Genomic DNA, 115343 nt, shown 5'->3' on the forward strand with positions numbered 1-115343 from the left:
TCCACGCGCCGATAACGGCCGAGCACCAGATGGGTTCCCCCACACCTACCTGATCCACGAACACCTCACACCGCCCGACGGGGACGCGGGCACCCAGAAATTGCCGCATGGCCGCAGGACCCTGCCCCTTTCCTGAAAACGATTATCATCATGTTACGGTCGTCGCACGCTCAACCATTGACCCGCCCTTTACCCGGAGTGACCCGTGCGCGTGCCGTCCCGCCCCCTGCTCCTCCCCGCGGTCCTCGCCGCCTCCGCCCTGCTCACCGGCTGTTTCGCGTCCACGGAGGCCACCGGCACCGGCGCAGGTGAGCGCCTCCGCGTCGCGATGATGCAGCCACCACGCTCGGGCCTGTCCCCGCTCTCCGACGACGCGTTCAAGCTGTCCCGTTGGTCCACGGCGGAGACGCTCGTGAGACTGAACGCGGACGGCGACGCCGAGCCCGCGCTGGCCACCGGGTGGAAGCAGTCCGGCCGGAGCTGGACCTTCACCCTCCGCAAGGACGTCACTTTCCACGACGGCACCGAGCTGACCGCCGAGGCCGTCGTCCGCTCCCTCGTCAAGGCAACGGATGCCTCCCCCAAGCCCCGCATTCTCGACGGCGTCGAGCTGACCGTGAAGGAAGGGGACCCCGGCACCGTGATCGTCACGACCGCCGAGGAGGATCCCTTGGTCCCGCAGCGGCTCAGCTCCCCTCAGCTATCGATCCTCGCGGCGAAGGCGTACAGGGGGAAGACGGTGAATCCGGTCGGCGCCGGCACCGGCCCCTTCGAGCTGACCAAGGTCAGCGGCACCTCTTCCGCCACCCTTGACCGCTACGACGACTACTGGGGCGGCACGGCCCAGGCTCCCGGCATCGACGTGACGTTCGTGCCCGACGGCACCGCCCGCGCCGCCGCCCTGCGCAGCGGCGAGGCCGACATCGTCGAGGCGGTCCCCGTCTCACAGGCCGCACTGCTGGACAAGGATCTGATCACCGAGGTCCCGATGCCGCGCACCAACACGCTTTACCTCAACACGGAGAAGGGCGCCTTCCAGGACCCGGCGCTGCGGGCGGCGGCCCGAGAGGCGATCGACGCCGAATCGATCGTGAAGGGCGTGTACGAAGGGCGGGCCGACGTGGCCGAGGGGCTGCTCGGGCCCGCGCTGCCCTGGGCGGCCGACCTGCGCGAGCCGGCGCACGGTGCCAAGTCGGGTGATCCGGCGGGCAAGAGCATCACCATCGGTACGTTCACCGACCGGGCGGAACTGCCCGAGGTGGCCGCCGCCCTGCAGCAGCAGCTGCAGAAGGCGGGCTTCCGGGTGAAGCTGGAGGTCCGCGAATACGCCAATATCGAGTCCGACGCCCTGGCGGGCGCGTTCGACGCGTTCATCCTCTCCCGGGCCACCGTCCTCGATTCCGGCGACCCGGCCGCGTACCTGTACAGCGACTTCGCCTCCGACGGTTCGTTCAACATCTCCCAGCTCGCCGATCCGGCCGTGGACAAGGCCCTGAGCAAGGCGGGCGCGACGCCTACCGGTGACACCCGCCGCCGAGCCGTCGTCGATGCCGAGGCCGCCGTACTCGCCACCGACGCGGCCGTGCCGATGCTCCACGAGCGCGTGATCCAGGGCGACGCCGCCGACGTGGTCGGCGCCGCCCACGATCCGCGCGAGCGGGAACTGGTCACGCTTGACACCCACGTCAAGTGAGGCCGACCGCAGCGGGGGTGACCCGCGCCGTCGCCCTCGCCGCCGCACTGGCCGCCGTCGGCCTGCTTCCCTGGCTCTCCGGCCGGGACCCGGCCCTGACCGTGCTGCGCGCGCGGTCCGTCGAACAGGAGCCGACCGAGGAGGCCCTGTCCGCGATCCGCCGTGACCTCGGCCTGGAGGCAGGCCCGCTCTCCCTGCTCGGCGACTGGGCCACCGGGCTCCTGCGCGGCGACCTCGGCACCTCCTGGGTGTCGGGGACGGACATCCTGCCGTCCGTCGCCTCCGGGCTCCAGGTGTCGCTGGGCCTGATGGCCGCAGCGCTGTTGGTGGCGGTGCTGCTGGCCGTGGCCCTGGTGACACCCGTACTGGTGCGGGGGAAAGGGTCGGCGGGGGCGTTCGCCGCCATGGCCGCCGCCGTGCCGGAGTTCCTCCTGGCCACCGTGGCGCTGCTGGTGTGCGGAGTGTGGCTGGGATGGCTGCCGACGTCCGGCTGGCAGGGCCCCGAGTACATGGTCCTGCCCGCACTCGCGCTCGGTGTCCCCGCGGGCGGACTGCTCGGGCGGCTCGTGGCGGACGCGCTGCCCGCCGTACTGGACGAACGGTGGGTGGAGCTGTGGCACGGAGCGGGAGTGAGCCGCACCCGCGTCGCCTTCGCCGCGCTCCGTCGCGTACTGCCTCCGCTGGTACCCCAGTTCGGGATGGTCGCCGTCGGCCTGACAGGCGGCGCGGTCGCGGTGGAAACCGTCTTCGCGGTACCCGGCATCGGACGTACCGCGCTGGGCGCGGCCAAGTCCCAGGACCTGCCGCTGCTCCAGGGCGCCGTCCTCGCTCTGCTCGCCCTTGGCTTGATCACCGGCGCGCTGGCCGCCCTCGTTCGACGCCGGCTGCTGGGTCCCGCCCTGCGTGACGCCGGTCTCTCGCTGCCGCCGGCCCGCCCTGCCCGGGCGCACCCGGCGATCCCGGCCGCCTTCGGCGCCCTCCTGCTGGCCGCGATCGGCTGGGGCCTGCTCCGCGACCCGTACGCGGTCGACACCACGGCTCGGCTGGCCCCGCCCTCCTGGGCGAACCCGATGGGTACCGACGGGCTGGGCCGCGACGTGCTGGCCCGGCTCGGTCACGGGGCCGCCTCCACGGTCGGCACGGCGGCGGCCGTGTGCCTGCTGAGCCTGGTAGTCGCCCTGGCCCTCGGCTTCGTGCCCGGCATTGCGGCGGGCGCTGCGGACATCGCCAACGCGCTGCCGCCGGTGATCGTCGGCATCCTGGTCGCGGCGGCCGCCGGTCCCGGCACCCGCGGTGCGGCCCTCGCGGTCGCGCTGATCTCCTGGCCGCCCCTGGCGGCGCATGCGGCGGCGCTGGTGCAGGAGGTCCGGGCGTCGGCGTTCCTGACCGCCCAACGCGCCATAGGCGCACCGCCGCTGTGGATTCTCACCCGGCACGTCCTGCCGTCCGTCGCCGCCCCGGTCGCCCGCCATGCCCTGCTGCGGCTGCCCGGCATCGCCCTCGCCCTGGCCTCCCTGGGGTTCCTCGGCCTCGGCGCCCAGCCACCCGCCCCCGAGTGGGGTCTTCTCCTCGACGAGTCCCGCGCCTACGTGGAACGCGCCCCTTGGGCGGCCCTCGCGCCGGCCGCCGCACTGGCCCTGCTGGCGGGACTGGCCGTGTCGGGCGCGGCATACGCGCAAGGCCGGGGAGACCGGCGCACAAGCGGCCGCACTGTACGGAAGGAGACCGCCCGTGCCGTCTGAAGCACTGCTGTCGGTCCGTGACCTGCGGATCTCGTTCGGCGAGGTCGAGGCGGTGCGCGGACTGACCTTCGACGTCCGCCCGCACGAGGTGTTCGCCCTCGTCGGTGAGTCGGGGGCGGGCAAGTCCCTCACCGCCCGGGCCTTGCTCGGCATGGCGCCGCGCGACGCGACCGTCGGCGGCAGCGTGCGCCTGCGGGACAACGTCGATCTCGCCGCCGAACGCGGGCGCCGGATCACCCTCGTCCCCCAGGACGCCCTGTCCGCCCTCTCCCCCGTCCACCCTGTCGGCGACCAGCTCGCCGCCGCCGTACGGTCGGTACGGCGCCTGTCCCGCAGGGAGGCGCAGGCCCGGGCCGTGGCGGCACTGGACCGGGTCGGCATCCCGGACGCCGCGCGCCGGGCACGGGCCTACCCCCATGAGTACTCGGGCGGAATGCGACAGCGCGCGGTGATCGCCATGGCAACGGTCAACGAGCCCGACGTCGTCGTCGCGGACGAGCCGACCACAGCACTGGACGAGGAGCGCCGCGAGCAGGTCCTGCGGGTGCTCGCCGAGCAGCGCGAAGCGGTCGGCGCCGCACTGGTCCTCGTCACCCACGACCTGGACGTCGTACGGGACCACGCGGACCGCGTGCTGGTGATGTACGCGGGGCGGGCAGCCGAACTCGGCCCGGTCCGGCAGGTCCTGGGCCGACCACGTGCCCCGTACACGGCTGGCCTGCTGGCCTCGCTCCCGCAGGACGGCCCCCGCCGCCGGCTGCCGGTGCTCGGCGGCACCCCGCCCGCGCCGGACGCCCTCGGTCCGGGCTGCGCCTTCGCGCCGCGCTGCCCGCTGGCGACGGACCCGTGCCACGACCGCGAACCCGCCCTCCAGGCCGTGGACGGCCGCTTGGTCGCCTGCCATCACGCCGCCGACGTGCCCGACCCTCTCCGGAAGTTCGTATGAGCCATCCCCTGCTGGACGTCCGCGACCTCGTCGTCCGCTACGGCCCGGTCACCGCCGTGGACCACCTCTCGTTCTCTGTGGACGCCGGTGAGACCCTCGCTCTCAACGGCCCCTCCGGGTGCGGCAAGTCCTCCACGGCCCTCGCGGTGCTCCAGCTACGCCGGCCCGACGCCGGGGAGGTCCGCTTCGAGGGGCGGGAGCTGACGTACCTGACGGAACGCGAGCTGCGCCCGCTGCGCCCACGCATGCAGCCGGTCTTCCAGGACCCCTACGGCTCCCTCAGCCCCCGCCAACGCATCCGCGACGCGGTGGCCGAGCCCCTGAAGGTGCACGGCAGGTGGAACCCGGCGAACGGACCCGCCCGTGTGACCGAGCTGCTCGACCGGGTCGGCCTCGACCCGTCGTGCGGGGACCGGCGGCCGCACGAACTCTCCGGCGGCCAGTGCCAGCGGGCCGGAATCGCCCGTGCCCTCGCCTCCGATCCGCGGCTGCTCGTCCTCGACGAACCGGTGTCGGCGCTCGACGCCTCCGTGCGGGCCGGCGTGCTGAACCTGCTCGCCGACCTCCAGGACGAGCTGGGCCTCGGTTACCTGTTCATCTGCCACGACCGGGCGGTCGTACGGCACTTCGCGGACCGGGTGATCGAGATGCGGGAGGGGCGCCCCGTCCCCACATGAGGATCGCGTTGAGGCTCATCGGGTGGGCAGCGGTGGCGACGAGCAGGTCGTTGCCCTCTGCGCACACTCCGCCGGGCTTCGAGAAACGCAGCCGGGTCCGCTCGTGCGCAAACAGGGCACGGCGCTCGCACGGCAGCTCTCCGTATCGGCAGGCCTGCTGCAACGCAACCGTCGCAAGGGTCCGCAGCTCTTCGTGACTGCATTCTCGCGTCGGCCTGCCCTGTGTCCCCTCACCATGCGGCAGTCCTTGAGCTATGGCGAGGTCATCGTGCTGCACTCTTCGCCGGGCTTCTCATCACCACGGCGGTGGCCCGAAATGTGATACATGACCCTTTGCCACCCCCGGTTACGCCGACTATGCCTCACCACCATCGTGACCTCGACCGGCCACGCCTGCCGCACAAGCGTGTCTCGAGTCGGTTTACGGCCTGCGCTTCTCAGAAGACCCGCAGGATGTGTGCTGCCTCACCTGGGCCGTCGCACTACCCGACAGTCAGGCCGGGATGTGAACGAGGCTGCGGTTGAGCGCACTTTCGGGGCGTCCGGACAGTTCCTCCCAAGTGCCTTCTTCAGTGACGCGTCCGGCGTCAAGGACCGCGATGCGGTCACACCGGCGGATGGTGGCGCGGCGATGGGCGATGACAACGGTCGTGCGCCCCTCCTGATGCAGCGCCGTGGCGAGTTCGGCGTCACTGGCGTTGTCCAGGTGGGCGGTGGACTCGTCCAGTATCAGGACTCTCGGCTGTGTCAGGAGCGCGCGGGCGAGGGCGATTCGGGCCCGCTGGCCTCCGGAGAGGGTGGCGCCGCGTTCTCCGACCAGGGTGTCCATCGGGGCGATTCGGTCGACGCCGCACAGACGGGCCGTTTCGGCGAGGAGGTCGTCGTCGGCCTCGGGAGCGGTGAGGCGAAGGTTGTCGGCGAGGGTGCCGTGAAAGAGAGGTGTCTCCTGTCCCACGAGCGCGACGGACCGGCGAAGTTCGGCGTCGTCCACCTCTCGTACGTCGATGGGGGCCCCGTCCGCGGGTATCAGCTGTACCGCTCCGGCGGCCGGGTCCCAGAAGCGCGCCAGTATGTGGGCACACGTCGACTTCCCGGCGCCCGAGGCGCCGACCAGGGCAAGTGTCTGCCCGGCTGGAACGGTCAGGTCGACGCCGTCCAGCACGGGACCGCCTCCGTAGTCGAACCTCACCCCGTGCAGCCGGACGCCCAGGGGGCCCGGGGGAAGAGAACGGGGCGAGACCGGCGGCGGAGCGAGGGCTGGAGCCTTGACCGCAGCACCCACGCGGGAGGCGGCAGCACGCAGGGACACGGCCTGGCTCAGGGACCGGGCCGACTCCGCGACGGGGCCAAGGACGGCGAGGGCGAGGGCCATCGCCGCCGGCGCCCACGCCCCGTGCAGCCGCCCCGAGGTCACGGACTGCGCCACTGCGGCCACGACACCGAGCACGGCCACCACAATGAAAAGGTCACGGACCGCGGCGGCCAGGGCCTCCCAGGTGGCTTCGACGCGTTGGGCGTCGCCCACCCGCCGTCCGCGTTCCGCCAGCCGGCTTCGTCGGGCGTCGAGGGCGCCGAAGGCGAGCAGTTCACGCAGTCCGTCGACAGTCTCGACGGCGTCGGCCGACAGCTCGGCGCCGGCCTGCCGCGTGCGGGCACCACGCCTCGCGCGCCCGCGCGCCTCGGCGAACGGTGCTGCGGTGAGCAGCGCTGCGATCGGCAGCACGGCAGCCAGCAGCCACGGCTCCACCGTGGCGAGGACCGCCGTGCCGGCGGTGAAGACCGTTCCCGAAGCGAGGAGCTGGGCGGTGGTGTGGGCGTAGAAGAACTCCAGTGCCTCCACGTCGGCCATGGCGGTGCCGGCGAGATCCCCGCTGCGCCGGCCTGCGACACGGGCGGGCGCACTGCGGGCCAACCCGTCGAAGACGCGAACGCGCAGTGCGGCGAGGACCCTGTAGGCCAGGTCGTGCGAGAGGTCCATCTCACGCCAGGTCATCAGGGTGCGTACGAGGACCAGGGCCACGATCACGCCGACGATGCCGGAGGACGGGGCTCTGCCTTCGATCACGGCCGTCCCCACGGTGTGCGCCGCCAGCGTCAGCAGCGCGACGAGGGAGCCCTGTTCGAGGAGAGCGGCGGCACACGTGCGGACCGTCATGGCCCGGTGCCCGGCAAGGGCGGGAAGCAGTGCGCGAAGCGAACCGCGCTCGGGCACGAATGTGCCGGTGGTCGGGGTGTCCATGGCGTTGCTCATGCGGCGAGTTCCTCAGGGTGGGTGCGCCCGGCCTCGACGAGTCGAGCGTAGACGCCGCCGGCGTCGGCGAGCCCGGCGTGTTCGCCGACGGCTTCGACACGTCCCGCGTCGAGGACGACAATGTGGTCGGCGTGTTGGACGGCAGCCAGCCGGTGGGCGATCACGAGAACGGTCCGGTCGTTTGCGGCATTCACCAGTTCGCGGACGATGTCCGCTTCGCGGCGCTCGTCGACCGAGCTCGTCGCCTCGTCGAGGATGAGCACCCTGGCGTCCGTGAGCAGGGCACGGGCGAGTGCGAGCCGCTGTCGCTGTCCGCCGGAGAGGGTGGCGCCGCGTTCGCCGAGGACGGTGGCGTAGCCGTCGGGAAGGGCTGTGATCTCGTCGTGGATGCCTGCGGTACGCGCCGCCGACGTCACCTCGTCGTCCGTGGCGCCCGGCCGGGCCATGCGCAGGTTGTCGACGATGGTGGCGTGGAAGAGGTACGTCTCCTGCGACACCACGGCGATGCCCTGCCGGAGCGCTTCGAGGGAGTACTGGGTGGCGCTGCGCCCGTCCAGGGTGATCCGGCCTTCGCCAGGGTCGTGGTGACGCAGGAGCAGGGCGAGGAGCGTGGACTTGCCTGCGCCGGACGGGCCGACGATCGCGGTGGTGCGTCCCGCCGATGCGGTGAAGGAGACACCGTGGAGGGCGGGCTCCGGTGCCCCGTCGTAGGTGAACCGCACGTCCTCGAAGCATACTTCCGGGGGTGTCGGCCAGCGCGCGGATGCCGTTCCGGTGTCCCGGACCTCCGGTTCGGCGGTGCGTAGCGCCGCGATCCCGTCCGCGGCCGAGGCGCCCAGGTATCCGGCGTGCCATTCTCGAGCGAGGTCGCGGACCGGCCGAAAGCACTCGGAGGCCAGCAGCAGCACCAGATAGGTGCCGGTTGCCGTGGTGGACCCGCCGACGGCCGACCAGCACGCGAGGAGTGCTGCTGCGGCGGTACCGCCCTGAATGGCGAGGTCGGTGATGCCGGTGTCGACCAGGGAGACGCGCAGTTTCGCGACGGTCGCCCTGTGCAGCGCCGCCGAGCGCTTCTCCAGGCGTGCGCGGGTGCGGCCGACCGCACCCGCGGCCCGCAGTGCGGGCATGCCCTGCAAGGCTTCCAGATAGTCGGCGCCCAGTCCTTCGTATGTGTCCCAGTGCTCCTTGCCGCGGGTGGCCAGGAGCCGGTCCCAGGCGCGCGGCCCGAACAGGGCCAGCAGCAGAGCCGGTACGAGACCGATCAACGCCATCGGTTCCACCACGGCCAGTACGGCGAGCACCAGGGGCGGCACGGTCAGAGTGATCAGAAGCTGGGGCAGGTAGCGCGAGACATAGGCATCGACGCCCTCCACGCCGTCGACGAGGGTGGTGCGGACGGCTCCGGCGCGCGCGGTGGTCAGATGCGCGGGCCCCAGCCGCCCCAGGTGGGCGAGGAGTTCGTCCCGCAGCGCCACTCTCGCCTCCGCTCCGGCGCGGGTGGCGGTGCGCCGCTGCCAGGTGCCGAGTCCGGCCCGGGCGGCCACGACGAACACCACGGTGGTGAGCAGCCACGGTAGCTGTCCCGTGTGACTGCGGGCCAGTCCGGCCAACGCGACGGCCAGCAGCACGGCCTGTGCCAGGTGGGTGAGGGTAACGGCCCCCTGCAGGAGACTGGCGGCGAGCAGGGGCCGCCGCACGCGGCGGGCGGCACGGCGCAGTTCGGGGTGGACGATCATGTGGTGTTCTCCTCGTCTGCGTGGAGGGTGCCGAGGGCCAGTCCGTGGACGATCCAGTCCCGGCCGGGTGTGTCACCGAGCGCGGCGCCGAGGTCCGCCTGTTGCCAGGAGCCGACGGGCCGGGCAGCCACACCGTGGTGTCGGGCGGTGACGTGGGCCAGCTGGACAGCGAAGCCGGCCCGCAGGTGGGTGCGGCGGATGGTCCGCTCGTCGGCGTCCTGAGGACAACCGCGGGCGAGTAGGACGGCACCCGCGTCGGCGATCCATGCCTGGCCGGCGGCCCAGGCCGCGAGCGTGGGGCGGGCTTCCCCTGCGGCGAACCGTCGTAGTGTCGTGCCGTCGGCGCCCAGCTCCATCAGCCCGGGCCGAGGGGTGCCGACGGCCACGCACCAGCGCAGGTCGCTGCCGCCGGCCTTGGTAGCGGTGGCGAGGACCGCCCTCAGCGCATCTGGGGTCGGCGTGCCGGGTAGCGGCGGCGGTGCGCTGCGTCGGGCCAGCAGTTCCTCGGGGGTGGGTACCCTCACCGACGGCGGAGGACACATAGGGTCCCCGGGCCCGGGGGCGGGGAGGGAAGGCGCGATCCGTACGAAGGCGAGCGGTGTCTCCGCGTCTCCGTCCAGGCTGAGTTCGGGTACGGCCATGCCCAGGGCGTGGGCCGCGAGGAACAGCGCGGCGGTGGCGTGCCCGGTGTCGAGGAGCAGCAGCGGCCAGGCGCGATGGCCGTAGTGGGAAATCGTCCGGCGTGCGGTGACGGAGAGTTCGACCCTGATGCCCGGCGGCTCGGTATCGGGTTGCCCGCCGAGACGGTGCGCGTGGTCGCGCAGTGGGTCGTAGCCGTAGCGCCCGGGCGGAAGAGGGCATCCCGTGCCCAGAACGAGTTCGGTGTCGACCGGGTGCAGTGCGCCGGCGGAGGGGACCGGCCGCAGCCGACCGGAGTCGTCCGAGGCACGCAGGGATAGGCGCAGCATGGCCCGCAGGTCGAGATCCGCAGGGCTCGCTTCCGGGATCGTGTGCGGCTGTCCCGGCCAAGCCGGGACAGGTGGTCCCGCAGGTGTGTCGGGGCAGGGGCGTCTCGGGGAGCGGGCGTGGGCGAGAGCAGCGGCGAGGCCCTCCGGGTGGTTCTGATCGAGGTGTTGCACGGGTTCCTCACATGTGGGGCGGGGGCGCCAGTGTGAAGTCGTCCGGTGCGCCCGGCGCTTTCGTCTGCCAGCCCCGTCGCACAGCTGCTTCGGCGAGCCGTGGGCAGCCGAAGTAACCGAAGGCCGCCGGGGCGTTGGGGAGGAGCCCGGACACGAGGACCCGGGCCACCCTCAGAGAGGTCTCGGCCACGTCCTCGGTGGTCAGGTCGAAGGTCATGACGCGATGACCGCCTGCGTGCAGCGCCTTCTCCAGCCGCTCGCGGCTGCCGGGCTCGATCGCGTCGACGGACACGGTCCGGTGGGCGGGTTCGGTGAACCGCCGGGCCTCGGTCGTCATCCGTTCGTCCAGCCATACCTGCACGTGTGCCCCCAGGTCCCGCACGTGTTCGAAGTGCTCGCCGCACGCGTCGAGGTAGCGGCCGTCGGCGCGGTGTTCCAGGTAGAGCCCTCGGGCGAGCAGGCCGGCCTCGACGGCCTGGAAGACCCAGCCGTCGGGGTCGGTCAGCCCCTGTGTGAACACCCATGTATGAACCGCTTCCAGTACCGCTTTGCGAGCGGCCTCGGCGGGGTCGTACTTGCAGGCGAACCCGGCTGCGTACAGACCGAGAGCCGGGTCGTGGACGAGCGCGGCGACGCACGGCGCGAACTCCGACGGCATCTCGACGAGATGGACGTCCAGCGCGGATCCGGCCAGATCGTCCATGAGGCCGGGCACGCTGGCCGGGTCGATGCCGCGAGCCGGCCCGTCGAGGTGCCACCACAGTTCCAGGGCGTCGCGTTCGACCACCTCCAACAGCCCGCGCTCGACGGCGTCGTCGAATCCTTGCCCGGTGGCTATGCCCGCGTAGTTGAGGTGGTGGGTACGCGGCAGCTCCCGCAGGTCACCCTGGCGCCAGTTGAGGTGGGTGAGGGCGACCGGCGCCCAGACCTCCGTCGTCCGTCCGTCCGGCAGTCGCTCGGTGCCGCGGGTCCACAGGGACGGGGTGTCCTCGGCGAGGCGGCGGTAGGGGAACTTCGCCCTCGTGTACTGCCACGGCGCGTACGCGGGCAGGTCATCAGGGCCGTAGAGCCGCAGACCCTGCTGGGCCAGCTCGGCGGCGGTGGCACGCAGGGGGGCGTCGGGGTGGCCGGGCGGCGGCACACGATTGCCGCAGTACCGCTCGATCCCCTCCGCTATCGCAGCAATTCTCGCTTGCTCCGGGTCTCCGAAGGTGGTCCCCAGGGAGACCCGGTCAGCGGGCCACAGGCCCAGCTTTCGGGCGTCGGCTATCTCGGCCGTGAGTGCCGTGTAGCGGGGAGGGGCACCCGCGGGGTGCTCGACGGGCTTGACCTTGCGGACGATGCCGCAGACGGGGTCGACGAGAGCTTCCAGCGGCAGCGCCGTCATCGCAGGATCTCCTCGGTGGGATCGACGGACGGGGGGTGGGACGAAAGAACGTGCAGACTCAGCGTCACACTCGCCGGGTCGACTTCTCGCCGGGAGGCGAGCAGCCTGTCAGCGGTGATCGGGTCGCCCCCGGTGTGGGGGTTGCGAGCATGAGCCGGGAAATGGTGTCCGGCGATTTCGAGCCGCAGCCGCGTGCCGGCCGTCAGCCGACGCGCGAGACGTCCGAGTTCGATGGTGAACTCGTCGCTGTGGCGCGCCATCTCCGCCCGCCGCAGGATGCCTACGGCGAGTGGCTCGGCGGCCCCTTCCTGCGTGAGGGCGACGAGACGGGCGGCCCAGTCGGCGGACGGAGTGTCGGCGGTGGCCCGCAGGTGGATGCGCACGGGTCCAACGGCGTCGAGCGGGCGCGGTAGCGGCGGGGTGACCAGCACACACCGGTCGGGAAAGTCCCCGGTGGGCACGGTGAGGTCGTCGGAGCGGACGGGATGGTCGGGGTCGGCGGTGAAGAGGGAGCCGTGGAGCAGCCGCAGCCGCTGTGTGGTCGGCTCGCCGTGGGTGCCGACGGGCAGCCACAGGTCTCCGCCGCCCAGTGCCACCGCGCCGTGGTGCCCGGGAGCGAGACCGCCGGCCAGGGCGCGGCGGGCCCAACGCACGTACAGCTCACCGAGGCTGACCCGGTGCGCGGGACCTGCGTCGGGTCCGGGCGCGGTGACGAGACCGTGCCCCCACGGGCCCAGGAGCAGGCGGGCCGAAGGCCCACCCCAGGTACTCCACAGCGCGACGGTGTCCTCGGTGAAGTGGTCGTGGTGGCCTCCGACCGTGAGCAGAGGCATGTCGGCATGGGTAGCTCGCGAGGTGAGACGACCGCGATCATCACGCCGCCACAACCCCGCCCAGGAAGGCAGGTTTCGGCCCAGCCGCCCGGGGAGATCGGTGAGCGGCAGGTGGCCGAGCAGGCCGGGGTCCGCTGCCAGGGCCCTTTCCAGCGCGCGTTCGTCGGAGTCCCGCCGGTCCCCGTGGGCGGCCCACCACCCGGCTCGGGTCAGCAGCCGTTCGGCACCGGAGGGTTCGCGGGCCGTCTCTGTGGCACCCAGTGCGGGCACGGCGGCGATAACGGCATTCGGCCGGTCCTCCCTGTGTGCTTCGAGGGCGAGGGAGAGGGCGCAGTAGGCGGCGTAGGAGGCTCCGACGGCGACGTAGCGTCCGTCGCTCCAGGACTGTCGGCGGATCCAACGGGCTGCCGCCACTCCGTCGGCGGCCTCGTTCTCGTACGGGCGCCACTCCCCCGGCGACGCGAATCTGCCCCGCACGTCCTGGACGACGGCGCCGAACCCTCTGCGGGCCCAGCCTCGCGCCTCGGCCAGGTGCCGGGCACGGTCGTACGGAGTACGGATGAGGACGGTGGGAAAGGGACCGGCCCCGTCGGGCAGACGCACGTCAGTGGCGAGGCCATCGACAGTCGCACGGAAGGCCGTCATCTGTCCTTCTTCGGCATGCGTGCGACGTCGGGCACCGGCATGACGGGGTGCTCGGTGACGGTCAGCGTGCGCAGATCCACCTGCCGCAGTCGACGCCGTGCCGGGAAGCCGGCCGTTTCAGGGGTGCCCGTGGCCCACCGGCCGAGGTCGTCGGCGAGCAGGGCCGCGAGCAGTGCGGCGGCGGGCACGGTCAGCCGGACCGGCACACCGGAGGCTCGGGGTCCGCTCCAGTAGGCGGACAGCTCGCGGTGGGCAGGGGTGGCGGCAAGCCGCCGGGCTCGGACATGGGCCGCCGTGACGTCTCCTGGGCTGATGGCGAGGGGTTCGACATACGCCTGCCAGCCCTCATGGTGGCACCGCAACCAGGCCACCCCGTGCTCGGGCAGCCGGTCGGCGGCGTCCCACAGCCCGTCGGGTACGGGCCCGTCGAGACACCACACGACGGCGGCGGGGCCTCCGTCGAGCAGATCCTCGATATCCATGGGCGACAGGTCGGCAGCGGTCGCGGCCGTCGTCCGCGGCTCGGCACCCAGGGAGGCGAGGTGCGCGGCCAGCGGTTCGGTCAGAGCCGCGGCGCCGAGTAGCCGTACGTGCCGCCGGGCAACGGGCCACTTCGGGCGCTCGGGCTCCTCCACGAGATACCCGGCCTCCGCGAAAGCGCGCACGACGCGTCCCAGTTCGGCACCTTTCGGGACTGCGTTGTTGCCGGAGAGCAGGGAGAACAGGGCGTCTTGGTGCACGTCTCGCGTCCGGACACTGAGGAACTCCCCGTCAGCGGTGCGCACGGCGAGATTCCGCCCTGGCACGGCGACAACCTCGACACCGGGTGCGAGCTGGTTGCGGGACACGATGTTCCTCCTGACAACTGAGCACGGGAAGGGGCGTGGGCCCGCCCGGAAGGCAACGGGCGGGCCCACGGTCGAGGGTGGTCGACCTCGGTTACTCCTCGGTGTCCTCGAAGGGGTTCTCGACGAGCGCGTTGGAGTGGGAAGCCGAGTCGTGGGCCAGCTGGCCCGGGTCGGCGATCGGCGCGAAGATCTGCTCGTTGTCCATGAACTCTCCTTGTTTATCGGGGAGATACGCCGTTCGGGTGAACGTCGTAACGGCGACACTAATGGAACTGATTTTCATATTCTAGAGCCGGGAGAGGGTGATCTGGGTAACACACCGGCCAGCCGCCCTCGGGGTCCCGGCCGACCCGGCCGGCCACGTTCAGCACGTCCGCCAGCAGTCCCGGCGTGACGACTTCCTTCGGCGTTCCGTCGGCCACCACGCGCCCGTCGCGCAGGGCGACTATGCGCTCGGCGAACCGAGCGGCGTGGGCCAGGTCGTGCAGCACCATCACCACAGTGAGCTCGCGTTCCTCCCGCAGCCGGACCACCGTCTGCATCACATCCAGCTGGTGGTGCAGGTCCAGATAGGTGGTCGGCTCGTCGAGCAGCAGGACGCGGGTGTCCTGGGCGAGTGCCATGGCCAGCCGCACCCGCTGCCGCTCACCCCCGGACAGCGCGTCCACGTCACGGTCAGCCCACTGCTCCACACCGACGTCACGCAACGCCCGACGCACGACAGGATCGTCCCCCTCGCGCAGCATGCCCAGCGGGCCACGCGCCGCGTACCGCCCCTGTCGCACGAGGTGGCGGACCGTCATACCCGGTACGGCCGGCGCGGACTGGTGCAGCAGCGCCACCCTGGCCGCCGTGGCCCGCCGGGAGAGCCCGGCGAGGTCGTCCCCGCCGAGCAGAACGCGCCCCTGGTTCGGTTGCAGCAACCCGGCGGCCAGCCGCAGGAGGGTCGATTTGCCGCAGCCGTTCAGGCCGATGAGGGCTGTGAGCTCGCCTGGCCGTACGGTTACATCGACGCCCTGCAGCACGGATCGTGCGGGGTAGCCGAAGTGGACGTCCTCAAGGTGGATGCCCATGGACTTGGTCATGCTCGGTCCTCCGTCGATGTCAGAAGGTGCGACTCGGCGTACGGCGTACGACGACCAGCAGCAGCGCGGCGCCGAGGCACGCGGTGAGCGCCCCGACCGGAAGCGTGAGCCGCCCGGAGTCCAGCGTCGCGGCGAGTAGCCGCGAGGACAGCTGCGCCGCGGCATCCGCTCCGCACACCACGATCGCGCCCAGCAGGGCGGCGCCGGGGAGACCCACCCGCATGTCCGCGCCGAAGACAGCCATGGCCAGATGCGGGACGAGCAGTCCCACGAAGCCCAGCGCTCCGACCGCGGCCACGGCGCCTGCTGTCAGCGCTACAGCGCACATCAGGGCGAGGGTCCGCGCCCGCCGGACCGAGAGGCCGGCGGACATGGCGATGTCGTCACCGCAGCGCAGCAGGGTCAGCGGCCCGGTCAGCAGCCACGACGCAACCCCCCAGACCAGGGCCCAGGGCCACAGAAGGTGCCAGTGCTCCCACACCCGGCCCTCCGTGGTCCCCACCAACCACTGCACGACGCTCCCGAGCTCCCCCGGCTCCACAAGCAGCACCATGGCGGTGAGCCCGCCGAGCACCGCGGAAACCAGCACTCCGTGCACGGCGGTCTGGGCGGGATCCCCGCCTCCCCGGCCGACGAGCAGCCAGAGCAGCAGCGCACCGGCGCATCCGCCCGCACACGCGGCGAGGACAACGGCCAGGGGTGACTCCCACCCTGCGAGCCCCAAGGCCGTGGCGGTGACCGCACCGAGGACTGCCCCCGGCGTCACGCCTGTCACTTCCGGCCCGGCCAAAGGGTTGCGCAGTGCGGACTGCAGGATCAGCCCTGCCATGGCGAGGCACGCCCCCGCTCCGAGGGCCACCAGCATTCGCGGAAGCCGCAGCTGGAGGAAGATATGACGTTCCGTCGCGTCGCCACCACCGCCCAGCACGTCCCAGACGGCGCCGGGGGACATACCGCGTCCGGCCACCAGTTCCAGCCCGGCGCACCCGACCGCCAAGGCCGACAGTGCTACGAAACGCCACCTCACCGTGGGTCCTCCGTCCCAGTCGTCTCGCCGGGCAGTGGCACAGTGCCGCGGGCGCCGGGCTCCTCCTGGCTGCCGTTCCCCCGCCTTCCGGCAGGAGGTGCCTCGACGTCCGGACGCGGGGTGTCGGTACGCGGTCCAGGCACCAGCGTGCGCACCGCCGCCGTACCCGTTCGACTGCCCTCGGTCATCCGGTCGCGGCGACGGGAACGCATCAGGGCGATCCCCGCGGGCACTCCCAGCAGGGCCGTCCAGGCACCGGCCGGCGTCTCCACCGGCGCCAGTGCCAGCCGCGCCGGGACATCGGCCACCGTCACGACCACGGCGCCCCACGCGGCGGACCAGGGAAGCCAACGCACCGCGCCCGCAGAAGAGTTGAACCATCGCGCCAGGTGCGGAGCGAGGAACCCCACCCATGCGACGGGTCCGCATACGGCCGTCACGGGTGCGATCAGCACGACGGCGATGGCCAGCGCGACCAGCCGCGCCCGCTGGGCACGCACACCCAGCGCCTCGGCATCCTCGTCACCCAGTCGCATGACCGAGAGCACGGGCGCACAGAGCACAAGGGCGGGAGCCGCGACGAGCAGCCACGGCCACAACCCCGTGACGTCCTCCCAGGTCCGGGCGGAGAGGGACCCCAGCAGGTACCGGTAGATGAGCTGAAGGTCCAACTGATCCGCCATGACCATCAGGACCAGCAGCGCGGCCTGCAACGCGGCTGCCACCGCTGCGCCGGTCAGCAGCACTGCAGACGGGCTGCGCCCCAGCCCGGCAGCGAGCAGGGTCAGCCCACCACCGAGCGCGGCCCCGCCGAGGGCGAGCAGGGGCTGTACCGCGGCGGGCAGTGACAGAGTCAGCACCAGCGGGGCGGCCACCCCCAGCGCCGCCCCGGACGAGACGCCCAGCATTTCGGGTACAGCCAGAGGATTGCGGAGCGCCTCCTGGAGGACGAGCCCCGCCGCCCCCAGACAGGCTCCTGCGATCAGCGCCAGCACCAGGCGTGGGACGCGGAGTTCATTGACGACGACCCCGGCCAGCGTGGTGTCTCCGTCCAGCACCGCACCGACCAGCCGGTGCGGTGGGACGTACGGGGTGCCGAGACAGAGTGCACAGACCGAGGCGACGGTCAGCACCGCGATCACCAGGAGGGGTTGCCACGCCCCTGCTGCCCGTGCGCTTCGGCCGGCCCTGCCTGTCCCATGACCCGTCGCAGTGGGTGTCGGGAGGGTTGCACTCACCGCAGCGCGGCCGTGGCCTCGTCGAGCACGATGCCCAGCGAGCGGGTACCGCGCCCCTTGGCCCACGCTTCTGAGTTCACCTCATGGACGGCGCCGTTCTTCACTGCCGGGATCTTGCTCCAGAGGGGGTTCTTCGCCAGCTTCTCCGACAACTTGCCGTCCGCCCCGCCGAAGCTCATCGTCTCGACGAAGAGCACGTCGACGTCCCGGGCGAGGATCTCCTCGAGGCTGTAACTGCCTTCCACACCACGAGACTTCCACGGGTAATCGGCGATCTTGGGGAACAGACTGGCGGCCACGTCACCTTCCGGGGTCGCGACGCCGAAGTTCTCATCGCTGCCGTAGATGATGAGGGCGGTCTTGTCGCTGGGGGCTTCCTCGGCCTTGGCGAGCTTGGCCCGGAAGACTTGCTCCGCCTTCTCTCCTTCGGCGGTGCGGCCGGTGAGGGCGGCGGTGTCGCGCAGGTATCCCACGCTGTCCTCCCACGTCTCGGGCTGCATGGCCCAGAACGTGGTCGCGCCCTTCAGCGCGGGGGTGAGCTTGCCGTGGGTGTCCCCGAGGCCGATCACGAGGTCCGGCTTGTGGGAGAGAATCGCCTCCACCTCCGGGGCGATGAATCCACCGGGGATGACGTCGACCTCCTTGGCCTCGGCCTCCCCGAGGAAGCGGGGGTGAGCGAGCAGCGCACTGTTGGTGGCCGTCGGGACGATGCCGAGTTCGGTCAGGATGTCGTCGCAGAGCGCGAACAGGCAGACGATCCGCTCCGGCTTCTTCTCCAGGGAGATCTTGACGCCGTTCACGTCGGTCAGCTCCGTCGCTGCCTTGATGGGTTCGACAGTGACCTCGGTCTTGGGGGCGGGCTTTGCCTTGTCACTCACGGACCCGTCGGAGGACGTGCCGCAGCCGACCAGGACGGAACCCGCAACCAGTGCTGTGAGCCAACTACGAACGGATCTGGACGGTGCGCGCAGCATCGAAGCCCTCGCTTCTCCTCAGGAACCTGGAACGCACTGAAGATACATGATAATCATTTTCAATCGACCGGAAACGTTGGAGGACATATGACCGCCGCCGCCGCGCTACTAGTCTCCGACCACGTGGACGGCTCAGTCAGCGTGCTGACCGTGCCGGACGGCACCGTCACGGGGCGCCTCACCGGGCGTCACCTCTCCGAACACGCCGGGTTCTTGGCCCTACCCGAAGGACGGGTGGCCTGCGTCGACGAACGCCGGGGAGAGCTGCTGGTCCTCAACCCTTTCGACGATGAGCTCGTAGAACTCACCGTCCCGGTCGCCGTGCCGGCGGAGCATCTGGCCTGCGATCCGTCCGGACGCCGACTGGCCATCACGACCGGCCTGGGCAAGAACATCGAGCCTTGGTCGGACCTGTTGACAGTCGTCGACCTCGCGACCGGAGAGGCCGCACGGGTACGCACACGCGCCGGGGAACCGGGGGTGACGGTCCTTGGCGGTGGTGACCCGCTCGTCGTCGTGCGGCACCGGCAACCCGGCGCGCTCGCCGTACACCGGTTTGCGGATCTCCTCGCGGCTCGGCCGGGCTGCCCCACGGTCACGCCTGACATGGTCCTGCCGCTGCCTGACGACGGCCACGGTGACGCCCAGGACCCCCACTCAGGCCGGGTGTTCGCCGCCACGAGCGAGGGAGTACATCCGGCACGCAGGAGGGCTGACGAATTGGCGGCCGAGGCGGTGATTCCGTGGAAGTCACCCGCCCGAGGCTGGTACCTGCGCCTCGACACTCACCGACGGGCGTTGTGGAGCACACTACGCGGCGGCCACCCGGACCCGTTGCGGTGGCCGGACTGGACGAACCAGGCGTGGCGCCACGACTTGGTGACGGGGCGCACGCACCTCACGGACCTCGGCCCGGGCCTGGTCTTCCGGCTGGCCCTCGCCCGTGATCACACGGCCTTCACCCGCATCCATCCCGACGGTGACGAACTGGTTCTCCTGTGCGCCGACGACACCCTGCGCCGCGTCCCCCTCCCCGCCATGGACGGTGCGCCGTCTCGCGGCGGCACTCCCTGGGAAGGCGTCCAACGCCGAGCGGTGGCCGCCTCGCCCGGCTCCGACTGGGTCGCCGTCACACGGGGCGGCCACGGAGAGGTGCACATCTTCGACGCGCGGACGGGTCACGAAGCGACCCGCCTCAAGACGAGTACACCCCTGCATCATGGAGGCCATGCGGTGTTGCGTAGCTGGAACGACAGCACCGACGGCGACCCCGTAGGGCGTTGAAGGACACTCAAGGTGGCGCACCCCTGTCAGCGCACGGACCACGCTTCACCGGCCGCCGGAGACAGGGGGAGCAGTATCACCAGCACTACCGGTGCCACGTGCCGCCGCACCTGCGCCGGACACCAGCGCAGGATGCAAGGCAGGGGAGCAACCGCTCCCGCCCGCACTGCTGCAAGACCCCCGGTTCCGGTCGTCCACCCTTTCGCCCGTGGCGCAACGGGAACGGTGTACGCAATGAGCAACCTCAAACCGCGAGAGGACGCCGGAGGGGGGCGAGGAGTACGCCGCCCCAGGAAGAATCACGGGCGGAGAAACGGCTTCACGCCTACCGAGCCATTTGATATTGACTATCATTTTCATATAGCGTTCGTTGCCTACGCCGGCCCAGGAGGTCTCCATGGCAGTCCCGAAGCGGAAGATGTCCCGCAGCAACACCCGTCACCGCCGTGCGCAGTGGAAGGCCACGACGCCTCAGCTCGTGCCGGTCACCGTCGACGGCTCCGTTTACCAGGTGCCGCAGCGGCTGGTGAAGGCGTACGAGCGCGGCCTCCTGCACCCCGAGGACTGATCCTTCATGGCGCAGGACCTGCTGCCCGTCACCGTGCTCTCAGGATTTCTGGGAGCCGGCAAGACCACACTGCTCAACCATGTCCTCGGCAACCGCGAGGGCCTGCGAGTCGCAGTGATCGTCAACGACATGAGCGAAATCAACATCGATGCGGCGCTGGTGCGCGGGGGCGAGGCGGCACTCTCACGCACCGAGGAACGCCTGGTCGAGATGACCAACGGATGCATCTGCTGCACCCTGCGCGACGATCTCCTCGAGGAAGTGGACCGACTCGCCCGTGAAGGTCGCTACGACTACCTGCTGATCGAGTCCAGCGGCATCTCGGAACCGATGCCGGTGGCCGCCACCTTCTCCTTCCCACGCGACGACGGGGCGACGCTGGGCGACCTCGCACGGCTCGACACCATGGTCACTGTGGTCGACGCTGCCAACTTCCTGCCGGAATTGGCCGGAGGTGACGGCCTCGCCGAGCGTGGACTCGACCAGTACGAGGATGACGAGCGCACGGTCAGCGACCTGCTCATGGACCAGATCGAGTTCGCCGACGTCATCGTGCTCAACAAGCTCGACCTCGTGGACGGACGAGAGCGTGAGCAGCTCACCGCCGCGCTCACCCGCCTCAACCCTGCGGCCCGGATCGTGCCCGTCAGCCGTGGGCGCGTCGAACTGTCCGAGGTTCTCGGTACCGGCCTCTTCGACCTGGAACGGGCCCAGCAGGCTCCCGGATGGGTGCGGGAGCTGAACGGGGACCATATGCCGGAGACCGAGGAGTACGGAATCTCCAGCACGGTCTTCCGTTCGGACCGCCCCTTCCATCCCGACCGCCTGTGGACGTTCGTCACCGACGGGCTCGACAGCGGCCGGTACGGACAGGTGCTGCGCTCCAAGGGCTTCTTCTGGCTGTCCAGCCGGCCGAATGTGACCGGTCTCTGGTCGCAGGCGGGATCCGTGGCCCGCTTCGAGCCGTCCGGCGCACGTGAATCCGGGACCACGCAGGGTCAGGAACTGGTCTTCATCGGTACGGATCTGCGCGCGGAGACACTCCACGAAGCGTTGTCCGCATGCCTGATGTCCGAGGGTGAGGCGCGGCCCGCGGCCGATCCCTTCCCCGAATGGGACACGTACGGCATCGACGACTCGTGTGAGCACGAGCACCCGGACGCCTTGGCAGCGCACCCCTGAGAACTCCGGGCCGGGCGGTGGTCGCAGCCACGGCATCGTTCGGTCCGGCCCGTACCGCATACGAGTGGGCCCCGCCGACCATGACATCGGTCGACGGGGTCCGTTTGCGCCTGTCGCAGGACTCCCCTCCACCGGGGGGCCGTCACCCGAGCAACGGGCCGGGCACCGCCGCCCACGCATCCCTGCCCTGCGCCAGCTCACGGTCGGTCAGCAGAACCTCGTCGAGCGCCAGTCGGGTGGCCTGCTTATCGAGATCCACTCCGGTGAGGACAATCTCGTTGCGCCGCTCCCCGTAACAGTCGTGCCAGAACCACGACGCGAGGGTGCGTCTCTGAGGTGTGGCGGCCTGCCAAGCGCGCGTTTCCTCCTGCTCCAGCCACCTGCCCGCCTCTCGCAGGTCCAGGTGTGCGCCCGCGGAGCGCCAGGTGACCACGGAATCGGGACGGCTGGAAAGCCACGGATGGCCTCGGCTGCGTACGACTCCCCTCATGACCTTGGCGAGGGCGTCGGCCAGGCGTTGCGGGTGGACGGGACGGCGGGCGCGCCACCGCACAGACTCGACGGAGGGCTCGAGGTGGGCGGATCCGCGCCGGATACCGGGGATCATCATGGGACCCAGGCGCGCCAGCCACTGTTCACCGAAGTCGACCGGCCATGGACGCACACGGTGCTTCTCGTCGGCGGACGGGTCGAAAAACGGAGCGTTACCGTTGATCTGCTCGACCAGGGAGGTGGGGTCGGTGGAGGTGAGCAGGCTCCCCGATGTGTCGTAGGCATTGGTGGTCTTCTCCGCGCTCGCAGAGGTGGCCGTTTCGGGGAAGTAGCCGCTGCCCTTCTCCACTCACGTCGCCGTCGCCGAGGTTCCCGTGGGGATGGCGACGGATTCGGATTGAAGGCCTCGTCTTGGGTGTAACTGGCTACGTTGCCGTCCTCGGGGAGGCGCCCATCGCGTCGGTGGCGGTGGCGATGTCGTTGTCCGGGCCCCAGGACTTCGAGCGCTTGTGCCCGAGGGGGTCCTCGGTCGTCTTGGTGCGCCAGTAGCCGTCGACCGTCTCGAGGGTGTTCTTCCCTCGCGGGTCGGTGATCTGGACGAAGCCCTCACTGCTGGTGTTGTCCGGGCCCAGCGCCCAGTTGAACACGGAGGTGTTGCCTGCTCCGGTGGAGTTGTTCACCACGCGGTTCAGGGAGGCGACCTTGGCGTCGCTCCAGGTGAACCTGGTCTGCCGCCCCTCCCCCGTGGCGACCTCTCCTGGCCGATCAGCCGGCCGCGGCCGCCCGGGGTCTTGGGCCGCAGGTATTCGCGGTAGTGCGGGTAGACGTTGCGGCGTGCGTCCTGGGAGGTCTTGCGGGCGTAGAAGTGGCTGGTGACACCGAGGCGCAGAGCTGTGGCCGGGTGACTGCCGCTGCTCCCACGGCGCGGCAGTGCTCGGTCAGGACGCGGGCGCTTGGCTCGCGGCCGGAAGACTGTTGCCTCTCCAGGAGGGCCGACGCTTGTCGTCGTCGGAACGTCACCCACCCCGGTGCGCGGGTTCTGAGCCACCGCCTTCAGCCTCCATGGCCTCCCGCACCCGCTGCTCCTCGCGCACGGAGCCGACGTCGCGCTCCAGGGGGGTGCGGCTTACGGCTGTCGCGAGGTCCTCCAGGGCGCGCTTCTGCAGGTCCGCCTCGCGTCGTAGCGCTGGTCTCCGGGCACCGGCGCCCTCCCACACCTGGAGAGCTTTCTCCACGCGTCCCCAGTCCGGTTCCCTGTGCTCGCGCATGTCGGCTGCCGCCTGCGCCGTGTCCGTTTCCAGGGCCTTGGCGAGCCCTTCTGCCTCGAGAGCGAAAGGGTTGTCGTCCTGCGGGACGCGGTTCTCCATGAGCGTTGCTGCCCTGTCGAACCCTTTGAGTGCCTCCTGTGCCTCCTCCGCCTCACGCGAAGTCAGGCCCCTGGGGCGGACCGGTTCCTGCTTTGCCCGGTCGTATGCCTCCTGCCAGGCGGCACGCGCTTTTCTGCTCGCCAATTGGGCACTGCGCATGTCGGCACGGCGTTCCCTGGTCGGTCCGGCGTAGTTGCGGAGCACTGCGGCCGCGTAGCGGCCGTTGGCGGCGAGCCAGTCCGCAAGCCGTTCCGGCAGCCGGGGCGTCTCCCATGCAGGGAACACCGCGTAGGCCAGCATTGCCAGGGCTCCGCCCAGCAGAGTGAGTACCATCCGTTCCGGGACTGTCTGTTCCCATGCCTGGCCGCCCATGCCGAGCAGGAAGACGACGTACGCGGCAGTGAAGCACTGGGAGTAGGCGTAGCCGGTGCGGATCAGGGTGTACGACAGGCCCGCCGAGACCACCGCCAGCGCACCGAACACATGGGCGTCCGGGCCCAGGGTCCGCACCACTCCGGTGGCGAGCACGACCCCCACCAGAGTCCCGGCGAGACGGGCGACCGCACGCGCGTACGTCCGGTGGAAGTCCGGACGCATCACCATCACCGAGGCGATGGGTGCCCAGTAACCGTGGCCTAGGGGCAGCCGGTCGGCGATGAGATAGCCGAGCGTGGCTACCGCCGCCAGCCGAACGGCATGCCGGAAGACGGGCGAGTCGTGGTGGAGCTCACGACGGACCGCCCGCACGATGACCGGAAGCAGCCGGAACATGGTCGGGCGCACCAGGAACTGAACGTATGCGGGGCCATGTTGCGCGGGCGTCCTTCTGTGCGCGTTGCCGCACTCAGCGATCTCCAGCGCCTCACCGAGCAGTGCCGCGAGCCTCTCGGCGGCCTGCCGCGCGGGCCCCTCGAGCACCTCGTGCTCCTCGTCTCCACGCAGGAGGTCCACAGTCTTGGGCGGTACCTCGACGGGGGTGCCGCGGCGGATCGACCGGGCGGCAGCATCCAACACGTCGGCGGCCGCATCGAGCAACTCCCGCGCGCGGTCCCTCCCAGGTCCCTCCGCCGGGGCGCCGACGTCCGGGTCGGCGAGCGCAGCGATGGCCGGCACAATGCGCTCGGCAAGTCCTCGCGGCCCGTGGAGGACGGTGGGGCGGGTGCGAGCCTGTGATGGCGTGACGGCGGCTGCGTCGCGGGCTGTCATCAAGGGCTCCGGGTCGAACCGGGCGGTCGGGTCGTGGCGGAGCCGGCGGGCGTAGTCCGCCACGGCGGCCAGGGCGTCGGCGAGCGCGTCACGATGTGCCCCCCATCGGCGGATCGGGAACAGCAAGATCAGCACGGCCTGCACCACTCCCCCGAGCGCGATGATTCCGGCGTGCTCCAGGGCTCGTCCGACGCTCGTGGGCAGGGTGATGGTCACCAGCATGCTGCCGACCGTCGTCGCTGCGATGATCCCAGCGGTCGATCCGACTGCCCACGCCAACCCCGCGCCAAAGGTCCACAGGGCCAGCAGCGGAAGGAACGTGACGAGTTGCCCCGCCGCCAGGTAACCCACCAGGGTACTGAGCGCCAGCCCAGCGCCGGCGCCGAGCGCAATCGCCTTGCGCGGGCGCCAGGTGCGCTGGAAGGTGGCCCCACCCGCCGAGAAAGCGCCGAGGGCGGCGGATGCGGCGTAGGCAGGGGAGCCGAGCCATAGGGCCGGCCCGATGACGAGTGCCACACCGACGGCCGTGCGCAGCGCGAGCAGAGGCTCCAGCCGCGTCTCCTCGATTTTGAGCCCGGATCGAAGGACTTCCCTGAAGGCCCGCGTCCACGTCACGGACGTGAGCCCAGCCGGGAGGCCAAGCCGGGGCGCGTCGGCCTCTCGTCGATTCGGCCGTCGTGCGGTAGGGCCTCCAGGGCGGTGCAGAAGCAGGGTGAAGGCCGCAGTTCCTGGGACTGAACGCTGCTACTGCGGACGCCTCTGGCCGAAGCTCCGGCAAACACCGACCAGCCTACGTACCGATGAACAACCGATGTGCCCTCCGCCAGCCCGGTCACCAGACGCACCATCACGTTCGGGTCATCGGCGCCGCCCAGGAGACGGGCGCGAGCCGTACTCCATCGCCATCGGCCCCTGTGCGTGTTCATGCAGCTAGCCATCGTTGTCGTCCTGGAGCATGTGGCGACGTTCCTGTTCGCGCTTGGAGTAGGCGGCTGCTCGGATTGCTTCGTCGCTCTCCAAGCCTGATCCCAGCGCGCCGCCCACTGTTGCGGTCGAAGCCACGAACCATGACAGCGTCCAGTAGTCCGTGGCGTTCAACGGGGTTCGTGTCATGGAAGCGAACACTTGGTCGTTGAGGATGAACAGCGCCCACACGAAGTTGATGACCATCAGGCCCGCGTAGCAGACGAGTACCCCGATACCCACGGTCAGTACGGTCGAGGTGTTGTAGAGAGCCGCCCTCTGCCTCGCCTCCGGCGAAGCCTCCGCTGTTCGATGCCACAGGTTCGCGTCCACGATCAGCCAGCCGATCATGAGCCCGACGGAACCGACCGTGGCGATGACGAGGCGTGGCGTGCTCAGGGACGCGGCCAGGCTCCAGACGGTGGAGTTCACGGTGGCGACGGCTCCCGTGGCGAGTGCGGCCGCCAGGGCTTTCGAAAGGCCCGGCACCAGCCGCCACGGCCGGTTGGCGCGGACCATACCGGCGAGCACCCTGAGGTAACCACGCGGCCCGCTGGCGACGTAGCGCAGATCGGCGAACTCCTCCTCATCGACCGGTCCGGGATGGATAGGTGCGAGACGACCGGCGAAGGGCCCCATCGGTTGCTGGCTCCGTGGAGCTCCCGCAGCCCCGGTGGCGCGCCGGCCTGCCAAGCTGATCACGACTTCTTCCACGGCCCGCCGGGCCTTTCTCTGCAGCCGCCAGCCCCCCAGCGATGGAAGGGACAACAACGCCACTCCGTGTTCGTGACTCAGATCCACGACGAGCTTGCGCCTGTGTGAGTGCAGCGGAAGGTCGGTAAGAGCCACGACGATGTCCCAGTTCTCCGCACTACCGCGGTCCACGATCCGGCGCATCAGGGTGGGCGGGTCCTCAGCCCCTGCGGTGAAGGGCTCGCTGACCACTTCGACGTCGAACCGTAGCCCGTGGCCTGACTTGGCGGCGAGCCGAGCAGGAAGGGCCCGTGCCAGGCGCTTCGCAACCTCGGTCGGTGCGTCCGGGTCCGCGAGGAGGGCCACGACCGTAACGCCCTGCGACGACGCCTGCATGACTGGATCCTTCTCGTTGTCTGTCCCCGCGACCGCAAGTGTCCACAGAATGCCCCCGGGGTGGCCTCGGCGCTGCGATGACACGCTGGCCCCCGCCGGTCGGTGCAGGCGGCACGTCCAGATCTCCTCGTTCTCCCAGTACGGGGCCTGCGCCCTGTGACCGGTTCTCCCACCTCGCGCCGTCGTCAGGATGCCGCGAGCCGGGCCGCGAGATAGGGCGCGGTGGCGCTGCGGCGGGCCCTCGCCACCTTGGCCGGCGGCCCCGCCGCTACCACCCTCCCGCCGGCGTCGCCGCCGCCCGGCCCGAGGTCGATGACCCAGTCGGCGGTGACGATCGTGTCCAGGTCGTGCTCGACGAGGACGACCGTGTTGCCCGCGTCGACGAGCCGGTGCAGCTGTCGCAGCAGCAGTGCGACGTCCGAGGGGTGCAGCCCAGCCGTCGGCTCGTCAAGCAGGTAGAGCGCGTGGCCTCGGCGGGCTCGCTGCAGTTCGGTGGCCAGTTTGATGCGTTGCGCCTCACCACCGCTGAGTTCCGTCGCGGGCTGTCCCAGTCGCAGGTACCCCAGTCCCACCTCGCGCAACGTCTCCAGACTGCGGGAGGCGGCCGGGACGGCGGACAGGAACTGGGCGGCGGCATCGACGGACAGCCCCAGCACTTCCGCGATGTTCTTGCCGCGGTAGGTGACTTCCAGCGTTTCGGCGTTGTACCGGGCGCCCTGGCAGGTTGGGCACGGCGCGTAGGTGCCAGGCAGGAAGAGCAGTTCCACCGCGACGAAACCTTCGCCCTGGCAGGTCTCGCACCGCCCTTCGGCCACGTTGAAGGAGAACCGCCCGGCCGAGTAGCCGCGTGCCCTGGCCTCGTCCGTGGCCGCGTACAGCTTGCGCACCGCACCGAACATCCCCGTGTACGTGGCCAGGTTGGACCGGGGAGTCCGGCCGATGGGCCGTTGGTCGACCCGGACCAGCCGGTCGAACGACTCGACCCCCGAAGCGTCCTGGACGTCAACCTCCAGCTGCGCCTCGTCGGGCTCCTCGAGGACCAGTCCGAGGTGACCTCGGACGACCTCGGCGAGCACCTGCGTCACCAGCGTCGACTTTCCGGAACCGGACACGCCCGTCACCGCCGTCAGGACGCGGAGCGGTACGTCGGCGGACACATCGTGCAGATTGTGGCGGGATACGCCCCTCAGGTGCAGCCAGCCATGCGGTGTGCGCGGGCGGTGATCGAGGGGTTCGACGCGCCCGAAAAGGTACGTGCTCGTGGCCGACTCCTCCACCCGCTCAAGACCGGCGACGGGGCCGCTGTACAGCACGCGCCCGCCGCCCTCGCCGGCGCCGGGGCCGATGTCCACCACCCAGTCCGCCCGCCGCACGACGTCCATGTCGTGCTCCACGACGAAGAGCGAGTTGCCCGCCGCCTTCAGGCGGTCCAGCACGTCCAGCAACGGTTCCGCGTCAGCCGGGTGCAGGCCCGCGGAGGGTTCGTCGAGGACGTAGACGACGCCGAACAACCCCGAGCGCAGCTGCGTGGCGATCCGCAGGCGCTGCGCCTCGCCCGGCGACAGTGTCGTCGAGCGGCGCCCGAGGCTGAGATATCCGAGGCCCAGGTCGAGCAGTACGTCGACCCGCGCGACCAGATCGCCGCAGATCCGGACCGCGACCTCGGTCGTCTCCCCGGATCGGGCGGTCGACGTGGTGGCGTCTGCCCCGGACCGCCCCGCGACCGGCCGCAGCAGCGCTGCGACCTCGGTGAGCGGCATCGCGTTGATCTCGGCTATGGAGCGTCCGGCGAAGGTCACGGCAAGCGCCTCGGGCCGCAGTCCGCTGCCGTGACACTCCGGGCAGGGCACACTCCTGACGAACCGGAGCGCCCGTTCGCGCATCTTCTCGCTCTTGGAGTCGGCGAGGACGTGCATGACGTGCTTGCGGGCACTCCAGAACTTGCCCTGGTAGCCGTAGTCGACGCGGCCCTCCTCCGGCTCGATGTACACGGAGGGCTGCTCGTCCGTGTACAGCAGCCAGTCCCGGTCCTTCTTCCTGAGCCTGCGCCATGGCCGGTCGATGTCGATCCCCAGACCGCTCACGACACTGCGCAGGTTGGCGCCCTGCCAGGCGCCCGGCCAGGCGGCGATCGCCCCCTCGCGGATGCTCAACGAGGGGTCCGGGACGAGCAGGTCCTCGGCGACGTCGTGGACGACGCCGAGTCCGTGGCACTCCGGGCAGGCGCCGGCCGCGGTGTTGGGTGAGAACGCCTCGGCTTCCAGCCGTGCGGCCCGGGGCGGATAGGTGCCGGCGCGGGAGTACAGCATGCGCAGCAGATTGGACAGCGTGGTGATGGTGCCGGCCGTCGAGCGCGAGCTGGGTGACCCGCGTCGCTGCTGCAGGGCCACGGCCGGTGGCAGTCCGGTGATTTCCTGCACGTGCGGTGCGCCGACCTGTTGCAACAGCCTTCGGGCGTACGGTGCTACGGACTCGAAGTAGCGCCGCTGCGCCTCAGCGTAGAGCGTCCCGAACGCGAGCGAGGACTTGCCCGAACCGGAGACGCCTGTGAAGGCGACCATCGCGTCCCGCGGAACGTCGACATCGATGTTCCGCAGGTTGTTCTCACCGGCGCCCCGGACATGCACGAAGGGGTCGCTCGCGTCCTTGTCCACCCTTCCTGAGTACCTGATTGCGCCAGGAACCGCACGACAGGCGCCCTCACCGGGCCTCGCTCACACGAGCCTCCGGAGTGTCCCGGGTCCATTTTCGATACACGACCTGGCTAGGTGGTCGTGCCGTGACGGTGACTCACATGAGTCCTGCCCGGGTGACGAACACGGCGGCGACGACGAGCGTCCTGCGGGTAGGGGTGGCGCGGCAAAGATCCGGGGCACAGCCACTGGGCCGTACGACGGCAGGGACGGGCGGCCCTGGATTCACTCCGCCTCCCTAAGGCACCCGGCCCGGTGGCTCGTCGCGCGTTCGCCACGCCGTCCGGCCGGTGCCACACTGGTCGGATGAGCCCGGCGCGGACCGGCGCCGACGAACGGCCGCGACGAGTGCCCTGGAGAAGTGAGCGGATCACCCGCGCCCTGCCGCCGGGGACGGCGACTCGGGGCCGTGGCCGAGTGATCGGGAAGCGTGGCTCGACATGAAGGCAGTGGTGTACAACGGCCCGCACGACGTCAGCGTCAGCGAGGTCCCCGACGCCAGGATCGAACATCCCAACGACATCATCGTCCGGATCACCTCCACGAACATATGCGGCTCGGATCTGCACATGTACGAAGGGCGTACGTCCTTCGAGCAGGGGCGCAGCCTCGGGCACGAGAACATGGGCGAGGTGGTGGAGGTCGGCTCCGGGGTCAGCAAGGTGAAGGTGGGCGAGTACGTCGTCCTCCCCTTCAACATCGCCTGCGGATTCTGCAAGCAGTGCGAGCAGGGACTGACGAACTACTGCCTCACCATGCAGCCCGAGCCGGCCCTGGCGGGAGCGGCGTACGGGTTCGCGGAGATGGGGCCGTACGCCGGTGGCCAGGCGGAGTACCTGCGCGTCCCCTTCGGTGACTTCAACGCGCTGCGGCTGGGCGAGGACGCCGCCGAGCGGCAGAAGGACTACGTGATGCTTGCGGACATCTTCCCGACGGGCTACCACGCCACGGAGATGGCCGGGGTGAAGCCGGGCGACCAGACGGTGGTCTTCGGGGCCGGACCGGTCGGGCTGATGGCCGCGTACTCCGCCGTGCTCAAGGGGGCGGGGCGGGTGTGGGTCGCCGACCATCATCCGGACCGGCTGGCGCTGGCTGAGCACGTGGGCGCGATCGCCATCGACACGAGCAAGGAGGACCCCGCCGAGGTGGTCAAGGAAGCCACCCTCGGGCTCGGCGCGGACAACGGCTGCGAGTGTGTCGGCTACCAGGCCCACGATCCGCAGGGCCAGGAGGACGCGTCCCTCACGCTCAACCAGCTCATCGACTCGGTGCGCTTCACCGGCCGGCTCGGCGTCGTCGGCGTGTTCCTGCCCGAGGACCCCGGCGGGAAGGAAGCCCAGAACGATCTGGAGGCCCAGGGCAAGATTCCTCTGGATTACGGGCTCATGTGGTTCAAGGGCCAGAGCATGGGCACCGGGCAGGCACCGGTCAAGCGCTACAACCGCGCCCTGCGTGACCTGATCGCCGGCGGCGAGGCCGAACCCTCGTTCCTGGTATCGCACGAGCTGCCGCTCGACGAGGCGCCCAGCGCGTACGAGAACTTCGACACGCGGCAGTCCGGGTGGACGAAGGTGGTCCTGCACCCCGGGTCCGTGCCCGCGTAGACCGGGACTCCGCTCCCGACGGCGGCGGCAGCGCCCGGCGAGGACAGCCCGCTGCCGAATTGTGCTCCAGCCCTCGAAGGCGGTACCGCCTTCGAGGGCTGACCTTCGTCGACCGGCCGGCGGGGTCGGGCAGGAATTCCTGCCTGACCCCCAAGTCTCTCCGGGGTCAGGCGGCGCTCAACTCGTGCGTGTGGGCACCACCACTCCCCCAAGGCGGTCGTCCAGGCTGGACGGCCTCCGGACAAGCGATGCCGGCACCTGCAAGGAATACGACCAGGTCGTGGTCGCTGTAGGCCCGCGGTTGCCAGAGGATCCGTGCCAGGGCCCGGACTGGCCCGTCACGTCCGACGCCCTTCAGGGCCTGCGGTGCGGACCAGGTTGCCGGCGTTTTCCCGGTGCTCGTGCACGAGACGGATCGCCATGGCACCTTCACCGGTGGCCGAGGCAACTCGTTTGACCGAGCCGCTCCTGACGTCGCCGGCTGCGAAGACCCCGGGAAGGCTGGTCTCCAGCAGCAACGGACCACGGCCTAGCGAGTCCCACCGGGTCGCTTCGGCGGCAGCCTGGGCGTCCGCCCCGGTCAGGACGAATCCCTTCTCGTCCAGGGCGAGCACGCCCTTCAGCCACTCCGTGCGCGGGCGGGCCCCGATGAACACGAACAACGCGGCGGCCCGCAGCGTGCGGCGCTCACCATGTGCGTTGTCCTCGACGCTCAGCGACTCCAGTTTCTCCCTCCCGGAGGCGCCCCGGACTTCGGTGTGGAGCAACACCTCGATCTTCGGGTGCCGTTCCACCTGGTCCACCAGGTAACGCGACATGTCCGCGTTGAGGTCGCTGCCCCGGACGAGGAGGTGGACGCGGGACGCGTGGTGGGCCAGGAACAGCGCCGCCTGTCCGGCGGAGTTGCCCCCGCCGACAACGGCGACCGGGTCCGCCTCGCAGAGACTGGCCTCGTGCACGGTCGCCGCGTAGTAGACGCTGATGCCCTCCAGACGGTCGATGCCGGGCACCTCGAGTCTGCGGTACCGGACACCTGAGGCGAGCACCACGGCGTCCGCCCGGACTTGGGACCCGTCTGTGAAGGTCACCACGTACTCGTCGTCCTGCGGGGTGAGCCTGTTGACCTGGGCCGGAACCATGAGACGGGCACCGAATTTGTGGGCCTGGAGCACCGCGCGTTCGATGAGTTCGCCTCCGGAGATGCCCGACGGGAAGCCGAGGTAGTTCTCGATGCGGGACGAGGTGCCTGCCTGGCCTCCGGTGGCCACGGCGTCGACGGAAATCGTGGTGAGGCCGTCGGAGGCCCCGTACACGGCTGCAGCGAGTCCCGCCGGTCCGGCGCCGACCACCATCACGTCGCACTGGGCGGCCTTCGGCGTGGGAGCGGGCAGCCCGATGAGCCTGGCGAGTTCGGCGTTACTCGGATTGCGCAGCACCCGCTCGCCCTTCCAGAGGACCACCGGGGTTTCCTCGGGGCGGATGGAGAACCGGCGCAGCAGCGCCTCAGCCTCCTTGTCCCTTTCCAGATCCAGCCAGCGGTGGGGCAGCCGGTTGCGGGCGGCGAACTCACGCAGGCGCAGCGTGTCCCGCGAATAGCACGATCCCAGGATGCGGAAGCCTGCGCCGAGGCCGATGAGCAGATACCGCCGGCCCAGATAAGCGCGGAGGATCAAGTCGCCGAGTACGGGGTCGCGACCGACCAAGGTGCGTTGGCGCTCCACCGGTATCGCCAGGATTTCGCCTGCCTCACGCACCATGGCGGTGTCGAACGCCGCCTGCCCCTCCAGCATCCCCAGTTCACCCAGGAACCTGCCCGGTCCGTGTGCCGCCACCGTGCGCTCCTCCGGCCCGCCGTGGTCCTGAAGGATCTCGACCGTTCCGCTGAGGATGGCGAGGAACTCCCGGAACGGCTCGCCCTCCCGGTACAGCACCTCACCTTCCGTGGTCCTGCGGCGCTCACCGTGCGCGGTCAGGTCCTGAAGCTGTTCCGGTGTCAGGCGCGGGAACGCCCCGTATCGGTCCGGCGTCTCGCGGGCGGCACCATTCTTGTGCTGGGCAGTACTCATCAGACCAAAGCCTCGTGGACGTAGCACCAGCGCCAGTCCTCGCCCGGTTGGAAGGACTGCACGATGGGGTGCTCGGCACTGCCCGCGTGTCGGCGGGCGTGTTTGAGGGGTGAGGAGTCGCAGCAGCCGACGTGCCCGCAGGTGAGGCAGAGCCGCAGGTGCACCCACGGGGAGTGCTCCCTGAGGCACTCCTCGCAGCCCTGCGGGGTACGCGGCGTCACTGGCCGCACCATTGCCAGGTGCGGATCCGGAATCGTGGTCATGACGTTCTCCTCTCGTGGATGGTCACTCGGCTGCGGCTCCCGCGATGGTTTCCAGTCCGGTCGCGGGCGCTCACGCAGGAGTCCCAGGCCATGACGACCAGCCCGACGGCTACGGCAGTACGACGGCCAGCGAGTTGGGCAGGCCGGACTTGAGGTGATTCCACTCCCCTTCGCTGACGTAGCGCTTCAGGGCCTCCAGCACGGTCTGCACTACCGCTTCGATACCGCCGTCCACCGCGTAGGGGAAGTCGTCCCTCACGCACTGGAAGAACTCCTCGCCGGTGAGTTTCACCGGTGACTCCGACGGCTTCCATCCGTCGTAGTAAACGCCCCTGATCAGGGTAGGGAGCTGTGCCCCGAGGTGCGCCGCCCCGTCGACGGAGAGACGGTCCCGTAGCCGGTGCAGGACGGCGCGCAAAGCGGCGTACGACTGTTTCCGGCGGTCCTTGGGCCAGCCGTTGGCTTCCTCGATGTCCCTGAGGAGCCGATTGGCTTTGTCCACCATGGTATCGAAGGAGGTGAATGTCGTTTCACTCATTTCCAGGCTCCTATCGGTACCGGAGGGGAGATCGGACGTGCGAGGGGTACGGTGCGGTCCCGGGGTGCCCTTGTGGTGGTCTGGCCATGGTGACTCACCGCCCCGCAGTGGTCTGCCGGCCTTCCAGGGCCTGCTCGACCCACTGACGCAGGACGTGCGCCGGTGCCGCACCGGCCTGTCGGGCGACCGTCTCGCCCCGGTCTTGGACGAGCAGCGTGGGCACTGCTTGGACCTCGAACCGCCTACTGACTCCTGGGTTCCTGTCGATGTCGACTTTGACGAGCTTGATCCGTCCGGCGAGGTCGCTGGCGACCTGTTCGAGGGCGGGGCTGACCATGCGACAGGGCCCGCACCAGGTGGCCCAGAGGTCGACGACGACAGGCTGGACGGCGTTGTCGGCGACTTCGGTGAAGTCGTCGTCCCCCGCGTCGACGACCCAGGGCAGCGGCTGCTTGCAGTGGCCGCATTTTGGGCGCCCGTCGGCGGCAACAGGAATGCGGTTGTCGCGCCCGCAGTGCGGGCAGGTCACCATCGTTGTGCGTGTGGTGTTCACGCTGCCCTCGCCTCCCGGGCCTCTTCCTGCTGGTCGTAGGTGACCACCAGCTCTCCGTGTTCGGCGTCGACGCGGACCGTCGCGCCGTCCTGGACGTCCCCGCGCAGAAGGGCGCGCCCGACCAGCGTCTCGACCTCGTGGGAGATGTACCGCCGCAGCGGCCGTGCCCCGTACACCGGGTCGTAGCCCTGGTGGGCAATCAGCTCTCGGGCCGCATCGGTGAGTTCCACGTCGATGCGGCGTTCCGCCAGCCGCTGACGCAGTTCGTCGAACTGCAGCTCCACGATTCGTTCGATCTGCCGCTCACCCAGCGGCTTGAACAGCACGATGTCATCGACGCGGTTGAGGAACTCGGGACGGAAGTGTCCGCGCAGCTCGCCCATCACCAGGGCTCGGGCGTCAGGCTTGATCTCACCCTCGGCGGTGGCGCCGTCGAGGAGGTGCTCGGAGCCGATGTTGGACGTCATGATGATCACGGTGTTGCGGAAGTTGACGGTGCGGCCCTGAGCATCGGTGATGCGGCCGTCATCGAGGATCTGCAGCAGGGTGTTGAAGACGTCGCTGTGTGCCTTCTCGATCTCGTCGAACAGCACAACCGAGTAGGGCTTGCGGCGTACGGCCTCGGTGAGCTGGCCGCCTTCCTCGTAGCCGACGTATCCGGGTGGTGCGCCCATGAGCCTGCTGACGGTGTGCCGCTCCTGGTACTCACTCATGTCGAGGCGGACCATGTTCTCCTCGGAGTCGAACAGCGCCCGGGCGAGAGTCTTGGTCAGCTCGGTCTTGCCGACGCCGGTGGGGCCGAGGAAGATGAAGGAACCGATGGGGCGGCGCGGGTCGCGGATGCCGGAGCGGGCGCGGATGATGGCGTCGGCGACGAGGTTGACGGCCTCGTCCTGGCCGACGACGCGCTCGCGGAGGATCTCGTCCAGGCGCAGCAGCTTGTCGCGTTCACCCTCCTGCAGGCGGGTGACCGGGATGCCGGTCCAGGCGGCGACGATCTCGGCTATCTCCTCTTCGGTGACCACCTCGCGCAGCAACCGGTGCTGTCCCTGCCTGGTGGCCAGCTGCTCCTCCTCCGCTGCGAGTCGGCGCTCCAGCCCCTGGAGCCGGCCGTATCGGAGTTCGGCGGCACGGTTGAGGTCGTAGGCGCGTTCGGCCTCCTCCGCCTCGTGGCGGACCTGCTCCAGTTCCTGGCGCAGCTCCTGCACACGCCGGATCGCCTGCCGTTCGGCCTCCCACTGGGCGTGTTTGGCGTCGGCTTCACCGCGGAGGTCGGCCAGTTCCTTGCGCAGTTCCTCCAGGCGGGTTTTGCTGGCGGGGTCGGTCTCTTTGGAGAGGGCGGCTTCCTCGATCTCCAGGCGGGTGACGCGGCGGGTGATCTCGTCGAGTTCGGCCGGCATGGAGTCGATCTCGGTACGAAGCCGGGCGCATGCCTCGTCGACGAGGTCGAGGGCCTTGTCGGGCAGGAATCGATCGGTGATGTAGCGGTGGCTGAGGGTGGCGGCGGAGACCAGTGCCGTGTCCTGGATCTTGACGCCGTGGAAGACCTCCAGGCGCTCACGCAGTCCGCGCAGGATGGAGATGGTGTCCTCGATGCTGGGTTCGTCGACCAGGACCTGTTGGAATCGTCGTTCGAGGGCTGCGTCCTTTTCGATGTGTTTGCGGTACTCGTCGAGGGTGGTGGCGCCGATCATGTGCAGTTCGCCGCGGGCGAGCATCGGCTTGAGCATGTTCCCCGCGTCCATAGCTCCTTCGGCGGCGCCCGCACCGACGACGGTGTGCAGTTCGTCGACGAAGAGCAAGATGCCGCCTTGTGCAGCCTTGACCTCACTGAGCACAGCCTTGAGGCGTTCCTCGAACTCACCTCGGTATTTGGCGCCGGCGACCAGGGAACCCATGTCGAGGGCGAACACGATCTTGTCGCGGAGCCCTTCGGGGACATCTCCGCGTACGATGCGCTGGGCGAGGCCCTCGACGATGGCGGTCTTGCCCACGCCGGGGTCTCCGATGAGCACCGGATTGTTCTTTGACTTGCGGCTCAGGATCTGGGTGACGCGGCGGATCTCGGCGTCCCGGCCGATGACCGGGTCGAGCCTGCCTTCCTTGGCCTCGGCGACGAGATCGCGACCGTACTTCTCCAGGGCCTCGTAGGCCACTTCGGGGTTGGCGGAGGTGACCCGCTGGTTGCCGCGGACCTGGGTGAGCGCGCCGAGGAACGAATCCCTTGTGATCACTGCCTGGCTGAGCAGACGCCCGCCGGCTGTTGATGCGCCCTCTTCAGCCAGGGCGAGCAGGAGGTGCTCCACGGACACGTATTCGTCCTTGAGGCGTTTGGCCTCCCGTTCAGCGGCGTCGAGCAGGCCTGCGAGGCGCTGAGTGACGAAGACCTGGCCGGGTGCCGCACCGGGGCCGGTGACCTTCGGGCGCCGGGAGAGTTCCTCGCGCACGGCCGCGCGCAGTTCGTTCGGCTCGGTTCCGGCCTGTTGCAGCAGCCGTGGGATCAGACCGTCCTCCTGATCGAGGAGTGCGAGCAGCAGGTGTTCTCCGTCCACTTCGGTCTGCCCCATGCGGCCGGCTGCGGTCTGGGCCTCCTGGATGGCTTCCTGGGATTTCTGTGTGAGACGGTTCATGTCCATGGGGGTGTATCACTCCTCGTGCCGCGGCCGCGCAGGGCGGTTTCGAGCAGACTGATGCGGTCGAGCAGGTCGAGCACCAGGCCGATGGATGCGTAATTGAGGCAGAGTCCGGAGCGCAGCCGCTGGATACGGGCAAGTGCCGCTGGGGCGTCGCGGTGGAAGACCAGGTGGCCGGCGGCATCGCGTTCGGCGTCGACCAGCCCGAGGGCGACGAACCGGCGGACCAGATCAGGATGGAGACCCGATCGCCGGGCCACGGCCTCCAGGGAAAGTCTTGGGGCGGGAACAAGCGCATACCGGGCAGCCGTCGAAGTGGTGGCGGCATAGGTGACCGGCTGTGCCGGACGGTCGCCTGTACCTGACCGGCCGATGCCTGCCGCTCCCGTGGGTCGGTCGTTCATCGCGTCCTCCTGGGGTCGAACGAGGAGGTTGCGGCGAGCTCCTCGAACAGTTCACGCTCCCGTTCGCCAAGCGTGGGTGGCACCATGACGCGGAGTTCGGCGTACAGGTCGCCGTTCGCACCGCGCGGGTTCGGCATGCCCTCGCCGCGCAGCCGCAGCCGACGGCCGCTGGACGAGCCGGCAGGCACTGTGACCTTGGCTGTGCCACCGCCGGGGGTGGGTACCGGCACGGTCGCCCCCAGGGCCGCCTCCCAGGGGGTGACCGGGACCTGCACGTGGACATCGCGGCCGTCCAGCCGGAACTGAGGATGGGACCGGATCCGCACTCGCAGGTGCAGGTCGCCTGCGGGGGCAGCGCCGCTGCCCCGTCCGCCCTCTCCCGCCAGCCGGATGCGCTGCCCGTCGGTGACGCCCGGCGGGACGTCGACCTCGTAGCGCCGCGGCTGCCCGGTGGACCCGGCGAGTGTGACGGTACGGCGGCCGCCCTTGTACGCCTCCTCGACGCTGAGCGGCAGTTCGGCCTCCTGGTCGGCTCCCGGAACGCCTGCGGAGCCGGCGCCTGCGCCGAAGAGCGAGCCGAGCAGATCCTCGATGTCGACATCCTCAGCTGAGAATCCATCGCCGAAGCCGGTGGTGTACCGGACGCCGGGGCCGCCCCCGCCTGCGGTCCGACGGGTACGGAATCCGCCGTCCGCTCCGGCCGCGACCCGGTCGTCGAAGTCTTCGGGGATCTTGCGGAAGTCGTCGCCGAAGCGGTCGTAGCGTGCCCGGGTCTTCGGGTCGGACAGGACGCTGTATGCCTCGTTGAGGTCCTTGAAGCGTTCCTCCGCCGCCGGGTCCTTGTTGACGTCGGGATGGTGTTTGCGGGCGAGCTTGCGATATGCCTGCTGGATCTCGTCCTGGCTCGCGGTCCGCGACACTCCCAGCACTTCGTAGAGGTCCCGTGCCATGACAGATCACTCCCGCTTCGCGACAGTAACGGTGGCGGGCCTGAGCTGCCGATCGCCGTCTCCGTAGCCCGGGCGCAGCACCTGCACGACGGTGCCCGGCTCGACGTCGGGGTCATCGACCACGCTGACGACCTCGTGCCGGGCCGGGTCGAAGGCGACGCCGGTCTCCGCGTGCCGCGGGTAGCCGAGCAGTTCGAAGACATTTACCGCCTGGTCGCGGACTGCCCGGATGCCTTCCACGATCGCATCCGAATCGGCGTCGGCGTGGGACAGGGCGAGTTCGAGGTTGTCGAGAACGGGCAGGAAAGCAGCAGCGGTACGGGAACGCTCGACCGTCCGCTCCCGCTCCAGCTCCCTGACATGACGCTTGCGCAGGTTGTCGAGGTCGGCGAGCGCGCGCCGCCAGCGGTCCTCCAGTTCCTGCATCGCGGTTCTGTGCTCGTCCTCCGCTGGTGCAGGGCCGGCGGCGTCGGGTCCCGGCTCGTCGTTGATCGCTTGCGGCCGGGGCGGCGGGCCGGGTTGACGCGAGTCCTCGCCCGGAGGGTGTACGGCGCCTCCCGGGGCCGGTTCGGCCGGCGTGGCCCGGTCGGGTTCTTGGGGGTGGCGGGGCATGGCGGCATCAACCCTTGTCGAACTCGGCGTCGATGACATCGTCGTCACCGTTGCCACCGCTCGGGGGAGCGCCGGTGGCGGCGTCCTGGCCCGGGCTTCCTGTGGCGGTGGCACCCTGCTGGGCAGCCAGTCCGGCGAGGACCTGCTGGAGTTCGGAGGCCAGTGGCCGCACACGCTCCACGCCCGCCTCTTCCTTGACAGCCGCCCGGGCATCGGAGACGAGCATCTCGGCGCGTGCCTTCTCGTGCGCGGGGGCGGCGTCGCCCAGTTCGGCGAGGCGCTTCTCGACCTGGTACGCGACGGCGTCGAGCTCGTTGCGTGCGTCGACGGCCTCGCGGAGCTCTCGGTCCTGGCCCTGGTTGCGTTCGGCCTCCTGGACCATGCGCTCGACCTCACTGCGGTCCAGGTTGGAGCTTTCGCTGATGGTGATGCCCTGTTCCTTGCCGGTGTCGCCGTCGCGCGCCTTGACATTGAGGATGCCGTTGGCGTCGATGTCGAAGGTGACCTCGATCTGGGGTTCGCCTCGCGGCGCCGGCCGGATGTCGGTGAGCTGGAACCGGCCGAGCACCCGGTTGTCGGCAGCACGCTCGCGCTCACCCTGGAGGACGACCACATCGACGGCCGGCTGGTTGTCCTCGGCCGTGGAGAACGTCTCGGTACGCCGCACCGGGATGGTGGTGTTCCGCTCGATGATCTTCGTCATGACTCCGCCGCGCGTCTCGACGCCCAGCGACAGGGGCGTGACATCGAGCAGCAGGACGTCCTTGACCTCGCCCTTGAGCACCCCGGCCTGGATCGCGGCGCCCAGGGCCACGACTTCGTCGGGGTTGACGCTCATGTTGGGGTCCTTGCCGCCGGTCAGCCGGCGCACCAGGGCCTGGACCGCGGGTATGCGTGTGGAGCCGCCTACGAGGATGACCTCGTCGATGTCGCTCTCACCGACCTTGGCGTCGGCCATTGCCTGCTGGACGGGCTCCAGGCACCGTTCCACGAGGTCACTGGTGATCTGCTCGAATGTGGACCGCATGACGGAGTCGGTGAGGTGTTTGGGACCCGAGGCGTCGGCGGTGATGAACGGCAGGCTGACCTGCGTCTGGGTCACCGAACTGAGCTCGGTCTTGGCTTTCTCCGCCGCTTCGAACAGTCGTTGCAACGCCTGCGGGTCATTACGCAGGTCGATGCCGTTCTCCTTCTGGAAACCGTCTGCGAGATGGTCCACCAGACGCCGGTCGAAGTCGTCGCCGCCCAGGTGGCTGTCCCCAGCGGTGGAGCGCACCTCCACCACGCCGTCGCCGACGTCGAGGATGCTCACGTCGAAGGTGCCGCCGCCCAGGTCGAAGACGAGGACGGTCTCGTGCTCCTTCTTGTCCATGCCGTACGCGAGGGCGGCCGCCGTCGGCTCGTTGATGATCCGCAGCACCTCCAGACCCGCGATCCGACCGGCATCCTTGGTGGCGGTGCGCTGGGCGTCGTTGAAGTAGGCGGGCACCGTGATCACCGCCTCCGTGACGCGCTCCCCCATCTGCTTGGAGGCGTCGTCGGCCAGTTTGCGCAGCACCTGCGCACTGATCTCCTCAGGCGCGTGCAGCTTGTCGCGCACCTTGAAGCGGGCCGCCCCGCCGTCGCCCTCGACGACGTCGTACGCCACCGCTTTCGCCTCGTCGGAGATCTCGTCGAAGTGCCGGCCTATGAATCGCTTGGCTGAGTAGATGGTGCCCTTGGGGTTGAGGATCGCCTGGCGCCGGGCCATCTGGCCCACCAGGCGCTCGCCGGTGTCGGTGAAGGCCACCACGGACGGTGTCGTGCGGTTACCCTCGGTGTTGGGCACAACGGACGGCTCGCCGCCCTCCCACACGGCGATCACCGAGTTGGTGGTGCCCAGGTCTATGCCCACTGCCCTGGCCATGAGGAACTCCTCCCGGTGCTGCGGCTTGCGCCGATTCTCGGTTCACTTTCGTTCAGGTAGGGATAGGACCTCCGCGAGTGGCCCGCATCTCGACAGGTACTGCGTCGCCGCGACCACCTCGTACCGGCTCTGCTTCGTCGAGCGGAGCGAGGCACAACCCCGGCAACCGCACCCAACACGCCTGGCAAAGGCAAGAGCTGAACAGCTCTATGACCGGCACCCTCAAGACCAGTCCTGAGAGGGGAAACGAAACTGAGACCACGGGGCCGAGCCGGTTCACAGCCCGAACAGCCAGACGGTACGTCTCGTATGAGGCAGCCAGCCTGTAATGCTGCTCCGTCGTCGCCCTGGGCCTCCTGCCGGTTTGAACACGGAGGACTTCGAACGCATCCCAGCATGGCGAGCCGCGTGATTTCACGCCTGCGCCTGGCCGGCCAGAAAAGCACGGGCCCGGTCACCCCACGAGCACTACAGTGGAAATAAGGATATTTCGCACAGGGTGGCTCACCAGCGGGGGGCCGCACACCGCTTCGCTCGCCCTCTGAGGGCTCGGGAGTGATCCCATGGCCAGGAGTCGGCTGCAACACCTGTACCGCCGCTCCGACCGAGGGGGCCGTACGTCGCGGGACAGCCCCCGACGGACCTCCGCAGCCGCGGGCGGAGAGCCACGCCCACCTGCTCAGTTTCCCGGCGGCCAGGCCCTCCGCGAGCTCACGGTGCTGTCCTGCACCCTGTTCGACACCCCGGACGAAAGCGAGATCCTGCGCCTGGCCATGGACCACATAGCCGACATCGGGCCGTACAGCGCCGAGGCGAGCTACCTCGAAGCAGACGGAGACCTCGTCCCCAGCCCGAGGAACCGGAAGAGCCATGCCTTGGCCGTGGACCGGAGGGTGCGGGAGCTGGCCGGACAGGACGGTCCTGTGACCGTGCCCGGCAGGCCCTGGGGCCAGGCCCTGGGACTGCGCGGACTTGAGGAACTCCACGGTTACCTCGTAGTGACGGCCCGCTCCCGGCCCACCGAAGCCCAGCGGTCCCTGCTCGCCACACTCGTCCGGCACACCGCTGCTGCACTGTCAGTCGCGGTCGCACACCGCCGCCGACGCGAGGAGGCCCTGGAGCTGCACCGCCTCAAGGAGGAACGCGCAGCCCTCCAAAGGCAGCTGATCGCCGTCGTAGCTGAGCTGGCGTACCAGCGGGCCGTTCACGCACTCATGGCCGACGTCGCCGCCGCGGGCAGCGGCGAGGAAGCCGTGACCTGCGCACTGCACAAGCTGACTGGACTCCCCGCACTGGTCGAGGACCGCTTCGGTCGGCTGAGGTCCTGGACCGGCCCCGACCGGCCCGACCCTTATCCAGAACCGGACCCCGTGCGCCAGGACGAACTTCTGCCCGCCGTCGCCCGGGAGGCCGGGCCGGTGCAGATCAAGGACCGGCTGATCACTCTGGTCCGCCCGCACGGCGAGATCCTGGGCATGCTGGCTCTGGTCGATCCCCAGGGTGAGGCAGACGAGCACACCGTGCTCGCGCTGGAACAGGCCGCCACATCGCTCGCCCTGGAGCTGGCGCACCTGCGCAATCTGGCCGAAGTGGAGCTGAGGCTGCATCGCGAGCTGGCCGACGACCTGCTGGCAGGCACGGACGCAACAAGCGCCTACGCCCGGTCCGAGGCAGTCGGACACGACCTGCACCGCAGCCACTACATCGTCGTGGTGCAGTGGGCGGACCGGACTGCGGACGATTCCTTCGCGCAGATCGTGGGCCGGGTGGCCTCTGCCGTGGGCATGCGCTCGCTGCTGACCCGACGTTCCGACCACGTGGTCCTGGTCGCCGACGACAGGCCGCACGCCCGAGCGCTGTACGAGGCACTCGCCCTGGAGACGGGGACGCCGTCCGGGACAATCGGAGTGAGTGCCCCGTGCGACTCCCCGGACGACATCCCCCAGCGCTACCAGGAGGCGCAGCGCGCCCTGGAAGTGCGCCGCCACTCCCGCAAGCGGTACGGCATGACGTTCTTCGAGGAACTCGGCCTCTACCGCATCCTGGGCCCTGGCAACGATTACCGGGAACTGGAGGCTTTCGTCCACGAGTGGCTCGGACAGCTCATCGACTACGACGCCCGACACCAGGCGGTCATGGTGGAGACCCTCACCCGGTACTTCGACTGCGGCGGCAACTACGACGAGACCGCCGCGTCCCTCGCGATCCACCGCAGCACGCTGCGCTATCGGCTGCAGCGCATCCGCGACATCAGCGGCAACGACCTCGCGAACGTGGAAGACCGGCTCAACCTCCAGGTGGCGACCCGAGTGTGGAAGATCGTGCTGGGCGGATCCGGCTGATGCCTGGTACAAGAGCTGGGCAAGTGCATTACAGGGCCCTGGAGTCGGGAGATCCGTTCCTTCGACCGTGATGTGTGCGTCCCGGCGTCGGATGCAGGCCGGGCCGTGCTCCCGCCCCCGCCGGTCTCGTGACTGCGCAGCAGTGTGTTCGCCCGCTGCCCACCACTTGGCGCTGTCCGCTGGTTGCGAGAGCGGCAGCAGGGCACGACCCCAAGCTGAGCAACGTTCGCTGAGCAACGTTCATGGAACACGCCCTGTGTGTGAACTCCGGATGCAGACATGGCGGTGGCGTCGGTCCGCCTCAGCGGTGAGCCAAGAGAGCCCGGGTCTCAACGTTGATCTGTTGAGCCTCTCCGGTGGGAACGACCACGACGGGAACTCGCGCGCCGGGCTCGCTGATGATTTCGGGACGTTCGGCAACCAGTGGTAGCAGGCCGCCCGTGAGGCCGAACACAGACAGCCCGGCGCACACCTCCTCACGCACCTCAGGCTGGTCCTCGCCGATCTCACCGGTGAAAACGAGAGCGTCCAGACGGCCCAAGGATGCGGCCATCCCGGCGATGCCGCGACGGCACTGGTGCGTGAAGACGTCAAGAGCGAGTGCGGCGCGCTCATCGCCTGCCGCCCGGCTGCGGACAAGGTCGCGCGTGTCGTCCGAAGTGCCGGACAGGCCGAGCAGACCGGACCTGTGGTTCAGAGCGTGCTCGATCTCGTTCGCAGACACATGCTTCCGAGTCAGCAGCCAGGTCAGGGCGCCAGGGTCGACGCTGCCGCTGCGATGACTCATCACCAGACCCTCCAAGGGCGTAAAGCCCATCGTCGTATCGACACTGCGCCCGTCACGCACCGCACAGGCGGAGCAGCCACCGCCAAGGTGCACCATCACCAGGTGCAGCTGCTCGGGACGGCGGCCGAGGAGTTCAGCGGTGCGGGCCAGTGCCCAGGCGTAGGACAGGCCGTGGAAGCCGTAGCGGCGCAGTCCGTACTTGTCGCGCCAGCTGGAAGGTACCGCGTACTCCCGTGCCGCAACGGGTAAGCCGACGTGGAAGACGGTGTCGAAACAGGCGACGTGCGGAACTCCCGGCAGCAGATCCCGAGCCGCGTCCAGAACGGTCAGGGCTTGGGGGACGTGCAATGGCGCGAGGTCTGCCACCCGGTTCAAGCGGGCACGCACAGCGTCGTCCAGCAGAGTGTGGCTGCGCAGCTCCGATCCGCCGTGGACGATGCGGTGACCCACAGCTGTAGGAGCCGGCCCTTCCCTCAGCAACTGCCGCAGCGATCCGGTTGCCCCCTCGCCAGGCGGAGAGTCACTGTGGTGTTCGTTAAGGACTTGACCACCATCCCCGAAAACCGTCAGACGCAGGCTCGATGACCCCGCGTCAGTCACCAGTACCGGGCTGGTTCGTGTGCGCACACACCGATCCTTTCCCTCGTTCCACAAACATTCCTCGAAAGAGTTTCAGGACTTTCGTGGCAGGCTTCCACGCCCCGGCACTGAGTACCCGATCCGATCGCACTGGAAACAGAACGGTGCGTTAAGCGAGCCCGGCAGACCGGCAATCGGCGTATCGAACAGCAGGGCGCTCAGACCCACTGGCGACTTCCAATCGCCGCCACGGCCGATGTAGGGCAACGGAACAGACCGGACAGCCAGTCGGCCCAGACGTCCCGGGGGTAGAACTCGGGGTCGTCCTACCCGGACGGCCTCGTCTACGCGGCCCGCGCGTTCCAGACCTGGGCCTGAAGGTCCTGCGCATTACTGGCATCAAGGTTCCATCGCTCCACACCGCAGGCGCTGCGGGCCCGCTCGGCCTTCGGTGCGAGCAGTTCGAGGACTCGCTCGTCCCGGTTCTGTCCCTCGGTCAGCTCGACAGAACGGACAACAGCCATCCCCGGCCCAGATGCGGGTGAGAACGGCGATCGCCTCATCCACCTGCCCCGCCCTGACCAGCAACTCCGCGACGTAGCGGCACGCGTGCTCCGACGCCAGACCCGTATCGTCCGGGCGGCCCCGGTCCAGCGCCTGCTGTACCCGTCCGCCTGCAGCATGACATCTGCGGCTGCCCAGCATGCCGGCTCCCAGCCAAGCTCGACGAACGGCTCCAGCACGCCCAGAGCCCGCTCGAACTCCGCTGTCTTGCACAGCTCGCGCGCGGCCGCCCTCGCGCAGGACCACGCTCCCCTTGAAGCCGCCCGGACCAGCAGCTCCACGTGCCCCTGCTTCAACCGCAGGTCGACCAACCACCGAGACTCCGTGACTCCCACGATCATCGATATTCCGGGCTGAGCGTACGGCCGCCCACTGACAAGCGTGGGACGAGGTGTGCGCGGCCTGGCGGTGGTGGGAGGAGCGTGGGCGGCCCGGCCGCAACCGCTTCGGCGTCACGACCCACCGCGCCGGCGGCTGCCGTATCTGCCTCAACAACCCCGCTCTCCCTTTTCCCGCCACAACCTGTCCGTGGACCCGGTGGACGAGCCGCTGTCGTAGTCCCCCGGGGGGCCTGAGTGCCGACATGCCCCCGTGGCCACGCGGAGTCGGGCTGTCAGGCTTCAGCTTCCGTCAGCCAGGCGCTACACGCTCCGTCCTGTGCTCGGCCCAGGTGGAGATCTGGCGTGTGAGCGGCCGTGCGGGCGCAGATCCGGCCGCAGGCGCCGTGGCGGGCGCGGGCCACAGCCGGGCCAGTTCCTCGGGGAGGGCGAGCCAGGCTGGGTGTTATGCCTGGTGGCCGGATGCCCGCCGGTCGCCGTCGCTCCGACCATCTGGCGGGGCGATCGTCGAAGCCAGTCGGCATGCACCGAGCCACAACTTGTACGGTCCGGGAGAGGGAGAGGTTCCTCCGGCGAAGGCCAAGCCTCGAGCGTCGGCGGTCCGGTCGGCAGGCTTGAACGGCTCCTCGCGCAACCACGTGAGCCAGGTGGGAGTTTTGGGATTCGGCGCCGTGCTCCTGGTCAGCGGCGAGGGGTGTGCAATGTCTCGACGCTGATCGTCAGCAGAACGCGTTCCTGCTGTTGGCCGCCGAACTGTGGGTAGGGGCGCCCCAGATACTTGTGTGCCAGCTTGTCGATGTGCTCCTCGGCGCCCTGCGTCGTGGACGATGCGACGATGCCACGGGCTGCCCAGTAGCGGGCTGGCGCGGTCGGGTCGGCGATGGCCACGGCGACGCGTGGGTCGCGGGCGACGTTCTTCATCTTCTGGTGCGTGGTGACCGTGTTGATGAGGATGTTGTCACCGTCGGTGTCGACGTCCCGACTGGGCCAAGCGAAAGCACTTCCTTCGCTACGCCCGTCGTCCCCGCTGCAGCGGCTCCGGCCACTCCTGCCGGTCGGCCTCGTGAGCGGCGGCGACGGCCGCGTGCTTGCAGCTCTCGCACAGGTGCGGGTGGGAGTCCTTCGGGGTGCCCCAGTCCGTCGCCTGTGCCGCCTCCCGAGGGGCGTCGGTGAACTTCGTCCCGCAGCCGGTGCAGACGGGGCGGCGGACTTCGCGCTCGGCTGCCTCACGGTCCCAGTGCCGCCGGTCGATGCCCTGCCGGCCGGCCGTCTGGCAGCCGTTCAGGGTCATGAACTTCTCTCGGTGGACATCGAGGCTCTCGGCTGCCTGCACGGTGGTTACCCGCTGGGGAGCCCGCACCCTCGAACCGCATGTCAGCCTGGGAACGACTCCACGTTCGTCGCAACGGCCTTCGGCGCGTTTGCCAGCGCGAGGACGAGCATCTCCTCGATCATGTCCAGCCCGTACGCCCTTGGCGGTCGCACCGACGCGGCGGGCGGACAGCAGGACGTCGATGCCCCCGCCGGAGCCCAGGTCTGGGACGCGCTCGCCCTCGTCGAGGTCGGCGTCCGCGGTGGGTTACCGCAGCCGAGCGACGCCGCGACAGCGCCATCCAGCCGGAAGCTCATCGGCTCGACTCCTCCTTCATGTCCTGCGAGTCCGGGAACACGACGGTCCCGCCCAGTTCTGCACGGTCCACCGATACATTCCCGGTTCTGCCTGGTAGGCGGCGGGACACACGGTGTGGGCGGGGTCCCTACAACAGGGCCCCGCCGGACACTTCGAGGCGCTGGGCGGTGACCCATCGCAGGTCCTCCGAGGCGAGCGCGGCGATGGCGTCGCCGATCTCCTCAGGTTCACCGACGCGGCCGAGCGCGGTCTGCGCGCCCAAGCCCTCGCGCATCTGCGCGTCGTCCCGCATGGCGCCGCCGTTGAAGTCGGTGGCGGTCGGCCCCGGCGCGATGGTGTTGACGCGGATCTTCCGCTCCCCCAGCTCCACGGCCAAGGTCCGGCTGAGGACCTCGACCGCCGCTTTGGAGGCCGAGTACACCGAGGTACCGGCGCTGGTGTGGCGGCTGAGGGAGGAGGAGACGTTGATGATCCGCCCCCCGTCGGCCAGCACGGGCGCAAGCGCCTGGATGAGGAAGAACGTGCCGCGCACGTTGGTGTCCATCACCGCGTCGTAGTCGTCGAACGTGACCGCTTCCAGCGGTCCGAACAGCCCGATCCCGGCATTGTTGACCAGGACGTCCAGCCGGGTCGCGTCCCAGCGCTCCAGCTGCGCGGCCAGGTGGGAGACGAAGGCGGGAAAGGAGGCCACATCGCTGATGTCCAGCCGCAGTGCGGCGGCCGTGGCGCCGGTGTCCTGAATGCTCTTGACCGTCTCCTCGGCCTCCTGCGCGTCGCCGCGGTAGGTGGCGATGACGCGCAGCCCGTGCCGGGCCAGCGACTGGGCCGTGGCCCGGCCCAGCCCGCGATTACCGCCGGTGACCAATGCGATCTTGCCTGACTCCATGAGTGCTTCTCCATGCGTGAACGCAACGACGCCGGCGGAGAGTGCTCCCGCCGACCGAATGCGAGTCGTGCGACTCGCCTCCCTGTCCACGTAAACACCCACACAGTGGCGAGTCAAGTGACTCGCCTCGTGATGGGTCATACTGGGCCCATGACCGCAGGACTCTCCGCGCACCATCAACGACTCGCTCAGCGCAAGCGCGAGGCGATCACCGCAGCGGCCACGAAGCTGTTCCTGGAACGGGGCTATGACGGGACCTCGCTGGCGAAGATCGCGCAGGAAGCGGTCGTCTCGAAGTCGACGCTGTTCAAGCAGTTCCCCACCAAGGCGGCGCTCTTCGAAGCCATCGTCACCGAGTACTGGAAGAGCGGGCCGGACCCGGCGACGCCCGCGCCGCACCCCGGTGACCTGCGCGCCGGCCTGAGCACGATCGGCCGCCAGTACGCCGGCCTGATCGGCCGGCCCGCGATGGCGGCCCTCTTCCGCATCGTCATCGCCGAACTGCCGCGCTTCCCGGAACTGGGACGGGCTCAGTTCGAACTGGGCAAGCTGCCCTACTTCATCTCCGTCCAGCACTACCTGGAGGCCGAGCACGCCGCGGGCACAGCGGTGGTACCCGAAGCGGAGAGCGCCACCAACCAGTTCCTCGGAATGATCGCCAACTACGTCCTGTGGCCGCGGATGCTGCTCGCCGACTGGAGCCCCGCACCTGCCGACGTGGACCACGCCGTCCAGGAGGCCGTCACGACGATGTTCGCCCGCTACGGCCACAGCGCCGGCGACCCGCAGCACTCCTGAGGGCTCAGGCGCCGCCGCGGGTGCGGACAGCGCCCGCCCCGGACCCCCGGAACGCTGCTGGAGACTGCCGGTCGGTGCCGGGGCGGCCTGTAGGCGTCATTCACGGCGACAAGGGACCCGTCGGCGGCCGTGCCGCCGGAAGTTCCTTTTCGGCCCCGGCGCTGGGCTCGGCAGATCGGGATCCAGGGACGAGCAGCTGGCGGTGCTCTGGAAACGGGTGGTCGCGGAGTCCTGAGAGGCACAGCGAGTCGCGGACGAGCACGACATCGACTGGTAGCTGGCTCCTCACGAGTCGAATGCCGTCCTCGCCCTGTCCGGCGCCGGACGACGTCGCCGCGGACGCTCTGGCGACCCAGCGGGAGCAGTGGGAGCTCGAGCGGTTCGCCCGGATCCATCGCCGCCTGCTGGCAGACCTGTCCGGCCTGGTGCCCGCGGACGTCGGCGCGCTGCGCTCCGCTCTGCTGTAGAGCAGGATTTGAGCACCAGCACCAGCACCAACGCCGCGCAGGAAGGCCGAGCCGTGCGGTGGCTGCGCGCCTTGACCGACGCCGCAGCCTACCTCGCCGCCGTACTCGTGGTCCCGCCTTGCTCGCCCTGGACGTGGTCACCACCGCCCCGCTGGACGAACCGACCCGGGACGCTGTGCGGCTGCCAGCCCCCTGGTCGCTCATCACGCACGACGCCGTCCCCCTGCGCGGGGGCCCAAGCTGATGACGACGAGCTCGCCACGCTCGGCGAGGCCGGCCTGTGGGCTCGGAGCCGGTCATCCTCGGCGGCCTGCTCGCCGCTCAGCCGGACGGACGGCTCGACACCACGTTCGGGTTCCTGCTCATCTCCTCCCTCGACCCGGCGGGCGAGCGGCGGTGGGGTGCTGCAGCCGGCCGCGTAAGCTGCGTACGGCGACCACGTCGGCGGCCGAGTGCTGTACGGATACGCCGCTCGGCCGGCATTCACTCGGTGGACGCCTCCGCCCGCTCTACCGGGCCCCGGACCGTGCCCCACGGCGCAGCACCCTGGGCAGGATCGCCACGAGCAAGGCCGGCGGCGGGCGGCTTCCACGAAGTCCGTGTCCTGGACTTCACCCCGCCGCCGAGGAACCGCCCGAGGAGCGCCCGGCGCCGCTTGTCTGCGGCACGTGGCGGCGGGCGCCCTGGAAGCCCGGCGTGCGGATGGAGAATCGCGACAGCAATGGGCGGAGCGTCGGGCCGGTCTACAAGGACGGCGCGGTCGAGGACCTCCCGTTCACCCGTGAGCGCCGGTTCTTCCCTCGCGTCCGGGTCCGCCCCGGCCTCCCTCTCGCTCCCATCACCCCGACGCCCTGGCCGGAGAAGATGGCCAACACAGCGCCGTCCGCTTTCCCCCCGCCGCCCACCCAACCTCCACGCCCACCCCCACAGCAGGACAGCCCAGGTAGAAGAGGGGAAGTCTGACCCTCACCACCAGACCTCACCGTGCGCGCTTCACTGAAGTTGAGCCAGAACCTCTTTTACGTAAACGGAGCCACACATGGAGATGCCCAGCCAGGGCAGAGCACATGGAGATGCCCAGCAATTGATCTCGCCCTTCGGGGGCACGCGGGTACATTTCGAGTAAGTCTGCACCCGCCGAGGAGAGCCATGGACATAACCGGTGCCGCCACTGGAGATTCCCCCGTGCCCGGTCCCCAGACGTGGTCTGGGGCCCTGCTTGGCGCAACACTGGCGGACGTCCAGACGGCTGTCGTCGTCGTCGACGACAGTGGACTCATCGTCTCGGCCAACGGTACGGCCCAGGGCATGCTGGGCCGCAGCTTCGAGGAACTCGTCGGGCAGGATTCCCACGACCTGCTGCACCGCGACAGTCACGGGCACGCCACACCCCGCACCCGCTGTCAGCTGAGAAACGCGATTCTCGCCGGGAGAACCGAGCACGGCGACTCGGAGTGGTTCGCTCGCGGGGACGGGACGCTTGTCCGGCTGTGCTGGCTCGTCGCGCCCTGCTCCGGACCGGAGAGGACGGGTGCGCTGGTGCTGCTGTACGAATCGAATCCTGGCGTGTCAGACGAAGGGGTCGATGAGGTCCCAGCACCGCTGTCGGAGCTGGACCGCTTGACCCTGTTGGCGGAGACGACCACTCAGCTGACGTCCACCTTGAACGTGGACGAGGCACTGCGTCGGCTGACAGCCCTGACGGTGCCCCGGCTTGGGGACTGGGCGGTAATCGATCTGCTCACCGAACAAGACGAGGTTCGACGCGCTCTGGTGACGGAGCACAAGGACGGAATCCTGGTCGAACGGGAGGACCTGCAAGGGCCCATGCCCCCGGTGCCACAGGAGTCCCCGATGCCTCTGTCCCGGGCTCTGCGCGGCGCCGCGTCCTCTCTCGCCGGCCCTGCCACGTACCAGGGCCCGCCTGATTCCGGAATCGCGGTCGAGCAGCGTCGGTTGTTCACCGAGACGGGCATGCACTCCGCCGTCATCGCGCCCATCCGGGGTCTGCGCGACGTGCTCGGAGCCCTGACCCTAGGACGCTCGGAACGTCCCAGCGCCTTCACCGCCGCCGACCTGCCGCTGCTTGAGGACATCACCCGCAGGGCCGGTCTAGCGCTGGACAACGCGCGTCTGTACCAGCGCCAGCGCAAGGTCGCCGAAACCATGCAGCGCCACCTGCTGCCCCAGCTCCCCACCGTCCCTGGGGTAAATATGGCGGTACGGTACGTACCCGCTCCGCACGCCTCCTCCGTTGGCGGTGACTGGTACGACGCTTTTGCGCTCACCGACAGCACCCACGCCCTGGCCATCGGCGACGTCGTCGGACACGACCTCGACGCAGCAGCTGGCATGGCGCAGGTCCGCAACATGCTGCGCGCCTTCACCTGGTCCCGACCCGAGGCCATGCCCAGCGCGGTCGTCACTCAGCTCGACAACGCCTTGAAACACGTGGCCGAGGTTCCCATGGCGACCATGATCCTGGCCACGCTCGCCCTCGGCGACGACAAGCTGTGGCAACTGCGTTGGACGAACGCAGGCCACCCTCCCCCGCTGCTGGTCAGCCACGACGGTCGTACCCGCTACCTCACAGAAGCTCACGGCATTCTGCTCGGGACCGGCATGATCCGGCCTCGCCCCGATGCCGTCACCGTCCTGCCGCCCCGCACCACCGTCCTGCTCTACACCGACGGCCTGGTCGAGTCCCCTCACCACTCCATCGACCACGGACTGGACCGGTTGCGTCGACACGCGGCCTCTCTTGCCCACCGCCCTCTGGATTCCTTCTGCGACCTGCTGCTGGAGCAAGTCCGCCCCGACGACAACGACGACGATGTCGCCATGCTGGCGCTGCGCACACCCACATAGAGGGGCCAAAAACACCCGCGTCAGACGTAGGGATGTGGGGTGAGGGCGCTGCTTCTGCCCGGTGCCTCGCGTGTCGGCAGCGTCGGGCAGCAGCCAGGTGAGCACCTCTTGCTGGCGGAGGTCTTCAAGCGCTGCTTTCGGCAGGCCGCGGCCAGCTCTGTGGGGGTGGTGGAGCAGTACGCGGTCGAGGGAGGCTGGGTGGTCGTTGGGGGCGGCGACTTTGCTGGGAACACAGTGCTCCGGCTACGGCAGGCTCTGGAGGCGGCCACGCCACCCAGCCTCTGGTGATTCCGGATGCCGGCGCGGTGACCTTGGCCGACGCCACCACCCTGAGCCTCCTGCTGCGTACCTACCAATCGACCGACTTCAGGATCGTGGCCCCGGCCCTTCTGCCGGATGCTGAGAATCACCGGCACCGACCAGGTCCTGGCGATTCGGCCGACCGTGGAAGCAGCACGCATCTCCTAACCTCGAACAGGGGCGCGGTGGCATAGGCACCGTCCTCTGTCAGAGCTTCGAGATACACCGCGAACCCGTGGGAAAACGGCTCCGCGTCCGGCTCTCGCCGCAGGACGAGCCCCACGGCGACCCGGCCGGCCACCCCACCTGGTAGCAGCCCTCCGCCCGGCAACCACAGCGGCCCCATCCGTGGGGCCGCCGTGGTTGCCTCACGGAAGTAGTCCAGCACTTGCGACGGTACGGCCCGTCACGGTTTGCAGTAGCGGCAAGACTGTCCGGCAACTGGACACCGCATGGGCCCCGGCCTCGCAACCGCAGCCGGTTTCGTGCTCACGGAAGTGTCCAAGGCATGCGACGGCTCGGCTGGTCTGGGTGGTGGTGTCAGGCCGCGGTCAGCGGGTTCGCCGATTCGATGGCGTGGCGGTGTTGGGCGTTCAGGCGCTGGGCCTCTTCGAGCTGGTCCTCGAGAACGACGATGCGGCAGGCGGCCTCGACGGGGGTGCCGTGGTCGACGAGTTCGCGGGCCCGGGCAGCGATGCGCAACTGGTAGCGGGAGTAGCGGCGGTGGCCCCCTGCGGAGCGCAGCGGAATGATCAGGCGGGCTTCTTCGATGGCGCGCAGGAAGCCGGGGGTGGTGCCCAGCATGTCGGCGGCGCGGCCCACGGTGTAGGCGGGATAGTCGTCGTCCTCGAGACGGTTGAAGGAATCGTCTGCTGTCATTTCACCTTCCTGTGGAACACGCGTGGAGGGGCCCTGGTGCCGGTCCGGCACCAGGGCCCCGAAGGAACTGCTACACCATCTGCCGGCCCTCGTACTGCGCCGGCCCTCTTGGTCCGCACTCGCTCCCGGGGAATGGGAGGGTGTGCGGGGATCGCGGATGCGTGACCGGAGACCACCTCACTATCGATGTCCTGCGGTACCCGAGCTCCGTGTTATCCCGCCCGGGCGATCCTGATGGCGCTTCAACTCCTCCGTTCTTCCCTCTGGACCAACTACTTACCAAACCGGTACTGCGGTTGCTGCTGATACTGAGACTGCGAACAACTGGCGGCCTGGAACAGCGCCACCCCTTTTCTTCGGCAGCCAGCCCCGTCGCCCGTCCTGCGTCTGCTCTGGCTTGGAACCCCACTGCCGAACTTCCCGGTGCGCGCGCCCGCAGCCGACGCCTTCACCCGGGGGAACACTGGTACTGCACTGCGGATCCTGCGGTACTGCTGGCCCCTGATCACTGCGGGCCACCCGGTCCGGCGTCAGCCCCGTCGCCATCCTGCAACAACCTCGGCTTCGGCACTCCACCACCGCACCGTCCTGCGAACTGCAACTGCGTACTACTGCCCTGCAGTTCGTCCCTGCCGGGCCCTACTGTCTTCTTAGCTACGAGAGAAACCATACCCACGCGGCCACCCAATGTCTACTCTGGTGAACACAGATTTTGGAGTGTCGGCAGAGAAGGAAGCCTCCCGGCGCGTTCGAAGGCCGGGCCTTACCGCCAGGCGGTGTCGTCCGGCTGGTCCGCTTCAGCCCGGCCTGCCGGACCGGTGCACCTACGGGGCCGTCGGCGATGTTCGCCATGCAGAGCTCCACGCGACGGGCCCTGTCGCCCCCCCCCCCCCCCCCCCCCCCCCCCCCCCCCCCGGGGCGGGTCGGGACGGAATGGCTGTGCGGCGAACACCCGCCGCGCACCGCAAGGTTGTCCTTGACCGGTTCGGACGGCATCGACGCGAACGGATGGGTGACCGGCCTCGGCGTCCTGTCCAGCCGCCCGGTGCTCGACGGTGAGGAGCACCCCGTAAAACTGGACGTCGTTCTGGAACATTCGAAGACCCGCCGCAGAGCGACGATGAGCGCACTAGGTACGGCGGTGGCGAGCAGAGCGAGGTAGTCCACGAGCGTCTCCTGGGTTGAGGGCGTGCGGGGGTAGGGCGGTGGCGGTGCGGGAGGAAAAGGCCCCCTGCCCGGTCGGCGGGTCGGAGGAGAAAAAAAGCCCTCCCGCCCCGGACAGGCCGGAGTGAGAGGAGGGGGAACGTGCAGACCAGCAGACCGGTCAGTCGTTCGTGTTCACGGGCGTCGGATTTCTGCGCAAGCCCCCCGAAACCGCGGTGCAGCGGGTCGGCTGCCGCGAGAACGGGCGCATGTCGGCCTCAAACAGCACTTCAGCCAGTAGAGCGCGAGACCCGGCCGACCTGCACCACACGCCTCCTGTTTGGAGTAGGCGGCACTCATCGGCGGCCCGCGGGACGGGCAACGCCTCGACGTCACCGGGAGCGCCCAGCAGCTGGTGGACGGCGCAGCACTCATCACCGAGCTCGGCGCGTACGCGCCTGGCCGGCGCACCCACTACGAGGGGCAGCCCGGCGCCCCGGACCGGCTGCACTGGGTCGGCGACATCCCCTGACGCACTGTGGCCCACCGAGGGGCAAGGCCGCTTTTTTGAGATCATCGGATCGTTCCGCGCGCCGCTCTCCAGGTGCAGGCCGGGAGCGGACCGATGCCCACCCCGCCCGATCCGAAGCCTTCCCGCGCGTTCTGACCGCGCGGCAGGAGTCCGACGGCGCCGACATTGTCGGTGCCCCTTGCTAGCGTCGCCACCATGGCAAACCGTTCATATCTCTACTCCGCAGACTCCATGCCGAACGAGGCAGAGATCCCCAAACGAATCCGATGCATATCGGAGCACAGCTGGGACATCCCGCTCGCGCACAAGCTCATGGTGGGACGCGGAACGACGATCGTCCCGTCCATGATCTGGAATCCTCCGATCGGCATCGCTGCGGACTACGCCGACGGGGCGGCCCTGCTCCACAGCCTCTTGCGTGCGGTCGGCAAGGGCCTGGAGAATGACGCCGAGTTCGCCGAATGTGTGGCCAGGACCACCGCCCACCTCGAGAAGCAGCAGGCGACGTACTTCCTCCTCGAGACCGGGGAGATCGTCTCGATGACGGGCGACGATCCAGCAGCGAGCGTGCGGCGTCTGGCGTCCGAGGACATACCCGACGCCGTTGCGAAGGCTGAGGCTGCGATCGTCGGCCGGAACGGCGACTGGCTCGCCTCGGTCCGAGCCGACTGGCAGAAGCACTTCGCGTCCTTCTACAGCGAGGCGCTCTACTTCTCCTTCCCCGAGTGACGAGGCCCGCGGCGCGGTGCCGGGCGATCCCGGCTTGATCCGAAAGACAGGATCTATGCCCGTAAGTCACCACGGCGCCCCCGCTTGTCCCGGACCGTGCAGTGGAAGAACTGGCTGGTGCGCCTCGCATCGGGGAACAGGGAGGCACGCCACCTGGCTGGCGAGATCAGCCGCTCCGGAGAGGGCTTTCGGGTCCGGAGAGGGCTTTCGGGTCCGGCCTTCGGGCCCTCCTCGACGGCCTGGAGCAGGAACTGGCCACAGCACCACTCCTGCCGCCCGTGGCTCTTGACGAAGTAGCGCACACACCGGGGCGCGGTGCAGGACCGCAACTGCGCGCACTGCGGGCGGGTGGGAAAGTCGATGGGCGCTCGGGCCAGGGCCGCGACAAGGCGAACATTCGGATCGTTCTCCGCAGACGGCGGTCGGGCGGCAGGAAATCCTTCGACGGTCCAGTCGATCTGTGGAGCGACCGGTTCCCGCGGGGCCGCCGTCTTGAGGTGGGCCGTTGCCTGATCGGCAGTCATCGGACGATGAGCGTCCGCCTGACTGGGGAGAGCAGGACTGACCACTCGGGCGAACAGGATCCGGACCGCCTGCCGAAGCTCGATGTTGCGCAGCACTGCCCACCCCTACACGATCCGATTTTCGGAGGGCGCTGATCCAGGCCATGCCTGAAGGGCTCGCGATGGCTCGAGTCGTCGGACACACTGGTCAGTGAGCAGCCGACGCCTGGGGCAGGGGTGGACTCCGGCGGTCGGCGTGACCGGACGGATGCGGAACCCCTGCCGGGGCCGGGAAGTGTCAGTTCCCCGCGAGTGTCCGGCCGGCCTGGCGGGCGGCGGTGAGGGCCTGCGAGTGCTGCTGCTCGCCGAGGTCGCGCAGGCTCTCCATACCGGGAGTGGTGGCGGCGAGGGTGAGTTCCCGCCTGATGACGGTGAGGTCGGCCTGCCAGACGTCGGCGAGGACGCGCTCGAGGTAGGGGGTGGAGTGGTCCCAGCCTTCACGCGGGGTGCCGGGTCCGTAGCCACCACCGAGCGTGGTGACCAGCACGGTGGGAGTGCCCTTCAGTATGGGGGTGGTGGGACCGGCTCCGGCGATAACAAGGTCCACCCAGGTCTTGAAGTGCTGGGAGACGCCGTAGTTGTACAACGGAACGGCCAGCACCGCGGCGTCGGCGTTCTGCACCTCGTCGGCCAAGGCCGCGGCCAGGGCGAGGGCCTCACGCTGAGCCGGGGCGCGGTCAGCCTCTGGACTGAAGGCGCCGGTCGTGGCGAGAGCCCAGGCGTCGGCAGGGAGGGAGTTGGCGCCAAGGTGGCGGCGGGTCACGGTGGCTCCAGGTTGCGCGGCGGCCCACTCGGCCTCGGCCACGTCGGCGATCTCAGCGCTGATGGACGTGCCGGGCAAAATGCTGGCATCCAGACGGAACAGGTTCATGGCGTGATTCCTCGCAGGTGAATGGTCCGCGGATGCGGAGACAGAGCGTGGGGTGCGACGGGACGGGGCGTCTCGCCTCACCCATTCAACATAAACGGACTTTACCCCGCTTGCAACCGTCGGATAGATTGAGCATGTGGAACGGCCCGTTATCCCCCTCGGAAAGCCGCGCGGTGAGCGCGCTGACGCCGCGCGCAACCGCGAGCGCCTGCTGGACACGGCGCGCGGGATGATCGCCGAACACGGCGCGGAGAAGGTGACGATGGACGGTCTGGCCGAACGCGCCGGACTGGGCAAAGGCACCGTGTTCCGCCGCTTCGGAACCCGCGCCGGCATCTTCCGGGCGCTACTCGACGCCGATGAGCGGCGGTTCCAGGAGCAGGTACTCTCCGGTCCCCCGCCACTGGGCCCCGGCGCCGACCCGGTGGCACGCCTCATCGCCTACGGACGTGCTCGCATCGCCTTCCTTCTGGACCACCACGTCATCTCCCGGGCCGCCCTCGACCGCGCCCAGCCAGTCCCGGCCGGCGACGCGTCGGTCTCACAGATCCACATCCGCATGCTGCTCGACCTGGCCAAGGTGCCCGTGCCCGATCTGAACGGCCTCTCCATCCAGCTCACCGCCGCACTGGAGGGCCCACTGTTGCTGTACCTATCCATGCCGGAGACGAGCACCCCCCCGAGCATGGACGCCGGCCGCTACCTCGGTGACAGCTGGCAGGCCCTGATCGAGCGCATCACCCACTGAGCCGTTTCCAACCTGACGGGCTGTTGGATCGCGAGCAATGTGCGCATAGTGAAGTGCTGGTCAGAGTCAGGGTATGCGCGAGCCTGCGCCTGTCCGGCGACAAACGCATCGTCGACACGGTGGCCAAGTCGCTCTAGGCGATGCGGGGGGGCGCGGCTTGCCTCAGGAGTGCTGCTCTATGAGGAGCACCCGCAAACCTAGCTGGAACGGGAGCTGGCCGCTGTCTCGGTTCGGGGGCGGGTGTTCTGTGCCGGCCAGGGTGGGATGCGAATGTGGGGTTGCTGCAAGCCTTGGCGGGACCCGAGGTCCCGGTGCACCTGGATCTGCTGGGGCACATGTCGCTGTGGGCGGGGGCGAAGGCGGCTGGTGCCCCGGTGCGGCCTTCAGGCACAACGATGTGGCCCATCTGCTGCGCCGGATCGAGGAGTACGGGCCCGGGGTGATCGCGGTCGACTCGCTGTACAGCGTGTGCGGCAGCATCGCGCCGCTGGGCGCGTTGTGCGAGGTGGCCGAGCAGACTGGTTGTGTCCTGGTCGTGGACGAGGCGAACTCGCTGGGCACCCACGGCCCGCAGAGGCCGGACTGGCGGGACGGGGCATCTCCGCACGGTGAGTATGTCGAAGGCGTTCGCGACCCGGGCCGGCTGCATCACCTGTACGGATACGGATGAAGACTTCGCCGGGTACTTCAAGATGACTTCCCACCCGGCCGTCTTCGCCTCCACCCTGGGTGCCGTCCGACCCGGTACAGATCGCCGCCACTCTGGACGTGGTCCGTGAGGACGAATGGCGCCGCACCCGCCTGCGTGAGGTCACCGCCACCCTTGCGCGAAGCCCTCATCGGGCTCGGATACGCCTTCGTGGATCGGCCGCACACATCATCTCGCTGCCCACCGGGCCGGACGAAACAGTCATCCAGGTACGCCACATCACGGAAGACCACGACGTGTTCGCATCCGTCTTCTGTCCCCCCGCCACCCCCCGCAACCGCACCGCACTGCGGCTCTCCCTGCACTGCGATCTCACCGGCCAGGACGTGAACCGCATCATCCACGCCTGCGAGATCACACGCCCCTGATCCCCGCACCCCGCGCACTCACCGGCTGATTTCTCGGCCAGAGCCTGGTGGCCGACGCCATCACCGCCGAGCGCCCCGACCGGCGACCGTCTCGGCCTTATGGGACGAGATCCCCTCCGAGGGGGTCCACGACAGGCCCGTGACCACTCGCTGATCACGGCTGCCGGGGCGTGGGGACCCTGAGTTCACCGGTGCTCGGAAGCTGTGTGGTCGGTGCGGCCCCTTGACTCTGAAGTGGTGGATGACTTCGGCGTAGTCGCTTTCGTGGAGGAAGTGGAAGCCCATCTGCTGGAAGGCGCTCGTCTCCCGCTCAGTGGGCGCCGTGTGGTAGCGGCGCTGCGCCCGGCCCTGCGACTGATGTGCTGGCCGTCGGCCTTCTGCCAGACCTGTGAGTTCCTTCAGGAACAGGTCGACTCCCAGCTGGTAGAGCCGGGGCAGGTGCCAGAACAGGGAGCGGGTGCGGTCGGGCGGTGGAGATCACCGGGCCGGTATCGATGCCGTGGTCGATCTGGTGCACAGCCTGATGAGCTGCTGCTCGCCGCTGACCAGGGTGTGCATGAGGGCTGCGCGCCCCACGTGCTGCGGCAAGGGCCCCGGCGTGCATGTTGAAGATGCCCTGGGCGGGAAGGGACAGCATCGGTTCCTTGGAGATCAGGTCGAAGCGTACCGAGAGGATCAGGTCGGGCCGGAAGGAGCGGGCGAGGTCGTAGCCGTCCCCGGTGTTGATGGGGCGGACGTCGTGGAAACCGACACCTTGACGACGCGCGAGGTGCTGAAAAAAGTGAGCAGCTCGCCGGCGGGTTCGTCGAGGCGGTCCAGCAGCGGGAAGACGGTGTGGTCGGTGACGTGGCGTTCGAACCAGCGCTGGCGGCCCAGCGGATTGTCGGGGCTCGGGTCACCCGGGGCGGCGTGTTGAGTACGACCGCCACGGTATGCCCATAAGGCCGGGCGGCAGCCTGTTCAGCGCCACACAGACCACCAGGTCCCGCTGGGCACACACCAGAACACGCACCGACGACTTCTTATGAAAGATGTGACGGCGGCGTACCCGCCTCGCCAAGACCCAGTGGCGCTGACATGGCGGCGCCGTGGTCCGGCCCGCCGCGGGCCGGACCACGGCGCAGATCCGGTCGGCCAGGATCCTCGCGGTGACTTCGCAGACGACCTGGCCGAAGAGGTGACTATGCCGCTTCCACCTCCGCCTTCGCCCACCGCGCGACCTGCTGAGGTGTGAGTTGCGACCCGGCGGCGCACGACACGACGAGGCGCGTGTGGCCGCCGGGACGCATGGACAACGGCCAGGGATCAGCTGGGCTGGTCGCCGGTGTACCGGTAGATTTCGGCGCCGCTGTTGATGTGCCAAACGGTGCCGTCGGCGCCGGCGGCGATGTCGATGGCGGTGCCGGGGATCTTGATCCACGGGTTGGTGCCGCTGGCGTCGTTGTTGGTGTACCTGTAGATGCTGCCGGCGGGGTCGACGCCCCACACGTTCGTCCGGGAGCCCACCGCGATGCGCTTGAGGCTGCCGTTGACGTTCTTCCACGGGTTGGCGCTGTCCTGGTCGCCGGTGTATCGGAAGACCTGGTTGCCTGCATTGACACCCCACACGGTGCCGTCGGCGCCCGCCCCGATGTCGCTCAGCGCCCCGGTGATTTTGATCCACGGGTTGGCGTCGTGGTTCGTGTACCGGAAGATGCCGCCCGCCGAGTCCACGCCCCACACGTTCGTCCGCGAGCCCGCGTCGATACGGACCAGGCTGCCGGAGATGCCCTTCCACGGATTCGCGCCGTCGGTGTCCCCTGTGTAGCGGTAGATCTGGTTACCGCCATTGACCCCCCACGTCGTGCCGTCGGAAGCCGCGCCGATGTCACTGAGGCCCCCCGGGATGTTGATCCACGGGTTGGCATCGTAGTTGGTGTACCGGTAGATCGCGCTCGCCGCGTTCACACCCCACACCGTCGTCCTGGAGCCCGCCGAGATGGCCGTGAGAGCCCCTGCGACCTTCACCCAATCCGCCATGCCAAACACCCTTCCTCAGACCGTCGTTGCGACCATCCTGAGCGGCCGGATGGGGCAATAAAGTGCCTGAACGCTTGTCTTGATAACAAACAAGCCAACAAGTCAGGGTTTCAGCTCCTACCGTCTTGCGGGACAAGGCAGGCAACAGCCCGCCTGGCATCCTTTCGACCTGAAGAGCTGTCCTGCTCCCGGGGGATCGACAAGATCTTCAGCCCGTGGATCCGTCATGCGTACCCACAGCTGTACCTGCATCCGCGGCTTCCTCTAACCCGCCCGTAGGGGGGACGTCCATCGGCAGGGGTTGAAGTCCTTCCTCTACCGCCTGTGCCTCTACGCAGCAGCGAAGGGAACGGCGAAGGTGACGCTCGGCGGCTCGCACTTCGAACAGTCGCCCCGATCAGAGGGAGGTGGCGTCGGGCATGTGGCTTTGTTCATGGGAACGTTCTCGTGGACAAAGCCGGCCGGCCCGTAATAGTGCGGGAGCGGGATGAAGGCGCGTGGCTGCGCCGGATCGATCATCTGTCGGTGGCAGTGCGTCTGGGGCTGCCCGCCGCTGCCGGGAGCGGAAGCAGGCCCGCGAGCCACCGTTCGACCGGATCGGTCCTGTCGGCCGGGTGTCGGCACACACGATGTTCGTGGTCGGGTCGGAAGCGTTCCCGTGCACGTGTGCGAGGTAGGAAGAGGAAGGCACCGGGGCCTCCCGCAGCTCTCGGACTCGACGCCCTGGAGCGGTGCAGGAGGCCCGGCTTCCCTGCCCGACCCGATGGAAGATCAGCCGACCAGGCTTTGGTGGTCACACCCGCGCTCCCCACGCCGACAAGGGTTCGCACCCTGCGTCTACGGATCGGAGAGCGTCGGGACCGGAGTCCAGCTGCTGTCAGGAGATGGAGAAGACGGACGCCCACTTCTGGCTGGCCGAGCCGGCGGATGCAGTGTTGGCAGTGACCGCCTGGCCCGCGGTGGCGTTGCCGTCCAGGACGTAGCCGGTGGCCGGGTTGGTCAAGGTGTACGTGCCGACGGAGTTCTGCGTCACCTGCCAGCGCTGGTTGTTGGCGCCGAGGTTGACGGCCTGCAGGGCTACCTGGCCGCCGGCGGTGGTGGGTGCGGTCAGGTAGAGCGGGATCGGGCAACTGTCGTAGATCCGCACGGTGCCGTCGCTGTTGGCGGTGAACTTCCAGCGCTGCGACGCCCGGGTGGTGTCCAGGGCGGCGAACTGGGCCACTGTGGCGATGGTGACGCTGCAGGTCCCGCCGCGCTGGAGGGCGACGCCGCCGCCGTTGCTGAGCGCGTGGTAGGCGTTGTCACCGACGACTGTGGGGCCGTAGTTGATGGCGTTTGTGTCCAGCGCGGTCAGCGCCGAGCCGGTGGTGGACAGCGGCGGTACGGCTGTCGGGCGGACGTTCTTGAACCAGTCGGCGAAGGTCGCGGGAGTGTTCGCGGCAAGGGTGGTGATGCTGCGGTTCCAGCTGCCGTCCACCTGGTTCCACAGCTGGAGCAGCGAGGCGGCCACGTTGCCCTGCACGTGGTCGCCGGTCTGCCAGCCCGCGACGTGGGTGAACGAGGTGGAGTCGCCGTTCGGGAACACGTAGCGGTTGTCGCCCAGGAGGTAGGCGGCCACCGCGTCGCCGAAGCCCTCGGTCCAGGCGCAGGTGGCGGACGACGCGAGCTGGATGTAGTGCGGGTTGCAGTTGGTGACGATGGGGAACGTGCTGTTGTAGAGCCGGTGCTGGAAGAAGTGGCCCGCTTCGTGCAGCACGGTGTGCTCGGAGTCCGGGTCGGTGTCGGCCAGGTGGATGGTGTTCGCCAGGTCGTAGTACGGGCCGCCAGTGGACCCGGCATGCCAGCGCAGCGTCAGCGTGGTGCAGGTCGCGGCGTTCGTCTCGGCGGTCGTCCAGCACGGTGTGGTCGAGTTGGCGCGTTGCGACCAGAGCAGGTTGACGGTGTCGAAAGCGTGCCAGGCACGCGCCGAGGTGGTCGGTTTGACGGTGCCGAGAGCAACGTTCGCCGATACGTTCGACAGCGTCGGCGTGTCGTGGGTGTAGACCGTTCCGCTGGAGTTGGCGACCCGCCACACCTGGTTGCTGCGGGCAGCGAAGCGTACGAACAGGCGGTCCATCGATGTGGTGTTGACCGGGGTGTAGCAGAGGTTGAACGAGCCGTCGGCCGCACCGGTCAGCTGGGTGCCGGTGTTCAGCTTGTGGTCGGTGTCGGTCGCCAGCTCCCGGCCCCAGAGCTCGACCGAGGCGTTACGGGCGGCCCGGGTCAGAGTCGGCTTGGCGGTGCCCGCCTCGGCGGACTGGTAGTCGAACTGCAGGGCGCCGCTCACACAGATCGGCTGCGCGGCGGAGGCTGTGCCTGCCGACAGCGGCACGAGGGCGCCTGCGGCGAGCAACGCCGGCACCAGCAGGCGGAGCAGGGCTGTGGGTCTGCCTAACATGGACGTCCTTCCGGAGGGCGCCCAGGCCCGCCTACGGCAGACCTGGCGCGCGAGGAGACCGGGTGGAACCCGGCCCATGAGACGCCGCCAGGAACGGGCGGTCTGAACCGTGAGCCATCGTCCGTTCCACGCCGCGCCGCCGCCAGGGGCGCACAGAAGCACAGCCAGCAATTGTGAAGCTTGCGTGTACAACCGGCAGGGATTTTGCGTGTATGCACGGCGGCTGCTCCCACCCGCCTTGCGCCCCTCATCCGCCGCGGTGCCCTGGTCCAGCTTCGCCACTGCGCTGCCAGGTCAAGGGGCGCATGGAGCTGCCCTCATCGTGCTGAATGATTCGTTGGCCGAGTGGGAGCCCGGCCCTGCTGTGCACCCTCGCGCCTGGCCACTGCGCCCTCACGCGCCGAACAGGCTGGAAGCCTTTGGGCGTCGTCGTCCACGGCTGCGACGTCGGCACCTGCATCAACCGGCAGCTCGACTGAGGCCATGGCCCTGACCTCTCCGGCCCGCCTCGCCGTCTACGCCGCCACCCGTCACCCATCAGCCGCCAGGACTCCGCGGCCCTCGGCGCCGCAGAGCCCGGACAGCTCATGAAGCCGCCATCGACTCTGCCGCAAAGCGCTGAAATGCCGGCTGGTCGGTGTTCCCCGGTATCTGAGCTGCAGGACTGCGAGGCCAAGACCACCCGGCAGGCCAGTCCCACGTGCCGCCCCCAGGGGCGCGCTGCCACAGCGTCGCGCCACTTCGCCAGAACGACCGTGACAAACAGACGGCCCGCTGGATCCCCTCTTGCATGCTCTATGACATACCCCATAAGTTACTGACAGGTAGGCCACTCGGTGGGTGGCCCCGTCGGCGGAGAGGTGGTGGGCGGGTGAGTTCGCGTAAGAGTGACAGCCGCGAGCGGATGGTCCTCAGTGCCGCCGCTTTGCTGCGCGAGTACGGCGCGAGCGCGACCAGCGTCGACCATGTCCTCGCGCACAGCGGCGCTCCTCGGGGCTCGGTGTACCACCATTTCCCCGGCGGGCGGGCACAGCTCATCGACGAGGCGGTGGCACTGGCCGGCGACTTCATCACGGGCCTGATCGATGCCGCCATGCAGGCGGATGACCCGGTCGAGGCCGTCGACGCGTTCTTCGCGCTGTGGCGCGACCGGCTGGTGGAGAGCGGCTTCAGGGCCGGTTGCCCGATCGTGGCGGTCGCTGTCGAGACCAACGACGACGCTCCGCAGCTTGCCCGCTCCGCCGCCGCCGTCTTCGCCCGCTGGCAAGAAGCGCTCGCAGCCCTCCTCGTCCGGCACGGCCTGGCCGAGGAACGCAGCCTCCGGCTCGGCGCCTTCATCATCGCCGCGGTCGAAGGCGCGGTGATCATGTGCCGGGCCGAACGGAGCACCGCCCCGATCGAGGCCGCCGCCGCCGAAATCCACAACCTGCTCATCTATGCCCTGCGCGACCGCCCGGGTACCGGATCCGGGCCCCGACCCAAGGCGTAGCTCGCAGTCCTTGACCCACGTCAGATCAGTAACGAAGGAGTCGCTATGCCCTCACTCGACCGCCACGAAAATGTCTTCGTCCTCGACCTCGGAGACGGAGAAAACCGCTTCCACCCCGACTGGCTCACCGCCGTCGGCGCGGCGCTCGACGAGGTGGAGAAGGCGGAAGGCCCTCGCGCCCTGGTCACCGCCGCCACCGGCAAGTTCTACTCCAACGGACTCGACCTGGACTGGCTGTTCGCCCACGCCGACCAGCACCAGGACTACGTCGTCTCCGTCCACGCCCTGTTCGCACGGATGTTGTCGCTGCCGGTCATCACGGTCGCCGCGCTGCAGGGGCACACGTTCGCTGCCGGCGCGATGTTCTCCCTCGCCCACGACTTCCGCGTCATGCGCGCCGACCGCGGCTACTGGTGCCTGCCCGAAGCAGACATCAACATCCCCTTCACCCCTGGCATGGCCGCACTCATCCAGTCCCGGCTGGCCCCGCAGACCGCGCACACAGCGATGCTCACCGCCCACCGCTACGGTGGCGCAGACGCCGCGGCCGCCGGCATCGTCGACCAGGCCGTCGCCGAGGACGCCGTGCGGTCCACCGCGATCGAGCTCGCTCAGGCACAGGTGAACAAGGTCGGCGACACCCTCGGCACCATCAAGGCCCGCATGTACGCGCCGGCCCTGGCCACCCTGCGCGACACCACCAACCCGCTCGGCTGAGCCGGCACCTCCCCGCCCGCACCACCAACACCCCGCGGCCCAGGCGCTCACGCCCGGGCCGCGGGCCCACCACAGTTGCCCACCACATGAGGAGTCTCGGTCTGCAGAAGATCGTCTACCGTGACCGGATCGGCGCGCAGGCCATCTGCGGCCTCACTGGCCGCCGACCAGACCTTCGACGACCGGGTCGGACTCAAGAGCTACAGCCTTGAACGGTTCGAAGCGTTCGACGCCTGCGAGGGAAGACGCGCCCTGACCTCAACTCCACGGCGCTCCATCTGCCTCCCTCCGACCCTTTTAGCACGCGCCGCGTTTCGATAGGGCCAGAACTATCCGGCAACAACACCCGTCGCCAGCACCGTTACCGCCGGGGCACTCCGCCGGTGCAGCCCGTCAGTGGAGGCATGCTTTAGCAAGCCGAGCGCCGGCACTGCTGTCCATCATCGTGAACACCTCAGAGCCTCCGGCAGCGCCGGTGCCTCCCGAACGGCTGTCGAAACGCTTGCTGTCGGCGTGCGTCATCCAGCCAAAGTCCAACGGTTCCCCGCCGCCCCGGCCCAGGGCGCGATTCAGGCACCTCTTCTCTCCCGGCGTCGCACGCCGCAGAATTCCGGCCGACATGCAGACGCCGACGACCGAGTCCGGGGCGGCACACTGCCCGCCACCTCGCCGCTCGGGCGCAAAGGCGTGTCCTCGGGCTGTACGCCTGAGGCCCCGCATCCCTGCCGCTTCCCCCTGCCCGGCCCACCCTCTTTGACAATGCGGAGGAAGTCTCCGTATCGTCGGAGACAAGCAATCGGAGATGCTCTCCGTTTCCCTGTCTCGCCTGGAGGGCTAGTCGTGCCACGTCGTCAGATGCTCCTGTGCATGCAGTTCACCAGCGGTTACGGAGCCGAACCCGGGGCGTGGCGTCTTCCTGGGGCGAACCTGCGTAGCTATACGGACATGGATCAGTTCGTGCGGTACGCCCAGGCAGCCGAGCGGGGCAAGATCCAGTTGCTGTTCTTCGCGGACACTCCGGTTCTGGATGTGGATCTCGAACGCCAGGTGCCGCATTTCGCGATTGACCCGTTGCTGGTGATGACGTCCATAGCACGTGAGACGGAGCGGATCGGGCTGGTCTCCACCGCCTCGACCACTTTCAACGAGCCCTACAGTCTCGCCCGCCAGTTCAAGGCGTTGGATGTGATCAGCCATGGCCGGGCCGGCTGGAACGCCGTCACTACATCCGACCCCGCCGCCGCGGCCAACTTCGGCCGCGCTGTCCCGCCACGGGCGGAGAAGTACGAGCGGGCCCACGAGGTCCTGCAGATCGTGCAGGCGTTGTGGGGAAGCTGGGAGAAGGACGCGTGGGTCCTGGACGTGGACGGCAAGCGGTTCGCCGACATGGACAGGATCCAGCCGGTAGACCTCCAAGGCCGCCACGTCGCCTCGCGCGGCCCGCTGCCCATTCCGCCCTCCGAGCAGGGCCAGCCGGTCATCTTCCAGGCGGGTGGCGGCGGGTACGGCCTGGAGTTGGCCGGTCGCTACGCCGACGGCGTCTATGCCAACCCGTACACCATTGAAGACGGCCAGGCGCAGCGCCAGGCACTGCGTGATGCCGCTGAGCGCGCCGGGCGTGACCCGGACGAGGTGAAGATGTTCGCCGGCTTCATGCCGGCCATCGCCGGCTCCCGCCGGGCCGCCCTCGACCGGCGGCGGTTCCTGGACGAGTCCGTTGACCTGCGCCAGCGCGTCCGCTACCTCGGCGCCATGATCGGCCTGCCGCTCGGTTATCGCCAGATCGACGAGCCGCTGACCGCGGACCAGTTGGCCGACGCCGTGCCCAGCCCGCACGACCCGCGCTCCGCCCGCGCCCTGGAGGTGGCCCGGGAGGGCTGGACCTTGCGCGACGTGCTCGCCCACGGCGTCATCGACTACCACCCGGTCGTGGCCGGCACCGCCACCGACGTGGCCGACCACATGCAGCAGTGGTTCGAGGCCGGGGCATGCGACGGCTTCTCGCTGGCCATCGACGGTTACCACGACGGCGTCGACGCCTTCGTGGACCAGGTCGTCCCCCTCCTGCAGGAACGCGGCCTGTTCCACCTCGACTACGAAGGCCCCACGCTGCGCGACCACCTCCACGCCCGCGAGCAGTACGGCCTCGACCCGCGCGTCACGGAAACGGCGGCCCGGTGATGTCCACCAGCGCTTCTCCGCAATCCAGCACAGCGGTGCAGCAGGCGTTTCGCGACGTCATGGCCGCCGTGGCGTGTCCGGTCGCCGTGGTCACCGCCCTGGACGGCAGCCGCCCGCACGGCACCACGGTCAGCGCCTTCGCGTCCCTGTCCCTGACGCCGCCCATGGTGCTGGTATCGCTGGACGAACGCTCGCACCTGCTGGCGGTCATCCGCCGCAGCGGCCGCTTCGGCCTCAACGTCCTTGGCGCGCACCAGGCCGATTTGGCCTCCGTCTTCGCCCGCTCCGGACCCGACAAGTTCGACGGAATCGACTGGTCGCCAAGCGAGGAAATGCCGCGGCTGCCCGACTCCGCCGCATGGATGGCCGCCGAGGTGGCCGACTGTGTCGAAGCCGGGGACCACACCGTCCTGCTCGCCCGTGCAACGGCCGTGGACCCGGGCGAGGGCTCCCTGAGACCGCTGACGTATCACCGACGCTCCTTCGGCACGCACACACCACTGGCCTATTGATCGTGCACGTCGAGGCAGGTATGGGATCTGGGACCTATCGCAGGTTGATCGTGCGACACGTGCAGGCACGTATGGGTTCTGGGGCCTGATCACAGGCCCGGAGCAGGGGGTGACTCGCCTGCCCCGTCCCGCCCGGCTTACGGCCCCGAGGTCGACCGTCACCGAAACCTGCCCGGGCCGCCCGGTCCTGGGCACACCAAGGAAGCAAGGAGCAACGATGCCGACGCTGGGAATCATCGGAAGCGGCAACATCGGGTCCGCGGTCGCACGGCTGGCGGTGGCTGCGGACATCGACGTGGTGCTCGCCAACTCACGCGGTCCCCAGAGCCTGACGGACCTTATCGGGGAGTTGGGGCCGCGCGCCACGGCGGGCACCGTCGAGGAGGCCGCCCGCGCCGGGGAGTCGACCGTGCTCAGCGTTCCCCTGACCGCGTACCGCGACCTGCCCGCCGGGCTGCTGGAGGGCAGGACCGTGCTGTCCACCGGGAACTACTACCCGTTTCGCGACGGCCGGATCGCCGAACTCGACTCCGAGAACGTGACCACGGCCGAGCTGGAGCAGCGTCTCCTGCCCGGCGCGCTGCTGGTCAAGGTCTTCAACAACATCCTGGCCCACCACATCCCTCAGCTGGCCCGGCCCACCGGGGCACCGGACCGCAGCGCCCTGCCTATCGCCGGCAATGACCCCGACGCGAAGGCTCGGGCGGCCGAACTGATCGGCCGGCTCGGCTTCGACACGGTGGATGGCGGAACCCTGGACGAGAGCTGGCGCTTCGAGCCCGAGGCCGGCGCCTACACCCGTATCTACCTCGCCGATCCTGAGGTGCCGGCCGAGCACATGCTCCAGGCCCCCGCAACGGCGCTGCCCGCCGACAAGCTTCAAGAAGCGCTACGGACGGCCCAGCGGGTGAAGGTGGCCGCGCGCACCTTCTGACAGCACGTGTCCGCGCAGCGCAACCCCGGGCGCTGCGCGCGCGAACCCCTTGGGCCCCGGCGTCGAACGACGCCGGGGCCCAAGGGCACTCGGGGTGGGCGATGGCGTGTACCGCTCGACGGCGGACGAGATGTCCCCATAAGGCGCGCACCTCTTCTGCTCACATGAACAGGACCCGGTTCAGGCGGACGCCGTACCCCGCGTCGGGATTCGTAGTGGCGTCCCCGACCCTTTCCTGGATCGCGGCGACGGCCAGGTCGCGCCGCCTGGGCAGGCGATCGACCTCCGCCGCGGCCAGCGCGCCCGGCATCTCCTGGCGGGAAAGGTCCGTGCAGTAGCACGGAGCGCCCGGCTGCTGACGCCATGAGTCTGCGAGAGTCCCGGCGTCGAAGGCGTCGAATCCGGTGTCCTCGACCAGCGCCATGGCCACCTGACGGTCCTGGTCGCGGTCGGCTGCGACGGGGATGGCGATGCGGTCCGGGCTTCCTGCGGGCTCGCTCTTGATCGCGAAGGAGTGGGAACCGATTGCGTTCCACGCCTTGGCGACCGGCCGGCCCAGCTGTTCGGTGACCCACAGGCTCTCGACCTGCCCGGCGTCGATGGCCTCGATCCGGCTGTCCCGCGCCGGGTAGTAGTTCGACGTGTCGATGACGACCGTTCCGGCCGGTACACCAGCGATGAGCGGCGCGACCTGCGGAAGACGGTTCAGGGGAATCGAGAGGATTACGACGTCGGCGTCCGCCACGGCCTCCGCTGCCGTTACCGCTTGCCCGCCCGAGGACAGCACATCGGCCTCGATCGTGTGCGGGCCGCGCGAGTTGGCCACCTTCACGTCATGCCCCACGGCACTGAGCCGCTGGGTCAGGGTTTTACCGATGTGGCCTACGCCCAGAATGCCGATCTTCACGGTGGATCTCCTTGCATCGAGTGAGGGGTACGGGAGGTGGTCACGGCCGACGTGGTGTCGGCACCCGCATGGCAACGTGGCCGGCCGCTGGTCCGAAGCACGCCTACGCTGATGAAGGCCGCCCTTCGTCGCTCCCGGGCGCCGTTTTCCCCGTGGGTGTCTCCCACCCGGTGCGCATGAGAGAGACGAGCGCGTCGGGCGATGATTCGTCGGCCATGACGGCGCCGCGCGCCCAGGCTGTGGCCAGCGTGCTGAGGAACAGGTCCCGGCCCCGCACCCAGGGCTTGGCGGCGCCATCCCGCTGAGCCGCGCCGAGGAATTGCTCGGTGGTCGTGACGAAGCCCTGACAGGTGATCGCCAGAGGCGACGTGCCCTCGGTCAGCGCGGCCCGGAGGGGCTCGGGCAGGCCGTCGAAGGCGGTCACCCATTCACTGAGCGCCTGAAGCCACTGCGCGAGCGCGGCGCGGGAGTCGGTCACCTCGCGCCGGATGGCATCGCGACGGGCCTCAAGCTCTTCGTCGCGGGCCTGGAGCAAAGCGGCCAGCAGGGCCTCACGGGTGGGGAAGTGCCGGTACAGGGTGCCTGGGCCGACCCCGGCCCGTTTGGCGATGGCGTCCATGGAGCCGGCGATGCCGCGCTCGGCGAAGAACTCCTCCGCCACCTCAAGGATGTGTGTGCGATTGCGTTGCTTGTCCGTCCGCTGCCGACGCCCGCCGACTGCTCCCTCGCTCATGTCTTGCACCTCCCGTTGACAATGCGGAGACCTTCTCCGTATCGTCGTCCGCGAAACGGAGACTATCTCCTTATCGCCTCCGGCGCTACCGCCGGCAGATCCGCAGGCACGGCCCCGGCACACGTGGCCGCCGGCAACCGCACTCGCTCCCTGGTGGCCGACTCACGGCCGCCACTGCGCCTCACGCCCGTGCGGCGTGCCCCCGGGCTGCCGCACGCGCCCCACGGCACGCACAACTCTGCTTCAGGCATCCCACCTCAGCCCCACGGAAGAGATCACATGTCCCCCGACGATTCTCCGGCGCCAGCCGCCACGGACGCCCTGCCACCGACCCGCAACGAGGACAAACTGGCCTCCGGAGACGTTCTCGTCATCGGGATCCTGATGGTCTCCGCGTTCACGGTCCTGCTGAACGAGATGCTGTTGGGAGTCGCGCTCCCCACCCTGATCAGCGATCTCGACATCACGCCCACCACGGGGCAGTGGCTCACGACGGGTTATCTGCTGACCCTGGCGATCCTCATCCCGGCCACCGGCTTCCTCCTTCGGAGATTCAACCTCCGCACGGTCTTCATCGGCTCACTGTCCTTGTTCTCCCTCGGCACCGTGATCGCCGCCGTCGCCCCGGGGTTCGGTGTGCTGTTCACCGGTCGCCTCATCCAGGCGGCGGGCACGGCCGCCCTCGTGCCCCTTCTGATGACCACGACGATGCGCCTGGTTCCCCCGCACCGCCGAGGCCGGACGATGGCGCTGGTCACCGGTCTGACCGCGGTGGCACCCGCGGTCGGCCCTGCGGTGTCCGGCGTGGTGATCTCCCAGCTCAACTGGCGGTGGCTCTTCATCCTGGTCCTGCCCGTCGTCCTGGCCGGGCTGGCCCTGGGCGCAGCGAAACTGCGCAACATCACCACTCCGGAGCCTGTCACGCTGGACGTGCTGTCCCTCGTCCTGTCCGCCATCGGGTTCGGCGCCCTCGTCTACGGCCTGTCAACGATCGGCGAGTCCACTTCCGGCCACGCACCGGTCCCGCCCTACCTCCCGATCCTCGTCGGGCTCCTCGCCCTCGCGGCCTTCGTCCGTCGGCAGACCGTGCTGCAGCGAAGCGACAACGCCTTCCTCGACATGAGAATCTTCCGTACCAGGGCATTCACCGTGCCGCTACTGGTCATGCTCGTCGTCGCACTGGTCGGATTCGGCACCACCATGGTCCTGCCACTGGTCCTCACCAACGTCGTCGGCCTGACCACCTTCCAGATCGGCCTCTTCCTGGTCCCCGGCGGAGCCCTGATCGCCCTCGTCTCGGCCCTCGGCGGCCGCGTCTACGACCGCTACGGACCGCGGCCCCTGGCCATCCCCGGATCGGTCATCTGGACGGGTGCCCTGTGGTTCCTGAGCCGAGCGAACGAGGACACCGGTGTCACCGCGCTCCTGGCCGCCTACCTCGTCCTGTCGGCCTCGCAGGCCCTCATGTGGGCACCGATGACGACCGCCGCGCTGTCCTCCCTTCGCGCCGAGCTCTACCCGCACGGCACCGCGGCGTTCAACACCGCCCAGCAGCTGGCCGGCGGCGCAGGCGGCGCCGTACTGATCTCGGCCTACACCATCGGCTCCCACGCGAAGGATGCGGGAGCACTGGACCTGGCCCAGTCCGTCTCGGCGTCACAAGCCGCCTTCACGACGGCGGCGGTCATCGGCTGCCTCGCAATCATCGGCACCCTCCTTGTCCGCGAGACCGCAGCCGCCCCCCAGCCACCGGCTTCTCCACCGAGCGATGCTTCCGTCAACGCCGCCGCGGTGCCGAAGGTGTCGTCGGCAACGGACTGACCGCCCCGGCGCAGACGCGGGTACACCGGCGAGGAGCTGCCACGTGAAGCGGGTGGCTCCTGGAGCCGGCAGCCGGTGACGCCCGCGTACTGCTCCGAGCTGCCCCTCGAGGTCCTGGGTGCCGCTTCTGCTCCGGCCGACCCCGACGAGGCCCGGCGCAAGCGGGACCGCCGGATGCACCGCTTCGCCGCTCTCACCTCCACGGCCCACGCTGGAGGAGACCGTGGAACCAACCGCTCCTCCACCGCTGACGCGCCGCCCAGCAAGCCCTCTTGTGCGCGAGAGGGGCGGCCTGCCGCTCATACGCCTACCTTGCTCGGGGTTGGGCCTTGCGCGCTCGGCACGCTGTCACCGGCAGGGAGTCGCACCCTTATGAGATGAGCACGCCGGTAGTCATTGACCACCTCTCCCCCACGGGCGGGCGCCGAGTCACCATCCGCGGGCAGATCGCCGGGCTCGCCCTGCCCTGGAGCTCAGGCGTCGTCGAAGGACACGTCAACCGCATAAAGATGCTCAGACGCCAGATGCTCGGCCGGGCAGGCTCCGTCTACTTCGCAGGCGTGTCCTGCTCCACTCGCGAAGCACGGGTCGGACCGCATCATCAAGCAGACCAAAGCCTTCCGGAAACCCTTCCAGGAACTCCCGCCGAGCGGGGTCGGACTCGGCATCGGCCATCGCCCCGAGCAGACCGATCAGTTCGCTCCGCTGGTCGCTCGACAGCTTGCTGACCAGGTGGGCGACGCCCTCCAGGACCTTGACAGCGTCGTCCGGATCCATCTGCTCGTCCTCACTGCCCTCGATGAACCACAGGACACCGGTCAAGGCCGCAGTCAGGGCGTGAGTCAGAGACGAGTACACGGGCATGAAGGGCGGTCTCCCAGCAGGTCGCGGCAGCAGAATCCGGCCATCCCACCACATACCTCAGACATCACACTCAGTCAGCCCTCCACGGAAAGTGAGCCAGAACACGAGGAGCGACAGCACCCGCGCACGCCGATGAGAATCGTGCCGCTCCAGGCCGACGCTACGAACTCGTGGATGATCCACGGTGCGGATGGTCGGGATCGGTGGGGCAAGCGAACACGTTGAGCTCGCCGGAGCGGCCGCCGGTGACTTCGGTGGGGTGCGGACTGAAGGCGGGCAGGCCTCGGTCCTAGCGGTCGGGCATCAGCGTGGCTGTCGGATGCCACTCGCGACGGAGGAGGCCGAAGACCCAGGAGTCGGAGACGTCTCCGTTGACTACGCAGTCCTCGCGAAGGGTGCCTTCGCGGACGAAGCCGAGCTTTTCCAGGACTCGGGCGGACGCCACGTTGCGGGTATCGGTCTCGGCCTGGACGCGGTTCAGGTCCAGGACGTCGAACGCCCACCGCAGGACGGCGTGCGCGGTCTCCGTGGCGTAGCCGTGGCCCCATGCGGCGGCGTCGAAGACGTAGCCCAGGGACGCGCTGCGGAAGTCCGGGTTCCAGCTGGTCAGGCCGCACCAGCCGATGAACGCGCCGTCGGAGACACGGTCGACGGCCACCCGCGCTCCCGTGCCTTCCTCCTCGATCGTCCGACAGGTCGCCATGAAGCGCTGGGCGCGGGCCGGTTCGGTCCACGGCGGGGAGTCCCAGTAACGCAGCACGTGGGCGCTGCTGTGCAGCGTGTAGAGCGGCGCCGCGTCGGCGTCGGTGAACGGCCGCAGTCGCAGGCGGGCGGTATGCAGCTCGGGGGTGGGCAATGTCATGCGGAACATCCTGCCGCGCCGCCCTCGCCCCGAACCATCCGAATATCCGGACGGTCGGGGGCGCGCACGTCCCCGGTGACGCCCCACCATCACGAACGGCCGAAGCATCAGCCGCACCGGCGCGCATCGCGCCGTCGGGTCAGGCCGGGCTCCATGCCGAGATCACCTGTTCCTTCGCCGGCCGGCAGCCTCTCGCCCCCGGCGTCGCCCCACCCCCGATGGCGGCCCGGCCCCGACGGCGGGGCGAGAGCGTCACCGACGCCGAAGCGGCCTGTTGCGGCGGGAACCGCCCGTCAATCCTGCCCACGGCCCCACCGCGGCGGCCCCCGAAAGCCCCGGTTTCGAATCGGACTTCAAATGGGCACCGAAGAGCCGGCAAACAAATACCAAACAAAAATTGTGTCTGCGTCGGCGAACCGCCCGGGACTCTTGATAGCCGGGACCAGGCGTCCGGTCTCGGCCAAGCCGGCTTGTCAAAATTGGATCGAATTCCCGGCGGAATGATGTTTGAGGGCCTCGATCACGTCGGTTCAAAGCGGGGCACTACGGAGGCTAACGTATCAAACGACCGGCCGCGGCTAACACGCGTCCCATCTGGCGGCAAGAGCGCAATCGCCTTCCACTGTTACATGCTTGGAAACTGGTGGGCGCAATCACTTCAGGCCGAAACTGGATCGTTGACCCCCCGGGAGGCGCGCCGCTACCTTCAATGGCAACCCCGTTCAGCAGGAGAGATTCGGTTCCGGAGTCACACATTCACAGGAATGGCAATCAACGAGGGGCGGCCAGGGGTGCATCTGCTTTCGCCCGCCGCCCGGGTGCAACCATGTAAGGACATGTTTCGTCGCGCCGTCGTGTGCGTTTCACGACCCCGGTCGGCCATGCGAATTCGCCTGCGGTCGGGGCAGAGATGAGGGTGATGCACGTGGTGAATACCGTCTTTGTCATGCCCGGTACGGTGGCCGCCCCACGAGGGGGAATTCTGTGTGATTTACACAACCGCTACGAGACCGTACGTGAAGCACTGTCCCGCATCGACAAAGCGGCCCGGGAAATGGGGCTGCCCAATATCAGTGCGCGGCTGATCGAGCACAACGAGACGAGCGACCAGCGCGGCCCGGAGGTGCAGTATCTGGAGATCTTCGCGGTCAGCATCGCGACGCATCACATGCTGATCGCCGAAGGGGCCCGGCCCGTCGCCGTCGTCGGGCAGAGCATCGGGGAGCTGTGGGCCCTGGCCGCCGCGGGACACCTGTCCGTGGAGGACGCCGCGCGCCTGGCCGTGGCCAGGTCCCAGGTTCTGACCCGGCAGAGCTGGGACGGAAAGATGCTGGCGGTCGGGGTGGACGGCCTCAGGGCGGAGTCGCTCGCCGGGCTGATCAACCATCCCCACCTGGTACTCGCCTGCGAGAACGCCCCCCGGCAGAGCGTCATCAGCGGTCCCGAAGCGCTGATCGAGCAGGTGAAACAGGTGGCCGACGCACTGGACTGGCCAAGTTTCCCCCTGGGCGTCCCACATCCGACCCACTCCCCGGCCATGGCGCAGGCCGCGCGCGACCTGCGGGCGACCGCGCCCCGCGTTCCGTACGGGGCCGGACGCTGGCGAGTGTGCTCCCCCTGGCTGGGGCGGGACATCGGCGACGACGACCCGGTCGACCTGGTCGCCGGCGCGCTCACCGCCCGCGTCCGGATGCTGCACACGATCCGCGACCTGCACGCGGCGGGCGCCGACGCCTTCGTGGAGTGCGGGGAGTGGCCCGTCGTCACCAAGTTCGTCGAGGCGTCGGTCCCGGGCGTGCGGTGTGTCGTCCCGCTGAGCGAGAGCGATCCGGCCGAAGCCGTCCGTGCGCTGGTCACCGAGTCCGCCGCGGGCAGCCCGTTCCGCTCCGGCGTGCCGGCGCCGTCGAGCAACGGACACGGTCCTGCCGCGCAGGTGAGCGTGCCCGTGGCGGCCGAGCCGGTTCCGGTGTCCCCCGCAGCCGTTCCGCCGCCCGGTGTGTCCATACCGGCGGCCCCCGTGTCCTATGTGACCCCCGTCGCCTCTCCGGCCCCCGCGGCCGCGGTGCCGGTCGCACCCGTCGCCGTCGCTCCGCCCGTGGTCGCCGCAGCCCCCGACGCCACGCCCACGTCCGTCGGGTTGGACTACGAGTCGGTGCTGGCCGAGTTGCAGACGCTGTACGGGGACTTCCTCGGTTATCCGCCGGACCTCCTCGGCGAGGACGACGGCCTGGAGTCCGAACTGGGTGTGGAGTCGCTCAAGCAGGTCGTCCTGCTGGGGCGGGTGTCCGACCGGTTCGACCTGCCCGATCTGCGGTCGAACTCCTCCCTGCTGACCGTCGGCACCCTGCGCCGGATCGCGGAGACCGTCGTACAGACGCGGGCGGGGGCTGCCGGGCGATGACCTCCACAGACAGCCTGCGAGGCCGGGTCGCACTGGTGACCGGAGCCGCGAAGAGCCTCGGCGCGGACATCGTCCGCCGCCTGGCACAGGGCGGCGCCCATGTGATCGTCAACTACTTCCACTCGGTCGAGCAGGCGGAGCTGCTGCGGGCCGAGCTGGAGCGGGCTGGTCACAGCTGCGAGTTCATCCGTGCCTCGGTGGCCAAGACCAGCGAGATCGACCGGATGTTCGACCTGATCCAGGAGCGCCACGGCGGCCTGGACATCCTGGTCAACAACGCCGCGGGCGGGGCCTTCCTGCCTCTGTTCGACATCGACGACACCTACTGGCAGCGGGCGTGGTCCACCAATGTGATGGGCGCCTACCACTGTTCGCGCCGGGCGGCCGAGCTGATGAAGGGCAGAGAGGGGGCGAGCATCCTCTGCCTGTCCAGCGTCGGGGCACACCAGCCGGTTCCGGGTTACGGCCCCGGCGGGGTCACCAAGGCGGCCCTGGAGTCCCTGGTCCGCTATCTGGCGCTCGAACTGGCCGGCCAGGGCGTCCGGGTCAACACGGTGCTGCTGGGCTCCGTCGACAGCGAGATCGTCGTCAATCTCGACGATCCGGCGGCGGTGCACACCGACCCGGCGGGGACCAGCGAGCTGATGCGCCGTACCCTCTCGACGCCGGACGCCGCCAAGTTGATCTGCCATCTCCTGCACGAGGACACCGCCTTCATCACCGGGCAGACCATCGTCGCCGACGGCGGAATCAGCATCGGTGGGATGCAGGGCATGCGACTGCACAGCAGGCTCGCGGACCAGGTGAGTGGGCCCGCCCGGCGCCAGCCGGCCCCCTCGGCGGCGGTGACGACGCCGTCGGAGGCTCACCGGCCCGCCCCCGAGCGGCCGGCGGCCCCTGTTCCGGTACGTACACCGGAGCCGTCCCCCGCGTCGGCCGCCGCCCTGCCGACACCTCCACCGGCCGCCGCACCGACGCCCCCACCCGCGCCCGCAGCGTCCGCGCCGGCGCCTGCACACCCGGCGGCTGCCCCCGCGCCGGACGAAGCGCCGGACGAAGCACAGGAGACGGATCCCGGCGCCGTCGCGGTGGTCGGTCTCGGCCTGGCCCTGCCCGGCGCGAACAACGCGGCCGAGTTCTGGGACCGGCTGCGGGAGGGCGTCCTGCTCTCCAGCGAACCGTCCGCCTTCGACCTGAAGCACTTCTGGGCCCCCACCCGTGAGGAGACCGACGCCTTCTACGTCCGCGAGGCCGGGTACCTCCACGACTTCGTCCCGGACCCCGCCTCGATCGCCGAACCGGACGGGAACGCCGACCACCCCGGCTGGCCGCGGACCACCCGCTGGCTGCGCCACTGCGCCGTCCAGGCGCTGGCAGGCGTGAACCGACGCGCGACGGACCGGTGGCTCGCCGCGACCACCGGTATCCACGACCAGACCGGGCTCGGCCCCCAGGGTGTCGTCCTGGGTGACGAGTACCGGCGGATGGTGCGCGACGCCGTCCCGGCCGGCGCGGACGGTGACTGGCTGGCCGAGCTGGCCGACCACGCGCTCAGCGCGCACTACGGCGGCGACGGCGGGGATCCGAAGGCGTACCTGCCCGCGTCCGTCTCCCGCAACGCGCTGCGCGGGCTGATCCCCGCCGACTCCCAGCATCTGACCCTCGACGCGGCCTGTGCGAGCGGGCTGTTCGCCGTGGACGCCGCGGTCAAGGCGCTGCGCGAAGGCTCCTGCGACGTGGCGCTGGCCGGTGGGACCTCGGTGATCGAGCCGATCGGGTTCACGCTCTTCTGCCGCGCCCAGGGCATCTCGATGAGCGGCAGGGTGCGCCCCTTCGACCAGGCTGCCGACGGCACCCTGATCGGTGAGGGCGCCATCGTGCTCACCCTCAAGACGTACGCGCGGGCCGTGGCCGACGGCGACCCGGTACTCGGTGTCATCCGGGGCACCGGTCTCGCCGCCGACGGCCGGGGCAAGGGCATTCACGCTCCGGCCACGCGCGGGCAGGAGCTGGCGATCGCCCGGGCCTGGGCGGACGCGGGCGTCGAGGCCGACGACGTGGACTGGGTCGTGGCGCACGGCACCGGCACGCCGGTGGGCGACGAGATCGAACTGCGCTCGCTGCTCTCCCGGCTGGGGCCGCGTGAGCGGGCGTGCCTGCTGACGTCGAACAAGCAGGTCTTCGGGCACACCGGCGTGCTGGCGGGCCTGGTGTCCGTTGCGCACGCGCTGGTCGCCCTGGAACGCGGAGCGGTTCCCGGTCAGCCCGTGGTCACCGACCCGCATCCGCTCCTGGGTGACGGCACCCACCTGACCGTTCCGGTCAAGGACGCGCCCTGGCCGGCGGACGAGGCACGACCGCGCGTGGTCGGGGTGTCGTCGTTCGGCCTCGGCGGAGCGGACGCGCACGTGGTCCTGTCCGACCGCGTGCCGCCGGCCGCCCCCGTTCACAGGCGCGGAGGCGACGCGGCCGCCGGCGCCGAGGACCTGGTCGTCGTGGGCTGGAACACCCACCTGCCCGGCCTGGACGCCGCCCGGGTGCCCGCCTGGCTGGCCGGTGACGGCCCGCTCCCGGAATCCGGCTTCGGTACGCCGTACCCGTTGCCGTCCCCACGGGACGTGCGCATCCCGCCGCTGACGATGCGCCACATGGACGCCGCCCACCTGATGATGCTCGAGGCCCTCGGCCCGCTGCTGGACCAGCTCGGGGAGCCGGGCACCAGCCTGCGGCCCACCACCGCGGTGATGGTGGGATCGACGCTGCCGACCACGCACAACACCCAGGCCGCGCTGCGGGTGCACGCCCGCGAGGCCGCCACCACGTTCGGCATCCTGCCCGACCCGGTGCAGGCGCGGACGCTGAGGGAGTACCTGGCGAAGGGGATGGCCGAGGCGGAGGGGGTGATCCCCGGCGACCTGAACGAGGACGACTTCACCGGCGCGGTCTCCTGCATCCTGTCGGGCCGGGCTGCCAACTACTACGACTTCCAGGCCATGGGAGCCAGCCTCTACTCCCAGCGTGACTCCACACACACGGCTGTCGACCTGGCTCTGCGCCAGCTCCGCCACCGGGCCTGCGATCTGGCCCTCGTCGGAGCCGTATGCCTGCGGCCGATCAGCGGCTGGGACCGCTACCTCGACGGTCTGGTGCCGGACGGCCGGTCCATCGCCGAAGGTGCCGCCGTGCTGGCGGTCACCCGGCGCTCGACCGCGCTGGAGCACCGCCTGCCCGTCCTGGGCACGCTCTCCACCGCGGTCGATGGTGCCGGTCCGCAACACCCGGCGACGCCCGCGCACGCCCTGCCCGTGCTGGACGGCGCCGGACACACCTATCTGTCGCTGGACGCCCTGCTGGCGGTCCTCAAGGGCGTCGTCACCGCGACGGACACCGTGGTGACGCCCGCCGCCGCCGGATCACCGCCGATCCGGTTCACCCGGCCGTCCGACGACCGGCCCACCCGCGACTCCCCGGAGGCCGCGGTACGCACCGGGCCGGAGGAGTCCGTGCGTACGGAAACGAGTCACCCCGCGAGGACCGGACCGGTACCCGCCGCGCCCGGACGAGCGGAGGAGTTCACCGGCCGACGCCAGACCTTCCGGCTCGTCCCGACGCCCCCGCCGCCGGGAGGATCGGGCACGGCGCCGATCCCGCCGGGCACCATCGTCCTCACCGACGCCCCGGATCTCGCGGCTGCGGTCACCGGCCCGGACATCGCCGTCTGGTCGCCGCGAGCGGGCGTCGGGGCCGCCGACCACGTACCGGCCGAGGAGGCTCCCGGCGCCCTGGCCGCCCTGCCGTTCGTCCCCCGTCACATCCGGGTCCTGTCGCGGCTGCCCGCCCACGACGACTTGGGCGACGAGGCCGAGGCCACCCGGCTGGAAGATCTCCAGGACCTCACGTTCACCACCCTGCAGGCGGCACTGCCCGCGCTGCGTACCGGCGGCTCGCTCAGCGCGGTCCTGCTCGGAGAGGTGCCGCACGACCTGCCACCCCCGCTGAGCGGCCTGTTCACCGGCCTCATCCGATCCGTCCGGGCCGAGGTCCCGCAGTGCGGCGGGGTGACCCTGCTCAGCGACGCACCGGACGCCGCCACCGCCCTGGACCAGCTCGCGCGGGCGGGCACGGCCCAGGTACCGACGCACACGCTCGTCCACCGCGCAGGCAACTGGCTGACCCTGGCCGTCGCAGACGACCACGCGCCACCGCTCCCCGCGGGAGAGGCCACGCTGCCGCCCGGCGCGGTCGTGGTCGCCTTCGGCGGCGCCCGGGGAATCACGCCCGAGCTTCTCCATGCCCTCGCCCGCACCAGCGAACGGCCGCACGTGTACGTCATAGGCCGCACCCCGCTGCCGGAGACCGGCGACGCGCTGCCCCCGCAGGCCGAGTTCATGGCCGCCGAACGCCGCAGGCGCCCTGACGCGTCGGTGCGCGAGCTGCGAGCCGCGTACGAGAAGGCCGAGGCGCGCCTGGAAGTGCACCGTACGGTGGAACGGCTGGCGGAGCTGTGCGGCCAGGACCGTGTGCACCACCGGGCGTGCGACATCCTGGACGCCGAGCGCACCACCGCCGTCCTCACCGAGGTCCTCGCCCGGCACGGACAGATCGACCTGCTCGTCAACACCGTCCTCGACCTGCGGTCGCGTGCGCTGCACGCCAAGACCCTGACCGATTTCCGGGCGGTCCGGACCACCAAGGCGACCGGCTACCGCAATCTCAAGCGGGCCCTGGCCGGTCGTCCGCCCCGGATCTGGTGCAACTTCAGCACCCTCGCCACCCTCGCCCCCGCGCCCGGTGACATCGACTACTGCGCCGTCAACGAGTACCTCGCGTACGCCAGCGCCCAGGGCCGGCGGCAGGGCCCGGACGGCTACCGGGAGGTCGCGGTCCTGTGGAGCGGCTGGCGGGAGGTCGGTGTCGCCAGCAGCGTCAGCATGCGCGAGACCCTCAAGCGCAACCAGATGGACGCCTACATCAGCACCGCGCAGGGGCAGGCACAGTTCCTGTCCGCCGTGACCCGGCCACCGGCCGGCGGGGTGTCGTTCTTCATCCGTGAGGAAGAGCGCCGCCTGCTGGCCCTGCGCGGGATCAGCACCTACGGGGCCGCCGCCGATCCGCGGGTCCCCGCCCCGGACGCGCCACCGGCCGCCCCGCCGGATCCGGAACTGAAGACGCCACTGCTCGACGGTGTCCAGTACCGCGGCGAGGACTGGGCCGTCTTCACCAAGACCTGGGATCCGCTCACGCTGGCCGAGCAGGACGGCCGGTGGATGCGCCACCACCGGGTCAACGGGGAGTACACACTGCCCGGTACGTTCACCCTGGAGGCAGCGGCCGGCGCGGCCGCGGCCCTGTGCCCCGGTCTCGTGGTCACCGGGTTCCGGGACCTCTCCTGCCGGACGTCGATCACGGTCAGGCTCGGCGGGCCGCTGCGCACCGTCGCGGTGGAGGCCCGGGTCACCAGCCGCGAGCGCGACCGCGCCGAGGTGTCCGTCAGGATGACGGCCCACCGGCTCGGCAAGAACGGCAAGGTGCTGCGCTTCAACGACCTGCTGTGCGAGACGAAGGTCCTGCTGGCGGATCGCTACCCCGCGCTCGCCGGCCCTCCCGACTGCTCGTCCTACGAGCCCGAACCCGATTTCGCGATGCCGGTCTACTCCCCCGATCCGCCGATCTCGCTCACCGGCCCGTTCGCCGGCACCAGCGACTACGCCCGCGGCCCGGACGGGAACAGCGCCAGGTTCGGGCTGGACCACGCCGCCTGGGCTCCGGCCCTGGCCGGGATGACCGTGCCGACGATCCTGCTGGACGCGATGGTGCACCTGTTGTTGCTGCCGCCGCGCGGTGACAGCCCGCCGTTGGTGGGCCCGATGGCCGGCCTCGACGAAGTCGATCTCGGCGGGCCGGGCAACGACTGCCGGCTCAGCGCGGACCATCCGGCCATCCGGCTGCACTGCGACTACGCCACCGGGGACCTGACCGCGGCGACCGGTGACGGCCGGGTGCTGGCCCGGATCGCCGGGGTCACCGCACACCCCCTGGACCACAGCGGAGAAGTGATCCGGCCGCGCGCCCGCGTTCCCCAGTCGCCCCTTTCGTGACAGCCGAGGAGACAGCAGTGTTGTGGCAGGACATCACGATCGCCGGGACCGGAGCGTGGGTACCCCCCATCAGGCCCGCAGAGCAGGAGCCGCAGGGCGTCCCGGGCACCCGGCAGCCCTCGACCCTGGCACTCAACGGATTCACCTCGGCCGCCGTCTCGACGGACAACACAGCGACGCAGATGGCGGCCCGGGCGGGCCTCAGGGCGCTGCGCCACGCGGACGTCCCCAGTGCCGACCTGAGTCTGCTCGTGCACGCCGGCTTCCAGGACGGAGACCACTACACGCCCGTGGCCTACCTGACGCGGGTGCTGGGCGGGAAGAACACCGCCGGGATCGAGGTGGGCGCGGCCAGTGACGGCGGGGCCGCCGCCCTCGTCACCGCGGCCGAACACCTCACCGCCCGGCCGGCCGCGCAAGCCGCGCTGGTCACGACCGGTGCCCGCTTCCCGGACGAACGATGGGGATACTCGCGGGAGTTGGGTTACATCGCCGGTGACGCCGGTGCCGCCGCCGTCCTCACGCGCGGTACGGGCTTCGCCCGTCTGGTGGCGACCGCCCATGTCACCGAGCCGCAACTGGAGGCGCAGACCCGTGCCAGAGAGGGGCACACCGGTGCCGCCCGGCGGTTCCCGGTCGAGGAGACCGGGTTCATGCCCCACATCGAGGTGCTGCAACGTGCCACCCACCGCTGCATCCGGACCGTCCTCGACGAGGCCGCCGTGAAACCGGCGGACATCTCGCACGTGGTGCCCATCGCGATCGGGTCGGTCGTCCTCGACCTGCTGCTCAGCGGCTCCCCGCTCGGCCTGCGTGCCGACGACACCACCTGGACCTACGGCCGGCACCTCGGCCACGCCGGCCCGTCCGACGTCCTGCTCGCCCTCGACCGGACGTTCCGCTCCGGCGCCCTGCGGGCCGGGGACCGCGTCCTCGTCGTGAGTTTCGGGGTCGGCTTCCGCTGGACCACCGCGCTGATCGAGATCACCCGCGATTCCGTCGGCGCGGCATCAGCCGGTGGTTCACCTACAGAATGAGGTTGTCCATGACAGACACGAGTACCGCGACTGCGGCGTCGGTTCCGCTCGCTCCCCGGGCCCTGCCGCTGCTGGGCCACGCACTGCCACTGCTCCGCGATCCGCTGGCGTTCATCATGTCCCTGTCCGGGTACCGCGAGATGGTCCGCGTCCGGCTGGGCCCGAGTACCGCCGTGATGGTCTGTGATCCGGCCCTGACGCGGCAGGTGTTCCTGAACGACCGCGTCTACGACAAGGGCGGTCCGATCTACGACCGGATCCGCGAGGTCATCGGCGACGGCCTGTCCACCTGCTCGTACACCCTGCACCGGCGGCAGCGGCGGCTGTGCCAGCCCTCTTTCCACCCCACCCGGCTCCCTGGGTACGGTGCGGTGTTCGCCCGAGCGGCGGAGCTGAAGGCCGGGTCCTGGCGTGACGGCGACATCCTGGACGTCACCCAGGAAATGATGACGCTGACGACGCGAGCCACCATGGAGACGATGTTCAGTGGCGCGCTGCCGGAGGAGACCATGCGGCGCGCCCTGGCCGACACCGCCACCATCGTGAGCGCGTTCTTCCGCCGGATGATGACGCCGGCCCTGCTGCGCCAGCTGCCGACTCGGCAGAAACGGCGGTACGACCAGGCACGGCACCGCCTGTCGGACACCATCGCGGAGATCATCGCCGAGCGGCGTGCCGATCCGACGGACCGTGCTGATCTGCTCTCGACGCTGGTCGGGGCGGTCGACGAGGAGAGCGACGACGGCCAGAAACAGCTGAGCGACGCCGAACTGGCCGACGAGGCACTCACGTTCTTCCTCGGCGGTATGGAGACCACGGCCATCACCCTGGCCTGGGCGCTGCATCTGCTCGCCACGAACCCGGACGTCCAGCGCTGCCTCCAGGCCGAGACCGACAGTGTCCTGGCCGGCAGTAAGCTCGATGCCGCGCACCTGCCGTCGCTCGGCCTGGCCTCCCGGGTCGTGACGGAGACGCTGCGGCTGTACCCGCCCGCCTGGATGATGACCCGCACCCTCAGGCAGGACGCCGAACTCGGCGGAGTACGGCTCAAGAGCGGCAGCACCCTGGTGCTCAGTGCGTACCTCCTGCACCGGCGGTCCGACCTCTTCACCGATCCCGACCGGTTCGACCCGGACCGCTGGCTGGGCGTCCAGCCCGACCGGGCCTCCTACATCCCCTTCGGCGCGGGCCCCCGTAAGTGCATCGGGGACCAGTTCGCCCTCACCGAGGCCATCCTGGCCCTGACCGCCATCGTCTCCCGCTGGGAGCTGACCCCGGCCGGCGAGCAGCCGTTCAAGCCCAAGGTGGAGACCAGTCTGAGTTCGCGCGGGCTGACCCTGCGGCTCAGCGAGCGGCGGACGGGCATCGCCGACAGCACCGAGCTGCATGCCGCCTCGCCGCGGTCCGCGCCTGCCCAGCCGTCCACCCCCCGGGCGGGAGCCTCCGCCTGCCCGGTGCAGCACCAGGAGTGACGCCATGAAGCCCCACCTGAAGCCTCTAGTGAAGCAGCTTCTCAGCTCCCGCGAGGTCGGCCGGCCCGGCGCGGCCCCGGCCGACACCCTGCACGCTCCCTCCCGTCCTTACCCGAACGGGTGGTTCTGCCTGGCCTTCAGCGACGAGCTGAGCCGCGGATCCGTCACCACGCGTCCGCTCGCGGGCGCGGAGGTCGTCCTCTACCGGACGACCCGGGGTCTGCTGCGGGCCGTCCGGCCGCGGTGCCCGCACCTGGGGGCGCATCTCGGGGTCGGAGGATCGGTCGAGGGCGAGGACATCGTCTGCCCCTTCCACCGCTTCGCGTTCGACCCGGCCGGTGCCTGCGTACGTACCGGGTACGACAAGCCGCCGCCGAAGGCGTCGCTGTCGCAGTACCCGGTCTGCGAGGTCAACGGCTCGGTCTACGTGTGGTGGCACGCCCTCGGTCTGCCCCCGGAGTGGGACGTCCCGGCCCTGCCGATGGATGAGCGGCAGCCGTACAGCCACGACACCTTCGACATCGCCGGCCACCCGCAGGACGTTATCGAGAACGCGTTCGACTGGGGTCATCTGCCCGCGCTGCACGGTCTCAAGGATCTGGAGATCGGGGGCGCACCGGTGGCCGGGAAACCGATCAGCACCGTCACCGCCACCGCCCGCGGCACCATGATGCGCGGGTCCCGCCAGTCGTACACGCTCACCGTGATCGGACTGGGCACCATCGCGGCGAGGACGGTTCTGCCCCGGGACGCGGGCAACCTGTACGTGATGCTCCACGCGACCGCGACCGTCGCGGGGCGTATACATCTCCGGTTCGGTACGAAGCTGGAGCTGGCCGGCATCCCGGGCGTGCCCGAGCGGATCGGGCGCGCGGCGGCGCTGCCCGCCGCCCGGCTGCTCAGCGCTGTCCTCCAGCGGGTGGCGAGCGTCGACACCGGCGCGGACCTGCTGATGTGGCACCACCAGGAGCACGTCGAGCACCCGAAGCTCGCCAGGGGCGACGGTCCGATCGGCCGGTACCGGCAGTGGGCGCAGCAGTTCTACACGGAACCCACGGGCGGTCTCGCACCACCGTGGCCTTCCCGGGCCGAAGCGGGCCGCTCGGAGGAATGACCGCGGGCGGCGGCCCGGGGGTACTCCCGTGGCCGCCTCGGCGATCACCGTGTTTCGACGTAGCCCGGAGGCCTCCCGGCCGGGCCGGGACCGAAAGAGGGACGACATGGCAGCGGAGAGCGGTACGCCCGGCGCCGGGCTGCGACTGGCTGTGCTCGGAGCGGGGGTGATGGGGTCGGGCATCGCCGCGCTGGCCGTCGGGCACGGGATCGCGGTGTCGCTGATCGACCTGGACCGGCGCCGGCTGGACGAGGCACCGGCGAGGATCGGGCACCAGGTGCGGATGGCGCAGCTGATGGGCGCACTGCCGGAGGGGGTGGCCCCCGGTGCTCTCGTCACCGGCCTGTCGCTCACCGATCTGGTGACGGCCGGCGACGCGGCACCCACCGCGGTGATCGAGGCGGTCACCGAGGACGCCGACGCGAAGGCGAAGGTCCTCGCGGACCTGTCCGCCCTGGTCGCGCCCGGCGTCCCGATCATCTCGAACACGTCGGCGATCCCCATCGACGAGCTGGCCCGGGCGGCGGCCCGGCCGGAGGACCTCATCGGCACCCACTTCATGAATCCGCCCTACCTGATCCGGACGGTCGAGGTCATCCGGGGTACGTGGACCGGCGAGGCGACCCTGGAGGCGCTGAGGGCGCTGCTCGCCGCGCTGCGCCGGGAGCCGATCGTCGTCACGGACGCGCCGGGTTTCGTCACCAGCCGGATCCTGCATCCCATGATCAACGACGCGGTCCGGGTGGTGGCGGCGGGCACCGCCGACGTCGAGTCGGTCGACCGGCTCATGCAGGGATGTCTGGGTCATCCGACGGGCCCGCTGCGCACCGCCGACCTCATCGGGCTGGACAACCTGGTCGACTCGCTGTGGGTGCTGCACAGCCGGACCGGAGACGAAGGCTGCCGCCCCTGCGACTTACTGCTGGAGATGGTGCGGGCCGGCCACCTCGGCCGCAAGAGCGGGCGCGGCTTCTACGAATACGAGGGAGAACAGACATGACCACGTCACCCGACCGTCCGGTGCCGGAACCCGCCGGCGACGCCGACACGGTCCGGACGGACCTGCTGCAATTCCTGGCGAAGCACACGGGGAGGGACTGGGCGGCCGACGCGGACGTCTTCGGTAACGGTGGGCTGTCCTCCATCTTCGCCATGGAACTCGTGGTGCATCTGGAGAGGACGTACGGCATCGCCATCCGTGGCGCCGACCTGCGGATGGACAACTTCCGCACCGTGCGGCGGATGGGCTCACTGGTCGAACGGCTCCGGCAGCCGGCCCCCGGCGGTTCCGGTGCGTGACGCCGTCGCCGCAGCGGCCTCGGCGGTCACCGAACTGGTCGGCGACCGGGCGTCCGACTGGGACCGGGCGGGCCGGCTGCCCGAGGACGTGGTGCGGAGACTCGGTGCGGCCGGGCAGCTCACCGCCCAGATCCCGGCGAGGTACGGCGGACCTGAGTGGAGCAGCGCGGACAGCGGCGAGTTCACCGCCCATGTCGGCAGTCTGTGCAGCTCGCTGCGGAGCGTCATGACCTCGCAGGGCATGGCCGCGTGGACCGTCGAACGGCTCGGTGACCCGGAGCAGGCGTCGGATCTGCTGCCGCGGCTGGCCTCGGGGGGCACGGCGGCCGTGGCCTTCAGCGAACCTCAGGCAGGCAGCGATCTGTCGGCCATCGCGACCACCGTCACCGTCGACGGCGACACCCTGTCGCTCACCGGCCGCAAGAAGTGGGTGACTGCCGCCGCGTACGCCGATCTCTTCCTCGTCGTCGCCCGGATGGGCGAGGACGGTGCCGTGGTGGTGGTGCCCCGCGACGCCCCCGGTGTCCAGGTGCGGCCGGTGGCCGATCCCCTGGGCTGCCGGGCGGCCGGGCACGCGGAGGTCCTGCTCGACGACGTGCGGTTGCCGCTCGGCAGCCTGCTGGGTGGCGGGCGGCAGCCACTGTCCCTGCTGGTGACGACGGCCCTGGCCTATGGCCGGATCTCGGTCGCGTGGGGGTGTGTCGGAATCCTGCGGGCCTGCGTGAGTGCGGCCGTCGACCACGCCCGCTCCCGCCACCAGTTCGGCCGCCCACTGGGACAGCACCAGCTCGTCGCCCGGCACCTGGCCGACCTGTGGACCGCCGAACAGGTCGCCACCCGCGCCTGCGAGTACGCCAGCCGCCGCTGGGACGAGAACGCCCCCGACCTGGTCACCGCCGCCGTGATGGCGAAGTACGTCAGTGCCGGGCACGCGGCCAGGGGCGCGGCCACCGCGGTGCAGGTGCTCGCGTCGGCCGGGGCGCGGGACGGTCACCTCGTCGCGCGGGCGTACCGCGACGCCAAGCTCATGGAGATCATCGAGGGCAGCGACGAGATGTGCCAGCTGATCCTGGCCGACCACGCGCTCAGCCGGCGGTGACCTCACCCGTGGCCGACCTCGTCACCCGGACGTCATCACAAGGAGCCGAACATGAGCGACACCGCGCCGGAGGCGCCGCCCGGGACCGTGAAATGCCTGGTCTGGGACCTCGACAACACGCTCTGGCACGGCACACTGCTGGAGGACGAGAACGTCGTCCTGTCCGAGGCGAACCGTGAGTTGATCATCGGTCTGGACGCGCGGGGCATCCTGCAGTCGGTGTGCAGCCGCAACGACCATGACATCGCCTGGGCACGGCTGAAGGCCCTCGGCGTCGCCGACTACTTCGTCGTCCCGGAGATCGGCTGGGGGCCCAAGTCGGACGCGGTACGCCGGATCACCGAGCGGCTGGACTTCGCTCCCGGCACCATCGCGTTCATCGACGACCAGCCGGCCGAGCGGGCCGAGGTCGCCTTCCACCTCCCCGAGGTGCGCTGCTACGCGGCACAGGACGCGGCGACACTGCTGTCCCTGCCCGAGTTCAGCCCGAGGTCGGTGACCGTCGACTCGCGACAGCGCCGGACGATGTACCAGGCCGGCTTCCGGCGCACGGACGAGCGGGAGCGGTTCGCCGGTTCGTCCGAGGACTTCCTCCGCTCGCTGGACATGGTGATGCGGATCGGGCGGGCCACGGACGACGAGCTGTCGCGGGTCGAGGAACTGACCCTGCGCACCAGCCAGATGAACGCGACCGGGGTGCACTACCCGGACGAGGTGCTGCGCGCGCTCCTCGCCTGCCCGAGCCATGAGGTTCTGGTCACGACACTCACGGACCGCTTCGGGCCGCACGGCGCCGTGGGCGTGGTGCTGCTCGAGAAGCACGAACGGGCGTGGCACCTCAAACTGCTCGCCACCTCGTGCCGTGTGGTGGCGTTCGGCGCCGGCACGATCATCCTGAACTGGCTGGTCGACCAAGCCGCCCTGGCCGGTGTCCATCTGCTGGCGGACTTCCGCGCCACCGACCGCAACCGGGTGATGGAGATCGCCTACCGGTTCGCGGGCTTGGACGAGCAACCCTGCGGCTGCCGGGACGAGGTCTCGGGGAGTTCCGGTGAGGACGTCCTGTTGCTGCACCTCACCCCCGAGCGGCGGGAGCCTCCGACGACGGTCCGGCTGATCGCTCCGGACCTGGCCGACCGGGCGCCGCCCCGGGCCGGACTCCCGGACTGAGCGCGAAAGGGCGCCCGGATCGGGCCGGCGGGCCCGGTCCGGCAGCCGCCGGCAGAAGATCACCTGCGGCGGACCAGTGTGATGCCGTCGGCCATCGGGAGCATGCAGACGTCGACCCGCCGGTCGTCCCGGATCGTGGCATTGAGCTCACGGACCCCGGCGGTGTCCGCGTCGTCGGCGAGGGGGTCAATGACCCGGCCGAAGAAAAGCGTGTTGTCCACGACCACCAGCCCGCCCGGCCGCACAAGCCGTAGTGCCAGTTCGTAATAGCGGGGATAATTTGCTTTGTCGGCATCTATGAAAACGAGACCGAAGCTGTCGGAACAACCGTCTGCGAGCATCTTCCCGAGAATATCGGTCGCCGCACCGATACGAAGCTCGATGCGCTCGGAAACGCCCGCGCGCCGCCAGTGATCGGCGCCGATCTCCGGCCATCGCTCGGTGATGTCACAGGTGATCAGCCGCCCGTGCGGCGGAAGAGCGCGGGCCATGCACAGGGTGCTGTAGCCGGTGAAGGTGCCGAGTTCCAGCACGTCGGCGACACCGGCCGACGCGATCAGAAACGCGAGGAACTGCCCTTCTTCCGGCATGACCTGCATCGCTTCCCCCTGGGGTAACTCCGCGGTCAGCTGTCGCAGATCGCGGAGAATATCGTCCTCCCTGAGAGAGGACTCCCTGACGTATTCCAGAAGCTTCGTTCCGACTGCAATCTGATTCGCCATGGCGACAACACTAGATGATGCACCGCCGGAATTGAATAGCGTATTGCCGGGGTCACGTCGAGGCCGTACCCGGACCCGAACTCCCGTCCCGGTGATGCCCCGCCGCGTGCCGGCAGGGGGCTCCGGAGCCGCAGTCGCCTCGTCGGCGCGGCGGGCGGCGGCATCGGCTACGACGGCTACGACGGCTACAAGCCGACCTGATCGATCCGCCCAAGGCCCACTCGACTTTCTCCGTGTCCGAGTTGATGGTGCGCCCGCGGTGGCGGAAGACAGGAGCCTCCAAGCGGCTTCACGAGGCGCTGGTCGAGGACCGGCCGGAGGCCCTCGCCGTGCTCCTGGTCGACCCCAGCCACCCAAAGGTGGAGACGCTGTACGAGTCAAGCCTCGATCTTTCGCGAAGGTCAGCCGGCGGAGTCGGTGGGCCCACTTCCACACCCGCTCGCGAACTCCAGCCCGGGGTGCCCTGATGGCATCAAGGACCTCGGCCCGGCCGAGGCGAGAGCGTGGACGAGGCGGGAGACTGTCGGGTCCGAGGCCCACCGGCCCGAACACGCCCGGCTCGCCCCGCAGCATGGCTTGCGCCACGGCGCCAGCGCCGAAGATATCGCCTGATCCAGCCCGCTCTTGCGGACGGTCTCCACCAGCAGCACGGCCCGCCTGGCTGACCATTCCGCGGCCACCGCCCTCGACACGGACACGGGGATAGGACCCGATACGCTTCTTTACCTGGGAAGTGCTTCTTTCCTCGCAACCGACAGGACCTTCGACAAGCCCTATCTTCGCAGGTCAGGGCACTTCTCTCGTTCTCGATCACATCTCGGACGCCAGCGCACGTGAAAGCGCGAGGTTAGATACGCAACGAACGACGCTCGCCCCGTGGATGTCGCCAGCCGCCGCACTCAAGCATCCCACTTCTGGCGCCACGCCCGGAGTCGCAGAGTCCCGCTGTTGGCCACGTGGCAAGCGCGTGGCCAACAGCAGCCAGAAACACCTGGATGGCGACGGGCCCAGGCAGGCAGCGAGAACTTGCCGTACAACGGAAAGACTGCTGGTCAGGGGGCTCGGCCGTCGTTCCTCTCACCCCTTCTGGCGAGCTTGAACGAGCCTGCCTGGGTGAGACGAGTCCCAGACCGGCAAGCCCTCGACAGCGCACCATGGGTGCAGGCCCCGGCCTATATGCCCAGGCCCGCACTCATTGGTCTCCTGTGACCGCAAGGCGCCCCGAACCCGCCCCAGCGGACCGTGCGGATGCAGGGTCGGGGCGGTGGTCCGGGGCGCCACGGGTCAGGAGCGGTAGTCGCGCAGGAACAGCGAAGGGCTGGAGTCCGTACGGGAAGCGTTGACGCCGTCTCCGCGGGAGTAATCCATGCCCTCGTTCGTGGCCCAGTCCTGGATCGGGCCGGCCGCGCTTCTTAGGTGCTGGAAGGTGCTCGCGTCATCTGCGGCGGAGCCGAACTGGTACAGCCGGGAGGTGTCGCCGTAGGGATGGTAGGGCTCGTACGGGCCTCCGGGGGCGCGTTGTTTGGCCAGGGTGTTGTGGAAGAAGACGTTCTGCGGGCCGGTGGAGCCCGACCAGCCGATGCCCTTGCTGCCGGCGGCCCAGTAGATCGGCCACCAGGTGCCGTCGTCGCCGGCGCCGCCTTCACCGCCGCAGTTGGTGTCGCACTCGCCCGAGGAGTGGTTGTACGGCACGCGGACGGTGTTGTTCTCGAACAGGTTCCGGCGTTCCCAGCCGCCGTGCAGATTGAGGTCGGAGTCGAAGTCGTTGCCGATCGCGACGTTGCCCGACGCCGACCACTGGAAGGTGAAGTGGCGCAGGTTGCGGCTGGTGTTGGAGGCGTACAGCGAGTCCCAGACCCGTGATCCCCGCAGGTAGCCGTTGCCGCCCTTGCCCTTGTTCCAGGAGCCGTCGAAGACGTTGCGCTCGATCTGGATGTTCCGGGCCACTTCGGTGACAACGGGGTGCGAGCCGACCATGTCGGCGCGCACGCCGCGCACCCAGGAGTCGCGGGCCCACTTGAAGACGATGCCGTGCATGGCGTACTCGGGGGCCAGGTTGCCGTAGTTGTGGACCGCCTGGGCGGGGTCGAGCTGGTAGGTGCCGCCGCGGAGCTTCGGCAGGCCGTTCAGGTCCTCGGTGAAGGAGAAGTCCTCGAAGCCCACATCGGTGATCATCTTCAGCGCGGTGACCTTGCTGGCGTACGCCTTGCCGCTCACCCCCAGGGGCGGCGAGCCGTCGGAGGTGGAGTCCACCGGCAGGTCGTACTCCAGCGGCTTGTCGAGGGTGACGGTGCGCTTCGCGGTGTCCACTGCGGCGATGGTAAACACCTGCTGGCGCATGTGCAGGTTCTCCAGCCGGCCGTCGTTCTCGGCGCCCGCGATCTCCTGCGACTGGTAGAACTTCAGGCTGTTGGCGGCGCCCACCCACAGGTCACCGCCCGGCTTGAAGGCGTCCATCTTCGCGTTGGCGTTCAGCTGGACGACCCGGTCGCCCTGGCGCGCGGCGTAGTTGGCGTCGCCGGGGGACCCGCCGACGGCGACCCCCGACTCCCAGTGCTGGTTGACCGACCCCTCGAAGAGGTCACGCCGGTTCTCCGGGATCTTGGACGGGAAGCCACAGATTCCGGCGTACTTCGCGGCGGCCTCCCTGGTCTGGACCCGGAACAGGCCGCGGCCCGGCCAGATCCAGCCGCCGGTGCCGACGTTGTTGCCGGTGGTGAACTCGCACTTGTGCTCCATGCCGGCCTGGTCCCAGCGCTCGCCCCTGGCGGTGAGGACGTCGTACCGCGTGTTCTCGTCGGGGCGGAAGACGATCCGTGAGCCGTCCGCCGGGTCCGCGCCCTGGCCTCGTACGAGCAGGTAGGAAGCGTCCACGGAGAGCTGCTTGCTGACGTTGAGCACACCCTTGGGCAGCTCGATCACCGACAGCCGGCCGGCACTCGCATGCGGAGTGCAGTCATTACGGATCCGGTCGATGGCCTTCTGAAGGCCCGCCGTGTCGTCCTGCCCGTCATCGGCCTTCACCTGGAACTGCGACTCCAGTGCGGAGGGGCCGAAGTGGCAGGCGGAGTCGGGGGTGCGGGCGGCGGCGGACGGCAGCAGTTCACCGCTGCGGTACCCGGCCCGGCTCCAGTCGGGCAGCCCGGCCACGGGGCCGCGGCGATTGCCACGCCCGAGGTCTTGGCCCGAGTTGCCGACCGAGCCTTCCACGGCACCGGGCAGAGCGTACGGGGTACCCACGCAGGAGGAGGCCACCGGGTGGTCACCGAGCTGGGCGGCGATCTTCGTCAGACAGGCGGCGAGCGCCTGCTGGCCGTAGCGGTTCGGGTGGATCGCCTCCTGCTGATGGCCCTGGGCTTGCCACGGCAGGTCCTTGGCCCCCTCGAACAGGTACGGGACCCAGCGCACCCACTCGGCGTGGTGGGCGCTCAGCGGAGCCGTCAGCCGGTGGCTCGAGTCCGCCTGCCTCGTCGTCGTGCTGCACAGCTCGTGCCCGGCGAACGCGCTCTGCAGGTCCAGGAAGGAGACAGCCGCCTCGTTGGCCGCACCCCGCAGCATGTCACTGATCCGGGGCACCACGGAGGTGTGTGCCCAGTCGCTGTCGGCGTCGAGGAAGGGGCAGCCGCCGTTGATGTAGCGGCCGTAGTTGGCGGGCGGCACGGGAGCGTTCTCCGCGTCGCGGTAGTTACGGCCCCTCGGCAGCGGGTTGGCGTAGGACTGGAGGACGATCTGGTACGTGCCGTCCTCCTGCCCCGCCTCACGCAGCACCGTCCGGATCGTCTCGACCGTCCCTACGACCTTGGCCCGCACGGGGCCGAGGCTCTCAGCGAACTCCTTCTCCTTGGCCCCCCGGCAGCCCTTGTTGAACACCGACGGGTAGAAGTACGCCTTGACGCAGTCCTGGAGGATGTCGGAGAACTTCAGGTCGTTGCCGCCGACGGAGAGCACCACCATGCGCACGTCGTTGTTCTGCGCGATCTCGCGTAGGTCCTCGACCTGGGGCCGCTGCCCCTTGAACCCGGTCGTGGTCACGTTGTCGGTGGTGGCTCCCGAGCAGGCGACGTTGAAGCGCCGCTCCAGCGGTACGCCCTCGAGTTCGAGGCCCCGGATCTCGGCGGAGTCGGACCTGTCGCAGGCGTCGGCGCCCCGGTCGTACCCGGTGTCGCCGTAGACCCGCGACACGTCGTGGTCACACGTGCTCTCGTCGGCGTTGCAGTTCACTGCCGCCCGGTCGGTGCCCCAGGCCGACCCGGCCGCCGAGGCGGCCGCGTTGCCCGCCCAGCGTCCGCCCTCGCCGGAGATGTAGCTGTCGCCCATGGAGACCACGGCGGGAGGCAGGCCGCAGGAGCCGTCGTCCGCGGCGCGGGCGGCACGAGATACCGGGTTGTAGACGGTGATGCTGCCCCAGCTGTCGCCGCACGTGGGCCCGCCCGCGGGGGCGAACCGCACCGGCCAGTGGTCGGAGGTACCGTTGCGGCCGTTGAGGGACACCGAGAGGTTCTCCAGCTGGTCACTGGCGATCATGTAGTCCAGGGCGTAGCCGGAGAGCTGGGTGGTCGCGGGAGGGCCGTCGGGGCGGCCGTTACTGGTGGCGTAGAAGGTGTTCGGGAACCGGCCGCGGGTGGGAGCGGCGGAACTGTTGAAGTCGCCCAGGGCACGCCAGCTCTGCCCGGCCATGGTCTGGGAGATGGTGTTGATCAGGGCGACGGCGTGCGGGTTGGGGGTCTCCCCTGAGCGGATCGACGCGGCGTGGATGTTGAAGTACCAGGTGCCGCCCAGTTGTACGCCGAATGCGGGGCGGGTCCTGATCCACTTGTTGGCCGGGTCCGCGGCGGGCAGCACGCGGATGCGCGGGGCGAGGGTGCTGAGGTCCTCGGGGGCGTCCTTCAGCCAGATGGCCATGGACTTCTGGGTGTTGCCCTCGGTGCCGGTGTCGGGGTCGTCTGTGCCGGTGGTCTGACCCCAGGCCGTCTTGTCCAAGATCTTCAGGTAGATCAGGACGCCGGGGGCCGCACGCGTGCCGGGCTTGCCCCAACGAGCCGCGCTCACACGGTATTTGAGACTGGGTAGCCCGGTCGGGGTCTGCGTGGTGTCGGTGCTGTTGTCGAGGAGCACCTGCTCACCCGTGAAGTCGCTCGGTGGCTTCACGGTCTCCTGGAGGGCGATCACGTCGGCAGCCTTGAGCAGGGACGACCTGACGAGGTCCCAGCGGGTGCCGCCCTGGGTGTTGAACGTGATGGACGACTCGGTGACGTCTTCGACGGCCTGCGCCGGCGTGGGTGCGACCAGGGTGACGAGGGAGGCGAGCAACGCGGTGCAGAGCGCCTGCACGAGTGTGCGCCGGGGGCCGGGGCCGGGTCTGTACCGGGTGGCGCGGCCCGGTGTGTGAAGGAAGTGCAGGGACACGGTGGTCTCTTTTCTGGGGCCGCTGGGTGCGGCGTCTCCTCAGCCGCGGGATGCGGCTTTCTGCCCACGGGAGGCGGCGGGCAACAGCGAGAGACTACAAATCCGATCTGGCGGCGCGGGCACAACACCTCATGTCTGGCTTGTTGTTGACGATCCGAAACCTTCACCTGGCACACACGGTTAGGCTTTGCCGTGAAGATCGCGGAGCGTCGCTCCGTGCGGTCCGGACCGAGCCGCACCGGCGGTTCAGAAGGTGGTAAGCCATGGGAATGAGTTCATCCGGAACGAGATCGCTCAAGGCGGCTCTCGCGACGGGAGTGGTCGCCGGTGCGGCGCTGCTGTCCGCTGCGGCCCCGGCCTCCGCGGCAAATCCGCCGTACGCCGACTGCCCGGGCTGGGCCCTGTGCCTCTACCAGCACGGCGGGGGCACGGGCTCCAAGGCGATCATCACCCCGGCCACCGGCAACATCAACCTCTACAGCGTCCACTTCCTGAACGGGGACCTGGCCAACAATCAGGTGTCCTCCTGGCTGAACAACTCCACCTGCCAGGTGAAGTTCGTCGACGACCCGTACAACTACTCGGACCTGGACTTCACTCCGAGCCATCAGTACGGCGCCACGGGTGACTGGGCCGGCGAATTCGCCAACGACAGGCTGACCGGGGTGCAGTTCTACTGCCCCTGAGTGGGCTTCTGTTCCGGGGGGGCCCGACCGGTTCTTCCCGCCAGCCTCGAAGCACGTCACGGCTTGGCACCGGACTCGCTCCCGCGCGTCTCCTTCGACGTCGGTCAAGCTGCCGCCCTGCGGATATCTCACTGAACGAGGACTACCGAGGTCACCTCCACGCTGTCTGGCGAACAGCCCGACATCACCGGACGAAGTTCAGTAGCGTGCTCAAGCGCCATCTGTCGTGCTCAGTCACAGTTGTGACTGAGCGCGATAAATACGGCAGCGACCAGCACTTCTACCTTGCCAACCCCACCAAGTCGGCGCTGCCCGAACTGCGAGCGACCGTCAACGCCCACCCTCCCGCCTCTCACCCGAACTCCGGCCGAGCATTTTGCGCCGTCTCCCGCTCGAGGGTTGCCCCGACAACCTCTCCCCTGCCGTCCTCGGGTCATGTCCCGCCGAGTGGTGTAGCTGATCAGAAGGGGGTTCCTGGGAGGGCCTGGGTGCTGTCCGGATAGACCCTGTCCATGCTCTCGTTGGAGAGGTAGCGGCGGGGGGAGGCGATCCGCTCGTCGTGCGTGCAGGCCGAGAATGCGTTCCTGGATGGCTGCAGCAGTGCGCTCGAAGGCAGCCACCACCTCGTGGACAACGATCTCCTGTCCTCGTCCGCCGCACCCAGCGACCAGGTATTGGTCTCCCACTCCACGCGCCGGTCAGCTGGCTCCAGCACCAAGGGCTCGTCCGCAACCTCAGCGATCCACGTCAACAGCACAGCAGCAGTATCCCTGCATTGCTCAGGCTCCAACAGCCACTACAAGAAGCAACGTCTAAAGACGGCCTGGTCACAAGGACGGCGTACGCGGAAGTCCCACCCCGCGTCGAGTACACCCTCACACCACTGGGCCGGGTCATCGCAGGCCCTGCCCGGCATGAGAGCAGGGCCTGGCGGTGTACGGGGAAAATCCAGGGGGAGCGGACGGCCGCGCGCTGCTACGGTCGGGCGCCATGAGCTGGCTTCCCGATCAATTCGTCCACCCCGTCCTGGTACCGCTGCCGGGCGGTGGCCATCATCTGCGGCCGATCCGGGAGGCGGACACCCCGCTCGACTATCCGGCTGTGATGGGTTCGCGCGAGCGGCTGTGGACCATCTTCGGCCCGGCCTGGGGCTGGCCCGCGGCAACCATGACCTACGAGGCCGATCAGGCCGACCTGTTGCGGCACGAGAAGGAGATCGCCGCACACCAGTCCTTCAACTACGCGCTGTTCGACACGGCGGAGACAGCTCTGCTCGGCTGTGTCTACATCGACCCACCGGAGAGGGCCGGCGCGGACGGCGAGATCTCCTGGTGGGTGGTGGACGAGCTGGTGGGCAGCAAGGTCGAGCAGGCCCTCGACGCGCTGGTGCCGCAGTGGATCGCCGCCGACTGGCCGTTCGAGCAGCCGCGCTTCCTCGGCCGCGAGATCTCTTGGTCGGACTGGCTCGCCCTGCCGGAACATCCCGACACGTAAGTGGTTGTTGCCCGTACCGATCTCGAACTCTGTCGATCGAACGGGAGTCTCGATCGGGTGACTGCGGCGGTTTCCGCGCGTGAAAGCAGGGCCTCCAGGTAGCTCGGGGGGGTGCCATCCCATTCCGAGTGGTTCCCGAAGGCCCTGTTGTCTTTGTCGTACGTTCCCGAACATGTTGACTGCAACTCCCTCTCCGTGTCGTGCGATTGCCTCGCGCACGTGTAGGGCAACGCGGCCGACCATCCGGACCGGGTACGCCGGAATCCGTCGGACATGACGGACGCGGAGTGGGCGGCCGTCCGGCCGTTGCTGCCTGTGCCCGCCTGGTTACAGGGGCGGGATGGACGGCCCGAGGGCTACTGCCACCGGCAGCTGTTGGACGCGATCCGCTACCTGGTCGCGGGCGGGATCTCGTGACGGGCGATGCCCTCGGACTTCCCCGCATGGGCCCGGGTCCACGCATTCTTCCGCCGCTGGCGCGAGCACGGGCTGATCACCGAGTTCCACGACCGGCTGCGCGGGACGGTCAGTGAGCGCGAGGGACGTGAGGCCGAGCCCACAGCGGGGAACATCGACGCGCAGTCGGTGCGGGCCGCCGCGACGGTGCCGGCCGCCTCACGCGGCTACGACGGCGGGAAGGAGGTGCCGGGCCGCAAGCGGCACATCGTGACCGACACCCTCGGCCTGCTCCTGGCCGTCGCGGTCACGGCTGCGAACATCGGCGACCGGGACGCCGCGGCGGGCCTGCTGGTGCGGCTGCGCCGTCTGCACCGCGACATCACCCTCGTGTGGGCCGACGGCGGCTACACCGGCTCCCTCGTCGGCGGGTGCCGGGACAAACTCGTCCTGACCTTGGGGTCCCGAACCGGCCATGACTGTTTCTCGGGGGCCCAGGTATGGCCGAAGCGTCAGTGCGGGTGGTCGAGGCCTCTCACGAGTTGCTGGCCAATCCAGTCGATGTCCAGGACAGCCAGGTGACGGGTGAGCCGGTCGATCACGTGAACGACGGACAGCTGACCCACTGTGGCAGCTCGGACGTCCTCGTCTTCCGGGTCGCCTACGTTCCACTGGGGCCAGCCCCATGGGGAGCGCACCGCGATGTCCAGGACGTCGCGGACTGTCTCCGTGGCGTGCGGGAAACCTGGTAAGCGTCCTCGCAGCCTGGGCCGACGGGCGCACCGCCCAGGGCTCTCCGGTCGCCGGAGGGCGCCGAGGACGTCGTCCAGGTCCGCGAAGCCGGTCTCGTCACGGCCGGAATCCATGTAGGAGTCGACGGCCGGGGCCGCGGCAACTCGCAGCTGGCAGGTCCGCACCACCTCGTGCAACGGGGTGAGGCTGAACGGGCCGTCGACCGCCGGCCCGACTTCTCCCGCAGCACCGCCGCCATGGCGTGAACGTGCAGGTCGTCGCTGATCTTGGACGGTGGAGTGCTACGCGGGACCGGGCGGAAGGTGGACGGTCATGATCAGGTGGCAGGTTTCGGTGCCCGCACCGCGGTAGGTGTGGGTGGTGTCGCCGTCGAAGGTGGCAGTTTGTCCAGCCGAAACGGGGTGCTCGGTGGCATCGACGACGAGCACCATCTGTCCGGCGGTGACGCTGACGGTCTCCACGACGCCGGCCTGGTGGGGGTGGCTGGGATATTCCTCGCCGGGTTCCAGCGTCCAGCGCCAGACTTCGACTGGTGCTGATCCCGAGGTGGTCAGCATGAGCCGGGCTTCGCTGCCGCGTTCGCCTTTCCACAGGGGCATGACGGCATCCGCGGTCACGACCCGGACGCGGCCTTCGGCCGGCCCTTCCATGAGCGCGGACACCGAGATGCCGAGGGTGTCGGCAAGACGGACCAGGGTGGCGAAATTCGGGTTGCCCTGCGCCTTCTCGAGCCCGGCCAGAGCTCCCTTGCTGACCTTGGCGCGACGGCAGAGTTCGTCCAGCGACAGGCCGGCGCGAGTACGGGCTGCGCGGACGTTGTGTGCGAGCGTCCGCAGCGCTGCCTCGGTCTCGGTCATCTCGTCGCCCCTCCGATGATGGATCAGTGCAATGCGCTACCCGGTCGTTTGGTTGACACACGCCGGTCGATGCGTTGTACGGTGTAGTCGTTCCATTAATAGTAAGGGATACACCCGTGATCGCTCTGCTGCTGGCCCTGGGCAGCTCCTTGGCCTACGGATGCGCCGATTTCCTCGGCGGTCTCGGCGCACGCAAGGCTCACGTCCTGCGCACCGTGATGATCGCCGCACCGGCCTCGCTCACCGTAGAACTGCTGCTCTGGCCCTTCCTCGGCGCCTCCTTCGCCCCCGCTACCCTCGCCTGGGGGGCGGCATCAGGCGTCGCCTCGGCCGCCGCGTTCGCCCTGCTCTACCGCACGCTGGCGATCGGCCCCATGAACGTCCTGTCCCCGGTCACGGCGCTGGTCTCGGCGATGCTGCCGGTCGGAGTCGGGCTGCTCCAGGGGGAGCACCTGGGCGTGGCCGGGCTGATCGGGCTGCCGCTGGCATTGGCGGCAGTGGTGCTGGTCAGCGCCGGACACGGCGCCGGCAGCGCGCGACCGTCGCGCACCGCGCTGCTGATGGCCCTCGGGGCCGGGGCCGCCATTGCGCTGCAGCTCGTCTTCCTGCACCAGGCGCCCGCGGACAGCGGCGTCGGCCCGCTGATCATCGGACGTGCCATTTCCTCCGCGGTCATCCTGGCCGCGGCCGGGCTGATGTACCGGCGCCTGGGCTCGGAGAAGCCCGCGTACGCGATGTCGGCCACGGCCGGCGTGCTGGACTCGGTGGCGAACCTGCTGTTCCTGCTCGCCGCCCGCAGCGGCGACCTGGCCGTCGTCGCCGTGATCACCGCCCTCTACCCGGCCGGCACCGTCCTGCTCGCCCGCGGCGTCCTCGCGGAGCGGATCCACCGCGGGCAGCTGATCGGCCTGGGCACGGCAGCCGTCGCCGTCAGCCTCCTAGCCCTCACCTGACCCGCACCTCGGAAGGAGCCCGGCATGTTCATCCAGCCCTGGGACGCCGCCCTCGACGACGCCGAATGGCAGACCTGGATCGCCGACGGCCATGACTTCGGCATCCTCAGCGTCAATGGCCCGCCCGGCCAGCCGCCCGTCGTCGTGCCCACCCACTTCACGGCGGAGGGCACCACACTGCTCATCCACCTCGCCCGCCCCAACCCCGTCTGGAGGGCGATCGCCGCCGACCTGAACGTCACCTTCACCGTCACCAGCGATTACGCCTTCATCCCCGGCCCCTGGCGCACCAAGCCCGGCATCCCGCCCACCGACGGCGTCCCCACCAGCTACTACGCCGCCGTCCAGTTCACCTGCCAGGCCACGATCGTGGACGAGCCCGAGGACAAGGCCGAGCTGCTGCGCCGGCAGATGACCCACTTCCAGCCCGACGGCGACTACGCCACCATCGACCCCGGTCAGCCTCCCTACGGTCGGATGCTGCCTGGCATCCGCGGCCTGCGCCTGGACGTCACCGACGTGCGGGCGAAGTTCAAGTACGACGACCACAAACCCGTCGAGCAGCGTACCGGCACCGCCCGCCGACTCACCGAACGCGGCACCGCCCTGGACGTGTCCACCGCAACCCAGCAACTGCGCCGCCTGGACCGCCTCGGCACCTGGAAAGCCTGACCCCCCGACTTCCCGCCCGCGCCTGCGGCATCCCCGCACCCTCCTGGAACGGACCCCCTGATGACCGTCCTCCGCCTCAGCCCCGCCGTCGCGGGAGCATTCCCCGACACCCTTGTCGCCGTCGTCACCGCCACCGGCCTGCGCGGCCACGAGCCCTGGCCAGCCACGGCAGCCGCCCAGCAGGACCTGGAGCAGCAGCTGGCCGACGGCGCCTGGCAGCCAGCCGACGAGAGCGATCCGCGCATCGCGGCATGGCACACCGCCTACCGCTCCTTCGGCACCAACCCCCGCCGCATCCGCCCCAGCGTCGACGCCCTCGGCCGCCGCCTGGCCAAGAAGGGCACCCTGCCCCGGATCAACCCGGCCGTCGACTCCTACAACACCGTCTCCGTCCGCCACGGCCTCCCCGCCGGCGCCTTCGACCTCGACCATGTCACCGGCGACGTAGAAATCCGCTACGCCGACGGCAGTGAGACCTTCACGCCGCTTGGCGAACCCGACACCGTCGAGAACCCTAAGCCTGGCGAGATCATCTACACCGATACCACCGACGTCCTCACACGGCACTGGAACCACCGTGACGCCCACCGCACCCGCGTCACCGAAGACTCCACCCACGTCGCCTTCGTCCTCGAAACCCTCCACGCCGACCGCGACGAACACCTTCTCAAGGCCGCCGCCGGCGAACTACAGGACCTGCTGGGCGCGCACTCCGCCCGGAGCACCGTCCACTACCTCAGTCCGGCGCGCCCGCAGATCACCACCTGAGAGCCGAACCCCCTGCGCATCGACGCGGCCGTCCGCAAGGTACCCAGGGCTCACCGGGGTCGGGGCTGATTGTTGAGCTGGGACATCAGCTCGCGGTGGGTGGCCCGCGAGGCCGCCGGATCATCCTCGCTCACCGAGCTGCGCAACGAGGTCTCGATTCCCTGATCGAGGTCGGCGATCTGCTGTTGGAGGGCGTTGACGTCGTTGGGGGCTTCGAGCCCGGTGGTATGCCAGTTGTCTTGACCGAGGGCCTGGAACAGCCGACGTTCGAGCCGGACGATGTGTTGGGCCTGACGGGCAGCACGCAGCGAAGTCGGCAAGAAGGGGCCGGCGGCTGACCTGAGGGCCTGAGGGGGCCCGGGTCTGAGGACGCCCCACGGGCGGTGTTCGTTCGCGCCGTACCCGGGTACGTTGCCGACGCCGCGCGGCCGGAACACCCGGCTGCCGGTTGTTCGCGTTGTGCTACCGCCGATACGCTTGCCACTCCCCCACCGGCCGGGCTGATGACCCGGCCTCGGGCCTCCAGGATCCGTGGAGAACGCATGAGTGATGTGGGCTTCGGCACCGGCAAAGTGGTCGTTAACCGGGCGATGTCGCTGGACGGCTTCATCGCCGGCCCTGGCCACGCGATGGACTGGATCGCCGAGTACCTGACCGCGGCCGAGGTCCCGGAGGTAATGGCGGCCACGGGCGCAATGCTCATCGGCCGGGGCACGTACGAGGTCGCCAGGCGTATGGCCGACCAGGACACCGCCTACGACGGGGGAGCACAGTTCGTCCTCACGCACAGGCCTCCCGACGAGCCGGATCCTACCGTCACGTTCCTCACCTGTGGACTTGAGGAAGCCGTTGCCACGGCGCGTGGCGCCGCGGGCGGCAAGAACCTGGAGATCCTCGGTGCCGACGTGGCCGCCCAGTGCCTGCGGAGCGGGCTCGTCGACGAGATCCTGGTGTATGTCCTACCGCTGCTCCTGGGCGACGGCGTCCGCTTCTCGCCCCCGAGCCTCGACAGGATCGACCTGGAGCCTCTCAACAGCACCCGGTCGGGCGCCATCACGATGCTCCGCTTCCGTGTGCGAAAGTAGGCGCGACCCTCCGTCTGATCACGCCGCCTTGGCGCGGCGGCAGCCCCAGCTCTGTTGTCCTTGGCTGCGGATGCGGGCGCGTTCGCGGCGCTGGGCGGCAAGGACGTCGGGAGTTGGCGTTACGCCACCCCAGGAAGGCGTGCAGCCGGCGGGCGAGCACGGTGTGGTGGGATGGCTCGAGTCGCCCATCACCAAGGTCCGCAAGGGCCCGAACTGGGCCTCGATCGGGTTGGCCCAGGACGCGTAGGGCGGGGCCGGGCACGGGCGATCCACGCTGCGCCTTCTCCGGCTTCGAGGCGCGGGTGCGCTTCGGCATTGAGTAACAGGAAGTTGCCTCCATGCGGGGGATTTCCCGCCCCTCGTCCAGCACAACGTCGGCCTTCACGACGCGAATGGAAGTGAAGGCCGACGTGACGCTCGCCCGCAGGGACCGCCATCAAGATCCAGATGGGTTTCTGCCTCTGCGGAGTCTGTCGCCCTCGGCAGGGTTCATTCGGCTCAGCTGACGGTGACGAGGCGCTGTACGGACAGGCTGCGTGAGGACCGGCCGGCGTGGACGGTGTAAGAGCCGGGGGTGAGTTTCCAGGCGCCGGCAGTCCACACCGACAGGTCGCGGGCAGTAACGCTGAAAGTGATCCGAGTACTTGCACCGGGAGCGAGCGCGACCTTGCGGAAGCCGATCAGTCGCCGCGGCTCGGCCTGGGCGCCGGCAGGCAGGGCCGCGTAGAGCTGCACGACTTCGGTGCCCTCGCGGGATCCGGAGTTGGTGAGGGTGACGGCGGCAGTCAGCGTCCTGGTCGCTGTGTTGTAGGACGCTTCCAGGGAGCCGAGGTTGAAGGTGGTGTAGGACAAGCCGTGTCCGAAGGGGAACAGCGGGCTCTGGTTCTTCGCGTCGTAATAGCGGTAGCCGACCAGGTGCCCCTCGCTGTGGGAGACCGTGGGGCCATTGCCCGGGTAGGTGGGCTGCGTCGACCCGGGTCCCTGGGACGCCGTGACGGGGAAGGTGACCGGCAGACGGCCTGAGGGGTCTGCGTCACCGAAGAGGACGGCTGCCAATGCGGTACCCGTGGCGCGTCCGGCGTACCAGAGCTGGACGACCGCTTCGACATCGTTGATCCACGGCATGGCGACGGGGCCGTCGGTGTTCAGGACGACGATGGTGCGGGAGTTGGCTGCTGCTACGTCGGCGATGAGTTTGTCCTGGTCGCCCGGCAGGTCCAGGGAGCCGTGATCCATGTCCTCGCCCGCGACCCGGTTGACGATGACCACGGCTGCGTCACTGGTCCGTGCCGCGGCGACCGCGTCAGGTATGAGGGACTTCGGCTGCCAGCCGAGGGTGAGGCCGCAGGTACCGGTGTCGGCGGTGCTGTTGCTGTACTCGACGCTGATACTCACCGCCTTACCGGCTGTGAGGTCGATGATGCCCTGGAGCGGATAGTCGTACGGTCCGAGGAAGAATCGGCGGCTGTGGCGGGTGCCGGAGATGACCGTCCTGCCGTTGATGACGAGCTTGGTGGTGCCTGAGGGCAGCATCGAGAAGCGGTGCGGGCCCGTTGTGGTCGGCGTGAGGGTGCCGCTCCAGCGGGCCGACCACACGGTGGGCAGCCCGGCCACGGGCGCACTGGTGAAGTCGATACCGGCGCTGACCTGTGTGGCGACGGGAGTACCGGACGGCTGGGCCGCGGCGTAGAAGCTGCCGGTCAGCCCCGCCGCGCCGGAGCCAGTGCGCAGCACCGTCGCCGGGACGGCGGTGAGGGGGATGTCTCCGAGGGTTCCCTGGCGGTAGGTGACGGTGACCCCGGTACCGGCCCGGTCCTTGATGGCCGCCAGCGGGGTGGTCCAGGTGCCGGGATTCACGTAGGTGGAGCCGGAGACTCCTGTCAGGGCGGTGTTCTCGGCCGGGCCGATCACCACGAGCGATTTGACGGTGGGGGTCAGTGGGAGGGCTCGGCTGCGGTTGGTGAGCAAGACCGTGGAGCTGACGGCGAGTTCGTGGGCGAGGTCTTTGTGTGCCTGTGTACTGGCGTTCGCGGCAGGTGCCGGTACGGGGTGGTCGAACAGACCGTTGGCATACATGGTGTTGAGGATGCGCAGGGCGGCGTCGTCCAGGCGGGCCGCGGGGACGCTGCCGTCGGTGAGGCCGCCGACAGGTATCTTCACGCCCCCGGGGCCGAGTCCGCCGAGGTCCATTCCTGCCTTGACGGCTCCCACCGGGTCGTCGCCGGCCCAGAAGTCGGGGACGGTGTAGCCCTCCAGACCGATGGTCTTCTTGAGGTCGTTGAACAGCGCGGAGCTCTGAGTGGCGAACGTTCCGTTGATCTTGGGATAGGCCATCATCACCGAGGTGACGGGTACGGCGTCGATGATGCGCTCGAAGGAGGCGTGGTAGATCTCGTGCAGTGCCCGGTCGGAGATCTGCGCGTCGACGAAGAAACGGTTGACTTCCTGGGTGTAGGCGCTGAAGTGCTTGACGGTGGCAACGACGTGTTGTTCCTGGATGCGCCGGGTGAGCGCCGCGCCGAGGATGCCGGAGAGGAGCAGGTCCTCTCCCATGCTCTCGGCCTGCCGGCCGAAGTGCCAGGTGCGGGCGGTGTCGACGGTGGGGCCCAGAAGGTTGTTGTAACCCTTGGCACGTCCTTCGGCGCCCAGCGCCTGACCGAGCCGGCCGGCGAGGTCGGCATCGAACGTCGCGGCCTGCGCGAGGGGGACGGGGAAGGCCGTGACGCCGGTTTCCCCACGCAGGCCGGCTGAGGCGTCCACCATGGTCAGGGCAGGTATGCCGAGGGAGCTCAGGGCTGCGAAGTCGCAGCGGACGAGGGCCTCTTTCTGTGCGGCGGTCATCTTGGCCAGGAGGGCGACAGCCCTGCTGTCGGGGGCGGCGCCCGCGGTACGGCGGGGCGCTGCGGCGGCCGGTGCGATGCCTGAGGCCAGAGCGGTGAGGACGGCGGCTGAGAGAAATGTACGACGATTCATGGCGGCTCTTCCATGAGGAATTGGGGGCAGGACAAAACAGCGCCTTGGTCGGCGCGAGCAGCGGGACGCCGCACCTTGCGGGGATGGGGGGTGCTCACTGGCGCGCGCCGCCTGGGCACGGCACCTGCGGCTCATCCCTCCTGGTAGGCCTCATCGAGGGCGGCAAGGACGCCATCGATATCGGTGCGCCCGGAGAACAGTTTCTGGATCTGGATGAAGTGCTCCTGCTGGACCTGAGGGTTGGGCCACAGCTGATCCATGAAGGGCACGGTGGTGCCGGCCTTCTGGTGTGCGACCAGTTCCTTGAGAACGGGGTCGGCCGTGAAGCGGTCGTTGGGGATGGCAGGCAGGGTGCCACTGTCCTGGTTGTAGAGGTTCTGGCCGGTGTCGGACCCGAGGAACTCGGCGAACTTCATGGCCAGCTCCTTGTTGTCACTGTCGGAGTTGACTCCATAGGCGGCTGACACTGCACCGGGCATGTGGGTCTGTGCCGCGTTGTTACTCGCGGGCACGGCGAACATGTCCAGTTGCAGTTCCGGAGCTGTCGCGGTGATGGCCGAGGTGCTGCTGGCGACTTGTATGACGCCCACCGCCCTGCCCTCGGCAACGTCCTGGATGGACGTCTCGTAGCTCGTCCCCAACGGATCGCTGCTGAAGCAGTCCCGCTCATCGAGCTCGACGTACTTCTCCAACGCCTCTCTCCAGCCGGAGTCGGCGAAGGTGGCCCGGCCGTCACCCATCTCGGTCGCGAACTTGGGATGGCCGGCGTAGACAGTGGTGGCGGCCAACGCGTAATCGGCCAGCTGGGTCACCCACGGTGTCTCGATACCGAGCGCGAACAGCACCTTGCCGCCGGCCTTCGCCTTGTCGCACAGCTGCAGCAACTCGTCCCACGTCTCGGGGGTGGTGCCGCCGATGTCGCGCATGGCCTTCTTGCTGTAGATCGCGCCGATACCGCTGTAGTTGGCCGGCACCGCATAGGTGGCGTCGCCGACCCGGGTCACCCACTTGGTGTCCTCCGGGACACTGCGCGCGAATTCCAGACCGGACAGATCGGCAAGTCGACCTGCGGACTCCAGCGTCCGGACAGCGGCAGGGTTGCCGTAGCCGGGCCAGACGGTGAAGACGTCAGGCGCCGCGCCTGAGGACAGCTGGGCGGGGAGGGTGCTCTGGAGCTGGTCGGTGTCGGCGTAGGTCACCGCGATCTTCACCTGCTGATTCTCTCGCTCGAAGGCCGCCACGACAGTCTTCATGGCTGAGCGGTCGGTGATATTGGCGGTGATCTTCAGAGTGCCGTCGTCGGTGGCTGCCGAGCCGGACCCACCGCAAGCGCTCAGGCTCATGGCGAGGCTCGTGACCATGACGGTGGCACGGACGCAGCGGGAGGTTCTCATGACAGGCTCCGTGCAGGAGAAGGGGAGAAGGTGATGTGCGTTGCCGAAGTGCAGCTGAGAGTCAGAGTGCTCCGGATGAAGTCATCTGCGGAGGGCTGACGACGTCCCAGCAGAGCTGCTCACACAGTGCACAGTTCACCGGGGACGCGGACTGGATTCCGGTGACGGTGCCGGCGTCGCTCGGGGTCAGGGGGATCGGCTGACGGTTATGGGGCCGTGAGACGCCTTCTGGACCGCTCCGCCGGCGGGAGCAGACGACCAAGACCTCACCAGTCCGCCGATGTGGATCGGCGCTCAGCCCCTGAGGCCGACCGAGCAGGAAGGCCCCTGAATCACGAACGCCAGGCGGAGAAGGGAGTAATCAGAAGTCGTGCTCCGTTTTCGCGCGCTCCCCCGACCGCCGTGGCATCGACCGTGGCCGGAGCTGGGGCGTCAAGAAACGCCGGGGCGAAGCCGCAGTGCAGGAAGCCCAGGCGGCCTCAGCAGCCGACGAAGGACGGGCAGACCGTCGCCCCGGTCCTGCGGGCCGATCCGAGCGGGGCAACCGCCGGATCGCTCATGACTGGGGTCGTGGTCGTGACCAGTGCTGGGGAGGTGACGGTAGAGAATCTTCTGTTCACAGCGGCTCTCCCGGACGAGTCGGTGGCCGCTCGACGGGCCACCATGGGGGCGGGGCCGACCGAGCAGTCAGGTACACGGTCGACCCCAGCTTGAGGGGGATCTCATACGAACATCTCTTGCAGGCGAAACGCCTTTTCCGGAACTTTCGAGACAACCGCTGCCGCGTCCCACGGCGAGCGATTTCGGTGTCCGGCGACAGCCGCTCGTGAAGCGTTTCGACCAACAAAGGGGAAACTATTGCCTCTCACGGCTTCAGGTCAACCCTCGGGAAGCACGTACCTCAAGGAAATCTCACAACCATCAAGGAGGCGCCTTTCGCCGAACAATGCGATCTGAAATTTCAATTGAAACGCTTTACGAGACCGCCCTTTATCGGTGCAATGGATGGAGGCCATCCACAAGACGAATGCCGGAGAGTTCAACGAACCTTGGAATATCGAAGCCCGACGCATGCAGGCATGCGCCGGGCTTGCTGAAGCTGATGCGTGAAGGTTCGTTCAGGAAGCCTTTATGGCTATTTTCTCCGTGTCGAGGACATGTTCGCCCGGCCCCAGGGCGACCGGCGTGCAGCCGGGCAGTTCCGCGGTTGCTTCACAGCCCTCCGGTACGACGATGTCGGCTCTGAGCCCCGTGGCGGTCTGCTCCCACGAGATGGACACCGTTCCGTAGGGCGTCTCGTGCCGGGCCTGGGCCGAGGTGATGCCGCCGCCGGGGCGGGGACGGAAGGTGATCTTCCGGTATCCGGGGGCCGTGGCGGTGATGCCGCCGACCACACGGTGGAGCCAGTCGGCGACGGCCCCGAGGGCGTAGTGGTTGAACGATGTCATGCCCCCGGGGTTGAGGGTGCCGTCGGGGCGGAGGCTGTCCCAGCGTTCCCAGATCGTCGTGGCGCCCATGGTCACGGTGTACAGCCAGGAGGGGCATTCGGTCTGCAGGAGCAGGCGGTAGGCGATGTCGAGGTGCCCGGTGTCGGTGAGCGCGTCACAGATCAGCGGGGTTCCGACGAAGCCGGTGGCGATGCGGGCGCCGTCCTCGATGACCAGCTCGGCCAGGCGGTCACCGGCCGGCTGCCGCTGCGGCGTGGTCAGCAGGCCGAAGGCGAGTGCGACGGCGTAGGCGGTGGGACTGTCGCTCGTCATGCGGCCCGAGGGAAGGACGTACCGGTGGCGGAAGGCTTCAGCCACCTCGCCGGCGAGTGCGCTGTATCGCTCGGCTTCCGCGTCATTCCCCAGCACGTCTGCCGTCAGGGCGAGGTGGCGGGCGGAGTGGGCGAAGTAGGCCGTGGCGACGAGGTAGCGGTCGGTGCGGCCGGAGGCCGGGTCGTCGGGCGGTGCGGCCGGGTCGAGCCAGTCTCCCAGCTGGAAGCCGGTGTCCCATAGGCGGGTCGGGCCAGCGAGGCGTTCGACGAGGTCGACCCACTTCTTGGCCATCGGATAGTGGCGGCGGAGGAGGGCGAGGTCCCCGAAGCGCTGGTGGAGCGTCCAGGGGGTGAGCGGGGCGACGTCCCCCCAGGCGGCGCCCGGGTGGATCGGCGTCCACATGGGTCCGCCCGGGATGACGGGTACGTACCAGGGGATCGTGCCGTCGGGCAGTTGCTCGAGGCCGACGTCGGTGAGCCAGGAGTCGAGCATGCCCGCGCAGTCGTAGAGGAAGCTTGCGGTGGGTGCGAAGATCTGGATGTCGCCGGTCCAGCCGAGGCGTTCGTCGCGCTGGGGGCAGTCGGTGGGGATGTCGACGAAGTTGCCGCGCATGCTCCATACGACGTTCTCGTGCAGGCGGTTGACCAGCGGGTCGCTGCACTCGAACCAGCCGGTTCGCCGCATGTCCGTGTGGTACACCCGGGCGGTCACCATGCCGGCGGTCAGATCGGGTGTCCAGCCGCTGACTTCGGCGTAGCGGAAGCCGTGGAGGGTGAAGCGTGGTTCCCAGGTGATCGGCCCCCGTCCGGAGAGCATCAGGGTGTCGGTGGCGTACGCCTCGCGCAGCGGCCGCGTGGCGAGTTCGCCCGCGTCCAGGACCTCGGCGTGCCGGAGGGTGACGGCGGTGCCGGCCGGGCCGTCGAGGGTGACGCGGAGGCGGCCGACGAGGTTCTGGCCGAAGTCGAGCAGGTGGCGGTCGTCGCCGGTACGGGTCACCTCGACCGGTGCGATCTCCTCGGTGCAGCGCACCGGTGGGCCCGTCGGGGCGACGAGGGTGCCGAGGTCACGGCTGTGCGTGCGCACGGGGGCCCACCCCCCCGCGGCGGTGCCGGCGGGGGTGGCCCAGCCGGGGTCGTACAGCCGGGCGTCGAACGTCTCGCCCTCGTACAGGCCGCTGGTCAGGATCGGTCCGGGGGCGGCGCTCCAGGTGCCGTCCGTGGCGATCGTGGCCGTGGTGCCGTCCTCGTACGTCACCTCCAGCTGGGCGATGAGGGACTGGTCGGTGCCGTAGATGTTGCGGGTGCCGCCGTCGAAGCCGTACTTGCCGCGGTACCAGCCGTCACCGAGCCAGGCTCCGATGGTGTTGGCGCCTGTGGTGAGGTGGCCGGTGACGTCGTGGGTGCGGTAGCGCAAGCGATGCGGGTACACCGTCCAGCCCGGGGCCAGGGTCTCGTCGCCGACCCGGCGCCCGTTGATCTCCGCCTCGTACAGACCGTGCGCCGTGATGTAGAGGCGGGCGCGCGTGACGGGCCCGTCGAGACAGAAGTCCTTGCGGACACGCGCCGGGCGACGGTCGGCTTCCGGGTCCTCGTACCAGGCCGCACCGACCGGGACGGCGTGCCAGTCGGCCGCGTCGAGCAGACCCGCCTCGACCACACTTGGCCCACTCCAGCCCGAGGGGGCATCGGAGTCCGTCGTCCAGACGCGGACACGGACGGTTACGCGTTCGCGGGAGGTCAGCGGTGCGCCGGGCCAGGCAACGAGCACCTGGTCCCGCCCGGCGACGCGGCCGGTGCGGTCGGCCCGTCCGGCGCGGGTGAGTTCGACTTCGTACGCTTCCTGGGAACCGCCGCCTTTCGGCAACGTCCACGTCAGGCGCGGGGTGGGGGCCCCGATGCCGATGCCGTCCGGGAAATGCTCGAAGGACACCGGTGAGGGCTGAGGGGGGAGCAAGGAAAGCCTTTCGTCACGTGCACGGGAGCGGGGGTTGCGGGCGTGGCTCAGCCCTTGACCGCTCCCGCGGTGAGGCCCTTCATGACCTTCTGGTTGAGGAAGAGATAGATCAGGAGGGTGCCGAAGACGTTGATGCAGATGGCGGCGAACAGAGGGCCGTACTGGGTGGCGCCGAAGTCCCCGGTGAAGTTGAGCAGGCCGACCTGGATGGTGCGCAGGTCCTGGTTGTTGGTGAAGGTCAGTGCGATGAGCAGGTCGTTCCAGATGAAGAAGAACTGCACCAGGCCGACCGTGAGCAGGGCGTTGCGCACCAGGGGCACGCTGATGGTCCAGAAGGCGCGCAGGATGCCGGCGCCGTCGATGGTGGCGGCCTCGAAGAGTTCGCGGGGGACCGTGCGGTAGTACGTGGCCATCATGAAGACGGTCAGCGGCAGGCCGGTGCCGGTGTAGGTGAGGATCAGCGGCCACAGGGTGCCGGACAGACCGGCCTGGAAGTACACGGTGAACAGCGGCAGGAGAATCATCTGCGGGGGCACCATCATGCCCGCCAGGAAGACGAGAAGGGTGAGGCTGCGGCCCTTCCACACCATGATCTGCAGGGCGAATCCCGCGGCCGTGCCCAGGAGCAGCATGAGCGCCAGGGCGGGCAGGACGGCGAGCAGGCTGTTCTGGACGTAGAGACCCAGGTGGCCGGTGGTCCAGGCCTCGGAGTAGTTGCCCCATTGCCAGGTCGTGGGCAGGCTCCAGGTGGAGTTGTTCAGGTAGTCGTCGTTGGACTTCAGGGAGGTCAGGAACATCCAGATCAGCGGGTAGATCTCGACGACCAGCAGCAGGGTGACGACGATCTTCACCCACAGCCGGCGCGGTGTCCTGGGCCTGCGGCTCGGTCCGGCGTTTCCGGAGAGCCCTCGGCTCCAGCGGCCTGCGGAGGTCTTCGCAGGTGTTTCGATGGCCATGTGCTCAGCCCTCCGTGAGGTCGCGCTGCGAGACGCGGTAGACGACCAGGCTCACCAGCAGGCAGACCACGGTCAGCAGCAGGGCGATGGTGCTGCCGTATCCGTAGTCGCTGTAGGTGAACGACGTCTGGAACATGTAAAGGGTCAAGGGGGTGGTGCCGTTGCCGGGGCCCCCGTTGGTCAGGGCGACGACGGAGTCGAACACCTTCAGGGTTCCGTTGATGCTGAAGATCAGTGACGACATCAGAACCGGCAGGGACAGAGGCAGCACGATGTGGCGGATCAGCCGCAGTCCCGAGGCGCCGTCCAGGCGGGCCGATTCGAGGACCTCGTCGGGGATGTCCACCAGGCCGGCGAAGAGCAGGACGGCGTAGAAGCCCATGGAACGCCAGATGTCCATGACGATCAGGACCCAGAATGCGCTTCCCGCACTGCCGAAGAAATCGATGGATTCGATTCCGACCGCATTGAGCAACGAATTGACCGGGCCTGTCTGCGGGGCGACCTGGAAGAACTTCTGGAAGAGCAGGCCCACCGCGACCGTGGGGAGCACTACGGGGAAGAAGGCCAGGGTGCGGATGAGCGCGGAGGACTTCTTGAGGAAGAACACGTAGAGCAGTGCCAGCAGATAACCGGCGACGACCTGTCCTACCGTGACGATGGCGGCGTATTTGAGAGTGAACCAGAGAGCGTCATGGACGGCCGGGTCATCGAACAAGCGGGAAAAGTTGGCGACCCCGTTTCCGGTGAAGCCGTCGATGGTGTTGCCCTTGGTGAAGGAATACCCGAGCGACCACACGATCGGGACCAGCATGATCAATGAATAGACCAGAAGGGCGGGACCGAGGAGGATCGCGATGGCCCTGCGGTCACCGAGTACGCGGTGCATGGATGGTGTCCACTTCGTTTCCGTTGAAGAAACCTGTCGGAACGGAACCGGGGGCAGCCCACGCGTATGGCGCGAGGAGGCCGATGGGCCGCCCCCGGTTGATCACTGGGCGGCCAGTGCGTCCTGGACGGTCTGCATGAACTGCTCGGGCTTCATGCTCCCGGCCACCAGGCCGGCGGCGTTGGTCTGGCTCACGGTGGTGGCCTTGGTACTGAACAGGGCCTCGAACCACAGGACGTTCTGCTTGGACGTGCTGATGGTGTCGCGGACCTGAGTGGTGACCTCGTTGGCGTCCTTCACCTCGGTGTTCACCTTGAAGCCCGAGATGGAGCCGTGGTCCTTGAGCGCGGTGCTGCCGTAGTTCTTGGCGATGCAGGACGCCCATGCGCCGGTCTTCTCGTCGAAGGACTTCGCGCCGAGGGTGATGCCGAGGCCGACGTTGGAGGGGTACTGGTCGATGGAACCCTTGCCGCCGGCGACAGCGGGGAAGGGCATGAAGCCGACGTTCTCCGCGCCCACCTTGTTCTGCTTCGCGTCGGAGACGTTGGCCAGCGCCCAACTGCCCATGTAGAACATGGCTGCCTTGCCGTTGAGGAACTGGTTCATCGCGGTGTCGTAGTCGATCGAACCGACACCCTTGCCGAAGTACCCCTTCTCGCCCAGGGCTGCGACCTCTTCCGCGGCCTTCACGTACTCCGGGTCAGTGAGCTTCGCTTTGCCGTCGGCCACCTTCTGGAGAGCGTCGGGGCCCAGGCTGCGGTAGAGGTAGGTGCTTACCAGGCGGGTGAGCGGCCACCCTTGCTGACCGGAGGCGGAGAACGGCTGAATGTCCTTGGCGTCCAACTTCGCCGCGCCGGCCACCAGCTCGTCCCAGGTGCCCGGCACGGCTATGCCGTTCTCCTGGAAGAGCTTCTTGTTGTAGAAGATGCCCTCGATGTTGTACTCGTACGGCAGCACCTCGACCTTGCCGCCGTACAACGCCTTGATCGTGGAGACGGCGGCAGGCTCCAACTGGTCGAGGACACCGAGTGACTTGAGCTCCTGCTCCAGGTCGGCGACCTTGCCCGACTTCGCCAGCTGCTGCGTCAACGCCGGAGCGTTGCCCGCAGCGAACTGCACCGGCAGGGCGTCCTGGCCGGCGAGCAGCTGCAACTTCTGGTCCAAGCTCGCCTGCGGGACGGTCTCCACCTTCAGCGGCAGCGCGTCGTTCGCCGACTTGCACGCACCTTTGGACATGGTGGTCAGGGCGGTCTTGACGGTGGTGTTCTCGGTGACGCTCAGGTAGCTGAACTCCTTGGGCGCGGCAGAGGATCCGGCGCCGCCACCGCCGCAGGCGGTGGTGAGCAGTGCCAGTGAGGCGGTGCCGGCCGTGAACAGGCTCAGACGCGCACGACGAACGCGGGGCATGCGAAGGGACACGGAAGACTCCCGAAGGTCTTTGAGAGAGGGGCGAGGAACGGCGAGCGGCGCTGAGAAAGGCAGACGGGTCCGACCGCACAGAAGGCTGCGTGTAACGTTCTCCACCACGAAGTGAGCAACACCCTGCACCGCACCGATGGATCCGTCAAGACACGGAGCTGTAACACCGAGGCACGGAACAGTAGCTTTGCCGTCATCCAGACGCCATTATGTAGACCGTTACACCGACGCCTATGAAATCCGGAGTGCTCACGATGAGCGGGTCCGCCGCACCGAAGCAGAACAAGCGTGTGACCATCACCGATGTCGCGCGGCACGCGGGCGTGTCCGTCGCCGCGGTGTCCAA

The 115343-nt window shown here is 69.5% G+C and carries 90 protein-coding genes and 5 pseudogenes (1 of these 95 only partly in view); 43 read left to right on the forward strand and 52 right to left on the reverse strand.

Annotation, left to right across the window (positions count from 1 at the left end; translation table 11 throughout):
• Positions 1 to 205 precede the first annotated feature (205 nt).
• Genes OO67_RS15230 through OO67_RS15245 form a run of 4 tightly spaced genes read left to right on the forward strand, consistent with a single transcriptional unit; the run spans position 206 to position 5058 of the window.
• A complete protein-coding gene (locus tag OO67_RS15230; RefSeq protein WP_033300556.1) occupies positions 206 to 1693 on the forward strand; it encodes an ABC transporter substrate-binding protein in 1488 nt (495 codons plus the stop codon).
• Positions 1690 to 3435, forward strand: coding sequence for an ABC transporter permease subunit (locus tag OO67_RS15235; protein WP_033300557.1), 1746 nt, complete (start codon positions 1690 to 1692; stop codon positions 3433 to 3435). Before OO67_RS15230 ends, OO67_RS15235 begins: the two co-directional genes overlap by 4 nt.
• On the forward strand, positions 3425 to 4381 hold the full coding sequence (locus OO67_RS15240) for an ABC transporter ATP-binding protein (RefSeq protein ID WP_033300558.1): 957 nt from the start codon (positions 3425 to 3427) through the stop codon (positions 4379 to 4381). The genes OO67_RS15235 and OO67_RS15240 overlap by 11 nt, the downstream gene beginning before the upstream one ends.
• Positions 4378 to 5058 (forward strand): ATP-binding cassette domain-containing protein, encoded by a 681-nt coding sequence (locus OO67_RS15245; protein ID WP_033300559.1) that lies wholly within the window; start codon positions 4378 to 4380, stop codon positions 5056 to 5058. Before OO67_RS15240 ends, OO67_RS15245 begins: the two co-directional genes overlap by 4 nt.
• Positions 5059 to 5551: 493 nt before the next feature.
• Here OO67_RS15245 and OO67_RS15250 read toward each other — a convergent pair whose 3' ends face one another.
• The 11 genes from OO67_RS15250 to OO67_RS15295 all read right to left on the reverse strand — a co-directional run bounded on the left by OO67_RS15250 (position 5552) and on the right by OO67_RS15295 (position 18221).
• Positions 5552 to 7309 carry an ABC transporter ATP-binding protein gene (locus tag OO67_RS15250; RefSeq protein WP_078597920.1) on the reverse strand — a complete coding sequence of 586 codons (1758 nt, stop codon included), beginning with the start codon at positions 7307 to 7309 and terminating at the stop codon, positions 5552 to 5554.
• The gene (locus OO67_RS15255) at positions 7306 to 9045 is read right to left on the reverse strand and encodes an ABC transporter ATP-binding protein/permease (RefSeq protein WP_033300560.1); all 1740 of its coding nucleotides are present in this window, start codon (positions 9043 to 9045) and stop codon (positions 7306 to 7308) included. The genes OO67_RS15250 and OO67_RS15255 overlap by 4 nt, the downstream gene beginning before the upstream one ends.
• The gene (locus tag OO67_RS15260) at positions 9042 to 10013 is read right to left on the reverse strand and encodes a nitroreductase family protein (protein WP_244300195.1); all 972 of its coding nucleotides are present in this window, start codon (positions 10011 to 10013) and stop codon (positions 9042 to 9044) included. The genes OO67_RS15255 and OO67_RS15260 overlap by 4 nt, the downstream gene beginning before the upstream one ends.
• A gap of 178 nt (positions 10014 to 10191) precedes the next feature.
• A complete protein-coding gene (locus OO67_RS15265; protein WP_033300563.1) occupies positions 10192 to 11571 on the reverse strand; it encodes a YcaO-like family protein in 1380 nt (459 codons plus the stop codon).
• On the reverse strand, positions 11568 to 13049 hold the full coding sequence (locus tag OO67_RS15270) for a CocE/NonD family hydrolase (RefSeq protein ID WP_033300564.1): 1482 nt from the start codon (positions 13047 to 13049) through the stop codon (positions 11568 to 11570). Before OO67_RS15270 ends, OO67_RS15265 begins: the two co-directional genes overlap by 4 nt.
• Positions 13046 to 13897, reverse strand: coding sequence for a hypothetical protein (locus OO67_RS15275; protein WP_033300565.1), 852 nt, complete (start codon positions 13895 to 13897; stop codon positions 13046 to 13048). The genes OO67_RS15270 and OO67_RS15275 overlap by 4 nt, the downstream gene beginning before the upstream one ends.
• A gap of 91 nt (positions 13898 to 13988) precedes the next feature.
• A complete protein-coding gene (amiA, locus tag OO67_RS39775; protein ID WP_243900507.1) occupies positions 13989 to 14102 on the reverse strand; it encodes a streptamidine family RiPP in 114 nt (37 codons plus the stop codon).
• Positions 14103 to 14160: 58 nt separating this feature from the next.
• Positions 14161 to 14982: an ABC transporter ATP-binding protein gene (locus OO67_RS15280; RefSeq protein WP_033300566.1), complete on the reverse strand. Its 822-nt coding sequence runs from the start codon at positions 14980 to 14982 to the stop codon at positions 14161 to 14163.
• 19 nt (positions 14983 to 15001) lie between these two features.
• Complete coding sequence (locus OO67_RS15285) at positions 15002 to 16009, reverse strand: FecCD family ABC transporter permease (RefSeq protein ID WP_051709422.1); 1008 nt, start codon at positions 16007 to 16009, stop codon at positions 15002 to 15004.
• On the reverse strand, positions 16006 to 17139 hold the full coding sequence (locus OO67_RS15290) for a FecCD family ABC transporter permease (RefSeq protein ID WP_382056657.1): 1134 nt from the start codon (positions 17137 to 17139) through the stop codon (positions 16006 to 16008). Before OO67_RS15290 ends, OO67_RS15285 begins: the two co-directional genes overlap by 4 nt.
• A gap of 104 nt (positions 17140 to 17243) precedes the next feature.
• Positions 17244 to 18221: an ABC transporter substrate-binding protein gene (locus OO67_RS15295; protein WP_051709424.1), complete on the reverse strand. Its 978-nt coding sequence runs from the start codon at positions 18219 to 18221 to the stop codon at positions 17244 to 17246.
• Positions 18222 to 18308: 87 nt separating this feature from the next.
• Here OO67_RS15295 and OO67_RS15300 point away from each other — a divergent pair, with 87 nt between their 5' ends.
• The 3 genes from OO67_RS15300 (at position 18309) to OO67_RS15310 (ending at position 21255) form a co-directional block, all read left to right on the forward strand.
• On the forward strand, positions 18309 to 19505 hold the full coding sequence (locus tag OO67_RS15300) for a YncE family protein (protein WP_033300567.1): 1197 nt from the start codon (positions 18309 to 18311) through the stop codon (positions 19503 to 19505).
• A 397-nt stretch (positions 19506 to 19902) separates the two neighbouring features.
• Positions 19903 to 20073, forward strand: a complete 171-nt coding sequence (gene rpmF / locus OO67_RS15305) for a 50S ribosomal protein L32 (protein ID WP_033300568.1) — start codon at positions 19903 to 19905, stop codon at positions 20071 to 20073.
• A gap of 6 nt (positions 20074 to 20079) precedes the next feature.
• Positions 20080 to 21255, forward strand: a complete 1176-nt coding sequence (locus tag OO67_RS15310; RefSeq protein WP_033300570.1) for a GTP-binding protein — start codon at positions 20080 to 20082, stop codon at positions 21253 to 21255.
• 142 nt (positions 21256 to 21397) lie between these two features.
• Here the strand turns inward: OO67_RS15310 and OO67_RS35695 are convergent, their stop codons facing one another.
• From OO67_RS35695 to uvrA, 5 genes are all read right to left on the reverse strand, one after another.
• Entirely contained in the window at positions 21398 to 22096 is a 699-nt protein-coding gene (locus OO67_RS35695; RefSeq protein WP_051709426.1) for a CobW C-terminal domain-containing protein, read from the reverse strand.
• Positions 22097 to 22172: 76 nt separating this feature from the next.
• Positions 22173 to 22430 (reverse strand): hypothetical protein, encoded by a 258-nt coding sequence (locus tag OO67_RS39780; protein WP_033300571.1) that lies wholly within the window; start codon positions 22428 to 22430, stop codon positions 22173 to 22175.
• Between the two features lie 333 nt (positions 22431 to 22763).
• Complete coding sequence (locus OO67_RS15325) at positions 22764 to 24935, reverse strand: FUSC family protein (RefSeq protein WP_033300572.1); 2172 nt, start codon at positions 24933 to 24935, stop codon at positions 22764 to 22766.
• A 315-nt stretch (positions 24936 to 25250) separates the two neighbouring features.
• Positions 25251 to 26372: a hypothetical protein gene (locus OO67_RS15330; protein ID WP_033300573.1), complete on the reverse strand. Its 1122-nt coding sequence runs from the start codon at positions 26370 to 26372 to the stop codon at positions 25251 to 25253.
• A gap of 185 nt (positions 26373 to 26557) precedes the next feature.
• Positions 26558 to 29026 carry an excinuclease ABC subunit UvrA gene (uvrA, locus tag OO67_RS15335; RefSeq protein WP_033300574.1) on the reverse strand — a complete coding sequence of 823 codons (2469 nt, stop codon included), beginning with the start codon at positions 29024 to 29026 and terminating at the stop codon, positions 26558 to 26560.
• A 479-nt stretch (positions 29027 to 29505) separates the two neighbouring features.
• Between uvrA and OO67_RS15340 the strand changes: the two genes are divergently transcribed.
• Positions 29506 to 30669, forward strand: coding sequence for a glutathione-independent formaldehyde dehydrogenase (locus OO67_RS15340; RefSeq protein WP_033300575.1), 1164 nt, complete (start codon positions 29506 to 29508; stop codon positions 30667 to 30669).
• Between the two features lie 338 nt (positions 30670 to 31007).
• Here the strand turns inward: OO67_RS15340 and OO67_RS15345 are convergent, their stop codons facing one another.
• The 9 genes from OO67_RS15345 to dnaK all read right to left on the reverse strand — a co-directional run bounded on the left by OO67_RS15345 (position 31008) and on the right by dnaK (position 40594).
• Entirely contained in the window at positions 31008 to 32735 is a 1728-nt protein-coding gene (locus OO67_RS15345; RefSeq protein ID WP_033300576.1) for an FAD-dependent oxidoreductase, read from the reverse strand.
• The gene (locus OO67_RS15350; protein WP_033300577.1) at positions 32735 to 32998 is read right to left on the reverse strand and encodes a UBP-type zinc finger domain-containing protein; all 264 of its coding nucleotides are present in this window, start codon (positions 32996 to 32998) and stop codon (positions 32735 to 32737) included. The genes OO67_RS15345 and OO67_RS15350 overlap by 1 nt, the downstream gene beginning before the upstream one ends.
• Before the next feature lie 109 nt (positions 32999 to 33107).
• The gene (locus OO67_RS15355; protein WP_033300578.1) at positions 33108 to 33536 is read right to left on the reverse strand and encodes a DUF2267 domain-containing protein; all 429 of its coding nucleotides are present in this window, start codon (positions 33534 to 33536) and stop codon (positions 33108 to 33110) included.
• A gap of 94 nt (positions 33537 to 33630) precedes the next feature.
• A complete protein-coding gene (gene trxA, locus OO67_RS15360; protein WP_033300579.1) occupies positions 33631 to 34089 on the reverse strand; it encodes a thioredoxin in 459 nt (152 codons plus the stop codon).
• On the reverse strand, positions 34086 to 36725 hold the full coding sequence (gene clpB / locus OO67_RS15365) for an ATP-dependent chaperone ClpB (protein WP_033300580.1): 2640 nt from the start codon (positions 36723 to 36725) through the stop codon (positions 34086 to 34088). The genes trxA and clpB overlap by 4 nt, the downstream gene beginning before the upstream one ends.
• The gene (locus tag OO67_RS15370) at positions 36716 to 37126 is read right to left on the reverse strand and encodes a chaperone modulator CbpM (protein ID WP_033300581.1); all 411 of its coding nucleotides are present in this window, start codon (positions 37124 to 37126) and stop codon (positions 36716 to 36718) included. Before OO67_RS15370 ends, clpB begins: the two co-directional genes overlap by 10 nt.
• Positions 37123 to 38076: a DnaJ C-terminal domain-containing protein gene (locus OO67_RS15375; protein WP_033300582.1), complete on the reverse strand. Its 954-nt coding sequence runs from the start codon at positions 38074 to 38076 to the stop codon at positions 37123 to 37125. Before OO67_RS15375 ends, OO67_RS15370 begins: the two co-directional genes overlap by 4 nt.
• 6 nt (positions 38077 to 38082) lie before the next feature.
• Positions 38083 to 38688 (reverse strand): nucleotide exchange factor GrpE, encoded by a 606-nt coding sequence (locus OO67_RS15380; protein ID WP_033300583.1) that lies wholly within the window; start codon positions 38686 to 38688, stop codon positions 38083 to 38085.
• Between the two features lie 7 nt (positions 38689 to 38695).
• Positions 38696 to 40594 carry a molecular chaperone DnaK gene (gene dnaK / locus OO67_RS15385; protein ID WP_033300584.1) on the reverse strand — a complete coding sequence of 633 codons (1899 nt, stop codon included), beginning with the start codon at positions 40592 to 40594 and terminating at the stop codon, positions 38696 to 38698.
• 563 nt (positions 40595 to 41157) lie between these two features.
• Between dnaK and OO67_RS15390 the strand changes: the two genes are divergently transcribed.
• Positions 41158 to 42936: a PucR family transcriptional regulator gene (locus tag OO67_RS15390; RefSeq protein ID WP_033300586.1), complete on the forward strand. Its 1779-nt coding sequence runs from the start codon at positions 41158 to 41160 to the stop codon at positions 42934 to 42936.
• Between the two features lie 301 nt (positions 42937 to 43237).
• Here OO67_RS15390 and OO67_RS15395 read toward each other — a convergent pair whose 3' ends face one another.
• The 6 genes and pseudogenes from OO67_RS15395 to OO67_RS15420 form a co-directional block, all read right to left on the reverse strand.
• The gene (locus OO67_RS15395; protein WP_244300203.1) at positions 43238 to 44173 is read right to left on the reverse strand and encodes an acetate/propionate family kinase; all 936 of its coding nucleotides are present in this window, start codon (positions 44171 to 44173) and stop codon (positions 43238 to 43240) included.
• Positions 44174 to 44646: 473 nt separating this feature from the next.
• On the reverse strand, positions 44647 to 44826 hold the full coding sequence (locus tag OO67_RS38595; RefSeq protein ID WP_157841683.1) for a hypothetical protein: 180 nt from the start codon (positions 44824 to 44826) through the stop codon (positions 44647 to 44649).
• 1059 nt (positions 44827 to 45885) lie between these two features.
• Positions 45886 to 46125: a pyridoxamine 5'-phosphate oxidase family protein gene (locus tag OO67_RS15405; RefSeq protein WP_051709429.1), complete on the reverse strand. Its 240-nt coding sequence runs from the start codon at positions 46123 to 46125 to the stop codon at positions 45886 to 45888.
• An 88-nt stretch (positions 46126 to 46213) separates the two neighbouring features.
• A complete protein-coding gene (locus tag OO67_RS15410; RefSeq protein ID WP_244300205.1) occupies positions 46214 to 46537 on the reverse strand; it encodes a hypothetical protein in 324 nt (107 codons plus the stop codon).
• A 44-nt stretch (positions 46538 to 46581) separates the two neighbouring features.
• A pseudogene (locus OO67_RS40825) lies at positions 46582 to 47010 on the reverse strand (methyltransferase domain-containing protein); the annotation flags it as partial.
• Positions 46962 to 47720, reverse strand: coding sequence for an SDR family NAD(P)-dependent oxidoreductase (locus OO67_RS15420; protein WP_033300593.1), 759 nt, complete (start codon positions 47718 to 47720; stop codon positions 46962 to 46964). The gene OO67_RS15420 and the pseudogene OO67_RS40825, both read right to left, overlap by 49 nt.
• Positions 47721 to 47870: 150 nt before the next feature.
• Here OO67_RS15420 and OO67_RS15425 point away from each other — a divergent pair, with 150 nt between their 5' ends.
• The 3 genes from OO67_RS15425 to OO67_RS15430 all read left to right on the forward strand — a co-directional run bounded on the left by OO67_RS15425 (position 47871) and on the right by OO67_RS15430 (position 51853).
• Positions 47871 to 48518: a TetR/AcrR family transcriptional regulator gene (locus tag OO67_RS15425; protein ID WP_033300594.1), complete on the forward strand. Its 648-nt coding sequence runs from the start codon at positions 47871 to 47873 to the stop codon at positions 48516 to 48518.
• Between the two features lie 296 nt (positions 48519 to 48814).
• On the forward strand, positions 48815 to 48985 hold the full coding sequence (locus tag OO67_RS38600; protein ID WP_157841684.1) for a hypothetical protein: 171 nt from the start codon (positions 48815 to 48817) through the stop codon (positions 48983 to 48985).
• Between the two features lie 1149 nt (positions 48986 to 50134).
• Positions 50135 to 51853, forward strand: a complete 1719-nt coding sequence (locus tag OO67_RS15430; RefSeq protein ID WP_078597922.1) for a SpoIIE family protein phosphatase — start codon at positions 50135 to 50137, stop codon at positions 51851 to 51853.
• An 840-nt stretch (positions 51854 to 52693) separates the two neighbouring features.
• Here OO67_RS15430 and OO67_RS15440 read toward each other — a convergent pair.
• Positions 52694 to 53032 (reverse strand): helix-turn-helix domain-containing protein, encoded by a 339-nt coding sequence (locus OO67_RS15440; RefSeq protein WP_033300599.1) that lies wholly within the window; start codon positions 53030 to 53032, stop codon positions 52694 to 52696.
• A gap of 976 nt (positions 53033 to 54008) precedes the next feature.
• Between OO67_RS15440 and OO67_RS38605 the strand changes: the two genes are divergently transcribed.
• Positions 54009 to 54194 carry a hypothetical protein gene (locus OO67_RS38605; protein ID WP_157841685.1) on the forward strand — a complete coding sequence of 62 codons (186 nt, stop codon included), beginning with the start codon at positions 54009 to 54011 and terminating at the stop codon, positions 54192 to 54194.
• Positions 54195 to 54902: 708 nt separating this feature from the next.
• A complete protein-coding gene (locus OO67_RS15445) occupies positions 54903 to 55436 on the forward strand; it encodes a DUF7822 domain-containing protein (RefSeq protein WP_033300600.1) in 534 nt (177 codons plus the stop codon).
• A 254-nt stretch (positions 55437 to 55690) separates the two neighbouring features.
• Here OO67_RS15445 and OO67_RS39790 read toward each other — a convergent pair.
• Positions 55691 to 56044 (reverse strand): annotated as a pseudogene (locus OO67_RS39790) (hypothetical protein); the annotation flags it as partial.
• 193 nt (positions 56045 to 56237) lie between these two features.
• The gene (locus tag OO67_RS15450; protein WP_033300601.1) at positions 56238 to 56870 is read right to left on the reverse strand and encodes an FMN-dependent NADH-azoreductase; all 633 of its coding nucleotides are present in this window, start codon (positions 56868 to 56870) and stop codon (positions 56238 to 56240) included.
• A 136-nt stretch (positions 56871 to 57006) separates the two neighbouring features.
• Between OO67_RS15450 and OO67_RS15455 the strand changes: the two genes are divergently transcribed.
• The 3 genes from OO67_RS15455 to OO67_RS35705 all read left to right on the forward strand — a co-directional run bounded on the left by OO67_RS15455 (position 57007) and on the right by OO67_RS35705 (position 58695).
• Positions 57007 to 57618 (forward strand): TetR/AcrR family transcriptional regulator, encoded by a 612-nt coding sequence (locus OO67_RS15455; protein ID WP_033300603.1) that lies wholly within the window; start codon positions 57007 to 57009, stop codon positions 57616 to 57618.
• 397 nt (positions 57619 to 58015) lie between these two features.
• A complete protein-coding gene (locus OO67_RS38610) occupies positions 58016 to 58288 on the forward strand; it encodes an aminotransferase class I/II-fold pyridoxal phosphate-dependent enzyme (RefSeq protein WP_157841686.1) in 273 nt (90 codons plus the stop codon).
• 59 nt (positions 58289 to 58347) lie between these two features.
• Positions 58348 to 58695 carry a PLP-dependent aminotransferase family protein gene (locus OO67_RS35705; protein ID WP_051709431.1) on the forward strand — a complete coding sequence of 116 codons (348 nt, stop codon included), beginning with the start codon at positions 58348 to 58350 and terminating at the stop codon, positions 58693 to 58695.
• Between the two features lie 1305 nt (positions 58696 to 60000).
• Here OO67_RS35705 and OO67_RS15465 read toward each other — a convergent pair.
• Together OO67_RS15465 and OO67_RS35710 are read right to left on the reverse strand one after the other, a co-directional pair.
• Entirely contained in the window at positions 60001 to 60714 is a 714-nt protein-coding gene (locus OO67_RS15465; RefSeq protein ID WP_033300605.1) for a tectonin domain-containing protein, read from the reverse strand.
• A gap of 877 nt (positions 60715 to 61591) precedes the next feature.
• Positions 61592 to 63151, reverse strand: coding sequence for an RICIN domain-containing protein (locus OO67_RS35710; RefSeq protein ID WP_051709433.1), 1560 nt, complete (start codon positions 63149 to 63151; stop codon positions 61592 to 61594).
• Positions 63152 to 64022: 871 nt separating this feature from the next.
• Between OO67_RS35710 and OO67_RS15475 the strand changes: the two genes are divergently transcribed.
• The 5 genes from OO67_RS15475 (at position 64023) to OO67_RS15495 (ending at position 68984) form a co-directional block, all read left to right on the forward strand.
• A complete protein-coding gene (locus tag OO67_RS15475; protein ID WP_244300206.1) occupies positions 64023 to 64640 on the forward strand; it encodes a TetR/AcrR family transcriptional regulator in 618 nt (205 codons plus the stop codon).
• Between the two features lie 45 nt (positions 64641 to 64685).
• Complete coding sequence (locus OO67_RS15480) at positions 64686 to 65357, forward strand: enoyl-CoA hydratase-related protein (RefSeq protein WP_033300609.1); 672 nt, start codon at positions 64686 to 64688, stop codon at positions 65355 to 65357.
• 867 nt (positions 65358 to 66224) lie between these two features.
• Positions 66225 to 67538: an NtaA/DmoA family FMN-dependent monooxygenase gene (locus tag OO67_RS15485; RefSeq protein WP_244300207.1), complete on the forward strand. Its 1314-nt coding sequence runs from the start codon at positions 66225 to 66227 to the stop codon at positions 67536 to 67538.
• A gap of 35 nt (positions 67539 to 67573) precedes the next feature.
• Entirely contained in the window at positions 67574 to 68050 is a 477-nt protein-coding gene (locus OO67_RS15490; RefSeq protein WP_033300613.1) for a flavin reductase family protein, read from the forward strand.
• Positions 68051 to 68267: 217 nt separating this feature from the next.
• Positions 68268 to 68984, forward strand: coding sequence for an NADPH-dependent F420 reductase (locus tag OO67_RS15495; RefSeq protein ID WP_033300615.1), 717 nt, complete (start codon positions 68268 to 68270; stop codon positions 68982 to 68984).
• Positions 68985 to 69144: 160 nt separating this feature from the next.
• On the opposite strand, the gene OO67_RS15500 is transcribed toward OO67_RS15495, so the two are convergent.
• Positions 69145 to 69966 (reverse strand): NADPH-dependent F420 reductase, encoded by an 822-nt coding sequence (locus OO67_RS15500; protein ID WP_078597928.1) that lies wholly within the window; start codon positions 69964 to 69966, stop codon positions 69145 to 69147.
• A gap of 28 nt (positions 69967 to 69994) precedes the next feature.
• The gene (locus OO67_RS15505) at positions 69995 to 70624 is read right to left on the reverse strand and encodes a TetR/AcrR family transcriptional regulator (protein ID WP_051709437.1); all 630 of its coding nucleotides are present in this window, start codon (positions 70622 to 70624) and stop codon (positions 69995 to 69997) included.
• 279 nt (positions 70625 to 70903) lie between these two features.
• On the opposite strand from OO67_RS15505, the gene OO67_RS15510 reads away from it, so the two are divergent.
• The gene (locus tag OO67_RS15510) at positions 70904 to 72445 is read left to right on the forward strand and encodes a DHA2 family efflux MFS transporter permease subunit (RefSeq protein ID WP_063746148.1); all 1542 of its coding nucleotides are present in this window, start codon (positions 70904 to 70906) and stop codon (positions 72443 to 72445) included.
• A gap of 513 nt (positions 72446 to 72958) precedes the next feature.
• On the opposite strand, the gene OO67_RS15515 is transcribed toward OO67_RS15510, so the two are convergent.
• Together OO67_RS15515 and OO67_RS15520 are read right to left on the reverse strand one after the other, a co-directional pair.
• Complete coding sequence (locus tag OO67_RS15515) at positions 72959 to 73267, reverse strand: hypothetical protein (protein WP_244300229.1); 309 nt, start codon at positions 73265 to 73267, stop codon at positions 72959 to 72961.
• Positions 73268 to 73598: 331 nt separating this feature from the next.
• A complete protein-coding gene (locus OO67_RS15520; protein ID WP_033300805.1) occupies positions 73599 to 74171 on the reverse strand; it encodes a GNAT family N-acetyltransferase in 573 nt (190 codons plus the stop codon).
• Between the two features lie 946 nt (positions 74172 to 75117).
• Between OO67_RS15520 and OO67_RS15525 the strand changes: the two genes are divergently transcribed.
• From OO67_RS15525 to OO67_RS15565, 9 genes are all read left to right on the forward strand, one after another.
• Entirely contained in the window at positions 75118 to 76572 is a 1455-nt protein-coding gene (locus tag OO67_RS15525) for an acyltransferase domain-containing protein (protein WP_244300225.1), read from the forward strand.
• Positions 76569 to 82670 carry an SDR family oxidoreductase gene (locus tag OO67_RS15530; protein WP_033300621.1) on the forward strand — a complete coding sequence of 2034 codons (6102 nt, stop codon included), beginning with the start codon at positions 76569 to 76571 and terminating at the stop codon, positions 82668 to 82670. Before OO67_RS15525 ends, OO67_RS15530 begins: the two co-directional genes overlap by 4 nt.
• A gap of 17 nt (positions 82671 to 82687) precedes the next feature.
• On the forward strand, positions 82688 to 83707 hold the full coding sequence (locus OO67_RS15535) for a 3-oxoacyl-[acyl-carrier-protein] synthase III C-terminal domain-containing protein (protein ID WP_157841688.1): 1020 nt from the start codon (positions 82688 to 82690) through the stop codon (positions 83705 to 83707).
• A gap of 8 nt (positions 83708 to 83715) precedes the next feature.
• Positions 83716 to 85179 (forward strand): cytochrome P450, encoded by a 1464-nt coding sequence (locus OO67_RS15540; protein ID WP_033300624.1) that lies wholly within the window; start codon positions 83716 to 83718, stop codon positions 85177 to 85179.
• Positions 85180 to 85183: 4 nt separating this feature from the next.
• On the forward strand, positions 85184 to 86293 hold the full coding sequence (locus tag OO67_RS15545) for a Rieske 2Fe-2S domain-containing protein (protein WP_063746149.1): 1110 nt from the start codon (positions 85184 to 85186) through the stop codon (positions 86291 to 86293).
• Between the two features lie 106 nt (positions 86294 to 86399).
• A complete protein-coding gene (locus OO67_RS15550; protein WP_051709439.1) occupies positions 86400 to 87293 on the forward strand; it encodes a 3-hydroxyacyl-CoA dehydrogenase family protein in 894 nt (297 codons plus the stop codon).
• Positions 87290 to 87592 carry an acyl carrier protein gene (locus tag OO67_RS15555; protein ID WP_033300626.1) on the forward strand — a complete coding sequence of 101 codons (303 nt, stop codon included), beginning with the start codon at positions 87290 to 87292 and terminating at the stop codon, positions 87590 to 87592. The genes OO67_RS15550 and OO67_RS15555 overlap by 4 nt, the downstream gene beginning before the upstream one ends.
• Positions 87585 to 88691 (forward strand): acyl-CoA dehydrogenase family protein, encoded by a 1107-nt coding sequence (locus OO67_RS15560; RefSeq protein WP_033300628.1) that lies wholly within the window; start codon positions 87585 to 87587, stop codon positions 88689 to 88691. Before OO67_RS15555 ends, OO67_RS15560 begins: the two co-directional genes overlap by 8 nt.
• A gap of 51 nt (positions 88692 to 88742) precedes the next feature.
• A complete protein-coding gene (locus OO67_RS15565; RefSeq protein ID WP_033300629.1) occupies positions 88743 to 89861 on the forward strand; it encodes an HAD-IIIC family phosphatase in 1119 nt (372 codons plus the stop codon).
• Between the two features lie 59 nt (positions 89862 to 89920).
• On the opposite strand, the gene OO67_RS15570 is transcribed toward OO67_RS15565, so the two are convergent.
• The gene (locus OO67_RS15570) at positions 89921 to 90583 is read right to left on the reverse strand and encodes an O-methyltransferase (protein ID WP_033300630.1); all 663 of its coding nucleotides are present in this window, start codon (positions 90581 to 90583) and stop codon (positions 89921 to 89923) included.
• 221 nt (positions 90584 to 90804) lie between these two features.
• Between OO67_RS15570 and OO67_RS39795 the strand changes: the two are divergent.
• Positions 90805 to 90963, forward strand: a pseudogene (locus tag OO67_RS39795) (GNAT family N-acetyltransferase); the annotation flags it as partial.
• A 40-nt stretch (positions 90964 to 91003) separates the two neighbouring features.
• On the opposite strand, the pseudogene OO67_RS39800 reads toward OO67_RS39795, so the two are convergent.
• Positions 91004 to 91252: pseudogene (locus OO67_RS39800) on the reverse strand (IS1380 family transposase); the annotation flags it as partial.
• 615 nt (positions 91253 to 91867) lie between these two features.
• Positions 91868 to 95989, reverse strand: coding sequence for a GDSL-type esterase/lipase family protein (locus OO67_RS36655; RefSeq protein WP_078597935.1), 4122 nt, complete (start codon positions 95987 to 95989; stop codon positions 91868 to 91870).
• 269 nt (positions 95990 to 96258) lie between these two features.
• Here OO67_RS36655 and OO67_RS15580 point away from each other — a divergent pair, with 269 nt between their 5' ends.
• Entirely contained in the window at positions 96259 to 96675 is a 417-nt protein-coding gene (locus OO67_RS15580) for a peptidase inhibitor family I36 protein (RefSeq protein WP_157841689.1), read from the forward strand.
• Between the two features lie 460 nt (positions 96676 to 97135).
• Here the strand turns inward: OO67_RS15580 and OO67_RS39805 are convergent, their stop codons facing one another.
• A complete protein-coding gene (locus tag OO67_RS39805) occupies positions 97136 to 97432 on the reverse strand; it encodes a hypothetical protein (protein WP_244300208.1) in 297 nt (98 codons plus the stop codon).
• Positions 97433 to 97489: 57 nt separating this feature from the next.
• Here OO67_RS39805 and OO67_RS36660 point away from each other — a divergent pair.
• The 4 genes and pseudogenes from OO67_RS36660 to OO67_RS15595 all read left to right on the forward strand — a co-directional run.
• Positions 97490 to 97565: pseudogene (locus OO67_RS36660) on the forward strand (winged helix-turn-helix transcriptional regulator); the annotation flags it as partial.
• Positions 97566 to 97665: 100 nt separating this feature from the next.
• Positions 97666 to 98169 (forward strand): GNAT family N-acetyltransferase, encoded by a 504-nt coding sequence (locus tag OO67_RS15590; RefSeq protein WP_033300633.1) that lies wholly within the window; start codon positions 97666 to 97668, stop codon positions 98167 to 98169.
• 273 nt (positions 98170 to 98442) lie between these two features.
• On the forward strand, positions 98443 to 98586 hold the full coding sequence (locus OO67_RS38015; protein WP_244300209.1) for a transposase: 144 nt from the start codon (positions 98443 to 98445) through the stop codon (positions 98584 to 98586).
• 6 nt (positions 98587 to 98592) lie between these two features.
• Positions 98593 to 99147, forward strand: a complete 555-nt coding sequence (locus tag OO67_RS15595; protein ID WP_106972756.1) for a transposase — start codon at positions 98593 to 98595, stop codon at positions 99145 to 99147.
• Between the two features lie 452 nt (positions 99148 to 99599).
• Here the strand turns inward: OO67_RS15595 and OO67_RS15600 are convergent, their stop codons facing one another.
• Complete coding sequence (locus OO67_RS15600) at positions 99600 to 100175, reverse strand: helix-turn-helix domain-containing protein (protein WP_033300634.1); 576 nt, start codon at positions 100173 to 100175, stop codon at positions 99600 to 99602.
• A gap of 116 nt (positions 100176 to 100291) precedes the next feature.
• Here OO67_RS15600 and OO67_RS15605 point away from each other — a divergent pair, with 116 nt between their 5' ends.
• Genes OO67_RS15605 through OO67_RS15615 form a run of 3 tightly spaced genes read left to right on the forward strand, consistent with a single transcriptional unit; the run spans position 100292 to position 102568 of the window.
• Positions 100292 to 101128 (forward strand): EamA family transporter, encoded by an 837-nt coding sequence (locus OO67_RS15605; protein ID WP_033300635.1) that lies wholly within the window; start codon positions 100292 to 100294, stop codon positions 101126 to 101128.
• 24 nt (positions 101129 to 101152) lie between these two features.
• Positions 101153 to 101800 carry an FMN-binding negative transcriptional regulator gene (locus OO67_RS15610; protein WP_033300636.1) on the forward strand — a complete coding sequence of 216 codons (648 nt, stop codon included), beginning with the start codon at positions 101153 to 101155 and terminating at the stop codon, positions 101798 to 101800.
• A gap of 60 nt (positions 101801 to 101860) precedes the next feature.
• The gene (locus OO67_RS15615) at positions 101861 to 102568 is read left to right on the forward strand and encodes a B3/B4 domain-containing protein (protein ID WP_033300638.1); all 708 of its coding nucleotides are present in this window, start codon (positions 101861 to 101863) and stop codon (positions 102566 to 102568) included.
• Positions 102569 to 102618: 50 nt separating this feature from the next.
• Here OO67_RS15615 and OO67_RS15620 read toward each other — a convergent pair whose 3' ends face one another.
• On the reverse strand, positions 102619 to 102888 hold the full coding sequence (locus OO67_RS15620) for a hypothetical protein (protein WP_157841690.1): 270 nt from the start codon (positions 102886 to 102888) through the stop codon (positions 102619 to 102621).
• Positions 102889 to 103110: 222 nt separating this feature from the next.
• Here OO67_RS15620 and OO67_RS15625 point away from each other — a divergent pair, with 222 nt between their 5' ends.
• The gene (locus OO67_RS15625) at positions 103111 to 103653 is read left to right on the forward strand and encodes a dihydrofolate reductase family protein (protein ID WP_033300640.1); all 543 of its coding nucleotides are present in this window, start codon (positions 103111 to 103113) and stop codon (positions 103651 to 103653) included.
• Between the two features lie 498 nt (positions 103654 to 104151).
• Here OO67_RS15625 and OO67_RS15630 read toward each other — a convergent pair whose 3' ends face one another.
• The 6 genes from OO67_RS15630 to OO67_RS15655 all read right to left on the reverse strand — a co-directional run bounded on the left by OO67_RS15630 (position 104152) and on the right by OO67_RS15655 (position 114997).
• A complete protein-coding gene (locus OO67_RS15630; RefSeq protein WP_033300642.1) occupies positions 104152 to 106626 on the reverse strand; it encodes a glycoside hydrolase family 3 C-terminal domain-containing protein in 2475 nt (824 codons plus the stop codon).
• 131 nt (positions 106627 to 106757) lie between these two features.
• Positions 106758 to 108020 carry an ABC transporter substrate-binding protein gene (locus tag OO67_RS15635; RefSeq protein ID WP_033300643.1) on the reverse strand — a complete coding sequence of 421 codons (1263 nt, stop codon included), beginning with the start codon at positions 108018 to 108020 and terminating at the stop codon, positions 106758 to 106760.
• 1118 nt (positions 108021 to 109138) lie between these two features.
• Positions 109139 to 111709 carry an alpha-L-rhamnosidase gene (locus OO67_RS15640; RefSeq protein WP_244300210.1) on the reverse strand — a complete coding sequence of 857 codons (2571 nt, stop codon included), beginning with the start codon at positions 111707 to 111709 and terminating at the stop codon, positions 109139 to 109141.
• Between the two features lie 71 nt (positions 111710 to 111780).
• On the reverse strand, positions 111781 to 112689 hold the full coding sequence (locus OO67_RS15645) for a carbohydrate ABC transporter permease (protein WP_033300647.1): 909 nt from the start codon (positions 112687 to 112689) through the stop codon (positions 111781 to 111783).
• 4 nt (positions 112690 to 112693) lie between these two features.
• A complete protein-coding gene (locus OO67_RS15650) occupies positions 112694 to 113578 on the reverse strand; it encodes a carbohydrate ABC transporter permease (protein WP_033300648.1) in 885 nt (294 codons plus the stop codon).
• A gap of 102 nt (positions 113579 to 113680) precedes the next feature.
• On the reverse strand, positions 113681 to 114997 hold the full coding sequence (locus OO67_RS15655; protein WP_078597939.1) for an ABC transporter substrate-binding protein: 1317 nt from the start codon (positions 114995 to 114997) through the stop codon (positions 113681 to 113683).
• A 233-nt stretch (positions 114998 to 115230) separates the two neighbouring features.
• Here OO67_RS15655 and OO67_RS15660 point away from each other — a divergent pair, with 233 nt between their 5' ends.
• Positions 115231 to 115343: the beginning of a LacI family DNA-binding transcriptional regulator gene (locus OO67_RS15660; RefSeq protein WP_244300211.1), read on the forward strand. 958 nt of this gene lie beyond the right edge of the window; only the first 113 of its 1071 coding nucleotides appear in the window; the start codon lies at positions 115231 to 115233; the stop codon falls past the right edge of the window.

Origin of the sequence: Streptomyces atroolivaceus, from assembly GCF_000717025.1 — a bacterium.
Taxonomy (GTDB): Bacteria; Actinomycetota; Actinomycetes; order Streptomycetales; family Streptomycetaceae; genus Streptomyces; species Streptomyces atroolivaceus.

Excerpts from the sequence above, each read along its gene's own strand:
- OO67_RS15245 (WP_033300559.1), top strand. The coding sequence starts at position 4,378 with ATGAGCCATCCCCTGCTGGACGTCCGCGACCTCGTCGTCCGCTACGGC.
- OO67_RS15250 (WP_078597920.1), bottom strand. The coding sequence starts at position 7,309 with ATGAGCAACGCCATGGACACCCCGACCACCGGCACATTCGTGCCCGAG.
- OO67_RS15255 (WP_033300560.1), bottom strand. The coding sequence starts at position 9,045 with ATGATCGTCCACCCCGAACTGCGCCGTGCCGCCCGCCGCGTGCGGCGG.
- OO67_RS15260 (WP_244300195.1), bottom strand. The coding sequence starts at position 10,013 with ATGCTGCGCCTATCCCTGCGTGCCTCGGACGACTCCGGTCGGCTGCGG.
- OO67_RS15265 (WP_033300563.1), bottom strand. The coding sequence starts at position 11,571 with ATGACGGCGCTGCCGCTGGAAGCTCTCGTCGACCCCGTCTGCGGCATC.
- OO67_RS15270 (WP_033300564.1), bottom strand. The coding sequence starts at position 13,049 with ATGACGGCCTTCCGTGCGACTGTCGATGGCCTCGCCACTGACGTGCGT.
- amiA (WP_243900507.1), bottom strand. The coding sequence starts at position 14,102 with ATGGACAACGAGCAGATCTTCGCGCCGATCGCCGACCCGGGCCAGCTG.
- OO67_RS15280 (WP_033300566.1), bottom strand. The coding sequence starts at position 14,982 with ATGACCAAGTCCATGGGCATCCACCTTGAGGACGTCCACTTCGGCTAC.
- OO67_RS15295 (WP_051709424.1), bottom strand. The coding sequence starts at position 18,221 with ATGCTGCGCGCACCGTCCAGATCCGTTCGTAGTTGGCTCACAGCACTG.
- OO67_RS15300 (WP_033300567.1), top strand. The coding sequence starts at position 18,309 with ATGACCGCCGCCGCCGCGCTACTAGTCTCCGACCACGTGGACGGCTCA.
- rpmF (WP_033300568.1), top strand. The coding sequence starts at position 19,903 with ATGGCAGTCCCGAAGCGGAAGATGTCCCGCAGCAACACCCGTCACCGC.
- OO67_RS15310 (WP_033300570.1), top strand. The coding sequence starts at position 20,080 with ATGGCGCAGGACCTGCTGCCCGTCACCGTGCTCTCAGGATTTCTGGGA.
- OO67_RS15330 (WP_033300573.1), bottom strand. The coding sequence starts at position 26,372 with ATGCAGGCGTCGTCGCAGGGCGTTACGGTCGTGGCCCTCCTCGCGGAC.
- OO67_RS15340 (WP_033300575.1), top strand. The coding sequence starts at position 29,506 with ATGAAGGCAGTGGTGTACAACGGCCCGCACGACGTCAGCGTCAGCGAG.
- OO67_RS15345 (WP_033300576.1), bottom strand. The coding sequence starts at position 32,735 with ATGAGTACTGCCCAGCACAAGAATGGTGCCGCCCGCGAGACGCCGGAC.
- OO67_RS15350 (WP_033300577.1), bottom strand. The coding sequence starts at position 32,998 with ATGACCACGATTCCGGATCCGCACCTGGCAATGGTGCGGCCAGTGACG.
- OO67_RS15355 (WP_033300578.1), bottom strand. The coding sequence starts at position 33,536 with ATGAGTGAAACGACATTCACCTCCTTCGATACCATGGTGGACAAAGCC.
- clpB (WP_033300580.1), bottom strand. The coding sequence starts at position 36,725 with ATGGACATGAACCGTCTCACACAGAAATCCCAGGAAGCCATCCAGGAG.
- OO67_RS15370 (WP_033300581.1), bottom strand. The coding sequence starts at position 37,126 with ATGAACGACCGACCCACGGGAGCGGCAGGCATCGGCCGGTCAGGTACA.
- OO67_RS15375 (WP_033300582.1), bottom strand. The coding sequence starts at position 38,076 with ATGGCACGGGACCTCTACGAAGTGCTGGGAGTGTCGCGGACCGCGAGC.
- OO67_RS15380 (WP_033300583.1), bottom strand. The coding sequence starts at position 38,688 with ATGCCCCGCCACCCCCAAGAACCCGACCGGGCCACGCCGGCCGAACCG.
- dnaK (WP_033300584.1), bottom strand. The coding sequence starts at position 40,594 with ATGGCCAGGGCAGTGGGCATAGACCTGGGCACCACCAACTCGGTGATC.
- OO67_RS15390 (WP_033300586.1), top strand. The coding sequence starts at position 41,158 with ATGGCCAGGAGTCGGCTGCAACACCTGTACCGCCGCTCCGACCGAGGG.
- OO67_RS38595 (WP_157841683.1), bottom strand. The coding sequence starts at position 44,826 with ATGGCTGTTGTCCGTTCTGTCGAGCTGACCGAGGGACAGAACCGGGAC.
- OO67_RS15405 (WP_051709429.1), bottom strand. The coding sequence starts at position 46,125 with ATGAAGAACGTCGCCCGCGACCCACGCGTCGCCGTGGCCATCGCCGAC.
- OO67_RS15420 (WP_033300593.1), bottom strand. The coding sequence starts at position 47,720 with ATGGAGTCAGGCAAGATCGCATTGGTCACCGGCGGTAATCGCGGGCTG.
- OO67_RS15425 (WP_033300594.1), top strand. The coding sequence starts at position 47,871 with ATGACCGCAGGACTCTCCGCGCACCATCAACGACTCGCTCAGCGCAAG.
- OO67_RS38600 (WP_157841684.1), top strand. The coding sequence starts at position 48,815 with ATGCCGTCCTCGCCCTGTCCGGCGCCGGACGACGTCGCCGCGGACGCT.
- OO67_RS15430 (WP_078597922.1), top strand. The coding sequence starts at position 50,135 with ATGGACATAACCGGTGCCGCCACTGGAGATTCCCCCGTGCCCGGTCCC.
- OO67_RS15440 (WP_033300599.1), bottom strand. The coding sequence starts at position 53,032 with ATGACAGCAGACGATTCCTTCAACCGTCTCGAGGACGACGACTATCCC.
- OO67_RS15445 (WP_033300600.1), top strand. The coding sequence starts at position 54,903 with ATGGCAAACCGTTCATATCTCTACTCCGCAGACTCCATGCCGAACGAG.
- OO67_RS15450 (WP_033300601.1), bottom strand. The coding sequence starts at position 56,870 with ATGAACCTGTTCCGTCTGGATGCCAGCATTTTGCCCGGCACGTCCATC.
- OO67_RS15465 (WP_033300605.1), bottom strand. The coding sequence starts at position 60,714 with ATGGCGGATTGGGTGAAGGTCGCAGGGGCTCTCACGGCCATCTCGGCG.
- OO67_RS35710 (WP_051709433.1), bottom strand. The coding sequence starts at position 63,151 with ATGTTAGGCAGACCCACAGCCCTGCTCCGCCTGCTGGTGCCGGCGTTG.
- OO67_RS15480 (WP_033300609.1), top strand. The coding sequence starts at position 64,686 with ATGCCCTCACTCGACCGCCACGAAAATGTCTTCGTCCTCGACCTCGGA.
- OO67_RS15485 (WP_244300207.1), top strand. The coding sequence starts at position 66,225 with ATGCAGTTCACCAGCGGTTACGGAGCCGAACCCGGGGCGTGGCGTCTT.
- OO67_RS15495 (WP_033300615.1), top strand. The coding sequence starts at position 68,268 with ATGCCGACGCTGGGAATCATCGGAAGCGGCAACATCGGGTCCGCGGTC.
- OO67_RS15505 (WP_051709437.1), bottom strand. The coding sequence starts at position 70,624 with ATGAGCGAGGGAGCAGTCGGCGGGCGTCGGCAGCGGACGGACAAGCAA.
- OO67_RS15510 (WP_063746148.1), top strand. The coding sequence starts at position 70,904 with ATGTCCCCCGACGATTCTCCGGCGCCAGCCGCCACGGACGCCCTGCCA.
- OO67_RS15520 (WP_033300805.1), bottom strand. The coding sequence starts at position 74,171 with ATGACATTGCCCACCCCCGAGCTGCATACCGCCCGCCTGCGACTGCGG.
- OO67_RS15525 (WP_244300225.1), top strand. The coding sequence starts at position 75,118 with ATGCCCGGTACGGTGGCCGCCCCACGAGGGGGAATTCTGTGTGATTTA.
- OO67_RS15530 (WP_033300621.1), top strand. The coding sequence starts at position 76,569 with ATGACCTCCACAGACAGCCTGCGAGGCCGGGTCGCACTGGTGACCGGA.
- OO67_RS15540 (WP_033300624.1), top strand. The coding sequence starts at position 83,716 with ATGACAGACACGAGTACCGCGACTGCGGCGTCGGTTCCGCTCGCTCCC.
- OO67_RS15545 (WP_063746149.1), top strand. The coding sequence starts at position 85,184 with ATGAAGCCCCACCTGAAGCCTCTAGTGAAGCAGCTTCTCAGCTCCCGC.
- OO67_RS15550 (WP_051709439.1), top strand. The coding sequence starts at position 86,400 with ATGGCAGCGGAGAGCGGTACGCCCGGCGCCGGGCTGCGACTGGCTGTG.
- OO67_RS15555 (WP_033300626.1), top strand. The coding sequence starts at position 87,290 with ATGACCACGTCACCCGACCGTCCGGTGCCGGAACCCGCCGGCGACGCC.
- OO67_RS15565 (WP_033300629.1), top strand. The coding sequence starts at position 88,743 with ATGAGCGACACCGCGCCGGAGGCGCCGCCCGGGACCGTGAAATGCCTG.
- OO67_RS15570 (WP_033300630.1), bottom strand. The coding sequence starts at position 90,583 with ATGGCGAATCAGATTGCAGTCGGAACGAAGCTTCTGGAATACGTCAGG.
- OO67_RS15580 (WP_157841689.1), top strand. The coding sequence starts at position 96,259 with ATGAGTTCATCCGGAACGAGATCGCTCAAGGCGGCTCTCGCGACGGGA.
- OO67_RS15590 (WP_033300633.1), top strand. The coding sequence starts at position 97,666 with ATGAGCTGGCTTCCCGATCAATTCGTCCACCCCGTCCTGGTACCGCTG.
- OO67_RS38015 (WP_244300209.1), top strand. The coding sequence starts at position 98,443 with ATGACGGACGCGGAGTGGGCGGCCGTCCGGCCGTTGCTGCCTGTGCCC.
- OO67_RS15595 (WP_106972756.1), top strand. The coding sequence starts at position 98,593 with ATGCCCTCGGACTTCCCCGCATGGGCCCGGGTCCACGCATTCTTCCGC.
- OO67_RS15600 (WP_033300634.1), bottom strand. The coding sequence starts at position 100,175 with ATGACCGAGACCGAGGCAGCGCTGCGGACGCTCGCACACAACGTCCGC.
- OO67_RS15610 (WP_033300636.1), top strand. The coding sequence starts at position 101,153 with ATGTTCATCCAGCCCTGGGACGCCGCCCTCGACGACGCCGAATGGCAG.
- OO67_RS15615 (WP_033300638.1), top strand. The coding sequence starts at position 101,861 with ATGACCGTCCTCCGCCTCAGCCCCGCCGTCGCGGGAGCATTCCCCGAC.
- OO67_RS15625 (WP_033300640.1), top strand. The coding sequence starts at position 103,111 with ATGAGTGATGTGGGCTTCGGCACCGGCAAAGTGGTCGTTAACCGGGCG.
- OO67_RS15630 (WP_033300642.1), bottom strand. The coding sequence starts at position 106,626 with ATGAATCGTCGTACATTTCTCTCAGCCGCCGTCCTCACCGCTCTGGCC.
- OO67_RS15635 (WP_033300643.1), bottom strand. The coding sequence starts at position 108,020 with ATGAGAACCTCCCGCTGCGTCCGTGCCACCGTCATGGTCACGAGCCTC.
- OO67_RS15645 (WP_033300647.1), bottom strand. The coding sequence starts at position 112,689 with ATGGCCATCGAAACACCTGCGAAGACCTCCGCAGGCCGCTGGAGCCGA.
- OO67_RS15650 (WP_033300648.1), bottom strand. The coding sequence starts at position 113,578 with ATGCACCGCGTACTCGGTGACCGCAGGGCCATCGCGATCCTCCTCGGT.